The sequence below is a fragment of the Aquincola tertiaricarbonis genome, from assembly GCF_000969605.1.
GTDB lineage: Bacteria > Pseudomonadota > Gammaproteobacteria > Burkholderiales > Burkholderiaceae_C > Aquincola > Aquincola tertiaricarbonis.
Window position 1 is genome coordinate 109204 of the sequence record NZ_JZUE01000012.1, and the last position, 109694, is coordinate 218897.

Annotated in this window: 108 protein-coding genes and 1 pseudogene (2 of these 109 only partly in view); 59 read left to right on the plus strand and 50 right to left on the minus strand. The window is 71.2% G+C overall.

The annotated features are described in order from the left end of the window. On the plus strand, nt 1-264 hold the final stretch of the coding sequence (locus tag VO99_RS16290) for an MFS transporter (RefSeq protein ID WP_046113933.1). It extends 984 nt beyond the left edge of the window; the window shows 264 of its 1248 coding nt (coding positions 985-1248); the start codon falls outside the window, past its left edge; the stop codon is at nt 262-264. Here VO99_RS16290 and VO99_RS16295 read toward each other — a convergent pair. Genes VO99_RS16295 through VO99_RS16305 form a run of 3 tightly spaced genes read right to left on the minus strand, consistent with a single transcriptional unit; the run spans nt 243 to nt 3153 of the window. Further along, on the minus strand, nt 243-653 hold the full coding sequence (locus VO99_RS16295) for a hypothetical protein (RefSeq protein WP_046113934.1): 411 nt from the start codon (nt 651-653) through the stop codon (nt 243-245). The two genes, VO99_RS16290 and VO99_RS16295, sit on opposite strands and share 22 nt — an antisense overlap. 55 nt (nt 654-708) lie before the next feature. Further along, on the minus strand, nt 709-2205 hold the full coding sequence (locus VO99_RS28910) for a S8 family serine peptidase (protein ID WP_052736390.1): 1497 nt from the start codon (nt 2203-2205) through the stop codon (nt 709-711). Nucleotides 2206-2241: 36 nt separating this feature from the next. Then, the gene (locus VO99_RS16305) at nt 2242-3153 is read right to left on the minus strand and encodes a LysR family transcriptional regulator (protein WP_046113935.1); all 912 of its coding nucleotides are present in this window, start codon (nt 3151-3153) and stop codon (nt 2242-2244) included. A gap of 109 nt (nt 3154-3262) precedes the next feature. On the opposite strand from VO99_RS16305, the pseudogene VO99_RS16310 reads away from it, so the two are divergent. Next, a pseudogene (locus tag VO99_RS16310) lies at nt 3263-4495 on the plus strand (MFS transporter). 103 nt (nt 4496-4598) lie between these two features. Next, entirely contained in the window at nt 4599-4856 is a 258-nt protein-coding gene (locus VO99_RS30310) for a hypothetical protein (RefSeq protein WP_157039595.1), read from the plus strand. A 165-nt stretch (nt 4857-5021) separates the two neighbouring features. Here VO99_RS30310 and VO99_RS16315 read toward each other — a convergent pair whose 3' ends face one another. From VO99_RS16315 to VO99_RS16325, 3 genes are read right to left on the minus strand one after another with little or no spacing between them, the layout of a single operon-like run. Beyond that, complete coding sequence (locus VO99_RS16315; RefSeq protein WP_046113936.1) at nt 5022-6638, minus strand: rhodanese-related sulfurtransferase; 1617 nt, start codon at nt 6636-6638, stop codon at nt 5022-5024. Between the two features lie 19 nt (nt 6639-6657). After that, the gene (locus VO99_RS16320; protein WP_046113937.1) at nt 6658-7215 is read right to left on the minus strand and encodes a cysteine dioxygenase family protein; all 558 of its coding nucleotides are present in this window, start codon (nt 7213-7215) and stop codon (nt 6658-6660) included. Nucleotides 7216-7273: 58 nt separating this feature from the next. Next, the gene (locus VO99_RS16325) at nt 7274-8479 is read right to left on the minus strand and encodes an acyl-CoA dehydrogenase family protein (protein WP_083440653.1); all 1206 of its coding nucleotides are present in this window, start codon (nt 8477-8479) and stop codon (nt 7274-7276) included. Nucleotides 8480-8658: 179 nt separating this feature from the next. Here VO99_RS16325 and VO99_RS16330 point away from each other — a divergent pair, with 179 nt between their 5' ends. The 5 genes from VO99_RS16330 to VO99_RS16350 are packed head-to-tail and all read left to right on the plus strand — an operon-like array spanning nt 8659 to nt 13755. After that, complete coding sequence (locus VO99_RS16330) at nt 8659-9750, plus strand: LLM class flavin-dependent oxidoreductase (protein ID WP_046113938.1); 1092 nt, start codon at nt 8659-8661, stop codon at nt 9748-9750. Nucleotides 9751-9762: 12 nt separating this feature from the next. Next, nucleotides 9763-10761, plus strand: coding sequence for an ABC transporter substrate-binding protein (locus VO99_RS16335; protein ID WP_046113939.1), 999 nt, complete (start codon nt 9763-9765; stop codon nt 10759-10761). Between the two features lie 10 nt (nt 10762-10771). Then, entirely contained in the window at nt 10772-11800 is a 1029-nt protein-coding gene (locus tag VO99_RS16340) for an ABC transporter permease (RefSeq protein ID WP_046113940.1), read from the plus strand. Beyond that, nucleotides 11794-12567, plus strand: coding sequence for an ABC transporter ATP-binding protein (locus tag VO99_RS16345; RefSeq protein ID WP_046113941.1), 774 nt, complete (start codon nt 11794-11796; stop codon nt 12565-12567). The genes VO99_RS16340 and VO99_RS16345 overlap by 7 nt, the downstream gene beginning before the upstream one ends. A gap of 12 nt (nt 12568-12579) precedes the next feature. After that, nucleotides 12580-13755 (plus strand): c-type cytochrome, encoded by a 1176-nt coding sequence (locus VO99_RS16350; RefSeq protein ID WP_046113942.1) that lies wholly within the window; start codon nt 12580-12582, stop codon nt 13753-13755. A 171-nt stretch (nt 13756-13926) separates the two neighbouring features. Here VO99_RS16350 and VO99_RS28915 read toward each other — a convergent pair whose 3' ends face one another. Together VO99_RS28915 and VO99_RS28920 are read right to left on the minus strand one after the other, a co-directional pair. Further along, nucleotides 13927-14853: an ATP-binding protein gene (locus tag VO99_RS28915; protein ID WP_052736391.1), complete on the minus strand. Its 927-nt coding sequence runs from the start codon at nt 14851-14853 to the stop codon at nt 13927-13929. Between the two features lie 39 nt (nt 14854-14892). Next, on the minus strand, nt 14893-15444 hold the full coding sequence (locus tag VO99_RS28920; RefSeq protein ID WP_052736392.1) for an AlbA family DNA-binding domain-containing protein: 552 nt from the start codon (nt 15442-15444) through the stop codon (nt 14893-14895). A gap of 89 nt (nt 15445-15533) precedes the next feature. Here VO99_RS28920 and VO99_RS16360 point away from each other — a divergent pair, with 89 nt between their 5' ends. After that, complete coding sequence (locus tag VO99_RS16360) at nt 15534-16172, plus strand: glutathione S-transferase N-terminal domain-containing protein (protein WP_046113943.1); 639 nt, start codon at nt 15534-15536, stop codon at nt 16170-16172. 46 nt (nt 16173-16218) lie between these two features. On the opposite strand, the gene VO99_RS16365 is transcribed toward VO99_RS16360, so the two are convergent. Further along, complete coding sequence (locus tag VO99_RS16365; protein ID WP_046113944.1) at nt 16219-16965, minus strand: hypothetical protein; 747 nt, start codon at nt 16963-16965, stop codon at nt 16219-16221. Between the two features lie 172 nt (nt 16966-17137). On the opposite strand from VO99_RS16365, the gene VO99_RS16370 reads away from it, so the two are divergent. From VO99_RS16370 to VO99_RS16410, 9 genes are all read left to right on the plus strand, one after another. Then, nucleotides 17138-17977: a class II aldolase/adducin family protein gene (locus VO99_RS16370; RefSeq protein ID WP_083440654.1), complete on the plus strand. Its 840-nt coding sequence runs from the start codon at nt 17138-17140 to the stop codon at nt 17975-17977. Nucleotides 17978-18042: 65 nt separating this feature from the next. Next, nucleotides 18043-18927 carry an ABC transporter substrate-binding protein gene (locus VO99_RS16375; protein ID WP_083440672.1) on the plus strand — a complete coding sequence of 295 codons (885 nt, stop codon included), beginning with the start codon at nt 18043-18045 and terminating at the stop codon, nt 18925-18927. A gap of 41 nt (nt 18928-18968) precedes the next feature. After that, nucleotides 18969-20618 (plus strand): ABC transporter substrate-binding protein, encoded by a 1650-nt coding sequence (locus VO99_RS16380; RefSeq protein WP_052736393.1) that lies wholly within the window; start codon nt 18969-18971, stop codon nt 20616-20618. Continuing rightward, nucleotides 20615-21601, plus strand: a complete 987-nt coding sequence (locus tag VO99_RS16385; protein WP_046113946.1) for an ABC transporter permease — start codon at nt 20615-20617, stop codon at nt 21599-21601. Before VO99_RS16380 ends, VO99_RS16385 begins: the two co-directional genes overlap by 4 nt. Next, entirely contained in the window at nt 21598-22479 is an 882-nt protein-coding gene (locus VO99_RS16390) for an ABC transporter permease (protein WP_046113947.1), read from the plus strand. The genes VO99_RS16385 and VO99_RS16390 overlap by 4 nt, the downstream gene beginning before the upstream one ends. Continuing rightward, nucleotides 22476-23483, plus strand: coding sequence for an ABC transporter ATP-binding protein (locus VO99_RS16395; RefSeq protein ID WP_046113948.1), 1008 nt, complete (start codon nt 22476-22478; stop codon nt 23481-23483). Before VO99_RS16390 ends, VO99_RS16395 begins: the two co-directional genes overlap by 4 nt. Continuing rightward, nucleotides 23480-24478 (plus strand): ABC transporter ATP-binding protein, encoded by a 999-nt coding sequence (locus tag VO99_RS16400; RefSeq protein WP_052736394.1) that lies wholly within the window; start codon nt 23480-23482, stop codon nt 24476-24478. Before VO99_RS16395 ends, VO99_RS16400 begins: the two co-directional genes overlap by 4 nt. Before the next feature lie 20 nt (nt 24479-24498). Further along, entirely contained in the window at nt 24499-25353 is an 855-nt protein-coding gene (locus tag VO99_RS16405) for a MetQ/NlpA family ABC transporter substrate-binding protein (RefSeq protein ID WP_046113949.1), read from the plus strand. Then, on the plus strand, nt 25350-26675 hold the full coding sequence (locus VO99_RS16410) for an LLM class flavin-dependent oxidoreductase (protein ID WP_046113950.1): 1326 nt from the start codon (nt 25350-25352) through the stop codon (nt 26673-26675). The genes VO99_RS16405 and VO99_RS16410 overlap by 4 nt, the downstream gene beginning before the upstream one ends. Here VO99_RS16410 and VO99_RS31860 read toward each other — a convergent pair. The 3 genes from VO99_RS31860 to VO99_RS16425 form a co-directional block, all read right to left on the minus strand. Continuing rightward, nucleotides 26672-28225: a methyl-accepting chemotaxis protein gene (locus tag VO99_RS31860; RefSeq protein ID WP_046113951.1), complete on the minus strand. Its 1554-nt coding sequence runs from the start codon at nt 28223-28225 to the stop codon at nt 26672-26674. The genes VO99_RS16410 and VO99_RS31860 overlap by 4 nt on opposite strands. 67 nt (nt 28226-28292) lie before the next feature. Continuing rightward, the gene (locus VO99_RS16420; protein WP_046113952.1) at nt 28293-29117 is read right to left on the minus strand and encodes a phosphate/phosphite/phosphonate ABC transporter substrate-binding protein; all 825 of its coding nucleotides are present in this window, start codon (nt 29115-29117) and stop codon (nt 28293-28295) included. A 30-nt stretch (nt 29118-29147) separates the two neighbouring features. Next, nucleotides 29148-30038 carry a fatty acid desaturase gene (locus VO99_RS16425; RefSeq protein ID WP_046113953.1) on the minus strand — a complete coding sequence of 297 codons (891 nt, stop codon included), beginning with the start codon at nt 30036-30038 and terminating at the stop codon, nt 29148-29150. Between the two features lie 350 nt (nt 30039-30388). Between VO99_RS16425 and VO99_RS16430 the strand changes: the two genes are divergently transcribed. Beyond that, nucleotides 30389-31198, plus strand: coding sequence for a class II glutamine amidotransferase (locus VO99_RS16430; RefSeq protein ID WP_046113954.1), 810 nt, complete (start codon nt 30389-30391; stop codon nt 31196-31198). A gap of 31 nt (nt 31199-31229) precedes the next feature. On the opposite strand, the gene VO99_RS16435 is transcribed toward VO99_RS16430, so the two are convergent. The 8 genes from VO99_RS16435 to VO99_RS16470 are packed head-to-tail and all read right to left on the minus strand — an operon-like array spanning nt 31230 to nt 39930. After that, nucleotides 31230-32117, minus strand: a complete 888-nt coding sequence (locus tag VO99_RS16435; protein ID WP_046113955.1) for a TauD/TfdA dioxygenase family protein — start codon at nt 32115-32117, stop codon at nt 31230-31232. 17 nt (nt 32118-32134) lie between these two features. Further along, the gene (locus tag VO99_RS16440; protein ID WP_046113956.1) at nt 32135-33892 is read right to left on the minus strand and encodes a phosphatase PAP2 family protein; all 1758 of its coding nucleotides are present in this window, start codon (nt 33890-33892) and stop codon (nt 32135-32137) included. Nucleotides 33893-33902: 10 nt separating this feature from the next. Beyond that, nucleotides 33903-35255, minus strand: a complete 1353-nt coding sequence (locus VO99_RS16445; RefSeq protein ID WP_046113957.1) for an LLM class flavin-dependent oxidoreductase — start codon at nt 35253-35255, stop codon at nt 33903-33905. Nucleotides 35256-35289: 34 nt separating this feature from the next. Further along, nucleotides 35290-36048: an ABC transporter ATP-binding protein gene (locus VO99_RS16450; protein WP_046113958.1), complete on the minus strand. Its 759-nt coding sequence runs from the start codon at nt 36046-36048 to the stop codon at nt 35290-35292. A 29-nt stretch (nt 36049-36077) separates the two neighbouring features. Beyond that, a complete protein-coding gene (locus VO99_RS16455; protein WP_046113959.1) occupies nt 36078-36863 on the minus strand; it encodes an ABC transporter permease in 786 nt (261 codons plus the stop codon). Then, nucleotides 36863-37717 carry an ABC transporter permease gene (locus VO99_RS16460; RefSeq protein WP_046113960.1) on the minus strand — a complete coding sequence of 285 codons (855 nt, stop codon included), beginning with the start codon at nt 37715-37717 and terminating at the stop codon, nt 36863-36865. Before VO99_RS16460 ends, VO99_RS16455 begins: the two co-directional genes overlap by 1 nt. Nucleotides 37718-37721: 4 nt before the next feature. After that, nucleotides 37722-38807 (minus strand): ABC transporter substrate-binding protein, encoded by a 1086-nt coding sequence (locus tag VO99_RS16465; RefSeq protein WP_046113961.1) that lies wholly within the window; start codon nt 38805-38807, stop codon nt 37722-37724. A gap of 22 nt (nt 38808-38829) precedes the next feature. Beyond that, nucleotides 38830-39930 (minus strand): ABC transporter substrate-binding protein, encoded by a 1101-nt coding sequence (locus VO99_RS16470; RefSeq protein ID WP_046114055.1) that lies wholly within the window; start codon nt 39928-39930, stop codon nt 38830-38832. Nucleotides 39931-40079: 149 nt separating this feature from the next. Between VO99_RS16470 and VO99_RS16475 the strand changes: the two genes are divergently transcribed. The 3 genes from VO99_RS16475 to VO99_RS16485 are packed head-to-tail and all read left to right on the plus strand — an operon-like array spanning nt 40080 to nt 44829. Beyond that, nucleotides 40080-42110 (plus strand): DEAD/DEAH box helicase, encoded by a 2031-nt coding sequence (locus VO99_RS16475; protein ID WP_046113962.1) that lies wholly within the window; start codon nt 40080-40082, stop codon nt 42108-42110. Nucleotides 42111-42145: 35 nt separating this feature from the next. Continuing rightward, nucleotides 42146-44023 carry an AMP-binding protein gene (locus VO99_RS16480; RefSeq protein WP_046114056.1) on the plus strand — a complete coding sequence of 626 codons (1878 nt, stop codon included), beginning with the start codon at nt 42146-42148 and terminating at the stop codon, nt 44021-44023. Beyond that, nucleotides 44020-44829 (plus strand): enoyl-CoA hydratase/isomerase family protein, encoded by an 810-nt coding sequence (locus VO99_RS16485; protein WP_046113963.1) that lies wholly within the window; start codon nt 44020-44022, stop codon nt 44827-44829. The genes VO99_RS16480 and VO99_RS16485 overlap by 4 nt, the downstream gene beginning before the upstream one ends. Nucleotides 44830-44847: 18 nt before the next feature. Here VO99_RS16485 and fabG read toward each other — a convergent pair whose 3' ends face one another. Then, a complete protein-coding gene (gene fabG, locus VO99_RS16490; RefSeq protein ID WP_046113964.1) occupies nt 44848-45588 on the minus strand; it encodes a 3-oxoacyl-ACP reductase FabG in 741 nt (246 codons plus the stop codon). 101 nt (nt 45589-45689) lie between these two features. On the opposite strand from fabG, the gene VO99_RS28925 reads away from it, so the two are divergent. The 7 genes from VO99_RS28925 (at nt 45690) to VO99_RS16525 (ending at nt 52336) form a co-directional block, all read left to right on the plus strand. Further along, nucleotides 45690-46442, plus strand: coding sequence for an HAD family hydrolase (locus tag VO99_RS28925; RefSeq protein WP_052736397.1), 753 nt, complete (start codon nt 45690-45692; stop codon nt 46440-46442). Nucleotides 46443-46503: 61 nt separating this feature from the next. Beyond that, nucleotides 46504-47871 carry an LLM class flavin-dependent oxidoreductase gene (locus VO99_RS16500; protein ID WP_046113965.1) on the plus strand — a complete coding sequence of 456 codons (1368 nt, stop codon included), beginning with the start codon at nt 46504-46506 and terminating at the stop codon, nt 47869-47871. 87 nt (nt 47872-47958) lie between these two features. After that, entirely contained in the window at nt 47959-49134 is a 1176-nt protein-coding gene (locus tag VO99_RS16505) for an acyl-CoA dehydrogenase family protein (RefSeq protein WP_046113966.1), read from the plus strand. A 14-nt stretch (nt 49135-49148) separates the two neighbouring features. Continuing rightward, nucleotides 49149-49979, plus strand: coding sequence for a methionine ABC transporter ATP-binding protein (locus VO99_RS16510; protein ID WP_083440656.1), 831 nt, complete (start codon nt 49149-49151; stop codon nt 49977-49979). Further along, a complete protein-coding gene (locus VO99_RS16515) occupies nt 49972-50634 on the plus strand; it encodes a methionine ABC transporter permease (protein WP_046113967.1) in 663 nt (220 codons plus the stop codon). The genes VO99_RS16510 and VO99_RS16515 overlap by 8 nt, the downstream gene beginning before the upstream one ends. Nucleotides 50635-50654: 20 nt before the next feature. Next, nucleotides 50655-51503: a MetQ/NlpA family ABC transporter substrate-binding protein gene (locus VO99_RS16520; RefSeq protein WP_046113968.1), complete on the plus strand. Its 849-nt coding sequence runs from the start codon at nt 50655-50657 to the stop codon at nt 51501-51503. 98 nt (nt 51504-51601) lie between these two features. Continuing rightward, a complete protein-coding gene (locus VO99_RS16525) occupies nt 51602-52336 on the plus strand; it encodes a MetQ/NlpA family ABC transporter substrate-binding protein (RefSeq protein ID WP_232315393.1) in 735 nt (244 codons plus the stop codon). 6 nt (nt 52337-52342) lie between these two features. On the opposite strand, the gene VO99_RS16530 is transcribed toward VO99_RS16525, so the two are convergent. From VO99_RS16530 to VO99_RS16550, 5 genes are all read right to left on the minus strand, one after another. After that, nucleotides 52343-54130: a family 2A encapsulin nanocompartment cargo protein cysteine desulfurase gene (locus VO99_RS16530; protein WP_046114059.1), complete on the minus strand. Its 1788-nt coding sequence runs from the start codon at nt 54128-54130 to the stop codon at nt 52343-52345. Nucleotides 54131-54141: 11 nt separating this feature from the next. Next, nucleotides 54142-55074, minus strand: a complete 933-nt coding sequence (locus tag VO99_RS16535; protein ID WP_046113970.1) for a family 2A encapsulin nanocompartment shell protein — start codon at nt 55072-55074, stop codon at nt 54142-54144. A gap of 96 nt (nt 55075-55170) precedes the next feature. Continuing rightward, nucleotides 55171-55446, minus strand: coding sequence for a helix-turn-helix domain-containing protein (locus tag VO99_RS16540; RefSeq protein ID WP_083440657.1), 276 nt, complete (start codon nt 55444-55446; stop codon nt 55171-55173). After that, the gene (gene epsC / locus VO99_RS16545) at nt 55446-56387 is read right to left on the minus strand and encodes a serine O-acetyltransferase EpsC (protein ID WP_046113971.1); all 942 of its coding nucleotides are present in this window, start codon (nt 56385-56387) and stop codon (nt 55446-55448) included. The genes VO99_RS16540 and epsC overlap by 1 nt, the downstream gene beginning before the upstream one ends. Next, on the minus strand, nt 56372-56839 hold the full coding sequence (locus VO99_RS16550; RefSeq protein WP_046113972.1) for a rhodanese-like domain-containing protein: 468 nt from the start codon (nt 56837-56839) through the stop codon (nt 56372-56374). The genes epsC and VO99_RS16550 overlap by 16 nt, the downstream gene beginning before the upstream one ends. Nucleotides 56840-57080: 241 nt before the next feature. Between VO99_RS16550 and VO99_RS16555 the strand changes: the two genes are divergently transcribed. From VO99_RS16555 to VO99_RS16580, 6 genes are all read left to right on the plus strand, one after another. Next, a complete protein-coding gene (locus VO99_RS16555; protein WP_198156967.1) occupies nt 57081-57515 on the plus strand; it encodes a VOC family protein in 435 nt (144 codons plus the stop codon). A 103-nt stretch (nt 57516-57618) separates the two neighbouring features. Further along, nucleotides 57619-58449 (plus strand): ABC transporter substrate-binding protein, encoded by an 831-nt coding sequence (locus VO99_RS16560; protein WP_046113973.1) that lies wholly within the window; start codon nt 57619-57621, stop codon nt 58447-58449. A 4-nt stretch (nt 58450-58453) separates the two neighbouring features. Next, complete coding sequence (locus VO99_RS16565; RefSeq protein ID WP_046113974.1) at nt 58454-59149, plus strand: amino acid ABC transporter permease; 696 nt, start codon at nt 58454-58456, stop codon at nt 59147-59149. Continuing rightward, nucleotides 59146-59865, plus strand: coding sequence for an amino acid ABC transporter permease (locus tag VO99_RS16570; RefSeq protein WP_046113975.1), 720 nt, complete (start codon nt 59146-59148; stop codon nt 59863-59865). Before VO99_RS16565 ends, VO99_RS16570 begins: the two co-directional genes overlap by 4 nt. Continuing rightward, nucleotides 59862-60602: an amino acid ABC transporter ATP-binding protein gene (locus VO99_RS16575; RefSeq protein ID WP_046113976.1), complete on the plus strand. Its 741-nt coding sequence runs from the start codon at nt 59862-59864 to the stop codon at nt 60600-60602. The genes VO99_RS16570 and VO99_RS16575 overlap by 4 nt, the downstream gene beginning before the upstream one ends. Nucleotides 60603-60624: 22 nt before the next feature. Next, nucleotides 60625-61287 (plus strand): glutathione S-transferase family protein, encoded by a 663-nt coding sequence (locus VO99_RS16580; protein WP_046113977.1) that lies wholly within the window; start codon nt 60625-60627, stop codon nt 61285-61287. Here VO99_RS16580 and VO99_RS16585 read toward each other — a convergent pair. Genes VO99_RS16585 through VO99_RS16595 form a run of 3 tightly spaced genes read right to left on the minus strand, consistent with a single transcriptional unit; the run spans nt 61276 to nt 62807 of the window. Then, a complete protein-coding gene (locus tag VO99_RS16585; protein ID WP_046113978.1) occupies nt 61276-61944 on the minus strand; it encodes a peroxiredoxin in 669 nt (222 codons plus the stop codon). The genes VO99_RS16580 and VO99_RS16585 overlap by 12 nt on opposite strands. 24 nt (nt 61945-61968) lie before the next feature. After that, nucleotides 61969-62565, minus strand: a complete 597-nt coding sequence (locus VO99_RS16590; protein WP_232315387.1) for an RBBP9/YdeN family alpha/beta hydrolase — start codon at nt 62563-62565, stop codon at nt 61969-61971. Between the two features lie 23 nt (nt 62566-62588). Next, entirely contained in the window at nt 62589-62807 is a 219-nt protein-coding gene (locus tag VO99_RS16595; protein WP_046113979.1) for a TOBE domain-containing protein, read from the minus strand. A 139-nt stretch (nt 62808-62946) separates the two neighbouring features. On the opposite strand from VO99_RS16595, the gene VO99_RS16600 reads away from it, so the two are divergent. Beyond that, complete coding sequence (locus tag VO99_RS16600) at nt 62947-63630, plus strand: hypothetical protein (protein WP_046113980.1); 684 nt, start codon at nt 62947-62949, stop codon at nt 63628-63630. On the opposite strand, the gene VO99_RS16605 is transcribed toward VO99_RS16600, so the two are convergent. Then, entirely contained in the window at nt 63631-64788 is a 1158-nt protein-coding gene (locus tag VO99_RS16605; protein WP_046113981.1) for an MFS transporter, read from the minus strand. A gap of 10 nt (nt 64789-64798) precedes the next feature. Beyond that, nucleotides 64799-65236, minus strand: coding sequence for an acyl-CoA thioesterase (locus tag VO99_RS30860; protein ID WP_046113982.1), 438 nt, complete (start codon nt 65234-65236; stop codon nt 64799-64801). A 184-nt stretch (nt 65237-65420) separates the two neighbouring features. Here VO99_RS30860 and msuE point away from each other — a divergent pair, with 184 nt between their 5' ends. The 7 genes from msuE (at nt 65421) to VO99_RS16645 (ending at nt 72090) form a co-directional block, all read left to right on the plus strand. Beyond that, nucleotides 65421-65993 (plus strand): FMN reductase, encoded by a 573-nt coding sequence (gene msuE / locus VO99_RS16615; protein ID WP_046113983.1) that lies wholly within the window; start codon nt 65421-65423, stop codon nt 65991-65993. A 28-nt stretch (nt 65994-66021) separates the two neighbouring features. Beyond that, nucleotides 66022-66975, plus strand: coding sequence for a sulfonate ABC transporter substrate-binding protein (locus VO99_RS16620; RefSeq protein WP_046113984.1), 954 nt, complete (start codon nt 66022-66024; stop codon nt 66973-66975). A gap of 23 nt (nt 66976-66998) precedes the next feature. Further along, nucleotides 66999-67961: an aliphatic sulfonate ABC transporter substrate-binding protein gene (locus VO99_RS16625; RefSeq protein WP_046113985.1), complete on the plus strand. Its 963-nt coding sequence runs from the start codon at nt 66999-67001 to the stop codon at nt 67959-67961. Between the two features lie 12 nt (nt 67962-67973). Beyond that, complete coding sequence (gene ssuD, locus VO99_RS16630; protein WP_046113986.1) at nt 67974-69152, plus strand: FMNH2-dependent alkanesulfonate monooxygenase; 1179 nt, start codon at nt 67974-67976, stop codon at nt 69150-69152. A 2-nt stretch (nt 69153-69154) separates the two neighbouring features. Beyond that, the gene (gene ssuC / locus VO99_RS16635) at nt 69155-69931 is read left to right on the plus strand and encodes an aliphatic sulfonate ABC transporter permease SsuC (protein WP_232315388.1); all 777 of its coding nucleotides are present in this window, start codon (nt 69155-69157) and stop codon (nt 69929-69931) included. A gap of 24 nt (nt 69932-69955) precedes the next feature. Then, on the plus strand, nt 69956-70873 hold the full coding sequence (locus VO99_RS16640; RefSeq protein WP_232315389.1) for an ATP-binding cassette domain-containing protein: 918 nt from the start codon (nt 69956-69958) through the stop codon (nt 70871-70873). Between the two features lie 116 nt (nt 70874-70989). Next, nucleotides 70990-72090 carry a YihY/virulence factor BrkB family protein gene (locus VO99_RS16645; RefSeq protein WP_232315390.1) on the plus strand — a complete coding sequence of 367 codons (1101 nt, stop codon included), beginning with the start codon at nt 70990-70992 and terminating at the stop codon, nt 72088-72090. 37 nt (nt 72091-72127) lie between these two features. On the opposite strand, the gene VO99_RS16650 is transcribed toward VO99_RS16645, so the two are convergent. Beyond that, entirely contained in the window at nt 72128-72517 is a 390-nt protein-coding gene (locus tag VO99_RS16650; protein WP_046113988.1) for a nuclear transport factor 2 family protein, read from the minus strand. Between the two features lies 1 nt (nt 72518). Beyond that, nucleotides 72519-72812, minus strand: a complete 294-nt coding sequence (locus tag VO99_RS16655; protein ID WP_232315391.1) for a hypothetical protein — start codon at nt 72810-72812, stop codon at nt 72519-72521. Between the two features lie 265 nt (nt 72813-73077). Here VO99_RS16655 and VO99_RS16660 point away from each other — a divergent pair, with 265 nt between their 5' ends. Both VO99_RS16660 and VO99_RS16665 read left to right on the plus strand, forming a co-directional pair. Further along, nucleotides 73078-74613, plus strand: a complete 1536-nt coding sequence (locus VO99_RS16660) for an alpha/beta hydrolase domain-containing protein (protein ID WP_157039598.1) — start codon at nt 73078-73080, stop codon at nt 74611-74613. Nucleotides 74614-74645: 32 nt separating this feature from the next. Continuing rightward, nucleotides 74646-75227 (plus strand): FxDxF family PEP-CTERM protein, encoded by a 582-nt coding sequence (locus VO99_RS16665; RefSeq protein ID WP_046113990.1) that lies wholly within the window; start codon nt 74646-74648, stop codon nt 75225-75227. On the opposite strand, the gene VO99_RS16670 is transcribed toward VO99_RS16665, so the two are convergent. The 3 genes from VO99_RS16670 to VO99_RS16680 all read right to left on the minus strand — a co-directional run bounded on the left by VO99_RS16670 (nt 75215) and on the right by VO99_RS16680 (nt 77840). After that, on the minus strand, nt 75215-75865 hold the full coding sequence (locus tag VO99_RS16670; RefSeq protein WP_046113991.1) for a hypothetical protein: 651 nt from the start codon (nt 75863-75865) through the stop codon (nt 75215-75217). The two genes, VO99_RS16665 and VO99_RS16670, sit on opposite strands and share 13 nt — an antisense overlap. A gap of 77 nt (nt 75866-75942) precedes the next feature. After that, nucleotides 75943-77007 carry an alpha/beta hydrolase gene (locus VO99_RS16675; protein ID WP_046113992.1) on the minus strand — a complete coding sequence of 355 codons (1065 nt, stop codon included), beginning with the start codon at nt 77005-77007 and terminating at the stop codon, nt 75943-75945. Between the two features lie 119 nt (nt 77008-77126). Then, nucleotides 77127-77840 carry an outer membrane lipoprotein gene (locus VO99_RS16680; RefSeq protein ID WP_052736400.1) on the minus strand — a complete coding sequence of 238 codons (714 nt, stop codon included), beginning with the start codon at nt 77838-77840 and terminating at the stop codon, nt 77127-77129. A gap of 190 nt (nt 77841-78030) precedes the next feature. On the opposite strand from VO99_RS16680, the gene VO99_RS16685 reads away from it, so the two are divergent. Continuing rightward, entirely contained in the window at nt 78031-79191 is a 1161-nt protein-coding gene (locus VO99_RS16685; RefSeq protein ID WP_046113993.1) for an alpha-hydroxy-acid oxidizing protein, read from the plus strand. Between the two features lie 76 nt (nt 79192-79267). After that, the gene (locus VO99_RS16690) at nt 79268-80077 is read left to right on the plus strand and encodes a class I SAM-dependent methyltransferase (RefSeq protein ID WP_046114067.1); all 810 of its coding nucleotides are present in this window, start codon (nt 79268-79270) and stop codon (nt 80075-80077) included. 23 nt (nt 80078-80100) lie between these two features. Here the strand turns inward: VO99_RS16690 and VO99_RS16695 are convergent, their stop codons facing one another. The 4 genes from VO99_RS16695 to glgB are packed head-to-tail and all read right to left on the minus strand — an operon-like array spanning nt 80101 to nt 88296. Next, nucleotides 80101-80964, minus strand: a complete 864-nt coding sequence (locus tag VO99_RS16695; RefSeq protein WP_083440661.1) for a mechanosensitive ion channel family protein — start codon at nt 80962-80964, stop codon at nt 80101-80103. A gap of 1 nt (nt 80965) precedes the next feature. After that, a complete protein-coding gene (gene treS, locus VO99_RS16700) occupies nt 80966-84307 on the minus strand; it encodes a maltose alpha-D-glucosyltransferase (protein WP_046113994.1) in 3342 nt (1113 codons plus the stop codon). A 13-nt stretch (nt 84308-84320) separates the two neighbouring features. Next, on the minus strand, nt 84321-86339 hold the full coding sequence (locus tag VO99_RS16705; protein WP_046114069.1) for an alpha-1,4-glucan--maltose-1-phosphate maltosyltransferase: 2019 nt from the start codon (nt 86337-86339) through the stop codon (nt 84321-84323). Between the two features lie 58 nt (nt 86340-86397). Next, nucleotides 86398-88296, minus strand: coding sequence for a 1,4-alpha-glucan branching protein GlgB (gene glgB, locus VO99_RS16710; protein ID WP_441294007.1), 1899 nt, complete (start codon nt 88294-88296; stop codon nt 86398-86400). 169 nt (nt 88297-88465) lie between these two features. On the opposite strand from glgB, the gene VO99_RS16715 reads away from it, so the two are divergent. Both VO99_RS16715 and VO99_RS16720 read left to right on the plus strand, forming a co-directional pair. Then, nucleotides 88466-88783, plus strand: coding sequence for a hypothetical protein (locus tag VO99_RS16715; protein WP_046113996.1), 318 nt, complete (start codon nt 88466-88468; stop codon nt 88781-88783). Between the two features lie 10 nt (nt 88784-88793). After that, nucleotides 88794-89378 carry a GGDEF domain-containing protein gene (locus tag VO99_RS16720; RefSeq protein ID WP_046113997.1) on the plus strand — a complete coding sequence of 195 codons (585 nt, stop codon included), beginning with the start codon at nt 88794-88796 and terminating at the stop codon, nt 89376-89378. Here VO99_RS16720 and VO99_RS29565 read toward each other — a convergent pair. Beyond that, complete coding sequence (locus VO99_RS29565) at nt 89271-90083, minus strand: cytochrome b (protein ID WP_198156968.1); 813 nt, start codon at nt 90081-90083, stop codon at nt 89271-89273. The genes VO99_RS16720 and VO99_RS29565 overlap by 108 nt on opposite strands. Before the next feature lie 233 nt (nt 90084-90316). Here VO99_RS29565 and ku point away from each other — a divergent pair, with 233 nt between their 5' ends. Further along, complete coding sequence (ku, locus tag VO99_RS16725; RefSeq protein ID WP_046113998.1) at nt 90317-91303, plus strand: non-homologous end joining protein Ku; 987 nt, start codon at nt 90317-90319, stop codon at nt 91301-91303. Next, the gene (locus VO99_RS16730) at nt 91300-92208 is read left to right on the plus strand and encodes an NAD(P)/FAD-dependent oxidoreductase (RefSeq protein ID WP_046113999.1); all 909 of its coding nucleotides are present in this window, start codon (nt 91300-91302) and stop codon (nt 92206-92208) included. Before ku ends, VO99_RS16730 begins: the two co-directional genes overlap by 4 nt. Here VO99_RS16730 and VO99_RS16735 read toward each other — a convergent pair. From VO99_RS16735 to VO99_RS30865, 4 genes are all read right to left on the minus strand, one after another. After that, complete coding sequence (locus tag VO99_RS16735) at nt 92192-92584, minus strand: YkvA family protein (protein ID WP_046114000.1); 393 nt, start codon at nt 92582-92584, stop codon at nt 92192-92194. The genes VO99_RS16730 and VO99_RS16735 overlap by 17 nt on opposite strands. Nucleotide 92585: 1 nt before the next feature. Beyond that, on the minus strand, nt 92586-92969 hold the full coding sequence (locus tag VO99_RS16740) for a response regulator (RefSeq protein WP_046114001.1): 384 nt from the start codon (nt 92967-92969) through the stop codon (nt 92586-92588). 13 nt (nt 92970-92982) lie between these two features. Continuing rightward, nucleotides 92983-95832, minus strand: coding sequence for a response regulator (locus VO99_RS28930; protein WP_052736402.1), 2850 nt, complete (start codon nt 95830-95832; stop codon nt 92983-92985). A gap of 108 nt (nt 95833-95940) precedes the next feature. After that, nucleotides 95941-96579 carry a response regulator gene (locus VO99_RS30865; RefSeq protein WP_046114002.1) on the minus strand — a complete coding sequence of 213 codons (639 nt, stop codon included), beginning with the start codon at nt 96577-96579 and terminating at the stop codon, nt 95941-95943. Nucleotides 96580-96842: 263 nt separating this feature from the next. On the opposite strand from VO99_RS30865, the gene VO99_RS30870 reads away from it, so the two are divergent. From VO99_RS30870 to truD, 7 genes are all read left to right on the plus strand, one after another. Beyond that, the gene (locus tag VO99_RS30870; RefSeq protein ID WP_052736404.1) at nt 96843-97835 is read left to right on the plus strand and encodes a hypothetical protein; all 993 of its coding nucleotides are present in this window, start codon (nt 96843-96845) and stop codon (nt 97833-97835) included. An 84-nt stretch (nt 97836-97919) separates the two neighbouring features. Continuing rightward, nucleotides 97920-98846: a LysR family transcriptional regulator gene (locus VO99_RS16765; RefSeq protein WP_046114003.1), complete on the plus strand. Its 927-nt coding sequence runs from the start codon at nt 97920-97922 to the stop codon at nt 98844-98846. Between the two features lie 64 nt (nt 98847-98910). Further along, nucleotides 98911-99888, plus strand: a complete 978-nt coding sequence (locus tag VO99_RS16770; protein WP_046114004.1) for a Bug family tripartite tricarboxylate transporter substrate binding protein — start codon at nt 98911-98913, stop codon at nt 99886-99888. A 46-nt stretch (nt 99889-99934) separates the two neighbouring features. Next, nucleotides 99935-101161, plus strand: coding sequence for a CaiB/BaiF CoA transferase family protein (locus VO99_RS16775; RefSeq protein ID WP_259374795.1), 1227 nt, complete (start codon nt 99935-99937; stop codon nt 101159-101161). Next, nucleotides 101158-101931, plus strand: coding sequence for an enoyl-CoA hydratase/isomerase family protein (locus VO99_RS16780; protein WP_046114006.1), 774 nt, complete (start codon nt 101158-101160; stop codon nt 101929-101931). The genes VO99_RS16775 and VO99_RS16780 overlap by 4 nt, the downstream gene beginning before the upstream one ends. A 100-nt stretch (nt 101932-102031) precedes the next feature. Beyond that, a complete protein-coding gene (locus tag VO99_RS16785; RefSeq protein WP_310733662.1) occupies nt 102032-103180 on the plus strand; it encodes a sensor histidine kinase in 1149 nt (382 codons plus the stop codon). Nucleotides 103181-103222: 42 nt separating this feature from the next. Next, the gene (truD, locus tag VO99_RS16790; RefSeq protein ID WP_046114007.1) at nt 103223-104275 is read left to right on the plus strand and encodes a tRNA pseudouridine(13) synthase TruD; all 1053 of its coding nucleotides are present in this window, start codon (nt 103223-103225) and stop codon (nt 104273-104275) included. Here truD and VO99_RS16795 read toward each other — a convergent pair. The 4 genes from VO99_RS16795 to VO99_RS16810 all read right to left on the minus strand — a co-directional run bounded on the left by VO99_RS16795 (nt 104246) and on the right by VO99_RS16810 (nt 108602). Further along, a complete protein-coding gene (locus VO99_RS16795) occupies nt 104246-105247 on the minus strand; it encodes an NAD(P)-dependent oxidoreductase (RefSeq protein ID WP_046114008.1) in 1002 nt (333 codons plus the stop codon). The genes truD and VO99_RS16795 overlap by 30 nt on opposite strands. Beyond that, on the minus strand, nt 105244-106260 hold the full coding sequence (locus VO99_RS16800; RefSeq protein WP_046114009.1) for a tripartite tricarboxylate transporter substrate binding protein: 1017 nt from the start codon (nt 106258-106260) through the stop codon (nt 105244-105246). Before VO99_RS16800 ends, VO99_RS16795 begins: the two co-directional genes overlap by 4 nt. Before the next feature lie 64 nt (nt 106261-106324). After that, entirely contained in the window at nt 106325-107479 is a 1155-nt protein-coding gene (locus VO99_RS16805; RefSeq protein ID WP_046114010.1) for a mandelate racemase/muconate lactonizing enzyme family protein, read from the minus strand. Between the two features lie 34 nt (nt 107480-107513). Then, nucleotides 107514-108602, minus strand: a complete 1089-nt coding sequence (locus tag VO99_RS16810) for a dihydrodipicolinate synthase family protein (RefSeq protein ID WP_083440665.1) — start codon at nt 108600-108602, stop codon at nt 107514-107516. A 70-nt stretch (nt 108603-108672) separates the two neighbouring features. Here VO99_RS16810 and VO99_RS16815 point away from each other — a divergent pair, with 70 nt between their 5' ends. After that, the gene (locus tag VO99_RS16815; protein ID WP_046114011.1) at nt 108673-109584 is read left to right on the plus strand and encodes a LysR family transcriptional regulator; all 912 of its coding nucleotides are present in this window, start codon (nt 108673-108675) and stop codon (nt 109582-109584) included. A gap of 12 nt (nt 109585-109596) precedes the next feature. Here the strand turns inward: VO99_RS16815 and infA are convergent, their stop codons facing one another. Beyond that, nucleotides 109597-109694: the 3' end of a translation initiation factor IF-1 gene (gene infA, locus VO99_RS16820; protein WP_046114012.1), read on the minus strand. The gene runs 148 nt beyond the window's last position; the window shows 98 of its 246 coding nt (coding positions 149-246); its start codon lies off the right edge, out of view — the gene reads right to left on this strand; it ends in the stop codon at nt 109597-109599.

Genomic DNA, 109694 nt, shown 5'->3' on the forward strand with positions numbered 1-109694 from the left:
CTGCTCACGATTACCAAGGGCACGCTGCCGCTGGCCTTGTTCGGCAGCGCGGGCTACGGCGCGCGCCAGGGCTGGTTGATGGCGCCGGCCCGTGTCTCGCAGGCGCTGGCACCGGTGGCCTTCGGGCTGGTGCTCGACCGGCTCCAGGGCCACGCGCTGTGGGTGACGGCCGGCCTGGGCTTCAGCGCGGTGGCGGCGTTGATGCTGCTGCCCACCCAGGCGCAACCGGCCGCCGCAGGCGCTCAGCCCGCGCTGCGCCGGTGATGCCGGTTGCTGTGGATCGCCTGCACCGAAGGCGCCTGCGCCAGCACGCGCAGCTGCGGCGGCGTCACCTCGACCACGAAGCTGCCGTTGAGGTCGTTGCGGCGCGCATCGTCGGCCAGGCCCAGGCTGGACAGGCAGGCCTCCAGGTCGTTCATGTCGCAGGCCGGGTATTCGCTCAGGGCCGATGCTGCCGCGCCGCGGGCATGGACCGGCGGCGGCAACAGTTCGGACGGGCCCACCGCGGTGTGCCGGGCCAGTGCCTGGGGCGAGGGCGTGACGGGCAGCCGGCGCGCCTCGATGATGACCGAGGTGCGCTGGGCGGCGTCGGCCTGGGACGCGAAATCGACCAGGCTGGCATCGCGCAAGGCATTGGGGGCGTGGTGGCTCATGGCGGGGGTCCTGCTGCGGGTGCTGCGTCAAGCGTAATGGCTGGGTGCATGGTGTTCAAGCCGCCGGCAGGTAGCCCAGCTGCACCGCATTGCCGTAGGCGGCCAGCGCGGAAAGCTTGCCGTGGCCGTAGCGGTGGTCCTGGCCGTTCTCGCCGCAGTCGGTGACGCTGCCGGTGAGCAGCTGCAGCAGCGCGTCCGAGCGCTCCCAGCCGGTCAGCGACAGCAGCGGCGATTGCGCCGCGGCACCGGTGCGGCTGAGCATCAGCGCCAGCGCGCCGGCCACGTGCGGCGCGGCCATCGACGTGCCGTTCAGGTGCTCCCACTTGTTCTTGCCGATGCAGGAATACACATGCACGCCCGGCGCGGCCACGTCGGGCTTGGCATACACCAGCGGCAGGTGGCGGGCGTCGATGGCGTCGGACGTTTCCACCACGTGGGTGCGTCCGGCGCTGAAGGCGGCCACGCGGCCCTGCACGTCCATCGCGCCCACGGCCAGCGCGAAGAAGTCGTTGCCCGGCGAGCCGCTGGTCTGCGCGCCGTCGTTGCCGATGGCCACCACCACCGGCACGCCGGCCGCACGCGCGGCGATCATCGCGGCGGTGTAGGTGTCCAGCACGCCGGGGTCGAAGGTCAGGCCGCCCAGCGACATGTTGATGACCTCGGCGCCCTGGGCCACCGCCCATTCCATGCCCTTGAGGATCTGCTCGTCGGTGCCGCCGGTCTTGCCCAGCACCTTGGCCACCAGCAACTGCACGCCCGGCGCCACGCCGATCCAGCGGCCGCTGCTGCGCCCGCCGGCAATGGTGCCGCACACATGGGTGCCGTGGCCGTCGGCGTCCCAGGCCTGGTCGACGCCCTGCTTGATGAGGCCGGCCTTGGCATCGAATTCGGCAAAGCCGATCACCTTGCCCTGCAGGTCGGGGTGGGTGGCCTCCACGCCGGTGTCCAGCACCGCCACCTTGGCGCCCTGGCCGCGCGCATCGAAGGCGCCCCAGCACGAGAGCGCGCCCACCGCCTCCAGGCCCCAGGCATGGGTGACCCAGCGCTCCACCTCGGGCGGCAGCGTCTTGGCCTTCAGCCGCGGCGGCACCGGCACCCGCCGGTTGGGGAAGATGGCCAGCACGCCGGGCAACTGGTCCGGCAGGCGGGCCAGGTCGTCGCGGTCGATCTCCATGGCGGCGGCGCCGGCCAGCGGCAGCGGCCGCGGCTGGCCGCCCGGGTTGGCGCGCCGGGCCAGGCGCGACGCATGGATGAAGGCCGCTGCCTGCATCGGCGCGATGGCCGCCACCCCGAGCCGGCGCAGGGCCTGCAGCTGCGCCTTGCGCTGCGCGACCGTGGCGGCGGCCTTCTGCCGCACCGAGGTGGCGCGGTACGGCGCGGGCAGCAGGTCGCTGGCACTGGTGATGGCACGCCGCTGCATGGCCTCCTCCGCGGCGCGCCGCAGCGCTTCATGCAGCCCGGCGGGCTGGCCCTGCACGATGATGCTCAGCGTGCGCTGGCGGCTTTCGTCGAGGATGCGCTCGACCTGGCGCTGGATCTTGAGACGGGTCATTGCCGGGGAGTTTGCACCGTCGGGCCGCGGCGCGTGCTACGCCTGCACCTTCAGCCGCTGCGCCAGGTGGGCGATCAGCGCGTCCACCTTGGGCAGCAGCTGGCGGCTGCGCGGCCACACCAGGTGCAGTGGCAGGCCGTCCGTGGCGGCTTCGGGCAGCAGCGCCACCAGCCGGCCGCTGGCCAGGTGCGACGCCACCAGCCAGGTGGCGAGCTGGGCGATGCCGACGCCGGCCAGCACCGCCTCCACCTGCGCGCCGGCATCGCCGACGATGAAGCGGCCCGGCACCTCGCGGCGCTCCACCGGGGCCGTGCCGCGCTGGATCAGCCAGGGGTTGGCGCTGCCGTCGGCCCGGCCGTAGGTCACCGCGTCGTGGGCGGCCAGGTCGTCCACGCCGGCCGGCGCGTCGCGCCGCGCCAGGTACTCGGGCGAGGCGCAGAACACCAGCCGCTCGGTCCCCAGGTAGCGGTGGCCCAGGGCGGCCGGCCATGCATCGGGGCCGCCGATGCGCACGCCGAGGTCGATGCCCTCCTCCACCAGGTCGACGAAGCGGTCGGTGAAGGACAGGTGCGGCTGCACGCCGGGATGCTGCGCGGCGAACTCGACCAGCAGTGGCACCACGCGCATGCGGCCGAAGGTGGCGGGCAGGTCCACCCGCAAGCGGCCCGAGGGCTCCAGCTTCTCGGCGGCCAGCACCTGCTCGGCCATGCGCAGTTCCTCCAGCACCCGCACGCAGGTGCGGTGAAAGGCCGCGCCCGCATCGGTGAGCCACAGCCGGCGGGTGGTGCGCTCGAACAGCCGCGTGTGCAGCCGCGCCTCCAGCCGCGCCACCGCCTTGCCGACCGCGGAGTTGGTGAGGTTCAGCCGCTCGGCCGCGGCGGTGAAGCTGCCCGCCTCGGCGGTGCAGACGAAGGCTTCTATGCCTTTCAGACGTTCGGTAGGCAGCATGGGCAGGTCGCTGATTGAAGAATTTCGCTCCAGAGTAACTGGAAAAGTCTCCTCATATCAGAACCCGCGGCGCCAGTACGCTTGTCGGCTGACAGCCCACCACGCCACCATGACCGCCTCAACCCCGCCCACCCCGCGCGCCAGCGGCGCTTCCATCGCCATCCTGGCGACCGCCGCCTTCGTGCTGGTGACCACCGAATTCCTGATCGTCGGCCTGCTGCCCGCCCTGGCGCGCGACCTGTCGATCTCGATCTCCGCGGCCGGGCTGCTGGTCACGCTCTTCGCCTTCACGGTGATGCTGTTCGGCCCACTGCTCACCGCCGCGGTGGCGCACTTCGAGCGCAAGCGGCTGTTCGTCGCCATCCTGCTGGTGTTCGCCGCCTCCAATGCGCTGGCCGCGCTGGCGCCCAACGTGGGCGTGCTGGCGTTGGCGCGCTTCATCCCGGCGCTGGCGCTGCCGGTGTTCTGGGGCACCGCCAGCGAAACCGCCGGCCAGCTCGCCGGGCCTCAGCGTGCCGGCCGGGCGGTTTCGTCGGTCTACCTCGGCATCTCGGCGGCGATGCTGTTCGGCATTCCGCTGGGCACGCTGGCGGCCGAGGCCATCGGCTGGCGCGGTGCCTTCTGGCTGCTGGCGGCGCTGTCGGCCGCCGTGGCGCTGATGCTGCAGCTGGGCATGCCGCGTCTGCGCTCGCCGCAGCGGGTGAGGCTGGCCGAGCAGCTGCGCATCCTGCGCGACGCCCGCTTCGTGGCCAACGTGGCGCTGTCGGTGCTGGTGTTCACCGCGATGTTCACCGCCTACACCTACCTGGCCGACACCCTGGAAACCGCGGCCGGCGTGCCCAAGGCGCAGGTCGGCTGGTGACTGATGGGCTTCGGCGCCGTGGGCCTGATAGGCAACTGGCTGGGCGGCCGCTGGGTGGACGCGCGGCCGCTGGCCGTCACCGCCTTGTTCAGCGTGCTGCTGGCCCTGGGCATGGCCGGCAGCATGGCCGCCGTGGGCCAGCGCTTCTGGCTGTGCGTGGCACTGGCCGTCTGGGGCGTGGCCAACACGGCGCTGTACCCCATCTGCCAGATCCGCGTGATGAAGGCCGCCAGCCACGCCAAGGCGCTGGCCGGCACGCTCAACGTCTCGGCCGCCAATGCCGGCATCGGCCTCGGCGCCGTGTTGGGCGGCTTGGCCATCCCGCAGTGGGGCGCGGGCAGCGTGGGGTATGTGGCGGCTGTGATTGCACTGGTGGCTGTCGTGGCTGCAGGCTTGATCGGGGGGTTGGGTGCTTCGCGGGGTGCTGTACCTGAGTCGGGCGGTTTGCGCAGGGCCGTGCGGGCCGGCCCGGGGGGCTGAGCTTCCGCGGTCGGTGCTGCGCACCGACTGACCTGCGCTGCTCGGCGCTCCACATGCGCCCCCGAGCCGGCCCGCACGGCCCTGCGCAAATGTCGGAGCGGTGGTGCTGCGCATGAAGGTGCCTTGCAACGGCGCCACGGTCTGCGACGACGGCACTGCGCTGGCGCCGTCGGCCGCGCCCGGGCGCAGCGTGCTTGCCAGCGAGGCGGTTGCAGCAGCTTTCCGCACAGCAGAGCAGAGCCGCGCGGGGGGCGGTGCCCGGTGGGGCGATTTGTGGGGTGGCGAGGAGCGCAGTGCCGAGGTCGGCGCGCGCAGCGCGCTTTGTGAACTGACTCGCGGCCGACTGTTTGAGCGGCAGTGAGCGAAGCGAACGAGAGCGAGTTGGGCCGCGCGACCTCGGCGCGAGCACCGCAGCGAAGTCGGCCGCGCAGCGGCCGACCACCCCAGCATGAGCCCCGCCGGGCACCGCCCCCCGCGCGGCGGCCGAACAAAAACAGCGCTTACGGCCTGTCAAACACCAAGAAGCTCAAGCTTCCAGCACCCGGAAGTGATGCGTCCCATCCCGCCCCAGTTGCTCGACCAGGCCGAACTCCCAATCGAGGTAAGCCTGCATCGCTGACGCCGGTGCATCGGTGCCTTCGTACGGCCGCCGATAGCGGTCGATGCGCGGCGCGGCCAGGCGCTGCTCGCCCGGCTCCGTCGGCAACCCCGCAGCCACCCAGGCCGCATTGCCGCCTTCCAGCACCCACACCTCGGCATCGGTGAGGGCCTGCAGGTCCTCGGCCGCGAATCGGGCCAGCAGGCTCGATCCACAGGTGAGCACGTAGCGCCGCGCCGGCGGCATGCGCTGCAGCGCCTCGGCCAGCACCGCCCGCGTCGTCCACCAGGCGCCGGGGATGTGGCGCTTCACATGGTTGGCGCTGGTCGTCACGTCGATCACCACGGTGCCGTCGCCGCTGGCCAGCCAATCGGCCAGCGTGGCGGGCGCCACCGTGCGCGGCGCGGGCAGGGGCGGCAGCGGCGGCACGTCGGGGCCGGTGACGCGCGCCTCCAGCAGCACGGCCTCGCCCTCCAGCAGCGCCACCTCCCAACCCATCTGCGCCAGCCAGGAAGCCGTCATCGCGGCACGCACGCCGCGCCCTGCCTCGGCCAGGTCGCCGCCGTCGTCCACCAGCACGATGCGGGCGCCGCGCACCGGCGCATGGTGGTCGGTCTCCTGCACCAGCTGGCCACCCGGCGCGTTGCGGAATCCAGGCCGGTGGCCGGCCGCATATTCCTCCGGCGTGCGCACGTCGAAGGCATAGGTGGTGCGTGTGGACTCGGCCTGCCAGGCATCGAGCTGCGGCTGGCCGATGCGCAGCACGCCGGCGCGCTGCGCCAGTCCGGCCGCGGCACGCCGGGCTTCGGCCTGCACCTCGGCCGGCACCTCGGCGGGCGGGCGACGCTGCTGGCCATGGTCGAGCTGCAAGCCCGCCAGCTTCCAGCCGATGGTGCCGTTGCGCAGCGCCGCCACCGGGTTGGGCAGGCCGGCATTCACCAGCGACTGCGTGCCGATGATGCTGCGCGTGCGGCCGGCGCAGTTGACGATCACCCGCGTGGCCGGGTCGGGCGCCAGCGCACGGGCGCGCAGCACCAGCTCGGCACCCGGCACGCTGGTGGCCGTCGGGATGCTCATGGTCTGGTATTCGTCGAAGCGGCGCGCGTCCAGCACCACCACGTCGGCCTGGGCATCGAGCAGCGCCTTGACTTCTTCCGCCACGAGCGAAGGCGTGTGCCGCTCGGCCTCCACCAGCTCGCCGAAGCTCTTGCTGGGCACGTTCACGTCGCGGAACAGCTCGCCGCCGGCCTCGCGCCAGCCGGCCAGCCCACCGGCGAGCAAGCGCACGTCGGTGTAGCCCAGCGACCGCAACCGGTCGGCGGCCCGCTGCGCAAAGCCTTCGCCGTCGTCGTACACCACGATGGCGGTGTCGCGGCGCGGGATGCGGCCGTAGGCCTCCAGCTCCAGCTTCGACAGCGGCAGGTTGGCCGCCCACAGCGGGTGCGCCTGGGCATAGGGGTCTTCCTCGCGCACGTCGAGCAGCGCGATCTCGCGGCGGGCGAGCAGGGCGGCGCGCACGTCGGCGGGGGTGGCGTTCAAGGTCATTCAGCTTGCCTATACAAGTTCAGGGCACCGGCGTGTAGCCGGAGACGAAGCGCTGGCGGCTGCCGTCCAGCCCGTAGGTGGCGCGCTCGATGGTGCCGATGTCGGCGCCGTACACATGGATGCTGATCGACACCTGGTCGTCGAAGGCGTTGTGCACGCGGTGGATGTCGCCCACGCGTGGCGACACCGCCTCCACCTGGCCAGGCGCCAGCCGCACCGGCGGGCCGGCCTCCACCAGCTTCGCGGGCCCGGCGAAGCGATAGCCCTGCGAGAACTCGGCCCCGCGCAGCATGCCGATCAGGCCCCACACCGTGTGGTCGTGGATCGGCGTGGCCTGGCCCGGCCCCCACACGAAGCTCACCACCGAGAAGCGGCCGGCCACGTCGCGGTGCAGCGGGTACTGGCGGTAGCGGTCGCCCGGCGTGGCATATGCCGCGGGCAGCCAGCGGTCGTCGGCCACCAGCGCGCCCAGCAGGCGGCCGCCTTCGTCCAGCAGCCGCGGCTCGGGCGGCGCCTGCGCGACCAGCGCTTCGAGCGACGCGATGAACGACCGGAAGGCCGGTGCTTCAATCGTCATGGCAGGGTCCTTCCCAACAAGCCGGAGGAACCGGCATGGTGCCTCAAACCGGCGGCCTTCATGCCGCCGAGCCTTCGAAAGCCAGCAAGCCGGCCTGCTGCAGGATGCTGTCGTCCTGCGGCGTGTGGATGCGGCTGCACAGCACGTCGCGGTGGTGGCGCTCCAGCGGATTGCGCCGCGCCAGGCCGTGGTTGCCGCTCAATTCCAGCGCGATGTCGACCACGCGGATGGCGTTGCGGCTGAGGTTCCACTTCACCAGGCTGCTGTCGGCCACGCGCGGCACCGCGCCGCCATCGGTGGCCCGCACCAGGCCGTCCAGCAGGGCGTCGTTGGCCCACAGCAGCGCCTCGATCTCGCCCACCTTCTCGCGCACCCGCGGCAGCGTGGACAGCGGCGCGCCCAGGCTGCCCGGCGCGCGCTGCGACAGGAAGTCGAGCAGCCAGCCGCGCGCGGCCCGGGCCACGCCGTCGTACAGCGCACCCAGCAGCACGATCATCCAGGCGTACTGGTCGTGATCGGGGCCGGCCGCCCAGTCGGCCGCGGGGCGGATGTCCACGGCCTGGTCCGCCGCCAGCGGCACGTCGGTGAACACCACCTCGTGGCTGCCCGAGGCGCGCAGGCCCAGGTGGTCCCAGCTCTCGATCACGCGGATGCCTGGCGCATCGCGCGGCACCAGGAACACGCCCACGCGCGGATCGGGATCGTCGGTGCGGCCCCACACCGCCAGCCAGCGCAGCGCCGGGATGCCGGTGGTGTAGAGCTTGTGGCCGCTCAGGCGCCAGCCGTCGGCCGTGCGGCGCGCCACCGTGGCCGGCAGGCCGCCGCGGGCCGGCGAGCCGAGCTGCGGCTCCACCCGCAGCGAATTGGCCAGCGCGCCGTCGGCCACTGCGCTGCGCAGCACCGCGTCGCGCCAGTGCGCCGGCCAGCGGCTGTCGGCGCGGGTGATGCTGCGGTGGATCAGGAAGGTCATCGTGAGCACCAGCGCAGTGGCCGGCTCGCCGCGGGCCACTGCGCCCACGATGCGCCGGGCCGTGGCCAGCGAGGCGCCGCCGCCGCCCAGGGCCACCGGCACCACCGAGGCGACCAGCCCTTGTGCATGCAGGTCGTCGAAGTTGGCATGCGGGAAGCGCGCGTCGCGGTCGTGCTCGGCCGCGGTGGCGGCGAAGCGGCGCGTCAGCCGCGCCAGCACCTCGCCCAGCTCATCGGGGTGCGCCGCGGCCGGCGGCTGCAGATGGGCGGGGGCGGCCACCAGGTCACTGCTCATGGGGGGCTTCCTTCTACAAGAGCGTGCAGCGTAGGCGCCGCGGCCGCGTTGTGGAAACAAGCAAAACGCATAGACAACTTCGGTTTGCTTCGTTGGACATCGTGCCCTGCAGCCTTAGCGTGCCGCACCGGCCGCCAAGGCCACCAGGCCACCCAGGCCCAGCAGTGAGGGAACACGCCATGAGCATCGAATTCATCGGGATGATCCAGAGCCAGAAGGTCTCTGAGATCCACGCGGCCACCGGCCCGGCCATCGACCGCGAGTATGTGAAGGCCTTCGCCCAGGCCCACGAGGCCGCGGGCTTCGACCGCATCCTGGTGCCGCACCATTCCACCGGCCCCAGCGCCACGCTGACCATCAGCTATGCCGCGGCGCACACCGAGCGCATCCACTTCATGCTGGCGCACCGCCCGGGCTTCACCGTGCCCACGCTGGCGGCGCGGCAGATCGCCTCGCTCGACCAGTTCAGCGGCGGCCGGCTGGGTGTGCACTTCATCTCCGGCGGTTCCGATTCGGAACAGCGGCGCGACGGCGACTACCTGGACCACGACCAGCGCTACGAGCGCACCGACGAATACCTGACGCTGCTGCGCCGCCTGTGGACCAGCGACGCGCCCTTCGACCATGAAAGCAAGCACTACCGCTTCGAGGCCGGCTTCTCGGAAGTGAAGCCGGTGCAGCGGCCGCATGTGCCCATCTACTTCGGCGGCGCCAGCGAGGCGGCCATTCCGGTGGCGGGCAAGCATGCGGACGTGTATGCGTTGTGGGGCGAATCGCTGGCGCAGGTGAAGGAGCTGACCACCCGCGTGAAGGCCGAGGCCGCGCGCCACGGCCGCACGGTGCGCTTCTCGGTCTCGTTCCGCCCCATCCTGGCGGCCACCGAAGAGGCGGCCTGGGCACGTGCCGAAGGCATCCTGGAACGCACCCGCCAGTTGCGCCAGGAAGCCGGCTACAGCCGCGGCGGTCCGCAGCAGAGCGAAGGCGCGCGCCGCCTGCTGGCCGCCGCCGCGCAGGGCAGCCGGGTCGACAAGCGGCTGTGGACGGCCATCGCCCAGGAGACAGGCGCCCGCTCCAACAGCACCGCGCTGGTGGGCACCCCCGAGCAGGTGGCCGAAGCACTGCTGGACTACTACGACCTGGGCGTGACCACCTTCCTGATCCGCGGCTTCGACCCGCTGGAAGACGCCATCGACTACGGCCGCGAGCTGATCCCGCGCACCCGCGCGCTGGTGGCCCAGCGCCTGGCCGAACGCCCGCAACTCGCCGCCTGACCGGAGCCGCACGTGATCAAGCACCTCACCCGCCGCGGCCTCCTGCGCACCGCCGGCGCCGCCGCCGTCATCGGCCCCATCGGCATCGCCACCACCGGCGCGCTGGCGCAGCCGCGCAAGCTCACCTTCGCCTGGAATGCCAATGCCTTCTGCCTGTCGCCCGTGGTGGTGGCGCAGGAGCTGGGCTACTTCGAGCGCAACGGCGTCCTGGTTGATCTCATCAACTACACCGGCAGCACCGACCAGCTGCTGGAATCGCTGGCCACCGGCAAGGCCGACGCCGCGGTGGGCATGATCCACCGCTGGCTCAAGCCGCTGGAAGCCGGCTTCGACGTCAAGCTGATCGGCAGCTCGCACGGGGGCTGCGTGCGGCTGATCGGCGCCAAGGCCACCGGCGCCACCACGCTGCAGAGCCTGAAGGGCAAGACCATCGGCGTGCCGGACCTGGCCGCGCCGGGCAAGAACTTTTTCTCCATCCTGCTGGCCAAGAACGGCATCGATCCCGACAAGGACGTGACCTGGCGCCAGTACCCGGCCGACCTGCTGGGCGTGGCGGTGGACAAGGGCGAGATCCAGGCCATCGCCGACGGCGACCCCAACCTGTACCTGCTGGAAAAGCGCAAGCCCGGCCAGTACACCGAGATCGCCAGCAACCTGACGGGTGAGTACAAGGACAAGGTGTGCTGCATCGTCGGCGCCCGCGGCGACCTGGTGCGCAAGGAGCGGCCGGTGGCGGCCGGCGTGGCACGGGCCATCGTGCAGGCGTCGGACTACGTGGCCGACAACCCGAACGAATCGGCCAAGCTGTTCGCCAAGTACTCGCCCAAGGTGCCGGTGGAAGACCTGCGTGCGCTGCTGGGCACGCTGACGCACCGCCACCATCCGCTGGGCGGCGATTTCCTGAAGGAGATCGAGTTCTATGCGCGCGACTTCCGCTCGGTGGGCGTGCTGAAGCAAAGCACCGACCCGGCCAAGCTGGCGCGTCACGTGTACGCCGACGTGCTCGGCTGAAGGGCCTGCGATGACCATCACCTCCGCGCCGCCGCTGCAGGCGCCGGCGTCCGCGCAGCCTTCGGCCTTTCCCGCCGTGTGGTCGCTGGGCCTCGTGGCCGCGGCCGCCTGGGCCGGCGTGGGCGCGCTCACGCTGCTGCTGCCCAACCAGGTGGAAGGTTTCACCGAATGGGTCTACACCCGGGAGTTCGGCCTGGTGGCGCTGGCCCTGGCCGCGCTGCTGGCCGCGGTGGCGCTGCTGGCACCGCTGGCCGGCCGCACGGGCCGGGTGCTGCAGGCCACGCTGCGGCCGGCCGGTGCCTGGCTGGTGGCGCTGGCGCTGATCTTCGGCGCCTGGGAACTGTTCACCGCCAAGCTGGCCTGGCTGCCCACGCCCTTCTTCGCGCCGCCCACCGCGCTGGCCGAGGTCTATACCGACGACTGGCGGCGGCTGGGCGACAGCGCCTTCAATTCGGTCAAGCTGCTGGCCTTCGGCGTGGCCTGGGGCGCCAGCGTGGGCTTTCTCATCGGCGTGGCCATGGGCTGGTCGCGGCTGGTGGGCTACTGGGCGCATCCGGTCATCCGCTTCCTGGGGCCAGTGCCGGCCTCGGCGCTGCTGCCGCTGGCGTTCTTCATGTTTCCCAGCAGCTATGCAGCGGCCATCTTCCTGATCGCGCTGGCCACGGGCTTTCCGGTGGCGGTGCTCACCTGGTCGGGCGTGGCCGGGGTCAACCGCAACTACTACGACGTGGCGCGCACCATGGGCGCCTCGCCGCTGTTCCTGGTGCTGCGGGTGGCGATTCCGGCGGCGCTGCCGCAGGTGTTCGTCGGCCTGTTCATGGGCCTTGGCGGCGCGTTCTCCATCCTGGTCACGGCCGAGATGATGGGCGTGAAGTCGGGCCTGGGCTGGTACCTCACCTGGGCGCAGGGCTGGGCTTCGTACAGCAACATGTATGCAGCACTGATCGTGATGGCCGTGGTGTGCTCGGGCCTGATCACCCTGTTGTTCGCGGTGCGCGACCGCGTGCTGTCGTGGCAGAAAGGAACAGTGAAATGGTGAGCGCCGCCGCCGTGGGCGCTCGTATAGACATCCAGGCCGTCAGCCACCGCTTCGACCTGCCCGCCGGCCCGCTGCCGGTGCTGCAGCAGATCGACCTGAAGATCCAGCCTGGCGAGTTCGTGGCCCTGCTGGGCCCCAGCGGCTGCGGCAAGTCGACGCTGCTGCGGCTGGTGGCCGGGCTGGAGCCCGCAGCCGAAGGCACGCTGCAGCAGGACGGCCGGCCGATCGACCGGCCCGACCCGTCGCGCATCGTCGTGTTCCAGGACCCCACGCTGTACCCCTGGCGCACCGTGTGGGACAACGTGGCCCTGGGCCTGCAGGCGCGTGGCCTGCTCAAGCTGCACCGCCACCGGGTGGACGAAGCGCTGGCCCTGGTGGGCCTGACCGACTATGCGCAGATGCATCCGCATCAGCTCTCGGGCGGCATGGCGCAGCGCGTGGCGCTGGCGCGTGCGCTGGTCAACGACCCGAAGCTGCTGGTGCTGGACGAGCCGCTGGGCAAGCTGGATTCGCTCACGCGGCTGACGATGCAGAGCGAGCTGGTCGCGCTGTGGCAGCGTGCCGGCTTCTCGGCGCTGCTGGTCACGCACGACGTGGAGGAAGCGCTGTTCATGGCGCAGCGCGTGATCGTGTTCAGCGACCGGCCGGCGCGCATCCTGGCCGACATCGCCAACCCGCTGCCCTACCCGCGCCACCGCGGCCACCCGGAACTGGCCGCCCTGCGCCACCAGGTGCTGCGCCTGCTGGGGCTGGACGCCACCTGGTAGCCGGCGGCCAGGGTGGACACGACCACGCTGCAGAACCTGCTGCTGCAGGCGGCGCAGGCCGTGCAGCGCGGCGTGCTGCAGGCGTTGCATGCGCTGGGCTTGGCCGACACCGTGCACGGCCAGCCGGCCTGGCCGCTGGCCTGGCGCATCGCGGTCGAGAACCTGGTGATCGACGGCGGGCTGGCCCGGCAGGTGGCGCTGTGGGTGCTGATGGCGGGCCTGGCCCTGCTGTGGGCCGCGGCCGCCATGGCCTGGCGCCGCCGGCGGCTGCCGCTGGCCGCGGGCGCCCTCATCCTGCTGGCGCTGGCCCCGTGGCCGCCGGCCCATCTGCTCTGGGCGCCGGCGGTGCCGACCAGCTTCCACCGATCGCCCACGGGCTTCGAGGCCACGCGCATTGCGCAGGGCTTGAAGCTGTACCAGGCGCACTGCGCCGCCTGCCACGGCCACGACGGTCGCGGCGAAGGCCCGCTGGCCGCCAGCCTGCCCACCTGGCCCCCCACGCTCAGCGCCGGCCTGCTGTGGAAGCGGGCCGAAGGCGAACTGCTGTGGCGGGTGCAGCACGGCCTGCACGATCGCCAGGGCCGCCCCACGATGCCGGGCTTTGCGGGCAGCCTGAGCACCGACGACACCTGGGCCGTGCTCGACGCGATGAAGGTGCTGGCCGCCGGCGACGGCGCCACGCGCCAGGCCGCCTGGCCCTGGCCGGTGACTGCGCCGCAGATGGCCGTGGATTGCGCCGATGCCCCCGGCCCGCGCCCGCTGGCCCACTGGCGCGGCCAGCGGCTGCGCATCGTGCTGGCGGGCGCGGCGCTGCCGCAGCCGATCGAAGACCCGCGCTTCGTCACCGTGGTGGTGGGCAGCAGCCAGACGCGGGCCGCGGGCGTCGAATGCACCGCTGCGTCAGCCGACGCCGCCACGGCCTACGCCCGGCTGGCCGGGCTGCCCGACGCCCAGCAGGCGGCCGGCCTGCAGTTCATTGTCGACCGCCAGGGCTGGGTGCGCGCGATGTCCCGGCCGGGTCGGGGCGGCTGGTCGGAGGACGACCTGCTGTGCCGGGCCGAAGCTGCGCCCCCCGCGCAAAGCCGCGCCGCCGATGCGCCGCCGGCCGCCGGGCTCGACGCGCTGATCGCTCGGATGGAGGCGGAGCCGGTGGAGGTGGCGCGGCTGGGGGTGCCGCATGGGCGGTGAGGCGCCGGCGGATAACGACGGCGCCGCCAAGTGCTTGATGCGGCTGGAGATTTCGGCGGCGTGCGCGTTGTTATCCGAGCCGTGGGATAACAACGGGGGAACTCCGTGACTGCTGGCAGCCAGCCGAGTCCGCGATAACAAGCATCAATGAAAGTGCTTGATTTAACGAGGTTAATCACCCGGTTCCTCGTTGTTATCCGAGAGCGTGGATAACAACGACCCGCCTTCCGCGCCGTGGGCCGGCTTGACGTAGGCCATGTTTCGCTTGCCGCGCCCCGGCAACGGCACCAGAAGGCCCTGGTCGCGCCAGGCCACCAGCAGCTTCGAAGCCTTCAGCGTGTCCAGCTTGGCGATGCGCACCACGTCCGCGTTGGCGATGGAGCCGCGCCGGTCGATCCAGTCGCTCACCTCGTCCCAGGCGGTCGGCCGGCTGAGGTTGAGCAGCGTGACGGTCACGGTCTCCACCGCCGCTTCCACGCTCGACCGGTACTGCGGCGGATAGAGCCTGGCGAGCGCCATCTCTGCAAACATCATCCGCACGCCCTCGCCTGCGTCGATGTTGGGCGCCACCGGAAACTCCCGCAGGTTCTGGGCAATCAGCGGGTTGCGGGCGTGTGAGCCGGCCCTTGCGATGGTGGCGGCCGTGATGCCGCCCGGAAAGCTGCCGGGGCTTTCAACCTCCACCCGGTCGTCGAAGATGCGGATGAAGATGTCGCGGTTGAGCCTGTAGTCGCGGTGCACGACCGCATTGACGATGGCCTCCTTGACCACGCGCTCAGGGTACACATGCTGCGTGCGAAAGCCGCTTCCCGACAGCGTCAGGCCCTGCGCCAGTTCATCCAGTACCAGCGACACCGTCGCGTCGATCTGGTCGATGAGCGGTCCGCGCACCGTCTTCGGCTGCTTGCGCAGGTTGGGCGTGGCGCCCGGCACCACGGCCTTGCCGTCGTACACCATCACACGCACATCGGCCCGCGTGCCATGCACCGCGAGCAGGCTGCCCGGCTCGTCGGCGAACAGCAGTACCGCCGCGCGCTTGGGCTGCACGGCATCTCCCACCGCATCGGCCAGGCCGATGCGCAGCAGCTGGTCCGCCATGTCGCCGCTCTTCAGCCCACGCGTGCTGGCGTAGCGGCGCTAGGCGTCGGTCTGCAATTGCGCCAACGGCACCGCCACCGGCTCGCTCGCGGCGCTGCGCACGCCGCGGCGATAAGACAGGTCGGTAACCTCGGCGGCGGTCATCTGCCGGTTGCCGGCTTCCAGACGCATGAACGTGCCGCCGTTGACGATGGAATGCACCGCGGGGCTGCGCCCGGCGGCCACCAGCAGCAGATGCCCCGCCTGCCCCTTCGAGGGCCCATTGCCCAGCTTGCAGGCCAGCCGCGTCAACCGCAGCGTTGTGGCTGGCGGTTGGAACTCGGTGAGCAGCTTGCGGCACAGCTCGTCCACCGCCTCGCTGTTTTCCTGCACGCCGAACAGACGCGCCGTGCCGCGGTACTCCTTCAAGTCGGCCAGGCCCAGCACCAGGTAGCCGCCGTCGGAATTCATCAGCGCACACACGCTTTCCAGCGCCTTGCCCACCATCTTGCCGCTGACCCGCTTGAACTCCAGCCGGCGCGACTCGGCAGCGGGCAGCAGCTTGGGCAGCAAGGCGGCGGCGGTCGCCTCGTTCAGGTCATGGATGAACATGGGTCTCCACAGGGTCGGTTGACTGCAGCACGGCTGCCACCAACCTGACCGCTGTCGGAGACCTCGCGATCTTCGCGCATCATCTGCCGATGTTGCTGCCCTTGCCCATCCTCTACTCCTTCCGCCGCTGCCCCTACGCCATCCGCGCGCGGCTGGCGATCCGCGCGGCGGGCGTGCCGGTGGCGCTGCGGGAGGTAGTGCTGCGCAGCAAGCCGGCCGAGCTGCTGGCGGCTTCGCCCAAGGGCACGGTGCCGGTGCTGGTGCTGCCCGACGGCACAGTGCTGGACCAGAGCCTGGACATCATGCGATGGGCGCTGGCGCAGCACGATCCGCAGGGCTGGCTGCGGGCCGACGAGTCAGCCGAGATGCAGTCCCTGATCGACCTGAACGACCAGCAGTTCAAGCCCCTGCTCGACGCCTACAAGTACGCGCCCGAGCGCGCGGCGGCCAGCAGCGACGAGGCCGTGGCGCTGATGCTGGCGCCGCTGGAGCAGCGGCTGCTGCGCCACAGCCATCTGCTGCGCGACACCGCCAGCTTGGCCGACATGGCCTTGCTGCCCTTCGTGCGGCAGTTCGCCGCGGTGGATGCCGCCTGGTTCGCTGCCGCGCCGCTGCCGAAGCTGCAAGCCTGGCTGCAGCGGCTGACCGGCGCCGGGCTGTTCGAGTCGGTGATGGCCAGGTACGCACCCTGGCAGGCGGGCGACGACGCGCCGGTGTTCGGGCGCTGACGTCTCGCCACGCCAAGGTGCTTTCGCCGCGCGCAGCGGCAGCCGGTCAGGCGCCCGCCCGACCTGGCCTTGCCCGCCTGCCCCAGGCCCCCAGCAGGGCGGCGCCGCCCAGCCACAGCGCCACCGCGCCGGGCTCCGGCACCGCCGACACGGTGGCCACGAAGCGGGCCGACTCGAAGCCGGCCGTGGCATAGCCATAGCTCACCGCCGTGCCGTCCTCGCCTTCCAGGTAGGCGGCATTGATCGTGAGCTCGGCACGCACTGCCGCATCGTCCGGGTTGATGGCGCCGCTGCCCGCAAAGCTGTCACCGTTGAACTGCAGCGCAAATGGCAGGCCGTAGGACCAGCTGGCGTCGCCCACCACATTGCGGCTGCCAATCACCTGCAGCTGCAAGCCGTCCAGCCGCCAGCCGGGCTTGGCCTGGAAGCTAAGACCACTGAACTCGAACCAGCCCCGCAGCTCGTGGTAGCCGTTGCGGCCGCTGCCGCCCACGCGCAGCTGCAGCCCCGGCACGAACGAGAAGCCTTCGGTGGCACCGGCACTCGTGAGCGCCAGCATGCTGAACAAGTTGGGCTGGAAGACGTAGTCGCCGTCCTCCCCGTTGAGGAACTCGGCGCCTGCCGCATACGACGCGGCGCCCTGGGCCAGGGTGACCATGACGCGGCCCAGGTCGAAGCTGCAGGGGTCGCTGGATCCGTCGCAGGTGCCGGGTGCGGCCCAGGCTGCGTGGGCCGCGGCGCCCAGCAGGGTCGTGATGCAGATCCACCGGCCGGTTCTCAGAGCGTGTTGCATGACGTCGTCTCCTCGTGTTGGCTGCACTGGATGTGTGCCGTGCGATGTTGCGCCGCCCTGTCTCGAAAAACAAAGCGGCATAACCTAAGCCGCAAACCTTCGTTCGCAAGCCGCGCTCGGCTGCCTATGGTTCGGTGTCTTCGATGCAGCACCGGCCCTGGCCGGACATGAGATGAGCGCAGTACTGTCCCGCCCCGCCCCGCACGACACCGACCCCATCACCGCCACCGGCCTGCGGCTGAACCCGCATCCGCAGCGCCAGGACTGGTTCGAGGATGAGGCGCCGCGCAGCCTGCAGGCCGAGCGCCTGCACCGCCAGCAGCGGCTGGCCGCGGCCTTCCGCATCTTCGCCCGCTATGGCTTCGACCAGGGCCTGGCCGGCCACATCACCGCGCGCGACCCCGAGCTGACCGACCACTTCTGGGTCAACCCCTTCGGCCTGCATTTCTCGCGCATCAAGGTGTCCGACCTGCTGCTGGTGAATGCCCGCGGCGAGATCGCGGTGGGCCGCGGTCCGTTGAACCGCGCGGCCTTCGCCATCCATGCCGCCATCCACGAGGCGCGGCCCGACGTGGTGGCCGCGGCGCACACGCATTCGCTGTACGGCAAGGCCTGGGCCTCGCTGGGCCGCAAGCTCGATCCGCTGACGCAGGACGGCTGCGCCTTCTACGAGGACCACGGCCTGTTCGAGGACTTCAACGGCGTGGTGTACGAGACCGACGAAGGCTTCCGCATCGCCGAGGCGCTGGGCCAGCGCAAGGGCGTGATCCTGAAGAACCACGGCATCCTCACCGCCGGCCCCACGGTGGAAGCCGCGGCCTGGTGGTACATCGCGCTGGACAACGCCTGCCACACGCAGCTGCTGGCCGAAGCCGCCGGCACGCCGCAGCCGATACCGCACGAGATGGCCACGCTGACGCACCAGCAGGTAGGCCGCGCCGCTGGCGCCGCGCGCGCCTTCGATGCGCTGTACCAGGGCCTGGTGGAAGCCGAGCCCGAGGTGCTGCTGTGAAGCGCCGCCAGCTCGCGCTCGGCCTGCCCGCGTGGGCCGCCGCCTCGGCGATCGGCGCCGCGTCGATGACCGCACAGGCTCAGCCACGTACCGTGCTCAAGGCTGGCGACCAGAAGGGCGGCCTGCGCGCCCTGCTGGAAGCCGCCAACGAGTTGCAGGGCCTGGCCTACGACATCCAGTGGGCCGAGTTCCCGGCCGCCGCGCCGCTGGCCGAGGCCTTGAATGCGGAGGCCGTGGACTTCGGCCCCATCGGCGACGCGCCGCTGATCTTCGCGCTGGCCAACGGGGTGCGCATCAAGGCCTTTGCGGTCAACCGCTCCGACCCCTACGGCACCGCGGTGCTGGTGCGGCCCGATTCGGCGCTGAAGACGGCGGCCGATTTGAAGGGCAAGCGCATCGGCACCAACCGCGGCTCCATCGGACACTTCATCGCGCTGAAGGCGCTGGCCTCGGCCGGCTTGAAGCCCGAGGCCGACACCTTCCGCTTCCTGCCGCCGCCCGATGCCAAGCTGGCCTTGACGCAGGGCGCCATCGACGCCTGGGCCACCTGGGAGCCCTACACCGCGATGGCGGAGACGGCCGGCCAGGCCCGGGTGCTGGTCAGCGGCCGCGGGCTGTCGTCGGGCCTGAGCTTCCTGGCCGCGACCGAGACGGCGCTGGCCGGCAAGCGCGCCGTGCTGCACGACTTCGCGCAGCGGGTGGTGCGGGCGCAGCGCTGGTCGTACCAGCACGTGCCGGAGTTCGCCGGTGCGCTGGCCCGGATCATCGGCATCGCGCCCGATGCCGCCCGGCTGCAGTTCGAGCGCCGCGCGCAGCGCTGGATCGCGGTGGATGCGCAGGTGCTGGCCGACCAGCAGCGCACCGCCGACTTCTTTCTCGAAGCCGGGCTGCTCAAGCAGCGGCTCGACGTGCGCAACACCTTCGACAGCGGCTTCGCGCCCGGCGCCTGAGGCGCCCCCCTTCCCTTCTTTGCAGTCACGCAGGTCCTGCCATGTCCTTCCATCGCCGCACCCTTCTCACCCGCACCGGCGCGCTCGGCGGCGCCGCCGTCTTCGGCCTGCCGTGGTGGCATCCGTCCGCGCTGGCCCAGGCCGGCGGCGGTGCCCCGGCCAAGGGCGGCGTGCTCAACATCGCGGTGTCGCCCGAGCCCACGATGCTCACCTCCGCCTTCATCACCACGATGAACATCGGCATGCTGTCGAGCAAGGTGCTCGAAGGCCTGGTGAGCTACGACCTCAACCTGCAGCCGGTGCCGGCATTGGCCACCTCGTGGGAACAGGCGGCCGACGGCCGCACGCTCACCTTCAAGCTGCGCCAGGGCGTGAAGTGGCACGACGGCGCCGACTTCACTTCGGCCGACGTGGAATACACGCTGCTGGAGGTGTGGAAGAAGCTGCATCCCTTTGGCCGCGCCGCCTTCGCCAATGTGGAGAAGGTGGACACGCCCGACAGGCACACCGTGGTGCTGCGCCTGAGTTCGCCCGCGCCCTACATCCTCAACTACATCAACACCTACGGCGCGCAGATCCTGCCCAGGCACCTGTATGCCGGCAAGGACGTGCTGACGAACCCGCTGAACAGCGCGCCGGTGGGCACCGGGCCCTTCGTGTTCAAGGAGTGGGCCAAGGGCAGCCATGTGCGGCTGGAGCGCAACCCGAACTACTGGGGCAAGGGCCCCGACGGCACGCCGCAGCCCTACCTGGACGGCATCGTCTTCAAGTTCATCCCCGATGCGGCCGCCCGCACCGTGGCGCTGGAGGCCGGCGAGATCGACGTGGCGCTCGGCTCCATCATCCCGCTGACCAACCTGAACCGCTTCAAGGACAAGGCGCGCTACAGCATCAACACCGACGACGGCCGCTACCTGTCCACCATCTTCCTCACGCAGTTCAACGTGCGGCGGCCGCACCTGCAGGACAAGCGGGTGCGGCAGGCCTTCGCCCATGCCATCGACCGTGAAGCGTTGCTGAAGATCGTGTTCCTGGGCTACGGCAAGCCGGCCACCGGGCCGGTGCCCTCGTCGGTCGTCAACTACTACTGCGCCGACGTGCGCAAGTACCCGCTCGACCTGAAGAAGGCCGAAGCCCTGCTGGACGAAGCGGGCCTGAAGCGCGGCGTCGGCGGCAAGCGGCTGGCGGTCACGCTCGACTTCGATGGCGGCAGCGGGCCCACGGCCTCGCGCCCGGCGGAGTTCATCAAGCAGTCGCTGGCCAAGATCGGCGTGGACGTGGAACTGCGCGCTGGCGACACCGCCACCTACCTGCGCCGCATCTTCACCGACCAGGACTACGACCTGATGATCTCCAGCCTGCACCGGCTGCCCGACCCCACGCTGGGCGTGCAGCGGCTGTACTGGACGAAGAACATCATCAAGGGCGCGCCCTGGACCAACGGCTCGGGCTACAGCAACCCTGAGCTGGACCGCGTGATGGAAGCCGCCGCGGACGAGCCGGACCCGGCCCGGCGCAAGGCGCTGATCGTGCAGTGGCAGCAGATCGTGCAGGAAGAGGTGCCGCTGCTGGAGCTGATCGAGCAGACCTGGGTCACCGTGGCCAGCGCGCGCTACCGCAAGCTCAAGCCGCAGGGCGACGGCCTGTTCGCCTCGCTGGCCGATGCCTGGCTGGAGCCGAAGTCCGCATGACCGCCTGGCGCTACCTGAGGAGCCGGCTGCTGCAGGTGCTGCCGGTGGTGCTGGGCATTGCCCTGCTCAACTTCCTGGTGCTGCAGCTCGCCCCCGGCGACGTGGTGGACGTGCTGGCCGGCGAGGCGGGCGCCGCCACGCCCGAGCAGATGGCCGCCCTGCGCGCGCAGTTCGGGCTCGACCAGCCGGTGCTCGTGCAGCTGGGCGCCTACCTGGGCCGGCTGCTGACGCTGGACCTCGGCTTCTCGTACCGGCAGAACATGCCGGTGCTCGACCTGATCCTGAGCCGCCTGCCGGCCACGTTGCTGCTGATGGTGCTGGCGCTGGTGTTCGCGCTGCTGCTGGGCATGCTGCTGGGCACCTTGTCCGCGCTCAAGCCCGGCGGTTGGTTCGACCATGCGGTGGCGGTGCTGGTGCTGTTCGCCTATGCCATGCCCACCTTCTGGCTGGGCCTGATGGCGCTGGTGCTGTTCGCCGGCAAGCTGGGCTGGCTGCCGGCCGGCGGCATGGTCACCGTGGGCTTGGTCGGTCCCTGGTGGGTGCATGCGCTGGACGTGGCCCATCATGCGGTGCTGCCCGCGTTGACGCTGTCCACCTTCTTCCTGGCGGTGTATGCGCGGCTGATGCGAGGCTCGATGCTCGAGACCCTGGGCGCCGACTTCATCCGCACCGCACGGGCCAAGGGCGCCTCGGAGCCGCGGGTGCTGGCCGGCCATGCGCTGCGCAATGCCTCGCTGCCCATCGTCACCATGCTGGGCTACCAGGTGGCCTCGCTGCTGAGCGGCGCGGTGCTGGTGGAGTCGGTGTTCTCCTGGCCCGGGCTGGGCCGGCTGGCCTTCGAGGCCATCCTGGCGCGGGACTTCAACCTGCTGCTGGGCATCCTGCTGCTCAGCTCGCTGCTGGTCACCGTCATCAACATCGTGGTGGACGGGGCGACCGCCCTGCTCGATCCGCGGGTGCAGCTGCAGGCGTTGCGCACATGACCACGCTGGTTCCGCAAGCCAGCGCCGCCGAACGCCTGCGCAGCGCCGCCGCGCTGCTGCTGCGCAAGCCCGCGCTGCTGGTCGGCAGCCTGATGCTGCTGGCGCTGGCCGCGGTGGCGCTGTTCGGCCGCTTCTGGTTCAGCGCCGATCCCTGGGACATGGCCGGCCCGCCGATGCTGTGGCCGGGCGAGGACGCCGCCTACCCGCTGGGCACCGACCTGATGGGCCGCGACATCGCCACCGGGCTGGTGTCGGGCGCGCGGGTGTCGCTGCTGGTGGGGCTGGTGAGCACCGCGCTGTCAGCGGTGCTGGGCGTAGCCATCGGCGCGCTGGGCGGCTTCTACCGCGGCTGGGTGGATGCGCTGCTGGGCCGGGTGACCGAGGTGTTCCAGACCGTGCCCAAGTTCGTGCTGGCGGTGGTGCTGGTGGCCTTGTTCAAGCCGTCCATCGCCACCGAGGTGATCGCCATCGGCATCGTCAGCTGGCCGGCCACCGCGCGGCTGGTGCGGGCGGAGTTCCTGCGGCTGCGCGAACGCGAGTTCGTGCTGGCCGCCGAGACCCTGGGCATGGGCGACCTGCGGCTGATGCTGACGCAGATCCTGCCCAATGCGCTGCCGTCCATCGTGGTGGTGTCCACGCTCACCATCGCCAACGCCATCCAGACCGAGGCCGCGCTGGCCTTCCTCGGCCTGGGCGACCCCAACGTGATGAGCTGGGGCACCATCATCGGCGCCGGCCGCGAGCAGGTGGTGGACGCCTGGTTCATCTGCGCGCTGCCGGGCGCGGCCATCGTCGTGGCGGTGCTGGGCTTCAACCTGGTGGGCGAAGGCTTGAGCGACGCGATGAATCCGCAACTCCAGCGCCGGGTGCAGCCATGACCGACGTGCTGCTGCAAGTGCGCGGCCTGCGTACCTGGTTCCACACGCCGGCCGGCACCGCCAAGGCCGTGGATGGCGTGGACCTCACGCTGCATCGTGGCCAGACGCTGGCGCTGGTGGGCGAAAGCGGCAGCGGCAAGTCCGTCACCGCCACTTCTCTCCTGCGGCTGGTGGCGCCACCTGGGCGCATCGTGGCCGGTGAAGTGCTGCTGGAGGGCACCGACGTGCTCAAGCTCGATGCCGCGGCGCTGCGCCGTGTGCGCGGCGGCCGCATCGGCATGGTGTTCCAGGACCTGTCGGCGCTGAACCCGGTGCAGACCATCGGCCAGCAGATCGCCGAAGCCGTGATGCTGCACCGGCCGGACCTCGGCCGCCGCGCGGCCTGGGCACGCGCGGTGGCGCTGCTGGCGCAGGTGAGGCTGCCGCGCCCGGCCGAGCAGGCGCAGGCGGTGCCGCACCGGCTGTCGGGCGGGCAGCGGCAACGCGCCCTGATCGCGCTGGCCCTGGCCGGCGAGCCGGCGGTGCTGGTGGCCGACGAGCCCACCACCGCGCTGGACGTCACCACCCAGGCCGAGATCCTGGCGCTGCTGGCCGAACTGCAACGCGCCACCGGCATGGGCCTGCTGCTGATCACGCACGACCTGGGCGTGGTGGCGCAGGTGGCCGACCGCGCCGCGGTGATGTATGCCGGCCGCATCGTCGAGGAAGGTCCGGTGGCCGAGCTCTTCGGCGCGCCGCGCCATCCTTACACCGCCGGGCTGCTGGCCTCGGTGGCGCTGGAGGGCGTGGCGCCGGGCACGCGGCTGCCGGAGATCGGCGGCACCGTGCCTTCGCTGCTGGCGCTACCCGAGGGCTGCGCCTTCGCGCCGCGCTGCAGCCACGCTTCGGCGCGCTGCACGCAGGCCGCACCGCTGCTGCAGCGCCATGCCGGCCGCGGCCTGGCCTGCCATGAGCCGCTGCCGCTGCCCGTGGCCCTGCCCGCACGCGCGAGGGTGGCCGCATGACGCAGGCGACCTTGGCAAGCCACCCCACCGCGGCCGGGCCGCTGCATGCGGCCGCCAGCCGGCCGCTGCTGGCGCTGCAGGCCGTGGGCAAGCGCTACAGCGGCCACGGCGGCACTGCGGTGCACGCGCTGGACGGCATCGACCTGCACGTCGGCCACCACGAGACGCTGGGCCTGGTGGGCGAGAGCGGCTGCGGCAAGTCCACCCTGGCCCGCGCAGTGATGCGGCTGGTGAGCGTGGACAAAGGCCCCATCGTCTTCGACGGCGACGACATCACCCACCGCCCGCGCCGGGCGCTGGCGCCGCAGCGCGCGCGCATGCAGATGGTGTTCCAGGACCCGTATGCCTCGCTCAATCCGCGGCTGACGATCGGCCGCGCGCTGGAGGAGCCGCTGCGCGTGCAGGGCCGGGGCGGCAGCAGCGCAGAGCGGCGCGAGCGGGTGCAGGCGATGCTGGCCCGCGTGGGCCTGCGGCCCGAGATGGCGCAGCGCCATCCGCACGAGTTCTCCGGCGGCCAGCGCCAGCGCGTGGCCATCGCCCGCGCGCTGATGCTGGAGCCCGAGCTGCTGGTGTGCGACGAGGCGGTGTCGGCGTTGGACGTGTCGGTGCGCGCCCAGGTGCTCAACCTGCTGCTCGACCTGCGCGAGCACTTCGGCCTGGCGGGCCTGTTCATCTCGCACGACCTGGCGGTGGTGCGCCACATGGCCGACCGCGTGGCAGTGATGTTCCGTGGCCGCGTGGTGGAACTGGCCCCGCGCGACAGCCTGTGGCGCACGCCGCTGCATCCCTACACCCGCGCGCTGATCGCCGCCACGCCCGGCCTGCACCGGCCGGCTGGCCCCGTGGCGCCCGCTGCAGCGGCCGAGGCGCCGGCTGCCGCCGAGGGCTGCGCCTTCCGCCACCGCTGCCCGCTGGCCAGCAGCCGCTGCCGCAGCGAAGCCCCGCCGCTGCGCCCGATGGACGGCGGCCACCAGGTGGCCTGCCACCACGTCTGAACACCCCCGAGGAGTACCCGATGACGCATGCCCTTGCCCTGCCCCGCCGCGCGCTGGTCGCCAGCCTGCTGGCCGCCGCGTTGCCGCTGATGGCGCAGACCGCGACGCCGACCACCGAAATCCTGCGCGTGGGCTTCATGCCCGGGCCTTACCGCGATGCCTTCCGCATCGGCATCGAGCCGCAGCTCAAGCGCCAGGGCTACGAGGTGCAGTACGTGGAGTTCAGCCAGGGCGTGCAGCCCAACGACGCGGTGGAGCGTGGGCAGATCCACGCCAACATCTTCCAGCACTCGGTGTACCTGGAGGCGAGCAACCAGCGCCAGAAGTTCGACCTGGTGCCCATCGTGCACGTGCCCACGCCGCCGATGGGCCTGTACAGCAAGCGCTGGAAGTCGCTGGCCGAGGTGCCCGACGGCGCCACCGTCACCGTGCCCTCGGACCCGGTGAACACCGCCCGCGCACTGCGCATCCTGGAAGCGGCCGGCTGGCTCACGATCAAGCCCGGCGTGGACGCGGCCAGCGTCTCGGAGCGCGACCTGGCCAGCAACCCGAAGAAGCTGAAGATCGTGCCGCTGGACGCCGCGCAGGCCCCGCGCTCGCTGGACGACGCCGACCTGGCCGCCATCCATGGCAACTTCGCGGTGGCCTATGGGCTGAAGCTCACCGAGTCGCTCAAGCTGGAGGCGATGACGCTGCCCTACGTGAACGTGGTGGCCGTCAAGCGCAGCCAGCAGAACGCGAAGTTCGCCAAGGACATCGTGGCCGCGTACCAGAGCCCGCAGTTCCAGCAGGCCTTCGAGGCCAATCCGGTGTGGAAGGGCTACCGGCTGCCCGACTACTTCAAGCCGTCCAGCGTGGCGACCGCCAAGCCATGAGCCGGCAGCTCAAGCTCGGCGCGTACTTCACCGGCTCTGCGGTGCAGGGCGACAGCTGGCGCCACCCTGCGGCGGACATCGACGCCGCCTGGAACGTGCAGCGCTACGTCTTGTATGCGCGCAAGCTGGAGGCGGCCTGCTTAGACGCCATCTTCTTCTACGACAACGTGTTCGCGGCCACCGACCCGGCCACGGTGGCGCACAGCCCGCAGGCCCCGCGCTGGGAGCCGATGGTGCTGCTGGCCGCGCTGGCCACCGCCACCGAGCGCATCGGCCTGGTGGGCTCGGTGAGCACCAGCTACAGCGAGCCCTACAACGTGGCCCGCGCCTTTGCCTCGCTCGACCACCTCAGCGGCGGCCGCGCCGGCTGGAACGTGGTGACGTCCACCGGCGGCGGCGAGAACTTCAACCTCGACGGCCACCGCGACCATGCCGACCGCTACGAACGCGCGCACGAATTCGTCGACGTGGTCACCGGCCTGTGGGACAGCTGGGCCGACGATGCCTTCCTCACCGACAAGGCCAGCGGCCGCTGGGCCGACCCGACCAGGCTGCATGTGCTGCACCACCGCGGCAAGCACTTCCAGGTGCGCGGCCCGCTGAATGCGCCGCGCCCGCTGCAGGGCTGGCCGGTGATCTCGCAGGCCGGCGCGTCGGAAGACGGCAAGGCCCTGGCCGCCCGCGTGGGCGAGATGCTCTACACCGCCGCGCAGGACATCGACGAAGCGCGCGCCTTCTATGCCGACGTGAAGCGGCGCGCCGCGGCCCACGGCCGTGCGCCGCACCAGATCCAGATCCTGCCGGGCGTGATGCCGGTGATCGGCCGCAGCCAGGCCGAAGCCGACGACAAGTGGGGTGCGCTGCTGCAGGCGCGCGATGCCGACGTGGTGCTGCGCGCGCTGGGCAGCTACGCCAGCCTGGGCATCGACCTCACGCGGCTGCCGCTGGATGCGCAGGTGGAGCTGCCCGAGCACATCCCGCTGACCAACAGCCACCAGAGCCGGCAGAAGCTGCTGGTGGACTGGATCCGCAAGGAGCGGCCGACGGTGCAGCAGCTCTACACCCGCTGGAGCGCCGGCGGCCACCGCATGCTGGTGGGCACGCCACAGGCCATCGCCGACGACTTCGAGCACTGGTTCTCCACCGGAGCGGCCGACGGCTTCAACGTGATGTTCAGCAGCACGCCCGGCGGGCTGGACGACTTCGTGCAGCTGGTGGTGCCCGAGCTGCAGCGGCGCGGCCTGTTCCGCAGCGCCTATTCGGGCCGCACGCTGCGTGAGCACCTGGGGCTGGCGCGCGTGCCGAACCGCTTCTTCGCCTAGGCCGCCACGCGGAAGCGCGCGGCCACGCCGGCCAGGCGTTGCGCCTGATCCTGCAGGCTTTGCGCCGCGGCGGCCGACTGCTCCACCAGCGCCGCGTTCTGCTGCGTCATGTGGTCCAGCTCGCTCACCGCGCGGCCGATCTCGCCGATGCCGGTGCTCTGCTCGCCCGAGGCATGGCTGATCTCGGCCACGATGCCGTTGACACGCCGTACGCTCTCCACGATCTCGGCCATCGTGCTGCCCGCGCCCTGCACCAGGCGCGCGCCCGATTCCACGCTCTGCACCGAGTCGCCGATCAGCTGCTTGATCTCCTTGGCCGCCTCGGCACTGCGCTGGGCCAGGCTGCGCACCTCACCGGCCACCACCGCAAAGCCGCGGCCCTGCTCGCCGGCGCGCGCGGCTTCCACCGCCGCGTTCAAGGCCAGGATGTTGGTCTGGAAGGCGATGCCGTCGATCACGCCGATGATGTCCGCGATCTTGCGCGAGCTGTCGCTGATGGACTGCATGGTGTTCACCACGTCGCCCACCACCGCGCCGCCCTGCTCGGCCACCTGGCAGGCCGTGCCGGCCAGTGCATTGGCCTGCGCGGCCGCCTGGGCGCTGTGCTGCACCGTGCCGGTGAGCTGCTCCATCGCGCTGGCGGTTTCCTGCAGGTTGCTCGCGGTCTGCTCGGTGCGCTGGCTCAGGTCGGTGTTGCCGGTGGCCACCTCGCGGCTGGCGGTGGCGATCGAATCGCTGGCCACCTGCACTTCGCGCACCAGCTGCGACAGCGTGCCCTGCATGGCCTGCAGCTCGTCCACCACGCCGATGACCTCGTCGCGGCCACGCGGCGCGTCAGGCTCGGGCGTCAGGTCGCCGGCAGCCACGCGGCGTGCCAGGCGCGATGCATGGTTCAGCGGCTTGAGGATGGAGGCCGTGAGCGCCCAGCCCAGCGCTGCCGAGGCCAGCATGCCCGCCAGCACGCCGGCCAGCAGCAGGCCCTGCCCGGTGCGGGCCGAGGCCACCGCCTGGTCGCGCTGCGCGGCCACCAGGTCGGCCTCGTGCCGGGCCAGCGCATCGACTGCTTCCACATAGGCACCGGCGGCCGGGCGCAGCTGGCTTTCCAGCTCCGCGGCGGTCACCTTCTCGCCGGCCGCATCGCGCTTGACCAGCGCGGTGCGCACCTCGCGGAAGCGGTCGCCGGCGCTGTCGATGTCCTTCATCAGCGCGGCCGAGCGTTCATCGTCGATCAACGATTCCAGCCGCTTGCGCAGCTCGGCCGAGCGCTTGGAGGTGCGCTTGCGGTCGGCATCCACGCGGGCGGCCAGGGCCTTGTCGTCGCTGGCCAGCAGCGCTTCGGCGCGAAAGGCGCTGATCTCCACGATGCCGTGCAGCTCGCGGGCCAGCATGGCGCGCTCCGCCGCCGCGCCGCCAAGCTGCGCGGCCGCATCGCCCAGCTGCTGCAGGCGCCAGATGCCCACGCCGGAGGCCATCGTCATCAACCCGGCCACGGCGGCCAGGCACAAGGTGAGGCGGGCACGCAGCCGGAGCTGCAGCAACAACGAAGTCATGGAGGGTCGGGGACTGCTACGACCTGTTGCTTATCGTTCGGCCGGCACCGCAACTTGAGCATCCGGCCTACAGCAGCGCCTGCGCCGGCCAGGCCTCGGCGCCCAGCGGCTCGAAGCCGTCGACCAGCAACGCCTGCCGGGCCGCGGCCAGGTGGGGTGCGGCGCAGGCCGCCTGCAGCGCACGGCGCAGCACGGCCAGCTCCTGCGGCGACGTGCCCAGCGCGGTGATGAGCGGCAGCCCCGGCGCGGATGCGGTGCGCGCCAGCACCTGCAGGCCGTGCAGCAGCGCCGGCTGGTGGCGCGCGACCAGCGCATGGGTCACGGCATCGATGGCCGCGATGTCCGCCCGGCCCTCGCGCACCGCCGCCAAGGAGGCGCGATGCGATCCGGTGAACAGCAGGCGGCCGAAGAAGGCCGGCGGCGGCAGGCCGGCCACCGACTGCACCGCCCGGCGCAGCGCCACGCCGCCCGAGAAGGAGCCGGCATCATTGACCGCCGCCACCCGGCCCGACCAGCCGGCCAGGGCCTGCAGCCCCGCGGCCGGCAAGGCTTCCCCGTCCCGCACCACCAGCAGGCTGCAGTAGCGCGTGCCTTCGCAGCCCGGCGCTGCATACCGCATCGCGCCCACCACCTGCACCTGGCCGTGCAGCGTCGTCACCAGTGGATGGCCGCAGGCCTGGCTGAGCAGCAGCCGCGGATGCAGCCAGTGGGCCGGCAGGTCCGCAGGCCAGTCGGGCGTGCCCGGCACGCCGGCCAGGCCTTCGGCCTGCAGCGCGCCGGCGATGCCCTGCCACCAGGCCTGCACCGCCTGCCGCGGCAGGTCGTACATCGGCAACGAGGCCGGGCGCGGCACCGCGCCGGCGAGGTCGGGGGTGGGCTTCACCGGCGGCATGGTCGCATGCGGGCAGGGCCGCGGCGTGCTTCAGGGCTGATGGCGGTGCACCGGCGAATCGATGGGCCGCAGCGCATGGCGGCGCAGCAGGCTGCCGTAGCCCGGCACCAGGAAGCCGCCATTGCGCACCAGCACCTCGGCCCGCCGGGCCAGGTACTCGCGACGGATGCGCCACCACGGCAGGCCGGGCTGCGCATGGTGAACCGCGTGGTAGTTGTTGTTGAGGAAGAGCCAGCGCCAGAACCAGCCGGCCTCGTTCACCACCACCCGGTGCGCTGCCTGCTCGGCGGGCCGGTGCTCGTAGAACGACCGCAGCATGGCCAGGCCCAGCGCGGGATAGCACACCCCCAGCAGGTAGTGCAGCGGGTGGATGCCGGCCTGCTGCTGCAGCAGCCACAGCAGGCCGGCCAGCAGCGCCAGGTGCTGCAGCCAGCAGCCCAGCTGCGAGAAGTCGCCGCGCAGCGGCCGGCGCAGCATGTCGGCCCAGGTCGGCAGGATGACCATGGCCGGACCCAGCAGCACCCGGCCCAGCACGGTGCGCTGCGCATGGCGCAGCCAGCGGCCGGTGCGGCCCAGGCGGGCATAGTGGTCGGCGCTCACGTAGTTGCTCTCGGGGTCGATGCCGGGCTGGGTGAGCAGCTCGTCCCGGTGGTGCGCCAGGTGGGTATCGCGGTACAGGTCGTAGGGGAACCAGGCGGCCAGTGGCAGCAGGCCCAGCCAGCGGTTGATGCGCTCGCTGCGCGTGGGGTGGCCATGCAGCAGCTCATGCTGCAGGCTCATGTGCCAGCAGCAGGCCAGCGCCAGCAGACCGCTGCCGGCCAGCGGGCCCAGCACCGGCAACGCGGCCACCGCGGCCAGCCAGGCCGCATGCACGACGACGATCAAGGCCCAGGTGGGCCATTCGATGGCGGCTGATCTCATGGCCCCCACCGTAGACACCAGCGCTTCATCGGCCAACGAATGGATGCGCGCTTGGTTATGCGCAAAGCCTGCCAACGGTCGGGCCACCGCCATATTCGGCCGCCGCATGCGGGCATGCACAAAGATTCGGCGCCAGCCGCGGCCGGGCTGGCTACGCTGCAGGCGAGACAGCAAACGGCAGAACAAGAGCGGCATGTCTCCTGGCCCCCAGCGGTGGGCGGCCTTTTCCAGGGCCCGCGCAAGCGGGCCCTTCTTTTGGCGCTCCAGCGTCCGCATGTCGATCAAAGGAAATCGCGCTTCGGTTCGCCGCGCCGCGGCCGAAGAATGGGGCACGGCTTCTCACGCGCGCCATGTGCCAACTGCTTGCGATCAACAGCAACGTGCCTACCGCGGCCACGTTTTCGTTCACCGGCTTTTCCGCGCGCGGCGGCGCCACGGACCACCATGCCGACGGCTGGGGCATGGCCTTCCACGACGGCGAGGCGCCGCGTCTGTTCCATGACGCCGGCCGCGCCTGCGATGCGCCGCTGGCCGAGTTCCTGCGCCAGCATCCGGTGCGCGCGCGCACGGTGCTGGCGCATGTGCGCAAGGCCACGCAGGGCGCGGTGGGCCTGGCCAATTGCCATCCCTTCACCCGTGAGTGGCGCGGCCGCAGCTGGGTGTTCGCGCACAACGGCGACCTGAAGGGCTTCCGCCCACCGCTGGACGGCAGCCACCTGCCGCTGGGCCAGACCGACAGCGAGCATGCGTTCTGCTGGCTGCTGCAGCGGCTGCGCCAGGCCTTCGGCGGCGGCCAGGGCCCGGCGCCGCACTGGCAGGCGCTGGCGCCGGTGCTGGCCGAACTGCTGCCGCAGGTCAGCCGCCACGGCAGCTTCAACATGCTGCTGACCGATGGCCATGCGCTGTATGCCCACGGCAGCACCCACCTGCACTGGGTGGCGCGGCAGCATCCCTTCCCGCGCGCGCGCCTGGTCGATTGCGACCTGGAGCTGGACCTGGCCGGCGCCAACGGCCCCGGCGACCGCATGGTGGTGGTGGCCACCCAGCCGCTGACCAGCACCGAGCCCTGGCAGCCCTTCCAGCCCGGCGAGCTGCAGGTCTTCGAGGCCGGCCGCAGCGTGTGGCGGCAGGCGCCGCCGGTGCTGGCGGCGGCGGCCTGAGCGGCCCGGCCCTCGCGCCGGGCCGTTCCTATCACCCCGCCTGGTGCACCCGGCTGCGCTGCCCGTCCACCGACACCGGCACGTCGCCGGCCACCGTCACCCGGCGCACCACGCGGTGCTGGTCGCCGTAGTCGTTGGTGGCGTAGTGCTGGGTGGCGCGGTTGTCCCAGATGGCCACATCGCCCTGCTGCCAGCGCCAGCGCACGGTGTTCTCCAGCCGCGTGATGTGGTTCTGGAACAGCTGGTAGAGCAGGTCGCTGTCCTGCGTGTTGTAGCCGATGAAGCGCTGGATGAAGTGGCCCGAAACCAGCGTGCGCTCGCCCGTCACCGGGTGCACCCGCACCAGCGGATGCTCGGCCTCGATGCGCTTGCGGGTGAACAACTCCTGGTACTTCTTCGCGCCATGGGCATCGGGCTCGATGCGGGTGGCGGCATAGTCGTAATGGTTGCCGTGCAGCGCCCACAGCTGGTCGGCCAGCGACTTCAGCGAGGCCGGCAGCTCGTCATAGGCCAGCGCGGTGTTGGCCCATACCGTGTCGCCGCCGTAGGCCGGGATCACCACCGCCCGCAGGATGCTGACCTGCGGATAGTCCACCTCGAAGGTGACGTCGGTGTGCCAGGAGTTGGCGCGGCCGCCGTGGCGCGAGTCCAGCTCCAGCAGCCGGGTGCCGTCCTTCGACGGCACGGTGGGGTGCTCCACCAGCTCGCCGAACAGGCGGGCGAAGGCCTCCTGCCCCGCATCGTCCAGGTGCTGCTGGCCGCGCACGAAGAGCACCTTGTGGCGGTACAGCGCCTGCCGCAGCGCGTCGAAGGTCTCGGGTGCCAGCTGGCCCGACAGCCGCAGGCCGCGCACTTCGGCGCCGATGCGGCCGGCCACCGGCACGATGTCCAGGTTCACTTGATCGATGACTGCACTCATGGTTCTCCTCCTGGGGTTCAGATGACGACGCGGGTGCCGTCGAAGCGGGTGAAGGCGAAGCCTTCGAACGGTTCGCGGAAGGTGGCCTTCTGCTCGCGCAGCAGGCTGATGACGAGGTTCTCGCCCTGGGCATACGAGGCCGCCGCGTCGGAGCGCCAGTGGATGCCCGCGGCGGTGCGGCCGGAGCCGTAGTTCAGCGCCAGCTTGTTCAGCTCGCCGCCCAACGTGAGCGGCGGGCCGGCGTAGGGCACCAGCCGCGTGGGGTCCGCGGGGTCGGGCTGCACCGGGTTGGGAATGACCAGGCTTTCGTCGTAGAAGGCCTTGAGCAGCGTGACCGTGACGGCGCCGATGATGGCCGCGCCGCCGGGATACGACGAGTGGATGGGTGCGCCTTCCGGGTACACCTGCGGCAGCAGGAAGCTGCCGTTGCGCGCACGGCTGCGCTCCAGCGCCTGCGAGCCGAGAAAGGCTTCGTGGATCGGGTAATCGGCCACGCCGCCCGCCAGCCGGTGCTGCACCAGGCCGCCGAAAGCCTCGGGCCGCAGGATGCGCTGCTCATACCACTTCTGGTAGTAGTTGACGCGGATGCCCAGCGAGCTGGCCAGCGATATCAGCGACTGGAAATAGGCCGCCCCGAAGGTGCCCGAGGCACCGCCCTGCGTCTTCGAGCGCAGGTACGGATTGCCCGGCGCCAGCGTGTTCTGCGAAGCGGGGAAGATGCCGCCGAACGATGGGTCGGCCGCCGAGGCCGCGGTGGAAAGCAGCTGGTTGGCGATGACGCCGAAGGCCGCGGCCGAGTGCACATAGGCCGCCAGGTCGCGGGTGCTGCTGATGTAGCGGCGCTGGTTGTCGTAGGCGATGCGGGCCTTGGGCGACTGGCCGTTCTGGATGGCCAGCCAGTCGTCGTACTGGGTGAGGAATTCATTGGCCGGCGTGTAGCTGCGGATGCGGGCCGACAGCGCCTGCGAGCCCAGCGGCACGTCGCGCAGCAGGAACTGCGAGACATAGGGCCCGTCGGTCACGCCGGGCGGCGTGGCCCAGCGGCCGGTGCGTCCGCTGGCGTCGCGCTCGTCCACGTACAGCACCGCGCCGCGCAGCAGGGTTTGCGGCGTCACGCGGCCGCCGACCTTCGGGCCCTGGAAGTCGGGCGCGCGGCTCAGCTCGGCGGCCGCGGCCAGCACGTCGCGGTGCTGCGTGCCGTCGTGGAACTCGTTGAAGGGCACGTCGCGCAGCAGCGCGGCCCAGTAGATCTCGATGGCCTCGCTGGCGCGCTGGGCGCTGGCCAGCGCGGGCGCCGGCGGCAGCGCGAACTGCGAGGCGTTCAGGCCGTCCAGGCTCACCGCCAGCGTGCCCACCGGATTGAGCAGCTTGCGCGTGCCGCCCAGCGGGATCTTCTCGAAGTCGGCCGGGTCGCGGCTGGCGAAGGCCGCGGTGGCCAGGCGCCAGGCTTGCGGATCGACCTCGCCGCGCGCGTTGTGCGGCAGGCCGCGGCTGTCGGAGCCGATGCGGTTGGCATAGCGCGCCTCGTCGCCGTTGGTGGGATGCGGCGGCACCGGCTGCTCGGCCGCGGCGCGGGCCAGCGCACTGCGCACCTCGAAGGCGCGGCGGCGGAACTGCTCGTCGTAAGGCAGGCGGTCGGGCAGGTCGGCGGGTGCGGCTGGCGGCGCGCTGCCGCCGGCGGTCTGGGCGGAGGCAGGCAGCAGGCTGCCGGCGGCCAGGCCGGCACTGGCCTGCACCAGGAAGCCGCGGCGGGTGGCGGATGGGGATGCGCTCATGGGGGCTCCTTCAGGCGGCCTGTGCGGCCACGGTGGCGTAACGGCTGGCGGGGCGCTGCAACCCCAGGTTCTCGCGCAGCGTGCGGCCTTCGTAGGCGGTGCGGAACAGGCCGCGGCGCTGCAGCTCGGGCACCACCAGGTCGACGAATTCATCGAGCGACTGCGGCAGCACCGGCGGCATCACGTTGAAGCCGTCGGCCGCGCCGTTCTCGAACCACTGCTGCATCTGGTCGACGATCTGCACCGGCGTGCCCACCACCACCCAGTGGCCGCGGGCGCCGGCCAGGTATTCGTACAGCTGGCGCACGGTGAAGCGCTCTCGCCGCGCCAGCTCGATCACCACGTGCGCGCGGCTGTTCACGCCCTTGGGCGGCTCGGGGTAGTAGGGCGGCGGCGCGTCCAGGTCCCAGCGGGCCAGGTCGTCGTTCGGCCAGAAGGGCTGCAGCGTGTTCAGCCCCACCGCGGGGTGGATCAGCGCCTGCAGCTCGGCCCACTTCTCGCGCGCCTCCTCCTCGGTGCGGCCGATCACCGGCGAGATGCCGGGCAGCACCAGCAGTTGCTCCGGCCGGCGTCCGTACTTGGCCATGCGGCCCTTCACGTCCGCGTAGAAGGCCTGCGCCTCGGCCAGGCTGGTCCAGGCGGTGAAGATGGCCTCTGCGGTGGCCGCGGCCAGCTCCTTGCCGTCCTCCGACGAGCCGGCCTGCACGATCACCGGATGGCCTTGCGGGGGACGCTCGATGTTGAGCGGGCCCTCCACCTTGAAGTGCTTGCCGACGTGGTTCAGCGCATGCAGCTTGCGCGGGTCGAAGTACACGCCCGAGGCGGCGTCGCGCACGAAGGCATCGTCCTCGAAGCTGTCCCACAGGCCCTTGACCACCTCGACGAACTCGTGCGCCCGGGCATAACGTGCGGCGGGGTCGGGGTGCGCGGCCAGGCCGAAGTTGCCATGCACGTTGTCGGCGCTGGTGGTCACCACGTTCCAGGCCGCGCGGCCCTTGCTGATGTGGTCCAGCGAGGCGAACTTGCGCGCCAGCAGGTAGGGGTCTTCGTAGGTGGTGCTGGCGGTGGCCACGAAGCCGATGTGCCGGGTCACCTGCGACAGCGCAGCCCACAGCGTCACCGGCTCGAAGTAGGAGACGCGGCCCTGCCGGCTCAGCGATTCGTCGTCGCCCTTGTGGCGTTGGCCGGGGCTGTCGGCCACGAACACCTGGTCGAACAGGCCGCGCTCGGCGGTCTGCGCCACCTGCACGTAGTGGTCGATGTTGATGCCCGAATCGATCTGCGATCCGGGGTGCCGCCAGGCGGCCACATGGTGGCCGGTGGCCATGATGAAGGCGCCGAGGCGCATCTGCTTGCGGGTCATGAACGGTCCTCCTTCCAGAGATGGGCGCGGCGCTTCAGGCCGCGCCGGCGAATTCGGCGAGCACGCCTTCCTTGGCCTGCGTGAAGGCGGTACTCAGGCGGTCGCGCGGGAAGCTCAAGGGCACCGGCACCGTGCGGCGGATGCGGCCCGGCCGCGGCTCCATCACCACCACCTTCTGGCCCAGGTACACCGCCTCTTCCACGTCGTGGGTGACGAGGATCATCGTGATGCCCTCGGCCTGCCAGATGCGGTGCAGCTCCTGCTGCAGGTGCGCGCGGGTGATGGCGTCCAGCGCGCCGAAGGGCTCGTCCAGCAGCAGCACCTCGGGCCGGCTGACCAGCGCCCGCGCAATGGCAACGCGCTGCGACATGCCGCCGCTGAGCTGGTGCGGATGCGCCTTCTCGAAGCCGGTGAGCCCCACCAGCGCGATGTGCTCGCGCACCGCGCGGGCCTTGTCGGCCTCGGGCAGCTCGGCGTTGAGCAGGCCCAGCGCGATGTTCTGCTCCACGTTGAGCCAGGGGAACAGCCGGTGCTCCTGGAACACGATGCCGCGGTCGAGGCTGGTGCCCACGATGCGGCGGCCGTCCAGCAGCACCTCGCCCTGGTAGTCGGCCTCCAGGCCCACGATCAGGCGCAGCAGCGTGCTCTTGCCGCAGCCGCTGCTGCCCACGATGCTCACGAACTCGCCCGGGTTGACGGTGAGGGTGATGTTCTGCAGCACCGGCAGGGGCTGGCCCTCGACCTCGAACTGCTTGCTCAGGTTGCCGATGTGCAGCGTGCCCGCATGCGCCATGTGTTTGCTCCTTGGATGGGTAGTGCGGTTCAGAACTGCGCGACCGAGCGGCCGCGCCAGGCCAGCGCACGCGCCTCGATGCGGCTGGCGATCCAGTTGAGGGCGAAGCCCACCGCGCCCACCACGATCACGCCGAACAGCACCAGGTCCATCCAGAAGTGCTCGCGGCCGTCGATCATGGTGTTGCCGATGCCCTGGCCCGAGACCAGCAGGTACTCCGCGCCCAGCGTGGCCAGCCAGGCGTAGATCAGCGCCAGGTGGATGCCGGCGAAGATCGACGGCGAGGCCGAAGGCAGGATCAGCAGCCGCCAGGTCTGCCGGCGGTTGAACTTCAGGACACGCGCCACCTCCAGCAGGTCGGCCGGCACGCTGCGGATGCCCTCGTAGGTGTTGAGCACCACCGGGAAGAAGGCGGCCAGCGACAGGAAGGCCACCTTGGCCGCATCGCCCAGGCCGAACCACACCGACAGCAGCGGAATCCACGCGAACAGCGAGATCTGCTTGAGCGTGTGGAAGCTCGGCCCCAGCAGCCGGTCCGCCAGGCGCGAGGCCCCCAGCAGGGCGCCGAACGACAACCCGGCCGTGCTGCCGATCGCAAAGCCGATGAGGTCGCGGCGCAGGCTGGCGCCGAGTGCGGCGGACAGCTTGCCGCTGCTCACCTGCTCCACCGCCGTGGCCCACACCTTCTCGGGCGGCACCAGCAGCGGCGAGGTGGTCCATCCCCAGCGTGTGGCCAGCCACCAGGCCGCCAGCAGCAGCGCCGGCAGCACCCAGCCGCGCACGGCCTTCGGCACGATCACGAGGCGGCGCGCCATCACAGGCCCGCCTTGCGCCAGCCGAGCAGGCGCTGCTCGGCCACGGCCAGCAGCTTGTCGAGCGACCAGCCCACCGCGCCCACCACCACCACGGCGGCCAGCACCACGTCGAGCTGGAAGAGCTGGCGGCCGAACACGATCATGTAGCCCAGGCCTTCGCTGGAGGCCAGCAGCTCCACCACCACCAGCGCCAGCCACGCGTGAGTGAGGCCGTAGCGCACGCCGTTCCAGATGGGCGCCAGCGCGGCCGGGAACACCACCTTGCGCAGCATCTGCCAGCGGGTGAAGCGCAGCACCCGCGCCACCTCGATGTAGCGGGTGGGCACGCCCTGGATGCCCTTGTAGGTGTTGAGCGCGATCGGTACCAGCGCGGCCTTGCTGATGAGGATGATCTTCAGCGCCTCGTCGATGCCCACCAGCAGCATCAGCAGCGGCAGCCAGCCCAGCACCGGCACCTGGCTGAAGGCCTTGAAGGTGGGATAGAGGTAGTCCTTCACCGTGGGCGACAGGCCCATCGCCACGCCCAGCGCCAGCCCGCCGGCCAGGCCGAGCGCGAAGCCGCCCAGCACCCGCAGCAGGCTCACCTGCAGGTGGGCCCACAGCTCGCCGCTGCGCGCGGCTTCCAGGAAGGTGGCGGCCACCGCCTCGGGCGAAGGCAGCACCTGCGGCGCGATCCATTCGTTGCGCGCGGCCAGCCACCACAGCGCCAGCACCGCCAGCGGCACGGGCCAGGCCAGCAGCCAGCGGCCGATGCGGCCCGGCGCCGCCGAAGGACGCCACGGTGCGGCGCCAGTGCGCGGCCGGGCGGCCACGGCGGGGGCCCGTTCCAGGCCGATGTGCAGGGGTTGTTCCATCGCTTCAGGCTCCCAGTGCCTTGCCGTCGGCCTGGTACACCGGCCAGTAGTTCTGCAGCCCTTGCTGGCGCAGCGCGGTGTCCAGCCAGCGGGTGTCGATCCACTGCGCCACGTCGAAGCGCTTGCGCGTGAGCTTGAAGCGGTAGGCCTGCGCCTCCGCGTCCTTGTAGCGGGCCACCAGGAAGGGGTCGAAGTTGGGGTTCAGCCGCACGCGCAGCGGCTCGCCTGCGTAGTCCTCCTTCCAGTGCTCGTAGGGCGTGCCGGCGCGCGCCCACAGGCGCAGCACCTCCTCGCGGTTGGCTTCGTCGGAGGCCCAGCGCGCGGTGCGCACCGCTGCGTCGATCAGCCGCTGCACCCGCTGCGGATGCGCCGCGGCATAGGCCTCGGTCACCAGCACATGGCTTTGCCGCGTGAACACCGGCGAATCGCCCTTGCTGGCATACAGCACCCGCACCTGGCCCTTGTCGCGCAGCCGCAGGATGTCCATCGCGCCGATGGCGGCATCGATGTCCTTGGTGGACAGCGCGGCCAGGTAGCCCGCGGTGTCCAGGTTGAGGATCTTCAGGTCCTTCTCGGCCAGGCCATGCGCTTCCAGCAGCCGCAGCGCGGGCAGGTGCATGTTGGTGCCGCGGAACAGCGAGACCCGCTTGCCGCGCAGGTCGGCCACCGTCTTCAGCGGCGAATCGGGCGGCACGCCGATGTAGATGTTGCTGCGCACGCCGGTGGCGAAGATCAGCTGCGTCTTCAGGCCCGCGGACTTCGCCACGATGGCCGGCAGGTCGCCCTGGAAGGCGAAGTCGAGCTGGCCGGTGGTCAGCGCCTCGTTCACCGCCGGGCCGGCGCCCTTGAAGAACAGCCACTCCACCTTCACGCCGTCGGCCTGCAGCGCCTCGTCGATCCAGCCCTTGGCATGGGCGATGGCCATCGAGCTGCCGGCCACGCTGGGCGGCTGGCCCACCGCGGGCTGGGCCACGCCGATGCGCAAGATGGGCGCCGACTGGGCCAGGGCGGGCAGGCCGAGCAAGGCCGCGGCCTGGGCCACCGCACCGGCGGCCGCATGCTTCAACGCGGAGCGTCGTGTGAGCTTCATGGGGAGGGTCCTGCGTGTGGGGTCAGCGGGCGGCAGCCAGCTTGCTGCCGATGAGTTCGCCATCGGCGCCGTACTCGGGCCAGTAGCCTTCGAGCTTCAGTTCCTTCAGCGCGGCGTCCAGCCAGCGGCGGTCGAACCAGCTGTCGATCTCAGGTTGGCTGCGGGTAAGCTTTAGCGCATGGGCCTGCGCCGCCGCGTCCTTGTAGCGGGCCACCAGGAAGGGATCGAGCAGCGGCGACAGGCGCACCCGCAGCGGCTGGCCGATGAAGTCCTCGCGCCAGAAGCGCTCGGGCAGCTCGGCCTGGCCCCACTGCGCGAACAACTCGCTGCGCTGCTGTTCATCCGAATAGACCTTGGCCGCCTTCACCAGCGTGGTGACCACGCGCTGCACGACCTGCGGCTGGCGCTGCGCGAAGTCGTCGGTGACCAGCAGCACCGTCTGCCGTGTGAAGCGGTAGCTGTCCTGCGCGGCCGACCACACCACCTTGGCCGCGCCCTTCTCACGCAGCGAGAACAGCTCCACGTAGCCGAAGGCGGCGTCGATGTCGCGCGTGGCCAGCGCGGCCTGGGCGCTGGCGGTGTCCAGGTTGATGAGCTTGAGGTCGCTTTCCTTGATGCCCTTGGCCGCCAGCGCGCGCACCGCGGCCAGGTGCAGGTTGGTGCCCTTGAACACCGCCACCCGCTTGCCCTTCAGGTCCTCCAGCCGGGTGACGGAGGAGTCGGGCGGCACGCCCAGGTAGAGGCCGTTGCGCACGCCGCTGCCGGCGATGATCCGCGTCTTCACGCCGCCGGCGCGGTGCACGATGCTGGGCAGGTCGCCCTGCCAGGCGAAGTCGAGCTGCCTGTTCACCAGCGCCTCGTTCACCGCCGGGCCGGCGCCCTTGAAGAAGATCCACTGCACCTGGATGCCGTCGCGCTCGAACTCCTCTTCCAGCAGGCCCTGCGCATTGACGATGCCGGTGGTGGAGCCGCCGGTGCGCGGTGGCGCGCCCACGCCGCCGGTGGCCACGCCGATGCGCACGGTGGTGGGCTTCGGCCCCGGGTTCTGCGCCTGCGCGGCCAACGTGAAGACGGCCAGCAGCAGGGTGGCCAGGCCCAGGCCCAGCCAGCGTTGCAAGGTCATGATCGGCATCCCTGTGCGTCGATGAGGTGGATGCACGATAGGCAGCTTGCCTAGACAGGTGAACCTCTGATTTCGAGTTTGGTTATGCAATGCCGCGTGGCTTGCTACAGTGCCGCCCCTTCCTTCGCCCGCCTGCCTTCGCACCTGCCATGAGCCTTGCCGACCTGCGCGCCGCCATCGAGGCCGAGCTGGCGGCCACGCCCGAGTTCTACGACTTCAAGGTGCTGCGCAGCCAGCGCGATGGCGCGCTGTGGCGGGTGACGCTGGAGCCGGGCTATGTGTATGCCGAAGGCCAGCGGCCCGGCGCCGCATCGGCACAGGCCCTGCTGGACGACAGCCTGGACGGCGCCGCCGCCTGGTGGGGCGCGCCGGCCAAGGGCGGGGCCAGCGTGCTGGCCGTGCTGGCCGAGGACGACCAGCTGGTGCTGCAGAACGCCACCACGCCGCCGCCGGGGCCGGACCTGCTGATCCGCCTGTATCCCACGCGCTTTCTCAAGGCGGTGGCCGATGCCTGGTGGGATACGCCCTGGGCCGAGCAGGCGCTGGGCACGCTGCCCGACCTGGCGCAGCCGCCCGCGGTGCCCGATGCACCCGCGCTGACCGGCGCCCCCTTCCGCTGGCTGCGGCCGGCGCAGCGGCAGGCGCTGCAGCTGCTGCGGCACGGCAGCAGCTTCCTGTGGGGTCCGCCGGGCACCGGCAAGACGACCACGCTGGGCGTGCTGCTGGCCGAATACCTGGATGCCCGGCCGCAGGCGAAGGTGCTGCTGCTGTCCACCACCAACCAGGCGGTGGACCTGGCCACGCTGGCGGTGGACAAGGCGCTGGACAAGGGCCGCCGCGGCCAGTGGCGGGCCGGCGTGCAGCGGCTGGGCACCCGCTTCGATGCGGCAGCCTATGCCGGGCGCGAGCACCTCATCCCCACCGACGACCATGACCTGATCGGCCGCCTGGCGCGGGCCGAGGCGGCCCGCCCATCGGCCCGCGACGCCGCGGCGCTGAAGGCCTGGGCCGACCGCGTGGCAGCGCTGCGCGACGAGCTGCGCAGCGCCTCGCTGCAGGTGCTGCGCCGCTGCCGGCTGGCCAGCATGACCACCACCCGCGCCGCATTCACGCTGAAGACGCTGCGCGAGCTATCGGCCGACGGCAGCCCGCCCTTCGACCTGCTGGTGTTCGACGAGGCCAGCCAGGTGAGCCTGGCCCATGCGCTGGCGCTGATGCCGCTGGGCCGCAGCCGGCTGTTCGCGGGCGATCCGCAGCAGCTGTCGCCGGTGCTGCGCAGCACCGATGCCGCCGCCCGCCGCTGGCTGGGCCGCTCGCCCTTTGCGCAGATGCCGGCGCGTGGCGGCTCGGTGGCGCTGCTGGATGAACAGTCGCGCATGGCGGGCCCGGTGTGCGCGCTGGTCAGCGACCTGTTCTACGACGGCGCGCTGCGCGTGGCCGCCGATGCGCAGGCCTCGCCCGCGTGGCAGGCGGCACGGCAGCGGGCGCTGGGCGAGCACATCGGCGCCGAGGTGCATGTGCATGTGCACCGCATCGCCTCCGATGGCGCCTGGTCGGCCGCCGAGCGCGGGCCGGTGCGGCGTGAATCGGCGGAGGCCATCGCACGGCTGGTGGCGCAGGCGCTGGCCAGCGGCCAGTGGCAGCCGCAGGAGCTGATCGTGCTCACGCCGTTCCGCGCGCAGCGGGCCTTGATCCGCCGCCGCCTGGCCGCCCATGGCGTGGGCGAGGCGGTGAAGGTGAGCACGGTGCACCGGGCCCAGGGCAGCGAGGCGCCGGTGGTGCTGTTCGACCCCGCCGACGGCGCCCAGCCCTTCCTGCAGACGGAGGAGGCGCGCCGGCTGCTGAACGTGGCGCTGAGCCGCGCCCAGGCCAAGGTGGTGGTGATGCTGTCGGCGGCCGATGCGGCCAACCCGCTGCTGGCGACCATCCTGCACAAGCTGCGGCTGGCCGACGACCCGCGCCCCGCACAGCCGCTGGAGCTGCTGGCCGGCCGGCCGGGCTTTCCCGCCAATGCGCTGGGCCTGCGGGTGCAGGCTGGCCGCCACACCGGCGAGGTGGTGCGCATCAGCCCCGATGGCCGGCAGCTGTGGCTGGTGAACGAGCGCAGCGGCGCCGAGCAGCTGTTCGATGCCGGCTTCTGGCGCGCCCGGGCCGCCGCATCGCGTCCACCTTCCGGATGACAGCCGCGGGGCGGGCCGCGCAGTACCGTGCCGGCATGCATGCCCCGCCGTTGCCGCCCCTGCCGCCCCTGCCGCGCATCGCCACGCTGGCCGACGTCCGCCGCGTGGAGCAGCAGCCCTACCGGCAGTTCATGCCGCATGCCACGGTGCAGGCGGGGCTGGAGGCCGCGGCGCAGCGGCACGGCGGGCGCGTCGCGATCACCAGCATCGACGAGCCCGACCTGCGGGCCACACCGCGGCGCTGGACCTACCAGGCCCTGCTGCAGGACATCCGCCGCGCGGCCAACCTGTTCCATGCGCTGGGCGATGGCCGGCCGCCGCGCATCGCGCTGATGCTGCCGCCCACGGCCGAGGGGCACATCGCGCTGTGGGGCGCGGAGGCGGCCGGCACCGCCTGCCCCATCAACTACCAGCTGGGGCCGGGCCACATCGCCGAGCTGCTGCGGGCCTGCGGCGCCCAGCTGCTGGTGGCGCTGGGCCCGGCGCCCGACCTGGACATCTGGCCGCAGGTGGACCGCATCCGCGCCGCCTGCCCCGGCCTGCGCCATGTGCTGGCGGTGCCGGCCGGACCCGGCCTGCCGCTGCCGCCGGGCGTGCGCAACCTGCTGCAGGAGATGCAGGCCCATCGGGCCGATGCGCTGGACTCCGACACCCCGGCCACGCCGCTGGCCGCGCTGTTCCACACCGGCGGCACCACCGGCGCGCCCAAGCTGGCGCAGCACAGCCATGCCAACCAGCTGCATGCGGCCTGGGGCGCTGCCTGCATGTTCGGCACCAACGAGCACGACGTGGTGCTCAGCGGTTTCCCGATGTTCCACGTGGCCGGCTCCTTCGTGTATGGCCTGTCCACGCTGCTGTCGGGCGGCGAGCTGGTGCTGCCCACGCGGCTGGGCCTGCGCAATGCCGCTTTCATGGCGCGGTATGCGGAGTTCGTGCAGCAGCACCGCGTCACCTTCCTGGCCGCAGTGCCCACGGTGATGGCCAGCCTGCTGTCGCTGGACCTGCCCACCGGCCTGCTGGGCGGCGTGCGCGGCCTGCTCACCGGCGGCTCGCCGCTGCCCAACGAGCTGGCGGCGGCCTTCGAGGCGCGGCACGGCATCCCGGTGCGCAACATCCTCGGCATGACGGAAAGCGCCGGCGTCATCAGCATCGAGCCGCTGGCCGGCCCGCGCACGCCGGGCTCCTGCGGCCTGCCGCTGCCCTATACGCAGGTACAGGTGCAGCGGGAGGACGGCACGCCGGCCGCGCCCGGCCAGCCCGGTGTGCTGCGGGTGCGCGGGCCCAACGTGAGCCCCGGCTATACCGATGCGGCCCGCGATGCCGGCACCTTCGAGGCCGACGGCTGGCTGGTGAGCGGCGACATCGGCCATGTGGACGAGGCCGGCCGCCTCTTCGTCACCGGCCGCGCCAAGGACGTGATCATCCGCGGCGCCCACAACATCGACCCCGGCCTGATCGAGAGCGCGTTGCTGCGCCACCCGGCGGTGCTGATGGCCGCCGCGGTCGGCCAGCCCGATGCCTACGCGGGCGAGTTGCCGGTGGCCTTCGTCTCGCTCAAGCCCGGCGCGCAGCTCGATGCGCAGAGCCTGGCCGCCTTCGCCGCACCGCACATCGCCGAGCGGCCGGCCATGCCCAAGCGCATCGACATCCTGCCCGGCATCCCGGTCACGGCGGTGGGCAAGGTGTACAAGCCGGCACTGCGGGTGCTGGCCACCCAGCGCACCATCGACGAGCAGCTGGCTGCCGCCGGCATCACGCCCGCGCAGGCGCGGGCCGAGGTGCGCGACGAGGCCGGCGGCCTGTGCGTGTGCTTCCACCTGCACGATGAAGCCGCCGCGCCCGCGCTGCACATGCTGATGAAACCCTTCGCCCTGCGCTACCAGCTGCTGCCCGCGGCGGCCGCCACCCCATGAACCTGCCTATACAAGTGGCGGCGCACGGCGCCGTGCTGTGCATCACCCTGCACCATCCGGCGCGGCGCAATGCGCTCACGCCCGAGATGCTGTGCCGCCTGGCCGATGCGGTGGTGGCCTTCGCGGCGGACGATGCGCTGCGGGTGGCGGTGATCACCGGCAGCGGCGACCAGGCCTTCTGCGCCGGCGGCGATCTGTCGCGCACGCTGCCCCTGCTGACCGGCGCCCGCCCGCCCGAGGACGACTGGGACCGCCGCGTGCTGCAGGAGCCGCAGGTGATGGCCGCTTCCGGCCTGCGCGACCATCCGCTGCACAAGCCGGTGATCGCCGCCCTCAACGGCAGCTGCATGGCCGCCGGCTTCGAGCTGATGCTGGGCACCGACATCCGCATCGCGGCCGAGCATGCGCTGTTCGGCCTGCCCGAGGTGCAGCGCGGGCTGCTGCCGTTCGCCGGCTCGATGGCGCGGCTGCCGCGGCAGGTGCCGCAGGCGCTGGCGATGGAGCTGCTGCTCACCGGCGAGCCCATCGACGCCGCCACCGCGCTGCGCATCGGGCTGGTGAACCGGGTGCTTCCCGGCCCGCAGGTGCTGCCCGCCGCGATGGCGATGGCCGAGCGCATCGCGGCCAACGGCCCGCTGGCGGTGCAGGCGGTCAAGCGCACGGTGCTGGGCGCCAGCGGCCAGCCGCTGGCGCAGGCTTATGCGCTGGAGGACGAGGCCAGGCGCCTGGTGCTGGCCAGCGACGATGCCCGCGAGGGCCCGCGTGCCTTCATCGAGAAGCGGCCGCCGCGCTACACCGGGCGCTGACCGGGCCGGCCGGCCCGGTCAGATCGACACGCCGCCGCTCACCTCCAGCACCGCGCCGTTGATGTAGCCGGCCTCGTCGCTGGCCAGGAAGGCATGGGCGGCGGCCACGTCCTCGGGCTGGCCGATGCGCTTCATCCAGCAGGCCTGCTCGATGCCGGCACGCACCGCATCCGGCACCGCCGCCAGCATCGGCGTGGCGATGGCGCCCGGCACCACCACGTTCACCCGCACGCCCTTGGGTCCCAGTTCGCGGGCCCAGGTCTTGGTCAGGCCGATGAGGGCCGACTTGCTGGCCGCATAGTTGCCCTGGCCGAAGTTGCCGTACACGCCGCTGATGCTGGCGGTATTGACGATGGCGCCGCGGCCCTGCCGCAGCAGCGCGGGCAGCACCGCCTGCGTGCACTGGAACACGCCCTTGAGGTTGACGTCGATCACCGCATCCCACTGCTGCTCGGTCATGTGCTGCAGGCGCGCGTCGCGGGTGATGCCGGCGTTGTTCACCAGCACGTCGATGCGGCCCCAGCGCTGCAGCACCGCGGCCACCATCGCATCCACGGTGTCGCGGCGGGCCACGTCCACCGCCTGCGCCATCGACTGGCCGCCCTGCTGCGCCAGCGCATCCGCGGCCTGCTGCGCCGCCTGTGGATCCACGTCGCACAGCACCACCTGTGAACCTTCCTGCGCAAACCGGCGCGCGGCCGCCAGGCCAATGCCCTGCGCCGCACCGGTGACGATGCACACCCTGCCCTGGAATCGCATGCGGCCTCCTCCGATGTTGAAGCCGCAGGCTAAGCGCGGCGGCCGGCGCTGTCTGTCAGCCGCGAGAACGACAGCCCGCACCCGGTGGTAAGGTGCGGCGCATGGCCCTCGACCTCAGCCGTGTGCGTGCCCTGTGCTTCGACATCGACGGCACGCTGTCCGATACCGACGACCACCTGGTGGCACGGCTGGCCGCGCTGCTGGATGCGCTGCCGCTGGTGAGCGGCCGGCGCGCCGAGCGGCTGGCCCGGCAAGTGGTGATGGCCGCCGAGACGCCGGTGCATGCGGCCTATGCGCAGCTGGATGCCCTGGGCCTGGACGTGCCGCTGGGCTCGCTGCGCGACCGCCTGCGCCGCATCAAGCGCCTGGGTGCCGACCCGGCCCACACCCGCAACGTGGCTGCCGCCGACGAGCTGCCGCACGAGATGGTGGCCGGCGTGCAGCAGATGATCACCACGCTGGCCGCGCACTTCCCGATGTGCACCATCTCCACCGGCGGCGCACCGCGGGTGGAGCGCTTCCTGCAGCACTATGGCGTGCGCCAGCACTTCGTGCAGGTGATCGGCGCGCAGACCACCCGCCGCATGAAGCCGCACCCGGAGCCATTGCTGTTTGCCGCGCAGTCCATGGGCGTGGCGCCGGAGCAGTGCCTGATGATCGGCGACACCACCATCGACATCCGCACCGGCACCTCGGCCGGCGCGCAGACGGTGGGCGTGCTGTGCGGCTTCGGCACCGAGGCCGAGCTGCTGCAGGCCGGCGCGCACCTGATCCTGCCCACCACCTCCGACCTGCTGCAGGTGCTGCGCCCGGCCAGCGACACCCTGCACGGCTCGGCCGCGCCGGCCGGATAAGCAGCCTCGGAAATCTTCGTTGCGTGGCCGGCGGGCCCGGGCTGCAATGCCCGCTTTGCCCATGGCGCGCATCCCGCACATCCTGCTCAACGCATTCGAGATGAACTGCGTGGGCCACATCAACCACGGCCTGTGGACCCATCCGCGCGACCGCTCGGCCGACTACACCACCCTGCCCTACTGGACCCGGCTGGCCAGCACGCTGGAGCGTGGCCTGTTCGACGGCCTGTTCCTGGCCGACATCGTCGGCGTGTACGACGTGTACCAGGGCAACGTGGACCTGCCGCTGCGCGAGGCCATCCAGCTGCCGGTGAATGATCCGCTGATGCTGGTCTCGGCCATGGCCGCCGTCACCCGGCACCTGGGCTTCGGCGTCACCGTCAACCTGGGCTATGAGCAGCCCTACCTGCTGGCCCGCCGCTTCTCCACGCTGGACCACCTGAGCGAAGGCCGCATCGGCTGGAACATCGTCACCGGCTACCTGGACAGCGCCGCCCGTGCCATGGGGCAGGCCGGCCAGGCCGCGCACGACGAGCGCTACGACCGTGCCGATGAATTCATGGAAGTGGTCTACCAGCTGTGGGAAGGCAGCTGGGAGGACGGCGCCGTGCGGCGCGACAAGGCCCGGCGCCTCTATGCCGACCCCGCCCGCGTGCACCAGGTGCGGCACCACGGCCGCTGGTTCGACATGGAGGGCTACCACCTGGCCGAGCCTTCGCCGCAGCGCACGCCGGTGCTGTTCCAGGCCGGCAGCTCCGGCCGCGGCCAGCGCTTCGCGGCGCGCCATGCGGAATGCGTGTTCATCTCGCCGCCCGACAAGGTCACCGCCAGGCGCATGGTGCACAGCCTGCGCCAGGCGCTGGTGGAGGCCGGCCGCCGGCCCGACGACGTGAAGGTGCTGATGGGCACCGCGGTGGTCACCGGCGCCACCGAGGCCGAGGCCCGGGCGCTGCATGCCGAGTACCTGCACCATGCCAGCACCGAGGCCGGCCTGGCGCATTTCGCTGCCTCGGTGGGCGTGGACTTCGCGCGCTACGAGCTGGACGAGCCGGTGGACTACCGCCCCGGCCAGGCCATCGAATCGGCGCGCGCCAGCGCGCAGGAACACGGCTGGACCCGCCGCAAGCTGCTGCAGATGTTTGCGCTGGGCGGCCGCTACCCGGCCATCGTGGGCAATGCGAGCCAGGTGGCCGACGAGCTGCAGTCCTGGGTGGTGGACACCGGCATCGACGGCTTCAACCTGAGCCGCACCGTGGTGCCGGAAAGCCATGAGCGCTTCGTCGACCTGGTGGTGCCCGAGCTGCAGCACCGCGGCCTGTACAAGACCGCCTATGCCGAGGGCACGCTGCGCCACAAGCTGCATGCGCAGGGGCCGCGCCTGCCCACGCGGCATGCCGCCGCGGCCCATCGCCGGCCGCCCCGGGACTGAAGGCGCCGGGGCGCTTCTCAGCTTTCCGAGCAAGCAGCGTCGGAAACATTCGTTGGCTGCACAAGCCCGGCTGGCAACACTGCCGGCATGTGCAATGCTTCCATCGACGAGAGAACCGAACAGCTGGCGCGCCGGCTGGAGGCCACCGCGGTGGAACGCGACCGCCGAGGCGGCCATGCCGCCGACGAGCGGCAGGCCATCCGCGACAGCGGCCTGCTGGGCCTGCTGATCCCGCGGGAGGCCGGCGGCCTGGGCGCCGACTGGCCCACGCTGTACCGCGTGGTGCGCCGGCTGGCGCAGGCCGACAGCGCCCTGGCCCATGTGTTCGCCTTCCATCACCTGCAGGTGGCCACGGTGCTGTTGTGGGGCACGCCTGCGCAGCAGCGGGTGCTGCTGCCCCGCTCGCAGGCCGAAGGCTGGTTCTGGGGCAATGCGCTCAATCCGCAGGACACGCGCCTGGCGGCCACGCCGGTGGCCGACGGCTGGCAGCTGCACGGCGCCAAGAGCTATGCCTCGGGCTCGGTGGGCGCCGACCGGCTGGTGGTGGGCGCGCTGGTGCATGGCGCCGACGGCAGCAGCACGCGGCTGGTGGGCCACCTGCCCACCCAGGCCCCCGGCGTGGTGGTGCAGCCCGACTGGGATGCCTTCGGCCAGCGCCAGACCGACAGCGGCCAGGTGCATTTCCACGACGTGTTCCTGCCCACGCGCGACGTGCTGCAGGGCCCGTCCCACGTGCCCACGCCGCGGTCCACGCTGCGCACGCTGGTGTCGCAGCTCATCATGGCCAACCTGTACCTGGGCATCGGCCAGGCCGCCTTCGAGGCCGCGCGGCGCTACACGCTGGAGAAGTCACGGCCCTGGCCGCAGGGCAGCACCGCCCGCCTGGCCGACGAGCCGCAGCTGCAGCAGCGCTACGGCGAGCTGTGGCTGCTGATCCGCCCCGCCGAGCTGGCCTGCGATGCCGCCGCGCTGGCGCTGCAGGCCGCCTTCGATGGCGGCGACGCACTGACCGCCGAACACCGCGGCGCGCTGGCCGGCCGCGTGGCCGAGGCCAAGGTGCTGGCGCACCGCGCGGGCATCGAGGTGAGCTCGCAGATCTTCGAGCTCACCGGCGCCGGTGCCACCAGCACCCGGCTGGGCCTGGACCGCTTCTGGCGCAATGCCCGGGTGCACACGCTGCACGACCCGGTGGACCTGAAGCTGCGCGACATCGGCCGCCACCGCCTGCTGGGCCAGCTGCCCGAACCCACTTCGTATTCCTGACCCGAGCTTTCCTCATGGCCACTGCTTCCGACGAGCCGCTGATCCGGCTCGACAACGTTTCCAAGCGCTTCGTGCTGCCCGATGGCCGGCCCTTCGATGCGGTGCATCCCACCTCGCTCGACATTCCGCGCGGCGACGTGTTCGGCCTGGTGGGCAAGAGCGGCGCCGGCAAGTCCACGCTGCTGCGGCTGGTCAACCTGCTGGAGCGGCCCGACCAGGGCCGGGTGTTCGTCGCCGGCCGCGAGCTCACCGCGCTGGACAAGCGCGCGCTGCGCGAGGCACGGCAGCACATCGGCATGATCTTCCAGCAGTTCAACCTGCTGCAGAACGCGACGGTGGCCGAGAACGTGGCCTTCCCGCTGCGCATCCACGGCCGCCACGGCGCGGCGCAGATCGATGCACGGGTGCGCGAATGCCTGGCGCTGGTGGGCATCGCCGACAAGCTGCACAGCCATCCGGCGCAGCTGTCGGGCGGGCAGAAGCAGCGCGTGGCCATCGCCCGGGCGCTGGCCAGCCGGCCCGACGTGCTGCTGTGCGACGAACCCACCTCGGCGCTGGATGCCGAGACCACCGAATCGCTGCTGGCCACGCTGCGCGACATCAATGCGCAGCTGGGCGTGACCATCGTCATCGTCACCCATGAGCTGCCGGTGGTCACCGCGCTGTGCCGCCAGGTGGCGGTGGTGGAGGAAGGCCGCATCGCCGAGCGCTTCGCGGTGGACGACACCAGCCGCCTGCCCGTCACCCGCCTGGGCCGCGACCTGGTGCGGCTGAAGGCCAGCCCTGCGCCACACGACGGCAATCCCCGTCACGACCTCGACCGCCTGGAGGCCGCCCATGCCTGAGAACATCGCCGCCATCCTGCCCGAGCTGTGGACGGCCATCGGGCAGACCTTCCTGATGCTGGGCATCGGCCTGGCCGCGGCACTGGTGATCGGCGGTCCGCTGGGCGTGTGGCTGTTCCTGCTCAGCCCGGGGCAGACGCTGGAGAACCGCCCGCTGTTCACCGTCGTCAGCTGGCTGGTGAACACGGTGCGCTCCTTCCCCTTCATCATCCTGCTGGTGGCGCTGGTGCCCATCACGCGGGTGATCGCGGGCAGCTCCATCGGGCCGGTGGCCGCGGCGGTGCCGCTGTCGTTCGCGGCCATCCCGTACTTCGCGCGGCTGGTGGAACAGTGCCTGCGCGACGTGCCGCGCGGCGTGATCGAGGCCGCCCATGCAATGGGCGCCTCCGACCTGCAGATCGTGGCCCGGGTGCTGCTGGTGGAGGCCCGCTCGGGCCTGGTGCTGGCGCTCACGGTGCTGGCCATCAGCTTCCTGTCGTATTCGGCGGTGGCCGGCGTGGTGGGCGGCGGCGGCATCGGCGACCTGGCCATCCGCTACGGCTACTACCGCTTCCAGACCGATGTGATGGTGCTTACCGTGGCCATCCTGGTGGTGCTGGTGCAGGGCATCCAGTTCGGCGGCAATGCGCTGGCGCGCCGCCTCGACAAACGTTGATCCAGTCAAGGACTTTCATCATGAGCTTCACCCGCCGCGACCTCGTCGCCTCGCTCGCCTTCACCGCCACGCTGGCGCTGGCCGCCGTGCTGTCGCCCGCGCATGCACAGGCGCAGGACAAGAAGGAACTGGTGTTCGGCGCCACCGCCGGGCCCTATGCCGACCAGATCAAGCTGGGCATCAAGCCGCTGCTGGAGAAGAAGGGCTACCGCGTGAAGGTGGTCGAGTTCAACGACTACATCCAGCCCAACTTCGCGCTGGCCCAGGGCGCGCTGGATGCCAATGCCTTCCAGCACATCGTCTACCTCACCAAGTTCGCCACCGAGAACAAGCTGGCGCTGAGCGAGCTGCTGAAGGTGCCCACCGCGCCGATCGCCATCTACAGCAAGCGCCACAGGACGCTGGACGTGAAGGAAGGCGCCACCGTGGCCCTGCCCAACGACCCCACCAATGCGGCGCGGGCGCTGCTGGTGCTGCAAGAGATCGGCTGGCTGAAGCTGCGCGAGGGCTACGACCCGATCCGCGCCTCGGAGAAAGACGTGGCGCAGAACCCGAACAAGCTCAAGCTGATCCCGATCGAGGCGGCGCAGCTGCCGCGCAGCCTGGACGACACCGACTATTCCTTCGTGAACGGCAACTTCGCGCTGGCCTCGGGCCTCAAGCTCACCGAGGCGCTGGCGCTGGAGAAGACCGGGCCCACCTACCAGAACCTGGTGGCCATCCGCACCGAGGACAAGGACAAGCCCTGGGTGAAGGACATCGCCGAGGCCTACCGCTCGCGCGAGTTCCTGGCCGTGACCGAGCAGAAGTTCGCCGGCTTCGTGAAGACCGACTACCAGCAGGCGCTGCAGGCGGGGGCGGCCAAGTGAAGCACTTGTCTGGACAAGTCGTGCCGGTGGGCAAAGGGTTGTCGAAGCGCAACCTGGTGCTGGGCGCGCTGGCCGCGGCCGTGCTGGTCGCCACCGGCATGGCACACGCGCAGGACACCACCATTCGCATCGCCGTCACCGCCGGCCCGCATGCGCAGATCGCCGAGGTGGCGAGGAAGGTGGCCGCGCGCGACGGCCTGGTGCTGAAGATCGTGGAGTTCCAGGACTACATCCAGCCCAATGCCGCGCTGGATGCGGGCGACGTGGAAGCCAACAGCTACCAGCACCGGCCGTTCCTCGATTCGCAGGTACAGGCGCGCGGGTACAGGATCACCGCGGTGGGCAACACCGTCACCTTCCCGATGGGCTTCTATTCCAAGCGTTTCAAGTCGCTGGCCGACCTGCCGGCCGGTGCGCGCGTGGGCATCCAGAACGACCCGTCCAACAGCGGGCGCGCGCTGCAGCTGCTGCAGAAGGCCGGCGTGATCCAGCTCAAGTCCACGGCCGGCATCAGCGCCACGGTGGCCGACGTGGTGGCCAACCCCAAGGGATTGAAGATCGTGCAGGTGGAAGCGGCCCAGCTGCCGCGCAGCCTGGACGACCTGGACGCCGCGGCGATCAACACCAACTACGCCCTGCAGGCCGGGCTGGTGCCCACCCGCGACGCCATCGCCATCGAGGCGCCCGACAACCCCTATGCCAACCTGCTGGCGGTGCGCACCGCCGACAAGGACAAGCCCTGGGTGCCCAAGCTGGTCAAGGCCTTCCAGTCGCCGGAGGTGCGGCAACTGGTGCAGAGCCAGTTCAGCGGCTCGATGGTGCCGGCGTTTTGAAGCGGCTCAGCGCTGGCGCCCGTTCGCCAGCCGCTGCACCACCGCCACCATGCGGTCCACTTCCTCGCAGGTGTTGTAGAAGGCCAGCGAGGGCCGCACGGTGGTTTCCAGGCCGAAGCGGCGCAGGATGGGCTGGGCGCAGTGGTGGCCGGTGCGCACCGCGATGGCTTCGCGGTTGAGGGCCTGGCCCACCTCCTCGGTGGTGTAGCCCTCCAGCACGAAGCTCAGCACGCTGGCCTTGTGGGCCGCGGTGCCCACCAGCCGCACGCCCGGGATCGGCCGGATGCGGTGGGTGGCGTAGTCCAGCAGCGCATGTTCATACGCGCCGATGGCCTCGATGCCGATGCGCTCCACGTACTCCAGCGCGGCGCCCAGGCCCACCGCGTCGGCGATGTTGCCGGTGCCGGCCTCGAAGCGCGTGGGCGGGCCGTGGTACACGGTGCGCTCGAAGGTCACGTCGGCAATCATGTTGCCGCCGCCCTGCCAGGGCGGCATGTCCTCCAGCACCTCGCGCTTGCCGTACACCACGCCGATGCCGGTGGGCCCGAAGACCTTGTGGCCCGAGAACACCAGGAAGTCGGCGTCCAGCGCACGCACGTCCACCCGCATGTGCGAGACGGACTGCGCCGCATCCACCAGCGCCCGCGCGCCGGCCGCATGGGCCATGGCCACGATCTGCTGGACGGGCGTGACGGTGCCCAGCGCATTCGACACCTGCGTGCACGAGACGAGCTTGGTGCGCGGGCCCAGCAGCCTGGCGTATTCGGACAGGATCACCTGGCCGTCGTCGTCCACCGGGATCACGCGGATCACCGCGCCCTTCTCGGCGGCCAGCTGCTGCCAGGGCACGATGTTGGCGTGGTGCTCCAGGTGCGACACGATGATCTCGTCGCCCGCGCCGATGTGCCTGGCACCCCAGCTCTTGGCGATGAGGTTGATGCCCTCGGTGGTGCCGCGCACGAAGATGACCTCGTCCACCGAAGCCGCGCCGATGAAGCGGCGCACGGTTTCGCGCGCGCCCTCGTAGGCGTCGGTGGCGCGGGCGGCCAGCGTGTGCGCCGCCCGGTGGATGTTGGAGTTCTCGTGCGCGTAGAAGTACGCCAGCCGGTCGATCACCGCCTCCGGCTTGTGAGTGGTGGCCGCGTTGTCGAACCACACCAGCTGCCGGCCGTTGATGCGCTCCTGCAGGATGGGAAAGTCGCGCCGCACCGCATGCACGTCGAAGGCCGGCTGCGCCGTGGCGCTGCCGTGCAGCGCGGGCTGGGCGGCCGGCACCGCGCCGGGCACCGTGGCCCCCGGGCCGTCGATGAAATAGAAGCCGGTGGCACCTGCTGCCGGCGTGGTGCGCCAGCCTTCGCGGCCCGCGAAGCCCGGCGCGGCCGCGGGCCGTTGCGGCACGCCCAGCAGCTGGCTGCCCAGGCAGCCGTCGTAACCCGGGGCGGCCACCAGCGCGTGGTCGGGCACGCCGTTGGCCGCCTGCGCATGCGGCAGCAGCGCCGGTGCCTGCGCCAGCACGTTGGCCGGCGATGACGGGGAGGTAGGCAGCAGGTTGGCACCGGGTGCCGCCGCGCCCATCGGCTGCAGCGACGGTGTGGCCGGGCCGGCCGCGCCCGGCGGCAGCGTGAGGCCCGCCGGCTGCGGATGGGCCGGCAGCGGCACGCCGCCGGTGGCCGGCGCGCTGCCCGGCAGCGCCGAGAAGAACTCGCCGGCCATGCGCGCCAGCGCGGCGGCATCGGGCAGGCCGGGCGGCGGGGCCGGGTGGGCCACGTCGTCGAGCAGGGATTGCAGGCTCATGGCGTCGCCGGTCACTTGTAGGTGTCGGGGTACTCGTGGTACTTGCCCACTTCCACGTCTTCCAGCACCGCCAGCGCATCGTCGGTCTGCACCGCCAGCGAGCAGTACAGCGAGATCAGGTACGAGGCGATGGCATTGCGGTTGATGCCCATGAAGCGCACGCTCAGGCCCGGGCTCTGCTCACCGGCCAGGCCGGGCTGGTACAGGCCCACCACGCCCTGGCGCTTGTCGCCCACGCGCAGCAGCAGGACCTTGGTCTTGCCGTCGGCCAGCGGCACCTTGTCGCTGGGGATCAGCGGCAGGCCGCGCCAGGTGAGGAACTGCGAGCCGAACAGGCTGACCGTGGGCGGCGGCACGCCGCGGCGGGTGCATTCGCGGCCGAAGGCGGCGATGGCCAGCGGATGGGTGAGGAAGAAGGCGGGCTCCTTCCACACCTTGGTCAGCAGCTCGTCCAGGTCGTCCGGCGTGGGCGCGCCCGTCAGCGGGTACACCACCTGGTCGGGGTGCACGCTGGCCAGCAGGCCGTAGTCGGGGTTGTTGATCAGCTCGCTTTCCTGCCGCTCCTTGATCGTCTCGATCGTCAGGCGCAGCTGTTCCTTGATCTGGTCGTGCGGGCTGCTGTAGAGGTCGGACACGCGGGTGTGCACGTCCAGCACCGTGCTCACCGCATTCAGGAAGTACTCGCGCGGCTGCTCCTCGTAGTTGACGAAGGTGCTGGGCAGGCGCGATTCGTCGCGCTGGGTGCAGGCCACCAGCACGTCGTTCGGGTTGCTGACCTTGTTCAACCGGTAGATACCGGCTTCCACCGGCAGCCACTGCAGCAGGTGCGTCAGCCAGCGCGGGCTGATCGTGGACAGGATGGGCGCGGTCTTGGTGGCATTGGCCAACTGGCGCGCGGCGTTGTCGCCCAGCGCCAGTTGCGGCGCGGCGGAAGCTTCTGACATGGATCCTCCTGGAACGGAAATACTTCTTGTGATGAACGAACGAAGCAAACCGAATTAGCGGCCAGGCACCGCACCGCTTCAACCGGCTATAGCCGTCTATGTGGCGTGTTCGCAGCGCTGCAGCAGCTGCCACAGCGGCACTTCCAGCGCGGCGGCCAGCTTGGCCGCGGTGGCCAGCGAGGGCATGACCACGCCGCGCTCGATCTCGCCCATGTAGGAGCGGTTGAGCTCGGCCTGCCCGGCCAGGCGCTCCTGCGACCAGCCCCGGCCTTCGCGCAGCCGCCGCACCACCGCGCCGAAGCGGCCGATGGCCAGCGCCGGTGCGGGCGGTCCTTCGCGCGCCAGCAGGGCGCCGTCTTCCAGCGTGGCCATCACGTGGCCTCCGCGCCCGGGCCGGCGCCGGTGTGCTGCGCCTGGTTGATCCGGCTGCCGGGCGGCACGCTGTGGGTCAGCCACACGTTGCCGCCGATGGTGGAGCCGCGACCGATGGTCACCCGGCCGAGCACCGTGGCGCCGGCATAGATCACCACGTCGTCCTCCAGCACCGGATGGCGGGCGCCGCCCTTCTGGATATGGCCGGCCTCGTCGGTCTCGAAGCGCTTGGCACCCAGCGTGACGGCCTGGTACAGCCGCACGTTGCGGCCGATCTCGGCCGTCTCGCCGATGACGACGCCGGTGCCGTGGTCGATGAAGAAGCCGGCCCCGATGCGCGCGCCGGGGTGGATGTCGATGCCGGTCTCGCCATGCGCCAGCTCGGCCACGATGCGGGCCAGCAGCGGCGTGCCCAGCATGTGCAGCCGGTGCGCGATGCGGTGGTGGATCATCGCGTGGATGCCGGGGTAGCACAGCAGCACCTCGTCCACGCTGCGGGCCGCGGGGTCGCCCTGGAAGGCAGCCAGCACGTCGCTGTCCAGCAGCTGGCGAAGGGTGGGCAGCGAGCTGCCGAAGGCCCGCACCAGCGCCAGCGCGCGTGCCTGCGAATCGGCCTCGGTCTCGCCGCTGTCGCGGGTACGGGCCTGGTGGCGCAGCTCCAGCCGCACCTGCTCCAGCAGCGCGCCCAGCGCGGTGTGCAGCGTGGCGGCGATGTATTCGTCCTCATGCTCCTGGCGCAGGTCGGGCGGCCCCAGCCGCATGGGAAACAGCGCGCCGCGCAGCTGGCCCACCACCTCGGCCAGCGCCTCGCGCGCGGGCAGCTCGCGGCCGCCCACTTCCTGCAGCCGGTGCTGCGAGGTGCGCCAGCGCTCGCGCGCGGCACGCAGCTCGGCCACCACGCCGGGCACGCCCAGTGCGCTGGGGCTCAGTCCTGTTGCCATGGCAGCCCCCGGTAGCGCCAGCCGTCGGCGGTGCCGCGCTGCTGGGCGTCGTTCAGTTCCCCTTCGAAACCTTCACGGATGTTGAACACCTGGCTGAAGCCGGCCTTGGCCGCGGCCTCGGCGGCCAGGGCCGAACGCTTGCCGCTGCGGCACAGCAGCAGCACCGGCGCATGCCGCGGCACCTTGGCTTCCAGCTCCCGCACGAAGCGCGGGTTGCGCGTGAGCGCGGTGCCGGTGGCCCAGGCCACGTGCAGCGTGCCGGGCACATGGCCCACGAACTTGCGCTCCTCGGCGGTGCGCACGTCCACGATGCGCACGGCGCCGGCCTGCGCCAGCTGCCAGGCTTCCTGCGGGCTCACGCTGCCGGCGAACGGCAACCCCTGGCTGGCGGCCTGCTGACGGGCCTGCTGCAGGATCGGATGGACGACAACTTCTTCGAGTACGGCGGACATGCGGGCTCCTGTGGCCTGATTGGTGGCGATAGACGGCAGCCGCAGCTTAGGCAGGCCGCGGCGCGCGGCCAAGGAAGGGATTCGAGCTTGCATATGCGACATCTGTAACAAGAGGCCCCTCCACCGCAGCCCGCGGGCAGGCCGCGATATGCGCCGGCCGCCTGTGCATAGCCAAAGCGATTCCTTCCCCCGTGGCGGCGGCGCACCTAGTCTTCGAGCGCATCCCTTGGAGACCACCGCCGTGAACGACCGCCTGCGCCAAGCCTTCACCTGGATCGAGGGCGTGGACCACATCCAGCTGCCCATCGACCCTGGCGGCAGCGCCGTGGCCCGTGCCTTCTATCAAGACCTGCTGGGCCTGGCGGAGGTGCGCAGCCCGCTGCTGGACCGGCCGGGCACGCTGCGCTTCGCGCTCGGTGCGCACCGCCTGGACCTGACCGAGGGCCACTACACCGGCGTGGCGCCGCAGGCGCACCTGGCGCTGCGGGTGCATGGCCTGGAGGCGTTGGCGCAGCGGCTGCGTGCGGCCGGCCTGCCCATCGACCGCGCCCCGCTGCCCAGCGGCGAGGACCGGCTCTACGTGGAAGACCCGTTCCGCAACCGACTGGAGTTGATCGGCCTGCCGTTGCAGCCGTCGGCGGCACCTCCCCTGGGCAACCTGCGCATCAGCCGTTGACGCAGCACATTTGCATATCTGTTTTCGTTTCTTATCAATTAGGCGGCAGCTGGATAGCGTACGCGGCTTCCCAACACAGCGCCCCCACCGGGCCACCGAGTCCATGCAACGCCGCAGCTTCCTGCCCCTCGTCCTTGCCGCCGCCGCCCTGTTCGGCGGCACCGCCCGCGCCGACCAGCTGGCCGACATCCGCCAGAAAGGCCAGATCGTCATCGGCGTGCTGGCCACCGACGAGCCCAACAGCTTCTTCGACCCCAAGACGCGCGAGATCGTGGGCTACGAGGTGGACCTGGGCCATGCCATCGCCCGCAAGCTGGGCGTCAAGCCGGTGTTCAAGCCGCTGGCCGTGGCCGCCCGCATCCCCGAGCTGCAGCAGGGCCACGTCGACCTGCTGGCCGCATCGCTCACCCACACCAAGGAGCGTGAATCGCAGGTGGACTTCTCGCTCACCACCTTCCTCACCGGCCAGAAGGTGATGGTGAAGAACGGCGCCGGCATCACCAGCCTGCCGCAGCTGGCGGGCAAGCGCGTGCTGACGGTCAAGGGCGGCACGCAGGAGCCCAACGTGCGCAAGGCGGTGCCGGGCGTGGACGTGGTGACCTTCGAGACCACGCAGCAGGCCTTCCTGGCGCTGCAGCAGGGCAAGGGCGTGGGCTACGTGAACGACGAGTCCTCGCTGATCAACGACTATAACAAGCTGGGCGACCGCAGGAAGGACTACACCATCCTGCCCACCAACCTGAGCACCGAGCCGCTGGCGCTGGGCATCCGCAAGGGCGAGACCGGCCTGAAGCAGCTGGTGGACGGGGTGCTGCGCGAGCTGGAGACCAGCGGCGAAGCCGAGAAGATCTTCTTCAAGTGGTATGGCCCGGGCACCCGACTGGGCTTCGAAAAGCGCAACTTCCGCATCGAATCCGACAAGCTCGACGGCTGACCCCGTGCCGGGCTTCGATCCTTCCCTGCTGGTGGCGGGGCAGTACCACGACTGGCTGGTGGCCGGGCTGGTGCTGTCGCTGCAGCTGGCGGCGGCCACGCTGGGCCCGGCGCTGCTGCTGGGCCTGGCGGTGGCGCTGCTGCGGCTGGCGCCCCACCCGGTGCTGCGCGGCCTGGGCGCCGCCTTCGTCGACGGCGTCCGCAACGTGCCGCTGCTGGCGCACATGCTCTTCTGGTACTTCGGCGCACCCGAGCTGCTGCCCGAGGCGGCCCGCCAGTGGCTGTACGACGGCAACGTGGAAGCCACCAGCGCGGTGATGGCGCTGACGCTCTACACCGCGGCCTACATGGCCGAGGACATCCGCAGCGGCCTGCGTGCGGTGCCGGCAGTGCAGTTCGAGGCCGGCCGCGCGCTGGGCTTCGGCTTCCTGGCCACCATGCGGCTGGTGGTGCTGCCGCAGGCGCTGCGCGTGACGGTGCCGCCGCTCGTGTCGCAGACCCTCAACCTCTGGAAGAACACGAGCATCGCCACCGCCATCGGCACGGCCGAGCTGATGTACCAGGCCGCCCGGGTGGAGACCGCCAGCTTCCGCAGCGCGGAGGCCTTCCTGTTCGCCACCGCGGCCTACCTGTCGGTGTCGCTGGCCATCACCGCGCTGGCTGCCCTGTATCAAAGGCGTTATCCGGTGCGCCCCGCATGATCGAGATCATCCAGACCTATTGGCTGTACTTCCTGGTGGGCCAGTACCCCAACGGCCCGTTGGGCGGGTTGGCGCTCACGGTGCTGCTGGCCTCGCTGGCCCTGGTGCTCGCGCTGCCGCTGGGCGTGCTGCTGGGCCTGGCCAGGCTCAGCCCCTGGGCCTGGCTGCGCTGGCCGGTCACCGGCCTGGTGTCGGTGGTGCGCGGCGTGCCGCTGCTGATGGTGCTGTTCTGGGCCTACTTCTTCCTGCCCAGCATCACCGGCCACAAGACCGACCAGTTCACCACCATGCTGCTGGCGCTGGTGCTGTTCGACGGCGTCTACCTGGCCGAGATCGTGCGCGCCGGCATCCAGGCGGTGCCGCGCGGCCAGACCGAGGCCGCGCGCTCGCTGGGCCTGGGCTACGTGCGCACCATGGCGCTGGTGGTGCTGCCGCAGGCCGTGCGCCACATGCTGCCTTCGCTGGTGAACCAGTTCGTCTCCACCATCAAGGAAACCTCGCTGGGCTACATCATCGGCCTGAACGAGGTGGCCTTCATCACCACGCAGATCAACACCCAGGTGTTCACCCGTCCGGCCGAGATGTACCTGGTGCTGGGCCTGACCTACTTCGTGCTGTGCTTCGGCCTGTCGCGTCTGGCCTTGCGGCTGGAACGGCGGCTGTCGCAGCGACCCCGCTCCCCCGCCCCTGTCCCTGCCCCCACGCCCGCCACATGATCCGGTTCACCCAAGTCAACAAGCACTACGGCAGCTACCACGCGCTGGTGGACGTCGACGAGCACATCCGCCGCGGCGAAGTGGTGGTGGTGTGCGGACCCTCGGGCTCGGGCAAGTCCACGCTGATCCGCACCGTCAACCGGCTGGAGCCCATCCACAGCGGCCGCATCGAGGTGGATGGCCAGGACATCCACCAGCCCGGCCTGCGGGTGGATGCGCTGCGCTCGCGCATCGGCTTCGTGTTCCAGCAGTTCAACCTGTTCCCGCACCTCACCGCGCTGCAGAACTGCACGCTGGCGCCCACGCGGCTGCGCGGGCTGTCGGCCGCCGAGGCGCGCCAGCAGGCCCTGGATCTGCTGGACCGCGTGGGGCTGGCGCACAAGGCGCAGGCCTATCCGGGCGAGCTGTCGGGCGGCCAGCAGCAGCGCGTGGCCATTGCCCGTGCGCTGGCGATGCGGCCGCCGCTGATGCTGTTCGACGAGCCCACCAGCGCGCTGGACCCGGAGATGGTGGGCGAGGTGCTGCAGGTGATGCGCGGCCTGGCCCGCGACGGCATGACCATGGTGTGCGTGACGCACGAGATGGGCTTCGCGCGCGAGGTGGCCGACCGCGTGCTGTTCATGGACGCCGGCCGCGTGCTGGAGCGGGCGACGCCCGACGAATTCTTCCAGCGGCCCACGCACCCGCGGGCGCGACAATTCCTGTCGGACATCCGCACGCCGTTCCAGCCCGCCTGATCTCAACCGAGGAGTACACGAGATGAGCCATGCCCTGCCCACCGCCGATGACGGCTGGACCTACTACAGCGCGCCCGGCACCTGCGCGCTGGCGGTGCACATCGCGCTGCACGAGGCGCAGGCGCCGTTCCAGCTGGTCACGCTGGACTTCGGTGCCCAACAGCAGCAGAGCCCGGACTACCTGGCCATCAATCCCAAGGGCCGGGTGCCGGCATTGAAGACGCCGCAGGGCGTGCTCACCGAGACGCCGGCGCTGCTGCTGTTCGTGGCGCAGAGCTTTCCGCAGGCCGGCCTGGCACCGCTGGACGATGCCTTCGCGCTGGCGCGGCTGCAGTCCTTCAACAGCTACCTGGCCTCCACCGTGCACGTGGCCCATGCGCACAAGCGCCGTGGCGCGCGCTGGGCCGACGATGCCGCCGCCATCGAGGCGATGAAGGCCAAGGTGCCGCAGACCATGACCGCCTGCGCGCAGCAGCTGGAATCGACGCTGGCCGCCACTGCGGCGCAGGGCCCCTTCGTGATGGGCGCGCAGTACAGCGTGGCCGATGCCTACCTCTACACCCTCAGCAGCTGGCTGGAAGGGGATGGCGTGGACGTGCAGGCCTTCCCGCTGCTGCTGGCCCACCGGGAGCGGATTGGCCAGCGGCCCGCCACGCGGCGGGCGCTGGAAGAGTCAGGCGGTTGAAGCCGGCTGGCCGGGCTGCGTGCCCGGCTGCGGCGTCAGCCGCAGGTAGGGCGTCACCGCGGTGTAGCCCCGCGGGAACTTCTTCGCGATCACCTCCGAGTCCTGCAGCGAAGGCACGATCACCACGTCCTCGCCCTGCTTCCAGTTGCCGGGCGTGGCCACGCTGTGGTGGTCGGTCAGCTGCAGCGAATCGATTACCCGCAGGATCTCGTCGAAGTTGCGGCCGGTGCTGGCCGGGTAGGTGATGACCAGCCGCACCTTCTTCGCCGGGTCGATCACGAACAGCGAACGCACCGTGGCCGTGGTGCTGGCGTTGGGGTGGATCAGGTCGTACAGCTCGCTGACCTTGCGGTCGGCGTCCGCGATGATGGGGAAGTTGACCTGCGTGTTCTGCGTGCGGTTGATGTCCTGGATCCATTCGCCGTGCTTGTCCACCGGGTCCACCGACAGCGCGATCACCTTCACGTTGCGCTTGGCGAACTCGTCCTTCAGCTTGGCTGTGAGGCCCAGCTCGGTGGTGCACACCGGCGTGAAGTCGGCCGGGTGCGAGAACAGCACGCCCCAGCTGTCGCCCAGCCATTCATGGAAGCGGATGGTGCCGGCGGAGGAGGCTTGTTCGAAGTCGGGGGCGGTGTCGCCGAGGCGGAGCGAGGGCATGTCGGTTCCTTTCGCGATGGGGGTTCACAGCGCGAACGACCATTCGGCAAAAGCCGCACGGTCGGCGCGCTGGGTGCGTTCCAGGCGCTGGCTCATGGTGGTGATCCAGCGCCGGGCCAGCGGCAGCGGGCCGAAGCCTGCTTCCGTATTGATGTGCCCGGCATTGCCGAGGTTGATGGTGTGGCTGCCCCAGCGCTGCGCCCAGCGACGGGCGTTGGCGGCCGTCATCCAGGGGTCGGTCTCGCTGATCAGCAGGGTGCTGGGCACGGCCAGCGGTTGCGTGGGCAGCAGCGCGGCCACGCCAAACTTGTCGGGGTCGGCCGGCGCCACCAGCAGGGCCGCGGCGATGGGCGATGCCGGCTGCAGCGCCAGGTGCCGGGCCACCGCCAGGCAGCCGAAGCTGTGCGCCACCGCGATCCACGGCCCCGGGCCGGCACGCTCCAGCGTGCTGTCGATGCGCGAGGCCCAGCGGTCCAGGTCGGGCCGTGTCCAGTCGCGCTGCACCACCCGCACCGCGCGGCGGTCGGCCTGCTGCAGCCAGCTCTGCCAGTGGGCCGGGCCGCTGTCGTGCAGGCCCGGCACGATCAGCAGCCGCGGCGCCGAGCGGGGATGGCGGCTCACGAAGGCGGGCACCATCGCGCGGCCTACAGCGTGGCGATCGACACCTCGGTCGACTTCACCAGCGCGATTACTTCCTTGCCGGGCACGATGCCCAGCTCCTTCACCGAGCGGGTGGTGATGACCGAGGTGACGATGAGGCCGCCGGCGGTCTCCACGTCCACCTCGGACACGACCGGGCCTTCGATCACCTCGCGGACTTTGCCGCGGAACTGGTTGCGCACATTGATGGCGTTGATGCTCATGGGGCTTCCCTTCAAGGCTGCAGGCTGCAGCGCGATGAAAGGCAGGGTAGGCCGCCACCCTTAGTCGGACAACGAAGGGATTTGCAGCTTCACATGCGTGCAGCGCGTAACCGTCGCCAGGGCGAAGTAGCATCTTCCGATGCGCCTGCCACTGCCCACCCTCCAGCGCTTGCCCGGCCTGTTGCTGGCCTTGCTGACGGCGGCTTCCGCCGCGGCGCCACCCGCGCCTGCCTGCAAGCGCTTCACGCTGCAAGGCGAGGTGCATGCCGGGCAAGCCTGGCAGCGGCCTATCGGCGGCGGGCTGGTGTTCCGGCTGGCGCCCGATGAAGACACGGGCTGGCAGTTCGGCATCCGCCCCGCCCGCCCGCGTGCGGGCGACGAGCTGGACTACATCTCCATGATGACGCTGCCGTTGCGAGGCCAGCACGTCACGATGATGGATACCTCGTACGGCACGCCGGCGCAAGACGTGGTGGCTTACGGGCGCCGCCGCTTCGCCTTCCTGCTGCGGCCGCAGGACGCACCCCGCGCCGGCCAGCTGCTGCACCGCCTGCTGTGGCCGCTGCCCGACGACGACTTCGAGCAGACCCGGCAGGCACTGCGCCAGCTGCAGTCGCTGCCCGCAGGCAGCGGCGAACTGCGCATCATCCGCTCCCGCATCGAACGCGGCCGCTCGGCAGCCGGCAGCACCGAGCCCGATGCCCACTTCGGCCGCCTGCACCACCTGGCCTTCCGCGTGACGCTGGTGGTGCCCGCCACCGCGCAAACGCCCGCCGGCGTGCCCACGGCCCCGGCGGCCTGCGTACGGCCGGCGGATGTCTGACTACGCGGCCTTGCACCGGGCGGGCCGCTGAAGACGGCCACTGCGCCATGAGCAGGCCGCGGCCGCGGCCAGCAGCACCAGCGCGCCCAGACCCAGGCCTGCATAGCCGAAGCGCAGCACCCATGCACCGCCCACCGCGGCGCCCATGCCCTGACCCAGGTAGACGAAGGCGGTGTTCAGGCCCACGTGGCGCGGGCCCCGCGTCGGGTCCAGCGCCAGCAGCCGGGCCTGCTGCGCGGCATTGAGTGCAAAGGCCGCCAGCGCCCACGGCGTAAGTACCAGCACGGCCAGGGGCAGGTTGCGGGCCATCGGCCAGGCCAGCATCGAAGCCGCCATCAAAACCAGGCAGCCCATCACCGCCCGCGCCGCGCCCAGGCGGTCCACCAGCCGCCCGACGCAGCCCACGCCCAGCGTGCCCAGCAGCCCCAGGGCGCCGAGCGCCAGCGCCACCGCAGCCGGCCCGGCCTGCAGCACCTCGCGGCAGAAACTGGCGAAGTAGGTCAGCAGCATCAGCTGTGCAGCGGAGGCGAAGGCGGTGGTCCACAGGCACCAGCCCGCACCGGACACGGCTGCGTCGGCCGGGCCCGCGCTGCGCCTGGTCTGTGCGGCCGATGCCACGGGCAAGACCCACCCCACGCCCGCCGCCACCAGCAGGCTGGCCAGGCCCAGGGCCGCGAACACCGCATGCGCACCCCAGGTGCCGCCAAACCAGGCAGCGGCCGGCATGCCCAGCACCAGCGCCAGCGGCCAGCCCAGGTAGATGCGCGCGGTGGTGCTACCCAGGCGCTCGGCCGGCACCTGCAGAGCTACCCAGGCCGCGGCCTGGGCGGTAAACACCGCCGGGCCCACCACCTGCAGCGCGCGGCTGGCCATCAGCGCCGGCAGGCTCGATTGCGAGGCCGACCAAAGCAAGCCCAGCCCCTGCATCACCAGCGCTGCCACCAGCAGCCTGCGCTGGCCGATGCGCCTGCCCAGCCAGGGCGCCAGCGGCGCCACCACGCACATCACCGCGCCCGACAAGGTGACCAGCTGGCCCACGGCCGCCGCGTCCACCTGCAGCGCATCGGCCAGCGCCGGGATCAGTGCCATCAACATCACGGCACAGGTGGCCACCACGAAGTTGCCCGCCAGCAACGCGGCGACCCAGATGCGCTCCATGCGCACCGCGCTACGGCAGCACCGCCAGCGGCTGGGCCCGCGCCAGCTGCGCGCAGCCGTCGGCAATTCTGGCCGGTGGCGGCACGATGCGGCGCGCTTTCAGGTCAAACCAGGCGCCGATCATGCGGTAGCGGGCGACCAGGGCCGCACCGCGCTGGAAGGTCACCTCGTGCACGAAGCGGCTGCCGTCGGCACTCGCCGCCAGCAACTGCATGGAAAGCCGCAGCGCCTCGCTCAGCCGCACTTCCTTCAGGAAGGTGGAGGTCTCTTCCAGCGTGATGGGCGCGACGCCCTCGCGCGTGAACAGCGCCGGCCCCAGGCCCACGCGCTCGAACCACTCCGACCGGGCGAAGGTGGCCCAGTCCGCATAGGCGCTGTGCCGCAAGTGCCCGTAGGCATCCACATCGGCCCAGCGGATCTTCACCACCACCTCGTCGTGCTCGTTCATCAGCCGCCTCCCAACGACAACTCTAGGGGCCGCACGGCGCGGGGCCGCGATATTCGGGCTGCTAAAAGTGGCAGTGCGCGTCCGCCACTGGATGCGCTGCCGGCGTGCTAAACACGCTGCGCAAGGATCGACCTGCACAAACCTTCGTTGGCCCGACGCCGCAAGCTGCCTAGCCTTGCGGCCCATGAGCACACCCCACCGCATCACCATCGTCGTCGGCAACACCGGTGACGTCTCCCGCACCAAGGTGCTGGCCCAGGCCATCGGCGACGCGCTGGCCGCGGCGCTGCCCGTCACCCTGCAGGTGGTCGAGGTCTGGAAGCTGGCGCCGCAGATCGGGCCCGCGCTGTCGCCCAAGGGCCTGCCGGACGAGGCCGCGGCGGCGCTGCGCGCCATCGAGACGGCCGACCTGCTGGTGGCGGTGACGCCGGTCTACAAGGGCTCGTACACCGGCCTGTTCAAGCACCTGTTCGACCTGCTGGCGCCCGACGCCCTGGTGGGCCGGCCGGTGCTGCTGGCGGCCAACGGCGGCAGCGACCGCCATGCGCTGGTGGTGGACCACCAGCTGCGGCCGCTGTTCGGCTTCTTCCGCGCACTCACGGTGCCGTCGGCGGTGTATGCCGCCGAGGCCGACTTCGACGGCTACGTGCTCACCGGCGCCGGGCTGCAGGCCCGCATTGCCGAAGCCGTGCAGCAGGCGCAGGCGCTGCTGGCCAGCCGCGCGCCGGCGCAGGCCCTGCTGCGCGAAGCGGCCTGATCCCTCCACCTGTCTAGACAAGCCCGCCATGACCGTGCAACGACGCCACATCCACCGCCTGGCCCTGGCCGCCGCGCTCGCCTTCACGATGGGCAGCGCCGCGGCGCAGCCGCAGGAACTGCTGCGCATCGGCTTCCAGAAATCGGCCAGCCTGCTTACCCTGCAGAAAGCCCAGGGCACGCTGGAGAAGAAGCTGGCGCCGCTGGGCGTGGGCGTGAAGTGGGTGGAATTCCCGGCCGGCCCGCAGCTGCTGGAAGGCCTGAACGTCGGCTCCATCGACGTGGGCTACGTGGGCGAGGCGCCGCCGATCTTCGCCCAGGCTGCCGGCGCCAGCTTCGTGTACGTGGGCAACGACCCCGCCGCGCCGGAGGCCGAGGCCATCGTGGTGCCCAAGGACTCGGCCATCCGCAGCGTGGCCGACCTGCGCGGCAAGAAGGTGGCGCTCAACAAGGGCAGCAACGTGCACTACCTGCTGGTGCGCGCGCTGGAGAAGGCGGGCCTGGCCTACACCGACATCCAGCCCGTGTTCCTGCCGCCGGCCGACGCCCGCGCCGCCTTCGAGAAGGGCGCGGTGGATGCCTGGGTGATCTGGGATCCCTTCCTGGCGGCGGTGGAGCAGCAGACCGGTGCCCGCGTGCTGGCCGATGGCCGCGGCCTGGTGAACAACTATGCGTACTACCTGGCGGAGCGCAGCTATGCGCAGAAGAAGCCGCAGGTCATCCGCGTGCTGTTCGACGACAGCGTGGAACAGGGCCGCTGGCTGAAGGCCAACACCGCCCGCGCCGCGCAGCTGATCGCGCCCATCCAGGGCCTGGACGTGCCGGTGGTGGAACGCGCGCTGCAGCGCAACCAGTTCGGCGTGCTGCCGGTGACGCCCGCGGTGGCGGCCGAGCAGCAGAAGATCGCCGACGTGTTCCATGCGCTGAAGCTGATTCCCAAGCCGCTGCGCATCACCGATGCGCTGCCGGCCGCCGCCAACTGAGCCGGCCCACCCTGGAGCACACGATGACCCGACACACCCTCACCCGCCGCCAGCTGGTGGCCACCGGCCTGCTGCTGGGCGCCGGCCTGCCCGCGCTGGCCCAGGCCGCGCCGCTGCGCATCGGCTTCCAGAAGGGCTCGATCAACCTGGTGCTGCTGAAGAGCCTGGGCCTGCTGGACAAGCACCTGCCCGGCGTGCCGGTGAGCTGGATCGAGTTCCCGGCCGGCCCGCAGCTGCTGGAAGCGCTGGCCGTGGGCAGCGTGGACTTTGGCGGCGTGGGCGATTCGCCGCCGGTGTTCGCGCAGGCCGCCGGCAAGCCGCTGTGGTACGTGGGCGCGGAGCCGCCCAAGCCGCTGACCAGCGCGCTGCTGGCCCGCCCCGCCGCCGGCCTGAAGACGCTGGCCGACCTGAAGGGCCGGCGCGTCGCGCTGCAGAAGGGCTCCAGCGCGCATTACCTGCTGGTGCAGGCGGTGCGCCGCGGCGGCCTGCAGTGGCGTGACATCCAGCCGGTGTACCTGCCGCCTGCGGATGCCCGCGCGGCCTTCGAGAAGGGCGCGGTGGATGCCTGGGCCATCTGGGACCCGTACTACGCCGCGGCCGAGATCGGCGGCAACGTGCAGGTGCTGGCCACCAGCCAGGGCCTGACGGCCAACCACAGCTTCTTCCTCGCCTCGCAACCGCTGACGCAGCGCGAGCCGGTGCTCAAGGCACTGTTCGCGGCGCTGACCGAAACCGACCGCTGGCTGCATGCCAACAAGAAGGAGGCGGCGCAGCGCTTTGCCGACTTCTCCGGCCTGGGCCTGGCCACGGTGCACCGCGTGATCGAGCGGCGCAACCCGGCGCCGGTGGCACCGCTCACGCCGGCCGTGGTGGCCGAGCAGCAGAAGGTGGCCGATGCCTTCGCCGAGCTGGGCCTGATCCCGCAGCGCATCCGCGTGGCCGACATCGTCTGGCAGCCCGGCGGCGCCACGCTGGCTGCCCGCTGAGAAAGCAACCCCATGACACTCAAGATCCTCTGGTTCATCCCCACCCATGGCGACAGCCGCTACCTGGGCACCGCCCAGGGCGGCCGGCAGGCCGACTTCAACTACTTCAAGCAGGTGGCGGTGGCCGCCGACACGCTGGGCTACGAAGGCGTGCTCATCCCCACCGGCCGCTCCTGCGAAGACCCGTGGACGGTGGCTTCCAGCCTGATCGACGCCACGCGCCGGCTCAAGTTCCTGGTGGCACTGCGCCCGGGGCTGATGACGCCGGTGCAGCAGGCCCGCATCGCCGCCACCTTCGACCGCCTGTCGGGCGGCCGGCTGCTGCTCAACCTGGTGACCGGCGGCGATGCGGAGGAGCTGGAAGGCGACGGCCTGTTCCTGCCGCATGCCGAGCGCTATGAGCTGTCCAGCGAGTTCCTCACCATCTGGCGCGAGGTGCTCAGCCGCAGCCATGACGGCACGCCCTACGACCATGAAGGCAGGCACCTGCGGGTCAAGGGCGCCAAGATCCTCTACCCGCCGGTGCAGGCGCCGTACCCGCCGCTGTTCTTCGGCGGCTCGTCGCCCGAGGCGCACGAACTGGCCGCGCGCCAGCTGGACACCTACCTCACCTGGGGGGAGCCGCCGGCCGCCGTGGCGGCCAAGGTGGCCGACATCCGCGAGCGCGCCGCCCGCCACGGCCGCACGCTGAGCTACGGCATCCGGCTGCATGTGATCGTGCGCGAGACGGAGGAAGAAGCCTGGGCCGCCGCGCGAGACCTGGTCAAGCACCTGGACCCGGCCACCGTGGCCGCGGCGCAGAAGAAGTTCGCCAGCATGGACAGCGAGGGCCAGCGCCGCATGGCTGCGTTGCATGGCGGCCGCTTCGATCCGCACGACATCCGCAAGGGCCTGGAGGTGCATCCGCACCTGTGGGCCGGCGTGGGCCTGGTGCGCGGCGGCGCCGGCACCGCGCTGGTGGGCAATCCGCAGCAGGTGGCGAACCTCATCAACGAATACGCGGAGCTGGGCCTGGAGTACTTCGTCATGTCGGGCTATCCGCACCTGGAGGAGGCCTACCGCTTCGCCGAACTGGTGTTCCCGCTGCTGCCGCTGAAGGTGCGCGACAAGCTGGTGCAGCCGCAGCTCACCGGGCCCTTCGGCGAGATCGTGGCCAACGGCATCGTGCCGCGCGCGGTGTCTGCGAGCTGATGATGGACAACGCACGCCAATCCCTGCGCCGCCTGGCGCCCTGGCTGGTGCCGGTGCTGGTGATCCTGGGCTGGCAGGCCGCCTCGTCGCTGGGCTGGCTGTCCACCCGGGTGCTGCCCGAGCCGCTGGCGGTGGTCAAGGCCTTCTGGACGCTGGCCGCCTCGGGCGAGCTGTGGACGCATGTGGCGGTGAGCACCCGCCGCGCCGCGGCCGGCTTCGCCATCGGCGGCGGGCTGGGGCTGCTGCTGGGCCTGTTCACCGGCAGCTTCAAGGCCGCCGAGACGCTGCTGGACAGCACGCTGCAGATGGTGCGCAACATCCCGGCGCTGGCGCTCATTCCGCTGGTGATCCTGTGGTTCGGCATCGACGAGACGGCCAAGCTGTTCCTGGTGGCGCTGGGCGTGTTCTTCCCCATCTACCTCAACACCTTCCACGGCATCCGCTCGGTGGACAAGGGCCTGATCGAGATGGCGCGCAGCTACGGCCTGGGCGGCTGGCAGTTGTATAGACAGGTGATCCTGCCCGGCGCGCTGCCCTCCATCCTGGTGGGCGTGCGCTTCAGCCTGGGCCTGACCTGGGTGCTGCTGATCGTGGCCGAGACCATCTCGGCCCAGGCCGGCATCGGCTACCTGACGATGAACGCCCGCGAGTTCCTGCAGACCGACGTGGTGCTGGTGGGCATCCTGCTGTATGCGCTGCTGGGCAAGCTGGCCGACCTGCTGGCCAAGGGCCTGGAGCGCTGGTGGCTGCGCTGGCACCCCGGCTACCAGAGCGCCTGAACCCCCACCATGCGGACGACCACGATGATGCATCCCTTCCTGTTCGACGTCGAAGGCACGGCCGCGCTGGATGCCGGCCTGCCGCGCCGGCCGCCGGCCACGGCGCCAGCCGATGCGCAGCCGCTGCGACGCGGCACGCCTGCACCCGACCGAGGCCTGGCCGTGGCCCTGCGCGGCGTGGCCAAGCGCTATGGCGAGCGCAGCGTGCTGGCGCAGATCGACCTGGACATCCGCCCCGGCGAGTTCGTGGCCATTGTCGGCCGCAGCGGCTGCGGCAAGAGCACGCTGCTGCGCATGCTGGCGCAGCTGGAGCAGCCCAGCAGCGGGCTCATCACGGCGCAGGCGGCCGAGGCGGCCGGTGCGGGCCCGCTGGCCGCGCACCAGGCCGCCATCCGCATCATGTTCCAGGATGCGCGGCTGCTGCCCTGGAAGCGGGTGCTGGACAACATCTCGCTGGGCCTGGCCGGCCCCGATGCCCGCGACCGCGCGCTGGAGGCTCTGGCCCAGGTGGGGCTGGCCGACCGGGCGCATGAATGGCCGGCGGTGCTGTCCGGCGGCCAGCGCCAGCGCGTGGCCCTGGCCCGTGCGCTGGTGCATGCGCCGCGGCTGCTGCTGCTGGACGAACCGCTGGGCGCGCTGGATGCGCTCACCCGCATCGAGATGCACCGGCTGATCGAATCGCTGTGGCTGCGCCACGGCTTCACCGCGCTGCTGGTCACGCACGACGTGGCGGAAGCGGTGGCCCTGGCCGACCGGGTGCTGCTGATCGAGGACCAGCATGTGACGCTGGACCAGCGCATCACGCTGCCGCGCCCGCGCCGGCATGGCGATGCAGCCTTCGCGCAGCATGAGTCGCGCATCCTGCAGCGGGTGCTGCAGCAGCCCGCCACCGAGCCGCCCCCGGCCTGGCCCGAGGCACGCGGCTGGCGCTTCGCGGTGTAGCACCAGCAGCCGCTTGTCGGCCGATGCCCACAAGCGGACGGGGCGGCGCACCCTTGCTGCGCCGCGGTGCACACGGATGATCGGGCCAGACCCGTTCGCCCCCGCGAGGAAGCACCATGGCCCCCACGTCCCACACCCTGCACAGTCCACCGATCACCGATCCCATGCGGGTGGCCGCCGGCCGCGCCAGCCCCAGCGCACAGGAAGCCGGCGCGCAGGTGCCGCCGCCGGTCGACAAGCCCGCCTCGCTGACGAGCCGGGTGGTCAAGCTGGTCAAGGACTCGGTCAACGCCTGGGTGGACGACAACGCCTCCAGCATGGGCGCCGCGCTGGCCTACTACACGCTGTTCTCGGTGGCGCCGCTGCTGCTCATCGTGCTGGCCATCGTGAGCCTGGTGTTCGATGCCGAGGCCGCGCGCGGCCAGATCTTCGAACAGCTGCGCGGGATGATGGGCAACGACGGCGCCGCCGCCGTCGAAGGCCTGGTGCAGAGCATGAGCCAGCCCTCCAAGGGCATCCTGGGCACCCTGATCGGCATGGTGGTGCTGGGCATCGGCGCCACCACCGTGTTCGCCGAGCTGCAGAACGACCTGGACCGCATCTGGCGCGCGCCGGCCCGGCCGCAGAGCAGCGGCGTGTGGTCGCTGATCCGCGCGCGGGTGCTGTCCTTCGGCATGGTGCTGGCGATCGGGTTCCTGCTGCTGGTGTCGCTGGCCATCAACGCCGCGGTCTCGGCCTGGGGCTCTTGGACGGCGCCGGCCGGCTACGAGGCCATCGGCCAGATCATCAACTTCGTCATCAGCTTCGGCGTGGTGACGGTGGCCTTCGCGATGATCTACAAGTTCATGCCGCGGGTGCGCATCCAGTGGCATGACGTGTGGGTCGGCGCGGCCATCACCGCGCTGCTGTTCTCCGTCGGCAAGCTGCTGATCGGCCTGTACATCGGCAAGAGCGGCGTGGTGTCCGGCTTCGGCGCGGCCAGCTCCATCGTGGTGCTGCTGGTGTGGGTGTACTACTCGGCGCAGATCTTCCTGATGGGCGCGGAGCTGACCTGGGTGTACTCGCACGAGTTCGGCTCGCGCCGCGGCCAGGTGCGGCCCACGTCGTCGGTGGCGCAGCTGGTGGCCGAGGACACGCCCATGGAGCGGCAGGTGCACACCACGCAAGGCGCGGCCACGGCCGCGGCCTCGCCCGCCGGCACGGTGGCGAAGGGCTGAGAACCTGACTGCCCGGGCGGCGCCGACGGCGCCTCGCTCAGGCCATGGCCTGCGCCCCCAGCAGCGTGTCGGTGAACTGCTCGAAGCGGCGCACCAGGCCGCCACGCACCTCCCACACATGCGCCACGCGGGCGTCCAGCATCTTGCCGGTGGCGCGATGCCGGCCGCGGTAGCGGCCCACGCCGACGACATGCGGGCCGGCGTCGAGCAGGGTTTCGAGCTCGAAGCGGTAGTCCTCCCAATCACGGCCCAGCACCCGGAACACCTGCTCCACCACCTGGTCCGGCCCGACATGGGTGCCCGCACACGGAAAGCCGGCCATCTCGGTCCACTGCACGTCGGACGCCACCTCCGCCATCATGGCGGCGACATCGCCCCGGGCTGAAGCGGCATAGTGGTCCCCCACGATCTGATGAGGTGAACGCATTTCAAAGGTCTCCATGCAGGGGCTGGCGGGTGGTCGCCAGACAGGATTCGAACAAGGCCAGTTCCTGCGCCAGCGATCCGCGCTCGCGGAACTTGCGGCCGGCCCGGCCGTACCAGTGCTCGGCGTCTTCCAGGTCGCCTTCCTGCACGTGCAGGATGCCGTGCAGCCAGGCCGCCAGGTCCGACGCGTCGCGCTGCACCATGTCGTGGGCCTTCACCCACTGGCCGGCTTGCAGCAGGTCCAGCACGTCCTGCAAGGGCGCCGGCTGATGCGGCATGGAGGTGTTCTCGCTCATGTCATCGCTCTCGTCGCGCGGGCGGCGCGGTGACGGCACTGTAGGCACGCCCCCTGCGGCGATAAAGCGCGGCCCGCGCGCTGGTCTGTCAACCGATCCGGCGCAAAGGCACAGCGTCGCCCGCGCGACAGTGCACCCAGGAAAACACGGCCTTGCGGTCCGTGTCGTTGGTGACTACAAACCATCGACCCCCAAAACGAATGAAAACGAACGTTCGTTTGGCGGGTTTCGAAAGCAGTAGTAACAACAACGAACGGAGACGAAGATGCCAGGACCCACTCCCTCAGCTCGGCCAGCGCGGGCGGCCACGGCCACCGCGGCCGCCGCATTGCTCACCGCCTTGGCCGCCGCGTCCGCACAGGCGGCCACGCCGGTGCCCAGCGTCACCGGCCCCATCGCCAGCACGGCGCAATCCCATCCCTTCGGCGGCGCCGCGCACACGCTGCGGCCGCAGGACCTGGCCAAGCTGGGCTACGTGGAGGAGGAGTACCTGATCAGCGGCCAGGCCAACGTGTACGAATGGCCCGCCCCCGGGCCGGCCGTGGTGCGCACGGCCGATGCGCCCTACACCACCCGCGTGCTGGTGCGCCGGCCCATCAGCCCGAAGAAGTTCAGCGGCAACGTGATCGTGGAGCCGCTGAACCCCAGCAACCTGTTCGACCTGAACATCGGCTGGGGCCTGTCGGGCGAGCACTTCGTGCGCAATGGCGACGTGTGGGTGGGCGTGACGGTCAAGCCGGTGTCGGTGGTGGCGTTGAAGAACTTCGACCCGGTGCGCTACGGCGCACTGAACTTCGCCAACCCGCTGCCGCTGGACGACCCGCGCAACTGCGCCACGGTGCCCGCCGATTCGTCGCGCACTACCGAGAACGGCCTGGCCTGGGACATCATCAGCCAGACCGGCGCCTGGCTGAAGAGCCAGGACAACAGCAACCCGCTGCGTGCGGCGGCCGGCTTCCAGCTTAAGCACCTGATCGGCTTCGGCTATTCGCAGACCGGCGGCTACCTCTACAACTACATCAACGGCATCCACCCGCGCGAGACGGCGCGCAACGGCGGCCGCCCGCTGTACGACGCCTACATCGTGGCCGTGGCCGGCGGTGCCTTCGCGGGGCTGTACCCCATCAACCAGTGCAACCCGGCGCCGCCGGTACCCGACCGGCGCCGGCAGTTCAACAACGTGGGCGTGCCCATCATCCACATCATGTCGCAGTCGGACTACCTGACGGGCATCGCCTCCCGCCGCCCCGACAGCGACGCGCCGGGCGACCAGTTCCGCCACTACGAGGCCGCCGGCATGGGCCACGCCACGCCCGACGAGCTGTACAGCGCCGCCAAGCCGGAGGACATCGTCAAGGCCGGCCGCACCGTGCCACCGATGTCGTGCAACGAAGGGCCACGCAGCCGCTTCCCGTCCAGCATCCACTTCAACGCGGTGTTCCAGAACATGGACCTGTGGCTGCGCCGCGGCCTGCCGCCGCCCAAGGCCGAGCCCATCACCGTGGCCGAGGGCAAGCCGGTGCTGGACGTGTTCGGCAACGTGACGGGCGGCCTGCGCAGCCCATACGTGGACGTGCCCACCAGCACCTGGAACGGCGCCTCCACCGGTGCCAGCTTCTGCTTCATCGCGGGCCACGAGATCCCGTTCGACGAAGCGCGGCTGAACCAGCTCTACACCAGCCATGGCGACTACGTGAACCAGGTCAAGGGCAGCGTCAACCGCCTGGTGCGCGACCGCTTCCTCACGCCGGCGGACGGCCTGAAGCTGCAGCGCGAGGCCGCGCAATCGCAGATTCCCTGACCACCGGCATCCCTATTCAACGAGGAGACTTCATGAACCTGTCTAGACAAGCCACCCGCCGCCTGGCCACGGTCGCCCTTGCCGCCGCGGCGGCCCTGGGCGCCACCACCGCGCAGGCGGTGGACCTGGCGCTCGACTGGGGCACCCACGGCCCGGCCCGCCTGGCCCAGCACAACCCCGGCCCCGAAGGCAGCTTCTTCGTGGACACGTATTCCTTCAGCCTGGACGCCGGCAGCTGGCAGATTGCCAGCACCGCGGTGGCCAACGAGCTGATGCTCGGCGGCAATGCGGTGTACTCGATCATCGGCGGCAGCTACGGCCTGTATGCCGACCCCGACGGCACGCCGGAAAGCGGCGACGAGGACCTGGTGGGCGGCACCATGAGCAACTTCGACGGCACCACCGGCGAGCTGAGCATGCAGGCCACCGTGGGCCAGGGCCGCTACTACTACCTGGTGACGGGCCTGGCCTTCGGCAGCGCAGGCGGCGCCTACCAGCTGACCTCGGCGGTGGCCGCGGTGCCCGAGCCCGGCTCGGCCGCGATGCTGCTGGCCGGCGCAGCGGTGCTTGGCGGCATCGGCTGGCGCCGTCGCCGCGGCGATCAGAAGCGGTAGACCACGCTGACGCCGATCTGTGGAATGCCGCGCAGGCGTTCCACGTCGTCGCGGATGTCGTCGAGCTCGCGCTCGACGTCCTCCCGCGGCACCGTGGCGCTCAACAGCGGCCCGCTGACGCCGCCGGTCACCTTGGGCTTGCCGAAGGCCAGGCCCAGGTCGACCATGAAGCCCCAGCCGCCCACCGCCTGGGGCGGGCGGCCGAAGCCGATGCCCAGGTAGGGCATGACGGTGGGGTACTTCACCCGCACGTCCAGCCGGTCGTCGGGGCCGGCCACGTACTGGCGGTCGCCGATGGTGATGGTGGTGCCGTCGGCGCGGCCGGTGAGGCGGGCGCGGGCATCGTTGACGGTCAGCCCGGCGGTGAGGCGGAAGTTGCGGTGCACGTACCAGTCGCCGAAGAAGGCCAGGCGGTCCACCTTCACCCGGCCGTCGTAGTCCACGCCGTCGTCGCTGCGGTCGTAGTCGATGCGGCCCAGCGTCGTCACGTCCGCACGCAGCGTGAACCGCTCGTCCAGCGGGTGGGCATAGCCCAGCGTGATGCCCGGCAGGCCGGCACCCAGGTACACGTCACCCGCCTGCGCGGCAAAGCTGCTGGCGGACAGCACCACGAAGGTGGTGGCAAGAAATGGCTTCATCGGTTGGCCTTTCAGCGGACAGGGGCGCCCGTGCGGCCAGCGACGGCAAGCCGCGTACCTCCGCCACCACCAGTCGCTCAGCCCCCTACCGCCGCCGCCACGCCCGCACCGCCAGCCCAGGCCTGACGCAGGCGCTCGCCCGCATAGGCCTGTGCTTCGCGGGCCTTGTGCAGCACCGCGGCGGCGCCGAAGAATTCGTGCGCCACGCCTTCGTATTCGCGCCGCTCCACCGCATTGCCAGCGGCGCGCAGCGCGTCTTCCAGCTTGGCGCCGTCGCTGCGCAGCGGGTCCAACCGGGCATTGATGATCGTCACCGGCGGCAGCCGGGTCAGGTCGGCGTCGATCAGCTGCAGGCGGGTGTCCTGCAGTTCGCTCTCTTTGTTGACCAGGTGGTCGACGAACCACTTCACCATCGCGCGGTTCAGCGGCTTGGCGATCGCGTTCTCGATGTACGACTCGGTGTTCAGGCTGGTCTGCGCCACCGGATACACCGACAGCACATGCCGCGGCGCCGGCAGTCCTGCATCGCGTGCGGCCACCGCGGTGGCCACCGCCAGGTTGCCGCCGGCACTCTCGCCGGCCAGGGCCAGGCGCGCGGGATCGCCGCCGAGCTGCCCGGCATTCAGCGTGAGCCAGCGCCAGGCGGCCAGCGCGTCGTCCCAGGCCGCGGGAAAGCGGTGCTCCGGTGCCTGCCGGTAGTCCACCGACACCACGATGGCGCCGGCCTGAGCGCTCAGGCCACGTGCGCCGCCGTCGTACACATGGCGGTCGGCGATGACCCAGCCGCCGCCATGGAAGTACAGCACCACCGGCAGCGGGCCGCCGCCCTCGGGCGTGTAGACCGTGGCCGGCAGCGGGCCGGCGGCGCCGTCCACCTGGATGTCGGTGGTGCGCACGCCCGGCACCAACAGCTCGGGCGCGGCCGAACGGCCTTCCCGCTGCAGCAGCGTGCGCACCGCATCGGCGATGGTGGGTTGCTGGCGGGCCTCGGCTACGCTCAGCTTCTCGATGGCCTTGGGCTGCAGCGACTCATGCGCCTCGGCCAGGTCAAGCATGTCGTCGTCGGCTCGCAGCGCGGCCACGGCATTGGAGACCGCATTCACCAGCGGATTGGGTTGGCCGTGTGTGTCAGGCGTTGGCATGGTCAGGTGTTTCCTAAGGTTCTTGAATGGAACCTCAGGCTAACCACGGCCTCGCACCGGGCCTGTCGGAAGACTCCGGCGCCGCGCGTGGGCGCAGCCCGCGCCGCGCCGTACGCCGATCAGTTGATGGGGCGAACGCCGTCCCCGTCCACCCGCACCCGTGCGCCCTCGGCCGGCGCCGTGCGCTGGGTGATGGTGCGGGTGCCGCCGTTGTCCATGCGCACGCGCACTTCGTACACCGTCTCGGCCCGCATGCGCTTTTCCACCTCGTTGCCGGCCACGCCGCCGCCCACGGCGCCCAGCACCGTCATCGCGGTGCGGCCATTGCCGCCGCCCACCTGGTTGCCCAGCACCGCGCCCAGCACGCCGCCGGCCACCGCACCCACGCCTTGCGCGTCGCCCTTGCGCTGCACGGCGCGCACGCTCTGCACCACGCCGCAGGTCTCGCACACCGCGGGCGCCACGCGCTCCACCGGCTGCGGTGCCTGGGCCACCACCGGCGCCGGCGCGCTCTGGCGGGCCACCGGCGCACGCTCGGTGCGCACCGGCGCGGGCTTGTCCTCGGGCTGCTGCGCCAGGCTGGGCGGCGACGGCGGCACCATTGGCTGCGGCCGGTCGTCCGGCGCGGTGTTCATCGCCGCCGGCGGCGACATGACCTGGCTGCTGCCGGCCACCAGCTCGGGCTGCGAAGCGCCGCGCAAGGCCCAACCGGCACCGGCGGCCAGGGTGGCGATGAGCAGCGCACCGCCCACGATGGCCACCACGGTGCGGTCACTGGAGCGGCGGCGGTGGGAGCGCACTGGGGTGGTCTCGGGCAGGGCGTCGGTGGACATGGCAACTCCTCGATTCATGAGTAATGCCTGTATGAACGCGCCAGGCAGCATTCGGTTTGCCCGGCGGGTGCATCAAGCGTCACGTGCTGTAACGGGCACATGCCCGTGCGCCCGATGCGGCAAGCCCTGCGCCCGGGCCGGGGCCAGCCCCCCATTAGGATGGGGCGGCGCATGAGAACAAGGAGTACGCATGCCCCACTACGGAGACTTCCAGAACGCCATCTACGGCGCCGGCCTGGCCGGCATGCTGCCCAAGGTGCCCACCGACTTCGCCACGCTGGAGGCACGAGCCACGGCCGCGATGACACCTTCGCTGCTCAACTACGTGCAGGGCGGCTGCGGCGATGAACTCACCCAGCGCCGCAATGCGGAGGCCTTCGGCCACTGGGGCATGGTGCCGCGCATGATGGTGGACAGCGCGGCGCGCGACCTGTCCGTCGAACTGTTCGGCCAGCGGTATCCCACGCCGCTGTTCATGGCGCCCATTGGCGTCACCGGCCTGTGCACGCAGGACCAGCATGGCGACCTGGCTGCGGCCCGCGCCAGCGTGGCCACCGGTGTGCCGCTGTGCCTGAGCACGCTGACCAACGATCCGCTGGAGGCCGTGGCGCAGACGCTGGGCGAGCAGCCCGGCTTCTTCCAGCTCTACACGCCGAAGGACGAAGCCCTGGCCGCCAGCCTGGTGCGGCGGGCCGAGGCCGCAGGCTACCGCGCCATCGTGGTGACGCTGGACACCTGGGTGACCGGCTGGCGGCCGCGCGACCTGAACACCGCCAACTTCCCGCAGCTGCGCGGCCATGTGCTGAGCAATTACTTCAGCGACCCCGCCTTCCGCCAGCTGCTGGACAAGCCGCCGCAGGAAGACCCGGCCGCCGCGGTGCGCGCCTGGGCCAAGACCTTCGGCCGCGTGCTCACCTGGGCCGACATGCCCTGGCTGAAGAGCCTGACCAAGCTGCCCATCGTGCTCAAGGGCATCTGCCACCCCGACGATGCACGTCGCGCGGTGGATGCCGGCGCCGACGCCATCTACTGCAGCAACCACGGCGGCCGGCAGGCCAACGGCGGCATCGCGGCCATCGACATGCTGCCGGCAGTGGTGCAGGCCGCGGGCAGCGTGCCGGTGCTGTTCGACTCCGGCGTGCGATCGGGCACCGACGTGGTGAAGGCCCTGGCCCTGGGCGCCCGCATGGTGGGCGTGGGCCGGCCCTATGCCTACGGCCTGGCGCTGGATGGCGCCGACGGCGCGGCCCACGTGCTGCGCTGCCTGCTGGCCGAGGCCGACCTGCTGATGGCCGTCAACGGCTGGCCGACGGTGGCGGCGGTGCGGGAGGCGGGGGCGGTGCGGGTCTGAGCGCGGCCGGCCACCCAATCGCCGTAAGCTCGCCAGAACGCAGCCTGGCCGGCCCGGCCATCCCCCGGAGGTGACCATGTCCCGCACACCGGATGCCGCGCCTGCTTCGGGCGGCCTGGTCTTCAACGACGGCGCGGCCTACGAGCTGATGATGGGGCGCTGGAGCGCACAGGTGGCGCAACCCTTCCTCGACTGGCTGGCGCTGCCGCACGGCCTGGACTGGCTCGATGCGGGCTGCGGCAACGGCGCCTTCACCGAGTCGCTGGTGCTGCATGGCAGGCCGGCATCGGTGGTCGGCATCGACCCCTCGGCGGCGCAGCTGGCCTTCGCGCGCCAGCGCCCGGCCACCGCGGCCGTTCGCTTCCTGCAAGGCGATGCACAGGCCCTGCCGCTGGACGACGACAGCGTGGATGCCGCCGTGATGGCGCTGGTGCTGTTCTTCCTGCCCGATCCGGCGCGCGGCGTGCGCGAGATGGCGCGGGTGGTGCGGCCCGGCGGCACGGTGGCCGCCTACCACTGGGACCTGGCCGGCGGCGGCTTCCCGCTGCAGCCCATCCTCGATGCGGTACAGGCTGAAGGCCATGCCACGCAGCAGCCGCCCAGCGCCTGGGCCGCGGCCCTGCCCGCCTCCGAAGACCTGTGGCGCCAGGCCGGGCTGGTGGCGGTGCACAGCCGCCGCTTCGAGGTCAGCCGCCGTTTCGACAGCTTCGACGACTACTGGCGCAGCGCCCAGGCCAGCCCGCGGCTGCGCGACCTGTTCGCGACCCTGCCGCCGGCCGATTTGCAGCGGGTGAGCGAAGGCGCGCGCCGGCAGGCCGGCATCGCCGGCGACGGACCCATCGTGCTGAAGGCCACGGCCAACGCGGTGCAGGGCCGCAAGCCCTGAACCGGCCGGCCCCGCCCGTTCCGCTACAGGCCGCTCACGTCGCGCTTGGCGCCGCCGCGTCCGGGGCTGCCCGGGCCACCCGGGCTGCCGGGTCCGCCGGTGCCGGTGCCCAGGCCGCCGCCCAGTCCGCCACCCGGTGCGGCCCCGCCGCCGGGGTTGAAGGGCGTGACCTGCGCCGGGCCGGCCGAGGACCGGCTGCCCCTGGCCGGCAGGCTGTCCGCACCCTGCGACGGCCACCAGCGCTCCAGGTGCGCCGCGGCCCAGGCCCGGCCGCCCAGGCCGAAGGCCAGCGCCAGCGCCAGCACCAGGCCGCCCAGGATGATGAGGAAGCTGTAGCGCACGATGGCGCCGCCGATGTCCAGGTGGTCCAGCGCGATCATCAGCACGAAGATGAGGATCGCGTAGCGCGCCAGGCCGCCCAGCAGGTCGGCATCGCGCACGCCCACGCTGTGGCAGTAGGTAGCCACCGCATTGGCCACGAAGCGCGCGAAATAGGCGCCGAAGGCCAGGATCAGCAGGCCCACGATCACCTTGGGCACGAACACCATCACCCGGCCCAGCAGCTCGGTCACCTGCGTCAGGCCCAGGCCGTTGAAGGCCACGATCAGCGCCGCCAGGATCACCACCCAGTAGGCCAGCCAGGCCAGCAGGTCGGTGGTGTCGGTGTCGCTGCCGCCCTTCTGCAGCAGGCCGTCGATGCCGGCCCGCTTGGTGACGATATGGAAGTTGATGGCGCGCAGCGTCTTGCGCACCACCAGCCGGGCCGCCTTGGCCACCAGCACGCCGATGATCAGCACGCCGGCGGCGATCAGCAGCCGCGGTATGAATGCGCCGATCTGCAGCAGGAAGGCCCGCAGCGGCTCCAGCATCACGTCTACCCGTTCCATGTCAGCGGTCCTGTTGATTCAGTTGGTCGAGGATGCCGCGCAGCGGGATGCCGACCCAGTCCGGCCGGTTGCCCAGCTCGTAGCGCAGCTCGTAGAGGGCCTTGTCCAGCACGTAGAGCGACAACAGCCCTTGCGCCGGGTCCAGCGTGGTGCCGGCGGCGCCGGGCGCGCCCACCTCGGCATAGGCCTGCAGGAAGGCGGCGCGGGCGCCGGCCTCCCACTGCGTGGCCAGCTCCGGCAGCTGCGCCGATTCGCCCGGCACCTGCATCGCCGCGCGCAGCCCGCTTTCGCTGGCATAGCTGAACGAGCGCAGCATGCCGGCCACGTCGCGCAGCGGCGACTGCTTGGCACGCCGCTCCTCGAAGCCGCGGCCCGGCTCGCCTTCGAAGTCGACGATCACGAAGTCGTTCTTCACCAGCAGCACCTGGGCCAGGTGGTAGTCGCCGTGGATGCGGATCTTCTGCCCGCGCTCGCCCACGTCGGCGGTGGCCTGGATGCGCTGCAGCAGGGCCTCGCGCCGCTGCAGCAGGGCCTGCGCATCCTCCAGCGCACGGCCCTGCAGCTGCGGCAGGTGTTCCTCCAGCAGGCCCAGCACGCTGCGGGCTTGCGCCGCAGTCTGGCGCACCGCGTCGGCCACGTCGGCGGCCGTCATCGGCTCGGGGTCGAAGGCCGCGTCGCCGGTGCGCAGCCCCAGCGCCTGGTGCAGCTGCGCGGTGCGGCGGCCCAGGGTCTGCACCAGCTCGTGGAAGGCGGCATGCACGTCCGCCGGCATCGGCTCGGCGGTGCTGCGCTGCAGCTCGAAGAAGCGCTGCAGGTAGCCCAGCGTGTAGGCCCAGCCGTCGCCCTGGTTGCTGACGTAGGACTGCACCAGCGCCAGCGTGGTGCGCTCGCCGCCCGCGGCCACATGCTCCAGCACGCCGGCCACCGGCACGCAGTGGCGGAACTCCGCCACGTCGGTAAGGAAGCGGCCGATCTCGTACTCCGGGTTCACGCCCGGGCGCAGCCGGCGGTAGCCCTTGAGGAACAGCCGCTCGCCCAGCGTGACGATGGTGTTGCTGCTCTGCGCCTGCGGCCGGCTCACCTCCAGCGTGTCGTGGTCGCTGCCGGCCACGCCCTCGAAGGCCGCGGTGGGCACGAAGCGCAGCTCGCCACCCTCGCTGGGCAGCACCAGCCGCTCGCCGATGGCGGACACCACGCCGCGGCAGAAATGCTCGTCGGCGAAGGCATCGGCCATCACGCCCACGAAGGCCTGCTGCCGCACCCGCGCCACCGCGCTGACCGCCAGCGTGCGCATGCGGGCCTCGTCGTCGTCCTCCCAGGCGATGGACAGCGGCAGGAAGTAGCTCTGCGGCTCCTGCAGGCCGTCCAGCGTCACCAGCTGCAGCAGGAAGCTGCCCTCGCCGCGCTCCCACATGGCGGAGTCGGTCACACGGGCCTGCTCCACCGTCTGGCCCTTGCCGGCGAACCAGCGCTGGGTCTCGATGTAGCGCGGCAGCGTGTCGGTCTCGAACTGCTGGCGGGTCTTCACCGCCATGCCGATGCGCCAGGGCACCACATGGTCGCGGAACAGGCTGTTCCAGCCGTCGAACAGCACCAGCACCGGTCGGTCCTCGATCGGCAGGTGCTCCTCGTGCCACTTGGGCACCTGCACGTCGGCCGACAGGCGGAACCAGTAGAAGCCGTGGGCCGCGATGGTCAGCAGGTACGGCAGCTCGCCGATGGGCGGGAACGGCGTGCTGCCCAGCAGCTCCACCGGCACCCGGCCCTTGTAGGCCGACAGGTCCAGCTCCACCGGCTGCGCGGTGCGGGCCAGGTTGGCCACGCACAGGATGACCTCGTCGCCGAAGGTGCGCAGGTAGGCCAGCAGCTTGCGGTTGCCCGGCTTGAGGAAGGTGAGGTTGCCGCGGCCGAAGGCATGGCTGGTGCCACGCACGGCCAGCATGCGGCGCATCCAGTTCAGCAGCGAGCTGGGGTCGCGCGACTGCGCCTCCACGTTCACCGCCGCATAGCCGTAGCTGGCATCCATGATGGGCTGCAGGTACATGCGCTGCGGGTCGGCACGGCTGAAGCCGGCATTGCGGTCGGGGCTCCATTGCATCGGCGTGCGCACGCCGTTGCGGTCGCCCACGAACACGTTGTCGCCCATGCCGATCTCATCACCGTAGTAGATGATCGGCGAGCCAGGCATCGACAGCAGCAGGCTGTTCATCAGCTTGATGCGGTCGATGTCGTTGTCCAGCAGCGGTGCCAGCCGGCGGCGGATGCCCAGGTTGATGCGCGCACGCGGATCGGACGCGTACGTGCTGTACATGTAGTCGCGTTCCTTGCTGGTCACCATCTCCAGCGTCAGCTCGTCGTGGTTGCGCAGGAAGATGGCCCACTGGCAGCTGGCCGGGATCTCCGGCGTCTGCGCCATGATCTCGGTCAGCGGGAAGCGGTCCTCCTGCGCGATGGCCATGTACATGCGCGGCATCAGCGGGAAGTGGTAGGCCGCATGGCACTCGTCGCCATCGCCAAAGTACTCGCGCACGTCCTCCGGCCACTGGTTGGCCTCGGCCAGCAGGAAGCGGTTCTTGTAGCTGGCGTCGATGGCCGCGCGCAGCTGCTTGATGACCGCATGCGTCTCGGGCAGGTTCTCGTTGTTGGTGCCGTCGCGCTCCACCAGGTACGGGATGGCGTCCAGCCGGAAGCCGTCCACGCCCATGTCCAGCCAGAAGCGCATGGTGCGGAAGATGGCCTCCAGCACCAGCGGGTTGTCGAAGTTGAGGTCGGGCTGATGGCTGAAGAAGCGGTGCCAGTAGTAGGCCTTGGCCACCGGGTCCCAGGTCCAGTTGCTGGTCTCGGTGTCGGTGAAGATGATGCGCGTGCCGCTGTACTTGGTGTCGGTGTCGCTCCACACGTAGAAGTTGCGCTCGGGCGATCCGGCCGGCGCCTTGCGCGCGGCCTGGAACCACGGGTGCGTGTCCGAGGTGTGGTTGATCACCAGCTCGGTGATCACCTTCAGGCCGCGCTTGTGGGCCTCGTCCAGCATCACCTTGAAGTCGTCCAGCGTGCCGTACTGCGGATGCACGTCCTCGTACTGGCTGATGTCGTAGCCGTCGTCGCGCAGCGGCGAGGGGTAGAACGGCATCAGCCAGATCGTGTTGACCCCCAGGTCCTTCACGTAGTCCAGCTTGGCGGTGACGCCCTTGAAGTCACCCATGCCGTCGTCGTTGGTGTCGAAGAACGCCTTGACGTTGAGCTGGTAAATGACCGCGTCCTTGTACCAGAGGGCCTCGTCCGTCACGGGCGTGGTCGCGCCCTGCTCGGCTTCTTCGAGATGCGGTGTGTGCGGTGCGTTCATGTGTGGCGGGCGTTCAAAGACCGTGGTCGAAGTCCTGCTCGCCCTGCAGCTGCTGCGTCACGCGGAACACGTGCGCCGGCGCCTGGCCCGGGTCGAGGATCACGAAGTTGTGGGCGCCCTGCCAGACGAAGCGCTGGTTGCTCAGCAGGTCGTGCAGGTGGAAGCGCGCGTCGGGCTCCAGCCCCAGCGCGGCCAGGTCCAGCGACACCCAGCCCGATTGCCGGTTGCGGGTGTCCAGGTTGGCCACCACCAGCACCGTGTTGCCCGAGGCGGCGTCGCGCTTGGTGTAGGCGAGGAGCTGCTCGTTGTCGGTATGGCAGAAGCGCAGGTTCTGCAACTGCTGCAGCGCCGGGTTGCGGCGGCGGATGTGGTTCACCTGCGCGATGAGCTGGCGCAGGCTGTCCGGCCGCTGAAGGTCCCAGTGGCGCAGCTGGTACTTCTCGGAGTCGAGGTATTCCTCGCTGCCCGGGCTGCGCGGCGCGTTCTCCATCAGCTCGTAGGCCGGGCCGTAGATGCCGTAGCTGGAGGCCAGCGTGGCCGCCAGCACCAGCCGCAACGCAAAGATGGGCCGGCCGCCGCCGTGCAGGTGCTCGTTGAGGATGTCGGGCGTGTTGGGCCAGGCATTGGGGCGGAAGTAGTCCTTGCCCGGGCCCTGCGACAGCTCGGTGAAGTACTCGGTCAGCTCCTGCTTGGTGTTGCGCCAGGTGAAGTAGGTGTACGACTGCGAGTAGCCCAGCTTGGCCAGCCGGTGCATCACCTTGGGCCGGGTGAAGGCCTCGGCCAGGAACAGCACCTGCGGATGCTCGCGCTTGATCTCGGTGACGCACCACTCCCAGAACGGGAAGGCCTTGGTGTGCGGGTTGTCCACACGGAAGATGTGCACGCCCTGCGCGATCCAGTGGTCGAACACGCCCTTCAGCGCCGACCACAGGCCGCGCCAGTCCTCGGTCTCGAAGTTGAAGGGATAGATGTCCTGGTACTTCTTGGGCGGGTTCTCGGCGTACTGCACCGTGCCGTCGGGCCGCCAGCGGAACCACTGCGGATGCGACTTGACCCAGGGGTGGTCGGGCGCGCACTGGAAGGCGATGTCCAGCGCAATCTCGATGCCGTGCTCGCGCGCCTTGCCCACCAGGCGGCGGAAGTCCTCCAGCGTGCCCAGCTCGGGCAGGATGCTCTCGTGCCCACCCTCGGCCGCGCCGATGGCCCAGGGGCTGCCCACGTCGCCCGGCTGCGCGTCCAGCGCGTTGTTGCGGCCCTTGCGCTTGTCGCGGCCGATGGGATGGATGGGCGGGAAATACAGCACGTCGAAGCCCATCTCCGCCACATAGGGCAGCCGGGCTTCCACGTCGGCGAACGTGCCGTGCCGACCGGGCTCGGTGCCGGCCGAGCGCGGGAACAGCTCATACCAGGTGGAGAAGCGCGCGCGCTCGCGGTCCACCTGCAGCGGCAGGTCGGCACTGCGCACGGCCAGGCTGCGGTCGGGGTGGCGGTCGGCCACGCGGGCCAGCAGCTCGTCCAGCGCCAGGGCCTTGAGCTGCGGTCCGTCGAAGGGTTGCGTGGCCGCGCCCTGGCGCAGCTGGGCGGCCCACTCGGCCAGGTGCCGGCCATCGCCGGCCGGGCCTTCGCCGGCACCGGCGCCCGCGCGCTGCGCGGCCTGCTCCAGCAGCTCCGCACCCACCAGCGCGGCGATGCGGATGTCCTCGTCGTCCACCCGGCGCAGCAGCTCATGCCGCCAGGAGTGGAAATGGTCCACCCAGGCTTCAACGCGGTAGAAGCCGCGGCCGATGGCCTGCGGCGTGAAGCTGGCCTGCCACACGTCGTTGACCAGGTGCTGCATCTCGGTCTCGTGCAGCGCGCCGCCTTCGGCCTGCCACTGCAGCATCACGCGCAGCTGGTCATGGCCGTCGGTGATGACGTGGGCTTCCACCGCCAGCGGCTCGCCCACCACGCGCTTGACCGCGAAGCGGCCGCCATCCACCACCGGCAGCACCGCATCCACCACTGCGCGGGCCTGGCCGCTGTCCGGCGGCATGCCGATGGGCTGGATGGGCGGTGCCACCACGGCCACGGCGGTGCTGGTCTTCGTCGACTTACTGGCCAAGAACTTCCCCTTCCACTGCCGGTGCCGGCTCCGGCTTGAACATCACGGTGGACAGCGGCGGCAGCGTCAGCCGCAGCTGGTGGCTGCGCCCATGCGAAGGCGTGGGCTCCGCGCCGCGGCCGCCCCAGTTGCCCCAGCCGGCGCCGCCGTACTCCGCCGCGTCGCTGTTGAAGATCTCGCGCCAGTAGCCGCCCTGCGGCACGCCCACCACGTAGTTCTCGCGCGGCAGCGGCGTGAAGTTGCACACCACCAGCACCGGCGCGCCGCCGCCGCGCGGCTTGCGCAGGAAGCTGATGACGGTGTTGTCCGCGTCGTTGGGCTCGATCCACTCGAAGCCCTCGTGGGTGAAGTCCAGCTCGTGCAGCGCCGGCTGCTCGCGCATCACGCGGTTGAGCTGCGCCACGGTTCGGCGGATGCCTTCATGCGCCGGCTCGGCGGCCTGGTCCCATTCCAGCTGGCCTTCATGCGCCCATTCGCGGCGCTGCGCGAACTCGCTGCCCATGAACAGCAGCTTCTTGCCAGGGTGGGCCCACATCAGGCCGTACAGCGCACGCAGGTTGGCGAACTGCTGCCAGGCATCGCCCGGCATCTTGTCGATCAGCGACTTCTTGCCGTAGACCACCTCGTCGTGCGAGAGCGGCAGCACGAAGTTCTCGTTGAAGGCATACACCAGGCTGAAGGTGAGCTGCCCGAGGTGGTACTGGCGGTACAGCGGGTCCTTCTGCATGAACGACAAGGTGTCGTGCATCCAGCCCATGTTCCACTTCATCTCGAAGCCCAGGCCGCCGGTGGAGGCCGGGCGCGAGACACGCGGCCAGGCCGTGCTTTCCTCGGCGATGGTCAGGGTGTCGGGGTGCTCGCGGTACACCGCCTCGTTGAGCTTCTGCAGGAAGTGGATGGCTTCCAGGTTCTCGCGGCCGCCGTAGCGGTTGGGCACCCATTCGCCGTGCTTGCGGGCGTAGTCCAGATACAGCATGGAGGCCACCGCATCCACGCGCAGGCCGTCCAGGTGGTACTTGTCCAGCCAGAACAGGGCCGAGCTGATGAGGAAGCTGCTGACCTCGCCGCGGCCATAGTTGAAGATGCTGCTGTTCCACTCCGGGTGGAAGCCCTGGCGCGGGTCGGCATGCTCGTACAGGTGGATGCCGTCGAAGTACTGCAGGCCGTGCTCGTCGGTCGGGAAGTGCGAGGGCACCCAGTCCAGGATGACGCCGATGCCGCACTGGTGCAGGTGGTCCACCAGGTACATCAGGTCCTGCGGCGTGCCGTAGCGCGAGGTGGCCGCGAAATAGCCGGTGGTCTGGTAGCCCCAGCTGCCGTAAAACGGATGCTCGGTCACCGGCATCAACTCCACATGGGTGAAGCCGCAGGCCTCCACGTGGTCGGCCAGCGCATGGGCCAGCTCGCGGTAGTTCATCAGGCTGCCGTCGGTGCGCTTCCAGCTGCCGGCATGCATCTCGTAGATCGACACCGGCGCATCCAGCGCATTGCGCTTGGCGCGCTGGGCCATCCAGTCGGCATCGCCCCAGTCGTACTCCAGGCTCCAGATGCGCGAGCCGTTGTTCGGCGCCACCTCGGCATAGATGCCGTAGGGGTCGGCCTTGTCGGCGCGGTAGCCGTTGTGGCGCGACTCCACGCGGTACTTGTAGACCTGCCCGCGCTGCGCATGCGTGGTGCGGCCTTCCCAGATGCCGCTGCCATCGGGCCGCGGCGTCAGGCGGTCGGCCTCGGCGTTCCAGCCATTCCACTCACCGATGACCGAGACGGCCTGGGCATTGGGCGCCCACACGGCAAACTCTGCCGCACCATCGCGCCACTGGCAGCCCAGCTTGTCGTAGAGCCGCGCATGGGTGCCCTCGCCAAACAGATAGATGTCCTGGTCGCTCAACAACGTGCGGCACTCCTGGGTGGTAGCGCCACGTATGCGGCGCTCAAGTCCCAGGTCGGCAACCGGCGTACCCGCGGCTGCGCTTACAAGCTGCAGGTGGGCGGCGCGGGTGCGGCACGCGGTTTGCCCCGCGCTCCACTGGCGTCACTTCCGAAGCACCCCCTTTTCCATGCAGCCCCTGCAGGCCACACCCTGGTTCGACGGTCATGACCCGCCCGCACGGGAAGGGCCGTACCAGCGCCGTTATCCCGCCGGCCCTTACAGCTGCTGGGCCCAGGGCCGCTGGTATGGCGATGCCGCCACGCCGCAGGCGGCCGCAGCCGCGCGCAGTGCCAGCCGCTGGCAGCATGCCGCCTGGCGCGGCGTGAGCACGCCTTCCGATGCGCCGTGCGCCGCCTGCCGCGGCAGCAAGCTGATCGACCTGGGCTTCGACGCCGAGACGGGCGACGACCTGATTGCCGCCTGTGCCGACTGCGACCCGGAATGACGGCCGCGGCATGAAGGCGCTGGACCCGATCACGCGGCTGCCCAGCGCGCCCAGCTTTTTCCTGGCGCTGGAGCTGGCGGCCACCGATGCGCAGCTCACCGGCGACCGCCTCTCGGTGCTGGTGGTGGATGCGGACGAGTTCGACGAGCTGCGCGAGCGAGAGGGCGACGACGCGGCCGACGCCTCGCTGGACCTCATCGGCAAGGTGCTGCGCCTGGCGCTAGGCCCTCAGGCGGTGCTGGCGCGGCTGATGGGCGACCAGTTCGGGGTGATGCTGCGCCACACCGGCATCGAGCAGGCGCATGCACGCGCCGAGGGGCTGCGCCGCGCCATCGAGCTCGGCTTCATGTCGCACCAGCGGCGCCTGACGGTGAGCATCGGCGTGGCCTGCGGGCCCAGCCAGGGCGACTGGACCGGCCAGCAGATGATCGGCCTGGCCGGCCGTCGGCGCGAGATGGCGCGCACCGCCGGCGGCAACCGGGTGCATTCACATGGCCACCCGGGCCTGGCGCACGCGCAGCATGCGCAATGGCCGGCCTTCGGCGGCGATGACGACGGCGCGCTGCCGGCCAATGAACAGCTGACGCTGTTTTGATGGCGCTGGACATGGCGGTGCTTGGCGCACGCTGAGCAGCGGCGCAGGCCGCGTCGAACTGACTGGAGCCTCCCTCCTGGAGGGAAGCTGAAGGGTGCGGTCAAACACGCTGGAGCTCCCTCTCGGAGGGGCTCGGGGGAGCTGTGCGTTAACGCCTCCTAGCGGCCCAGCATGCGCAGCAGCGTGCGGTCCTTGTCCAGCACATGGTGCTAGAGCGCCGGCCACATGCAGCACCACCGCTGCGGCCACCGCATAACCTGCCAGCCAGTGCAGCGTGTGGCCGATGCCGGCTGCGGTGGCATTCAAGGGCAGCACCTCACCGGGCCGGGCCGGATCGGGCTGGGCCGCAAACAACTCGAAGCCGAACACATCGACGCCATGGCCGCCGGCGGCCGACATCACCAGGCCCGACAGCGGCATGAGCAGCGTGCCCAGCAGCAGCACCCAGTGCATCAGCACCGCCAGGCCATGCTCCCACGCTGGATAGTGGCGCACCGGCGCCGGCCAACCCTGCAGCAGCCGCAGCACGGCACGCGGCACGATGAGCAGCAGCGCCAGCATGCCGACCGCCTTGTGCAGCGGATACAGCGCATAGATCTCGAAGGTGGCCATGGCAAAGCCCACGCACAGCAGGCCGATCATCAGCAGGGCCACCAGCCAGTGCAGCAGGCGGGTGGTGGTGGACAGGGAAGTGGCAGTGCTCAAGCAGGCTCCAGGCAGGGCGATGGCGCACGGTGGCGCAGGGCGCGCATTCTGCGGCCAGGTGACAGAAGCTGCATATACATGCGGAACCCTTTCAGTTTGAAGCAGCGCTTATCGAAGCGAAGGCGTGACAGGCGATCTGTAGGAAGTGCCTCACGCCGCATCGCGGCGCCGCCTCGCCTGCTGCACGGCTGTGCCGATGCAGCATCGGACTGAGGAAAAACGGAGAAGACCCCATGCCCCGCGTGATCTGGAAAGGCGCCATCAGCTTCGGCCTGGTGTACGTGCCGGTGGCCCTGTACCCCGGCGCGCAGGACACCGGCATCAGCTTCGACTGGCTGGACAAGCGCAGCATGGATCCGGTGGGCTACAAGCGCATCAACAAGCGCACCGGCAAGGACATCGACAAGGAGAACATCGTCAAGGGCCTGAAGCAGGACACCGGCGACTACGTGATCCTGAGCGAGGAAGAGATCAACGCCGCCTACCCGAAGAGCACGCAGGTCATCGAGATCGAGCACTTCGTCAAGGCCGACGAGATTCCCTTCACCTACCTCGAGAAGCCCTACCTGCTGGCACCCATCGGCAAGGGCGAGAAGGTGTATGCCCTGCTGCGCGAGGCCATGATCGATGCCGGCGTGATCGCCGTGGCCCGCGTGGTGATGCACACCAAGGAAAGCCTGGCCGCGCTGATCCCCGATGGCGACGCGCTGCTGCTGAACACGCTGCGCTGGGCCAAGCAGGTGCGCTCGCGCGACGAGCTGAAGCTGCCGGCCGCCGGCAAGAAGGCCGTGGGCCTGAAGGACGCCGAGCTGGCGATGGCGCAGCAGCTCATCAGCGAGATGGTGACCGACTGGGACCCCAACCAGTACGAGGACCGCTTCAGCGACGCCATCCATGCGCTGGCCGCCAAGAAGGTGGAAGCTGGCGAGACGGCCCAGGTGGCCCCGCTGGAGAACCCAGACGAGGCACCCGCCAGCTCCAACGTGGTGGACCTGAGCGACCTGCTGCGCCGCAGCCTGGCCAGCCGCAAGCCGGGCGCCAGGCCGACTGCCGCTGCCCAGGACGACGCCGACGAAGAATCCGAGGCCCCGCCGGCCCGCAAGCCGGCCGCCAAGGCCGCCGCGAAGAAGGCCGCTGCCAAGACCGCCAGTACCGCCGCGTCCTCCAAGAAGGCGCCCGCCAAGACCGCCCGCAAGACCCCCGCCCGAAAGGCCGCATGATCGATTGCCTGATCGTGGGCGCCGGGCCCGCCGGGCTCACCGCGGCCATCTACCTGCGCCGCTTCCACCGCAAGGTGATGGTGGTGGATGCCGGCCGCAGCCGCGCCCGCTGGATTCCGCGTTCGCACAACGTACCGGGCTTTCCGGAGGGCATCGGCGGCCCCGAGCTGCTGCAGCGCATGCGCCAGCACCTGGCCGGCGTGCAGGGCGAGGTCGCCGAGGGCGAGGTGACCCACCTGCGCCCGCATGCGCAGGGCTTCACCGCCAGCACGAGCCTGGGCGAGATCGATGCGCATTCGGTGGTGCTGGCCACCGGCGTGGTGGACAACGTGCCCGCCCTGCCCGGCTGTGACGGCCTGCGGGCCGAGGCGCTGCTGCGCCAGTGCCCCATCTGCGACGGCTATGAATACACCGGCAGGCGCATCGTGGTGATCGGCGAAGGCCTGCATGGCGCCCGCGAGGCGCTGTTCATCCGCCACTACAGCGACGACGTGACCCTGGTGCAGCAGATCGGCGCGGCCGAGGCCGGGCCACTGCACCGGGCCGGCGTCAAGCACATCGACGCCACGCCGCAGTGCGTGCAGCCCCTGGGGCCGCAGCGCCTGCGGCTGCAGCTGGACAACGGCGACGCGCCGGAGTTCGAGGTGATGTACGCCGCCCTGGGGGTGAAGCCGCGGGCCGAGCTGGCCTATGCGCTGGACGTGGACACCGACGAATGCGGCGGCGTGCAGATCGACGCCCACTGCCGCACCAGCGTGCCGGGCCTCTACGCCATCGGCGACGTGGTCTCGGGCCTGGACCAGATCGCGGTGGCCAACGGCCAGGGCGCCATCGCCGCCACCGCGGTGCACAACCACCTGCGGCGCGAGTACGCACAGGCGCACGGCCTCACGATCGCTGGCTGAGCAGCCACCACAGGCCCGCCGCGCCGGCCAGCCACAGCGCCACCACCAGCACCGCGCCGCCCCAGCTGGCGATGCGGCCGCGGGCCGCGTCCATCCAGGCCTGGGCCTGCGCGCGGCAGGTGGCCAGCACGTCGGCCGGCATCAGCCGCAGCGCCAGCCAGATGAGGCCGGGCAGCAGCACCATCTCGTCCAGCAAGCCCAGCACCGGGATGAAGTCGGGGATCAGGTCGATGGGGCTGAAGGCATAGGCCGCGACCAGCGCGGCCAGCAGCTTGACGAACAGCGGCGTGCCGGGATGGCGCACCGCGAACCACAGCGTGAGGCCGTCGCGCTTGAAGCGCCGGGCCCAGGCCTTGAAGCGCAGCCACCAGCCCACGCTAGCCGCCGCCGCGCGCCGGTCGCGCCAGCAGCTGGGCCACCTTCTCCAGCAGCGCGCGGTATTCGTAGGGCTTGGTGATGTAGCCGTCGCAGCCCGCGGCCAGGATGCGCTCCTCGTCGCCGTTCATCGCCAGGCCGGTGAGGGCCAGCACCCGCAGGTGGGCCGTGGCCGGGTCGCGGCGCAGCGCACGGGTGGCGTCCAGGCCGTCCATGCCGGGCATCTGGATGTCCATCAGCACCAGGTCCGGGCGCTCGGCCCGGGCCAGCTGCAGGCCCTGCTGCGCATCGGAGGCAGTGCTCACCTGGTGGGCCGCATGCTCCAGCACCACGCGCGCCAGCTGCAGGTTGTGCTGGTTGTCTTCGATCACCAGGATTCTTGCCATGGGCGAACGTCCTTCAGCGGTCGTTGGTCGGTCGGTGGCCGGGCTCCACGCGCTGGCGATGCAGCGCGCGGCGCACCTCGGCCACCAGTTGGTTGGGCTGGTACTCCGCCTTCTCCAGGATGGTCTGCACGCGGCCGCGCAGCACGGCGCGGTCCTCGTCGGTCACCAGCTTGGCGGTCAGCACCAGGATCGCGATGCCGGCGGTCTCGGGCTGCCGCGCCAGCGCGTCCAGCACGTCGAAGCCGGTCATGCGCGGCATCATCAGGTCCAGGATGATGAGGTCGGGCCGCTGGCGGCGCACGATGGCCAGCGCCTCCTCGCCGCTGAAGGCGCACACCGGCCTGAAGCCCGCGGCCTCCAGGTGCGTGCTGACCAGCGTCACGGCCTTGGGGTCGTCGTCCACCACCAGCACGCGCCCGGGCTCGCTGCTCACCGCGATGCCCATGGACGACAGCGCGGCCAGCAGGTCCTCGCGCTCCACCGGCTTGACCAACACCTGCGAGGCGCCCAGCGCGAAGCCGCGCCTGGGCTCGTCGGTGATGGAGACGATCACCACCGGAATGCGCTGCGTGGCCGCGGCCTCCTTCAGCCGGGTGAGCATGTCCCAGCCGTCCATGCCCGGCAGGATCACGTCCAGCACGATGGCATCGGGCCGCCAGGCGGTGGCCTCGCCCAGGCCGGTCTCGGCATCGGGCACCACCTTGACCTGGTAGCCGTGCGACTCCAGCTGCAGCCGCAGTACCCGCGCGGCGGTGGTGTCGTCCTCGATCACCAGGATGCGGGCCGAGCCGTTGGCACCGGGCGCCGGCGGCGTTGCCGGGCCGGGCACCGCGGCCGGCGGCGGGGCCGGCAGGCCGGCCGCAGGCGGCGGCAGGGCGGCGGCCTCCGCCGCGCCGCCGGCCATCACCTCGGGCGGCCGCCAGGGCAGCCACACGGTGAACACCGAGCCCTCGCCCGGCCGGCTGTACAGCTCCAGCCCGCCGCCGTGCAGCTCCACCAGTCGCTGCGTCATCGTCAGGCCCAGGCCGGTGCCTTCGTAGCGCTTGGACAGCGACGAATCCACCTGCTTGAACGGCTGGAACAGCTCGCGCAGCGCGCCCGGCTCGATGCCGATGCCGGTGTCGGCCACGCGGATCTCCAGGAAGTCGGGCGTGACGGCGCCGGCCGGCGGAAACAGCCGGCTGTGCTCGCTGGCCGCGCGCGACATTGCCTGCGCGCGGGGCACCCGCGCCATCGACAGCGTGACCTGCCCGCCCTCGGGCGTGAACTTGACGGCGTTGGACAGCAGGTTGAACACGATCTGCAGCGTGCGCCGGCTGTCCAGCACCACCAAGCCCAGGTCGTCGGGCACCTGGCCCACCAGCTCCACCCGGCGCGCCGCGGCCCGCTCGCGCACCACCGACAGGCCGCTGGCGGCCAGCTGCGCGGGCCGCTCCGCGCTGAGCGAGAGGTTCATCTGCCCGGCCTCGATCTTCGACAGGTCCAGGATGTCGTTGATGAGCGAGAGCAGGTGGCGGCCGCTCTCGTAGATGTCGTTGACGTACTGGCGCTGCTGCGGCGCCAGCGGGCCCACCAGGCCGTCGCGCAGGATCTCGGAGAAGCCGATCACCGCATTCAGCGGCGTGCGCAGCTCATGCGACATGCTGGCCACGAACTCGCTCTTGAGCCGGCTGGCCAGCTCCAGCTGCTCGTTCTTGCGCTGGATGTCCTCGCCGCGCTCCCGCAGCTCGCTGGCCAGCAGGTTGAGCCCGTCCAGCTGCGACAGGTTGTTCAGGGCGACACCCAGCTGCGCGGCCAGCCGTTCGACGAACTGGCGGTCGCGCTCCTGCAGCGCGCGGGACGAGCCCAGCACCATCACGCCGAAGCGCCGGCCCTGGTAGCCCACCGGCGCCATCAGCAGCGCGGCGGGCTTGAGCACCGCCAGGCCGGTCTCGATGCGCAGGCCATGGGCCGCGTCCAGCCCCTGCAGCAGCACCGGCTCGCCGCCGAGCGCGGCGCGGCCCAGCGGGCCGTCGTGCGCATCCAGCAGGGCCTTGGTGTCCGACGGCGTGCCGTGCGCGGCCACCAGCCGCAGCGAGCCCCATTCCTCCAGCGAATAAAAGGCCGACACCGGGAACAGCCCGCCATCGCTTTCGGCCAGCAGCGCCAGCGTGCCCTCCAGCACCGCCTTGCGGTCGGGCTTGGCATTGAACAGCGTGAGCGCACGCGCATGCAGGCCGTTCAGTGCCCGCTCGCGCGCGGCATCGGCCTCCGCCTCCGCGCGGCCCAGCAGGTCGGCCCGCACGCGCCAGAACATCAGCAGCAGCAGCGCCACCAGCGCCGCGCCGAACACCAGGAACAGCAGCCGTGAGATGGCCGACTGCCGCTCGGCCTCGGCCTCGTGCGCCGCCAGGTCGGCCTGCAGCTCGCCCTCGATCTCGGCCAGCTGGCTGCGGATGCGGCCCAGCAGCCGCTGCGAGGCCACCAGCCGGTCTTCCAGCACCACCGGCTTGCCGGCGTCGTACAGCGCCTGCACCTCGCGGTAGGCCTGCAGCCGGTCGTCGAAGGCAGCGCGCAGGTTCTGGATGCGGCGCTGCTGCTCGGGCCCGCCCTGGCGCCAGCGCGAGAGCGTGGCCAGGTGGTTGGTCAGTGCCTCGATGGCGTCGTCGCGCTCGTCCACGAAGGACTGGCGGCGCAGGTTGATGTAGCCGCGCTGGGCGGCCTCGGCGCGATTGAAGCTGGCCTCGGTGGCGGTGAGGGTCTGCATCACCTGCCGGGTGTCGCGCACGTAGTCGCTGGCGGCCTGGCTCTGCCACGCGGCATACCAGGTGAGCACGCCCAGGGCCAGGGCCGCCACGATGGCCAGCGTGAAGCCCGCATACACCGCACTCCTGAAAGACGTCGTTCCTCGCATGCTGTCGTGCGGCCCCGGTGGGGCCTGCCCCCTTCAGCCTCGGAGGCAAAGACCTTGCCTGCCCTGCCGCCAAACGGCTCAGCCGCCGTCGGTCAGCCCATGCTGCTGGCAGTAGCGCACCAGCTCGGCATGGCCTTGCCAGCCCATCTTGGCCAGCACCCGCATGCGGTAGTTGGCCACCGTCTTCTGCGTGAGCTGCAGGCGCTCGGCCACCTGCGGCGGCTTCAGGCCCGCGCCGAACAGCACCATCACCCGCATCTCCTGTGGCGTGAGCAGCGCATGCGGCAGGTGGGCGGGCTCGCCGTCGGGGCGGGTGGCCAGCAGGCGGTCGGCCAGCTCCGGCGGCAGCCAGCGGCCATGGCCCATCACGCGGGTGATGGCCGGGATCAGTTCTTCGCCGGTGCGGTCCTTGCTCACGCAACCGGCCGCGCCCAGCTGCAGCAGGCGCTGCGCATGGGTGGCTTCGCGGCTGCGGCTGAGCATCAGGATCGGCACCTCGCCGCTCACGCGGCGCATGCGCGCCAGCGCATCGGTGCCGTGGGCATCGGGCAGGTTGGCGTCCAGCACCACGATGTCCGGGCGCGACTCATCGAAGGCGCGCAAGGCCTGCGCCAGGGTGTCTGCCTCGATCACGTGGGCGTCGTCCCACTCCAGTTCCAGCACCCTGCGCAAGCCCCGGCGAACCACCGGATGATCATCGACGATCAGCGCTCTCATGGATGATGGATCGGGCCTGTGACGCCAGGCCCCATGCGTGCTGCGGTACTCCTCATATGTGCACGTCACTCTAGGCGCGACGGACCCCGCTGCCCATCGGCATGCACCACCTGCGCATGGCAAATATTTGCCTGCTTCTGAAGGCATGGATGAAGCTCCAGCCCGCCGGCGGATCGAGCGGGCTGTCGGCTTTGCCGCAAGCCTGGCGGCACATGCCTTGCCCGCTCCTGGTGCCTTCAACTCCCATTTGAAAGGACACGGAGATGACGCAGCACGACGATCCGCGGCGCTGGCAGGGCCAGCAGGGGCCGCAACATTCGCAGCATGAACAGCAGGGCGGCAGCCACGGCGGCCAGCAAGGCGGCGGCTGGGGCGACGACCAGCGCCTGCAGCGCGGCGGCCAGCAGCATGCATGGGACTTCGGCGGCGGCCAGCAAGGCGGCCAAGGGGGCCAGGCCGGCGGCGGCAACCAGTACGGCCAGCAGCGCAGCGGCGAGGCCGGCTACGGCTCGCGCGGCGGCTTCAGCGGCCAGGACCACGACCTGGGCCTGCAGCGGCAATCCGCATCGTCGCCTTCGGGCGACCAGGGTTACGGCTACGGCGGCCAGGGCGGCGGCCAAGGCGCGCAAGGCGGCTACGGCGGCGGCATGGGCGCGCCGGGTGGCAACCAGGGTGGCTATGGCGGCGGCGCGGAGGGCGGCTACGGCGGCGGCCAGGGCGGTGGCCGGGAATCCGGTGTGCAAAGCCACTACGGGCAAGGCCAGGGCGGCTATGGCCAGGGCCAGCAGGGCATGCCGGGCGGTTATGCGTCGCAGGGCGGTTATGGCTCCCAGGGTTACGGCGGCCAGGGCGGCCAGGGCGGCCAGGGCGGGCATGAGCAGCACCACTTCGACCCCGACTACCACCAGTGGCGCAACGAGCAGATGCGCAACCTGGACGACGACTACCGCGCGTGGCGCGAGGACCGCTACAAGAAGTTCTCCGAAGAGTTCAACCAGTGGCGCGGCAACCGCAAGGCAGGCGGCAGCAACACCAGCGCCGGCAGCAGCACCGGCTTGACCAGCGGCATGGGCACCGGCTCCGGCAGCGGCTCCGGCAGCAGCGCCTCGCTCACCGGCTCGCGCACCGGGGCCGATGGCGGCGGCAGCGAGCATTCGTCGGCCGGCGGCCAGGGCAGCTCGGGCGGTGGCAGCGCCAGCAGCCTGGGCAGCGGCAGCGCCGGCGTGGGCGGCAGCGACAGCGGCAAGACCAAGTAGCGCCGCCGGCAGGCGCTGCGGGGCGGGCCAGCCGTGCGATGACAATCGGCGGCCCTGCCCCAGCCACGCACAGCGTCCGCCCGCATGACCCAGCGGCTGCACTTCGACCTCACCACGCTGCAGCTCTTCATCGCCACGGCCGAACTGGGCGGCGTGACGCGCGCGGCCGGGCGGGTGCACATCGCGCCGGCCGCGGCTTCACGCCGCATCCAGGAGCTGGAGGCGCAGTTCGGCCTGCCGCTGTTCGAGCGCCGGCCGCACGGCATGGCACTCACCGATGCCGGGCGCGCGATGCTGGCCCATGCACGCAGCATCACCCACACCGTCAGCCGCATGCAGGACGACGCGGCCTCCTACTTGGGCGGCGACCAGGGCGTGGTGCGCATCGCGGCGCCCAAGTCGGCCGTCATCCAGTTCATGCCGGCCGACATCGAGCGCTGCGCCCTCGCCTGCCCCGGCGTGCGCATCGACCTTCAGGAGATGAACAGCCAGATCGTGCAGCAGGCGCTCAAGCGCGGCCTGGCCGACGTGGGCATCTATGAAGCCAGCCTGGGCGCCATCGACCTGCCCTCCCTGCCCTACCGCAGCGACCGGCTGGTGCTGGTGACGCCGCGCGGCCATGCGCTGGCCGGGCGCGGCGCGGTGGGCATCGACGACATCCTGGGCTGCGATCTCATCAGCCTGGGCGAAGGCTCGGCCATCAGCATCGCGCTGGAACGCCTGGCCGACGAGGCCGGTCGCATCCTGCGGATGCGCATGCGGGTGGGCGGCTTCGACAGCATCGCGGCGCTGGTGGCGCAGGGCCTGGGCGTCGGCGTGATGCCGCAGGCCGTGGCGCGCAGCGTGGCCGGCGGCGCGCGCTTCGCGCGGGTGCCGATCGAAGGCGACTGGGCACGGCGGCAGTTCGTGCTGTGCCACCGGCCGCTGGCCGCGCTGTCGCGCGCCGCGCAGGGCGTGGTGGGCGTGCTGGCCGACATCCGCATACGCCAACCGCGAATGCAGCGTCGCTGAATGAGCGATGGCCGCGCGGGCGGCCTTCGCCAATAGTCCCTGCACCCCAAGCAGGAGACCCGCGATGCAAAGAAGAACCTTCACGATGGCCGCCGCCGCGGCCGCCCTGGGCAGCCCGGCCTGGCTGCGGGCCGCAGGGCCGCTGCCGGCCGGGCCGGTGCGCATCGTGGTGGGCTTCGCGCCCGGCGGCGGCACCGACGTGCTGGCCCGCGTGATCGGCCAGAAGCTGGGCGCGCTGTGGAACACCACGGTGAACGTGGAGAACAAGCCCGGCGCCACCGGCGTGATCGCCGCCGACTACGTGGCCAAGCAGCCCGCCGACGGCAGCACGCTGCTGATGGCCCACGTCAACAGCCATGCCATTGCGCCGGCCCTGCTGCCCAATGTGCGCTACGACGCGCGGCGCGACTTCTCGCCCATCGCGCTGGTGGGCGTCACGCCCAACATGCTGACCTGCAGCGACAAGCAGTCGGTGCGCAGCATCCCCGAGATCGTCGCCCTGTGCCGCAGCAAGCCGGGGCAGGTGTCGTTCGGCTCGTCGGGCATCGGCTCGGCCCAGCACCTGGCGCTGGAGATGTTCAAGCTGCAGGGCAAGCTGCAGGCGGTGCACGTGCCCTACAAGGGCTCGGGCGCGTTGATCGTCGACCTGCTGGGCGGCCAGATCGACTATGCCTTCGACACCATGACCGCGGCCACGCCCTTCATCAAGCAGGGCAAGGCCATCGCCATTGCCCAGACGCGGCTCACCCGCGCCAAGAGCCATCCCAGCGTGCCCACGCTGCACGAATCGGGCTTCCCGGGCCTGGACGCCGCCTCCTGGTATGGCCTCGTGGGCCCCAAGGGCCTGCCGGCCGAGATGGTGCAGCGCATGAACGAGGACGTGAACCGCGTGATCAACCAGCCCGACATCGCGGCCAAGCTGGACGAATTCGGCGCCGAGGACGCGGGCGGCAGCAGCCAGAAGTTCGCCAGCTTCATCGACACCGAGTTCAGCAAGTGGGCCAAGGTGGTGAAGGACGCGAACGTCAAGGTCGAGAGCTGAAGGAAGCAAGCAGATGACGCAACAACAGACGACGCAAGACACCGCCGTGGCGCAACGCCCCCTGCCGCTGGCCGGCGTGCGCGTGCTGGACGTGAGCCAGGTGATGGCCGGCCCCTATGCCTGCATGCTGCTGGCCGACCTGGGCGCCGACGTGGTGAAGATCGAGCCGCCCGAAGGCGGCGACCAGACCCGCGGCGCGATGGGCTTCAGGATGAAGGGGCCCGACAGCATGGGCTTCCTCAACATGAACCGCAACAAGCGCAGCGTGACGCTGGACCTGAAGAGCGAGAGCGGCCGCGAGGTGCTGTACCGCATGGTCAAGGAGGCCGACATCCTGGTGGAGAACTACCGCCCCGGCGTGATGAAGCGGCTAGGCACCGACTACGAGACGCTGAGCAAGCTCAACCCCGCACTTGTCTATGTGAGCATCTCGGGCTTCGGCCAGACCGGGCCGTGGGCCGCGCGGCCGGGTTTCGACCTGATGGCGCAGGCCATGTCGGGCGTGATGAGCGTGACCGGCTACCCCGGCAGCCCGCCGGTGAAGGCCGGCGTGCCGGTGGCCGACATCGGCTGCGCGCTGTTTGCCACCTACGGCCTGCTGGCCGCCTACATCGGCGCGAAGAACACCGGGCAGGGCCAGTACATCGACGCCAGCCTGTTCGACTCGGCCATGGCGTTCTCGGTATGGGACATCAGCGAATACTGGGGCACCGGCCGCGAGCCCGAGCCGCTGGGCACCGCCAACCGCATGAGCGCGCCCTACCAGGCGGTGAAGGCGGCCGACGGCTGGTTCGTGATGGGTGCGACCAACCAGAAGCTGTGGCAGACCCTGTGCAAGGTGATCGAGCGCCCCGACCTGCTGGCCGACGAACGCTTTGCCACCGTGTCATTGCGGCTCGCCAACCGGGTGGTGCTGATCGAGGCGCTGGAGCAGAGCTTTGCGCAGGACACGGCCGACCACTGGATCGAACGGCTGCTGGCCACCGGCATTCCGGCCGGACCGATCCTGAGCTACCCGCAGGCCTTCGAGAGCGAGCACGGCCGCCACCGCAAGATGCGCATGGAGATCGACCATCCGGTGGAAGGCAAGGTGCCCAACATCGGCTTCGCGGTGAAGATGATGGGCACGCCGCAGCAGGTGCGCCGCCACCCGCCGCGGCTGGGCGAACATACCGCCGAGGTGCTGGCCGAATACGGCATCGGCGACGACGAGCGCGAGGCCCTGGCCGCTGGCGGTGCCTTCGGCGCGGCCGCAAGCGCCCGCAAGCCATGACGGGCCAGGTCACGCTGGCCCGTGAGGGCCGCATCGCGACCCTCACCTTCGACCGGCCCGAAGCCCGCAATGCGATGACCTGGGCGATGTACCAGCAGCTTGCGCAGCATTGCCGGCAGCTGGCCACGGAGCGCACGGCGCGCGTGGTGGTGATGCGCGGCGCCGGCGGCGAAGCCTTCGTGGCCGGCACCGACATCAGCCAGTTCGCCGACTTCCGCACCGGCGACGACGGCGTGGCCTACGAGCGGCAGATCGACGACGGCATCGCCCTGATCGAAGCCCTGCCCATGCCCACGCTGGCCGTGATCGACGGCTGGGCGGTGGGCGGCGGGCTGGCGATCGCCAATGCCTGCGACTTCCGCATCGCCAGCCCGAAGTCGCGCTTCGGGGTGCCGATTGCGCGGACCTTGGGCAACACCTTGTCGATCGCGAACCTCGCGAGGCTGCAGGCGGGATGGGGCTTGCAGCGGGTGAGGCGGATGCTGGTGCTGGCGGAGTTGATCAACGCCGACGAGGCGCTGGCCTGTGGCTGGCTGCAGGCGCTGTGTGCAAGTGAAGACCTTCAGGCCGAAGCCGGCAAGCTCTGCGACCGCCTGCTGGCGCTGGCGCCGGTGACGCAGGCGGTCACCAAGGAAGGGTTGCGCCGCATCAATCTCGCCGGCTTGCCGCAGGGGGATGATCTGGTGAGGACCTGTTACGGCAGTGCTGACTTCCAGGAAGGCGTACAGTCCTTCGGTGAAAAGCGGGCGGCGGTCTGGCGCGGGGCATAACTCCGACGCACAGACCTTTCGGCCCGCGCAGCGGCATCGTCCGGGTAGCCCGAACCTGACCTCTGTCGGGAATCGGCATGTGCTGAAGGGGGCCACGACGATGATGCACGACTTCCTCGCGAACAACCGCGACGAACTGGTGGCGAGGTGCAAGGCCAAGGTGGCAGCCCGACCGGGGCGCAAGGCCTCGGACCATCAACTGCAGAACGGCGTCCCGCTGTTCCTGGAACAGCTGCGCCAGACGCTGGTGGCCGAGGATGCGCAGGAAGGCGGCGAAAGCCTGCGCATTTCCGGCGGATCGGGCGGCACCTCCCCTGCGACGACGGAGATCGGCGTCAGCGCGACGGCGCATGGCAAGGCCCTGCTGGGCCTGGGCTACAGCGTGAACCAGGTGGTGCATGACTACGGCGACCTGTGCCAGGCCATCACCGAGCTGGCCTTCGAGCGGGATGCGCCGTTCTCGATCCCCGAGTTCAAGACACTCAACCGCTGCCTGGACAACGCCATCGCCGATGCGGTGACCGCCTTCAGCCTGCAGCGCGACGCCCTGCAGGTGCATGCATCGGCCGTGGAGGCGAATGAACGCTTCGGCTTCCTGGTGCATGAGCTGCGCAATGCCTTGCATGCCGCCAGCCTGGCGGTCACCGCGATGCAGCAGGGCAGCCTGCCCGTCTCGGGCGCCACCGGTGCGGTGCTCAAGCGCAGCCTGGCCTTCATGCGGCAGCTGCTGGAGACCTCGCTGACCGACGTGCGGGCCGGCGGGCAGCTGCCGGTGCCGACCACCATCTTCTCGGTGGCCGACTTCATCGCCGATGTGCAGCATGGCGCACAGCTCGACGCGGATGCGCGCGGCGCGGTGCTGGTGGTGGAGCCGGTGGACCCTGCGCTGCAGGTGGAGGCCAACCGCACGCTGGCGCACGGCGCCCTGGTCAACCTGCTGGGCAACGCCTTCAAGTTCACCCATGCGCACACCACGGTGCACCTGCGGGTGCAGGCGGCCGATGGCCAGGTGCGCATCGCGGTCGAGGACCATTGCGGCGGCCTGCCGCCGAACTACCGCACGACGCTGTTCCGCTCGTTCGCGCAGCTCGGCAAGGACCGCTCGGGCCTGGGCCTGGGCCTGTCGATCGCCCGGCAGGACGTGCAGGCGATGGGCGGCACGCTGACGGTGGACAACATGCCCGGCGTGGGCTGCGTGTTCACGATCGGGCTGCGGCGGGTGGAGCCCGAGGGCGTGCCCGGCGGGTGACCGAGAATCACCCGCTTCACGGCTGGTGCCGTCAGCCCGCTCATGACCGACCCCCACTACACGACCTTGCCGCCCTGGCCCAACGCCTATCCCGCCAGCGGCGCCAGCGCCACGCTCAAGCGCCTCAACGAGGACTTCAGCGTGACCGAGCTGCCGCTGCAGCCGCCGTCCGGTACGGGCGAACACCTCTGGCTGGAAGTGGAGAAGAACGGCGCCAACACCGCCTTCGTCGCCCAGCAGCTGGCCGAGGCCGCCGGCGTGCAGGAACGCGACGTGGGCTATGCCGGCCTCAAGGATCGCTACGCCATCACCCGCCAGTGGTTCAGCCTCTACCTGCCCAAGGGCGAGATGCCCGACCTCACGCGGCTGCAGCATCCGGAATTCAAGGTGCTGGGCCAGAGCCGCCATGTGAAGAAGCTGCGCCCCGGCGACCTGCAGGGCAACCGGTTCCGCATCGTGCTGCGCGACGTGGCCGGCGACCGCGAGGCCATCGAGGCCAACCTGAAGGCCGTGGCCTCGCAGGGCGTGCCCAACTACTTCGGCGCCCAGCGCTTTGGCCATGACGGCGGCAACGTCGAGCAGGGCCGGGCCATGCTGGCGCGCGAGATCCGCGTGCGCCATCCGAAGAAGAAGGGCATCTACCTGTCGGCGGTGCGCTCCTTCGTCTTCAACGAAGTGCTGGCGCTGCGGATCCAGCAAGGCCTGTGGGGCCAGACCCTGCCCGGCGACGTGATGGACGAGGCGGGCCGGCCCACCGGGCCGCTGTGGGGTCGGGGCCGCGTGGCCACCACCGACCAGGCGCAGGCGCTGGAAAACGGTGTGGCCGAACGTCACGCCACCTTGTGCAACGGCATGGAACACGCCGGCCTGGACCAGGAACGCCGCGCCCTGGTGGCAAGCCCGGTGGACCTGGCGTGGGAATGGCCGCAGGCCGACCAGCTCGTGCTGGCGTTCTCGCTGCCCGCGGGCAATTACGCCACGTCGGTGCTGAACGAGATCCTGCGCACCACGGAGCCTGAGCGTCATGGGGAGGAGGCGTCGTCCGCGTCCGATCCGTCGATGCCTTCAAGCCCGGCCATGAGCTCCGTCGACTGACAGGTTCACGCCGTTGCGCACGCCCTCCCCGCGCAGCACCCTCACCACCTCGTCCGCCGCGCCGTCGCTCATCGCCGCCATGCTCTCCTCCGTGAGCCCGGCGGCATGCGGCGTCAGCAGCACATTCGGCAGCGTCAACAAGGCATGCCCTTCAGGCAGGGGCTGCTGCACGAACACGTCCAGCGCCGCCCCCGCGATGCGCTGCCCGCGCAGCGCGTCCACCAGCGCGGCCTCGTCCACGATGGCGCCGCGCGACACGTTGACCAGCAGCGCATCCCGCCGCAGCAGGCCGATGCGCCGCGCATCGAGCAGCCCGCGCGTGGCCTCGGTCAGCGGGCAGGTCAGCACCACGAAGCGGCTGCGCGCCAGCAGCTCGTCCAGCGCGCAGCCTTCGACGAATGCCGGCAGCCCCTCCAGGCGCCGCTGGTGCCCCAGCACCTGCATGCGGTAGCCGTGGTGCGCGATCTCGGCCACGCGCAGGCCGATGCTGCCCACGCCCACGATGCCGATGGTCTGCCGCGCCAGTTCGCCCGCGCCGTCGGCCAGCGCGCGGCTGGCGGCCCAGCCTTCGCTGTGCAGCAGCGCATCCATGCGGTGCTGCCGGCGCAGCAGCACGCCTAGCGCGGTGATCACATGCTCGGCCACCGCCTGCCGGTTGCTGCCGGGCACGTTGGCCACCGGAATGCCACGGGCCGTGGCCGCGGCCACCGGGATCATGTCCACGCCCACGCCCGGGCGCACGATGGCGCGCAGCCGGGGCGCATGGTCCAGCAGGTCGGCGGGCAGGTTGGATCGCACCACCAGCACGTCGGCGTCGCGCACCAGGCGCCGGAGGGTGTCGGGCTGGGTGTCCGGCACCAGCCGCACCTCGGCCACCGCTTCGATGCGCTGGCGGGCCGGTGCGTGCAGCGGGCCCGTGAGCAGCACCAGCGGGCGGCGCCCGGGTTCGCCTGCAGCCGCCGGCGCCGTCATTCGGGCGTCACCCCGGCGTCCTGCACCACCTTGCTCCACTTGGCCATCTGGTCCTTCAGGTAGGCCGCGAACTGCGGTGCGCTGCTGCCGATGGCATCCACGCCTTGGGCTGCGAACTTCTCCTTCACGTCGGGGCTGTGCAGGGCCTTGACGATCTCGGTGTTCAGCTTGTCCAGGATGGGCTGCGGCACGCCGGCCGGCGCGGCAAAGCCGAACCACACGTCCACCTCGTAGCCCGGGACGCCGGCTTCGGCCACGGTGGGCACGCCAGGCGCATGCGGCGTGGGCTTGGGCGTGCTCACGGCCAGCGCCTTGAGCTTGCCGGCCTTCACATGCTGGATGACGTTGGGGATGTTGTCGAACATCACGCCCACCTGGCCGCCGATCAGGTCGGTGACGGCCGGGCCGCTGCCCTTGTAGGGCACGTGGGTGATGTCCACGCCGGCCATCTGCTTGAACTTCTCCATCGACAGGTGGTTGGACGAACCGGTGCCGGTGGAGGCGTAGTTGATGGTGCCCGGCTTGGCCTTGGCCAGGGCCAGCAGCTCGGCCACGCTGTTCACCGGCAGCGCCGCATTCACCACCAGCAGGTTGGGCGTGCTGGCCGCCAGCGTGATGGGCGCGAAGTCCTTCACCGGGTCGTAGGGCAGCTTCTTGAAGATGGCCTGGTTGACCGCGAACGCAAACGGCGTGACGAAGAGCGTGTAGCCGTCGGGCGCCGACTTGGCCGCCGCATCGGTGCCGATGAGGGTGCCGCCGCCGGGCTTGTTCTCCACCGTCACCGTCTGGCCCCAGGCGGCCTGCAGCTTGGCGCCCACGGTACGCGCCAGCGTGTCGTTGAAGCCGCCCGGCGGGTACGGCACGATGATGCGGATGGGCCTGGCGGGGTACGCCGCGGCAGTGGCCGGGCCCTGGGCCGCGGCGGGCAGCGTGGCGGCGCCGGTGGCCGCGGCGATCATCAGGGCCAGCAGGCCGATGCGGCGCCGGGCGGGGAACGAGGTCGCTTGGGGCATGTGCTTGTCTCCGGTGGTGCGGGGGTGTCGCGGCCGCATCTGGCGGCGGCCGTCGGGGGGTGCTTCAGATGTAGCCGGGGCCCTCCACCGGCGGGTAGGCCGAGAGGAAGGCTTCGTCCACCTCCACGCCGATGCCCGGCGCCTCCAGCGGGCGCACGCAGCCGTCGCGGTTGATCTGGAAGGGCCGGCTCACCAGGCTGTCGCGGTAGAGGTTGTTCTTCGACACGTCGCCCTCGAAGTAGCCGCCGTTGTCGATGGCCGCCAGGAAGTGGATGGACGCCGCCATGTTGATGCCGGTCATGCAGGTGTGCGGATTGATCGGCAGCTTGTAGGCCGAGGCCATGGCCGCGATGCGCAGCAGTTCGGTGATGCCGCCGGCCTTCGACAGGTCGGGCTGCAGGATGGTGATGTCGCCATCCTCGATCACGCGGCTGAACTCGTAGCGGGTGAAGTGGTTCTCGCCCGCGGCCAGCGGCACCCGGCCGTAGCCACGCGCCAGCTTGTAGCTGCGGTGGTCGTGCGGCGCGAAGGGTTCCTCCAGCCAGGCCACGCCCAGCGCGTCGAAGCCGGGCATGGCCTGGCGGGCGTCGTTCAGGTCGTAGCCGGTGTTGGCGTCCACCAGGATGGTGACCTCGTCGCCCACCGCCTCCCGCACCGCCTTCACCCGCTGCAGGTCGCGCGCCGGGCTGTCGCCCACGCGCAGCTTGATGGCCTTGTAGCCGGCCTCGATGTGGGGCAGCGCCTCGTCCACCAGCGCGGCGGGGTCCTGGAAGCCCAGCGACACGCCGCCCGCGTAGGCCGGCACCGGCTTGGCCGATCCGCCCAGCAGCTTGTACAGCGGCCAGCCCACGGCCTTGCCGCGGATGTCCCACAGCGCCAGGTCGATGCCGCTCATCGCCATGGCGCAGCCGGCGCCCACGCCGTGGCTGGCCAGCTGCTTCCAGTAGATGCGGTCCCACACGCCCACCACGTCGGTGGCGTCCATGCCCACGGCCAGCTGCCGCAGCGTGGTGTTGACCAGCTGTGCCACCGCGGTGTGGGCCTTGCCGTGGTGCGATTCGCCCCAGCCGACCAGGCCGCTGTCGGTGGTGACCTTGACCACCACGGCGTCTTTCTTCACCGCGCGGCCCATGCCCAGCTGCACCGAGTTCTCGGGCGCGATGGGAAAGGACACGGCAAAGGCCTGGATGTCGCGGATGCGGTGTGCGGGGGATGCCATCGGTCTCGTCTCCTTCTTGCTTGTCTGGACAGGTTCAGGCCAGGTAGCCGCGCTGCGGCATCAGCCCATGGGTGCGCAGTGCCTGGCCGGCCTGCTCGATCAGTCCGGCCGGCAGCTGCTGGCCGGAGTGCAGCCGCGGGCCGGCGATGCGGCCGGCCTCGGGCCCGTGGGCCATGTAGTGGTCCAGTGCCTTGTTGGCATTGGTGAAGGCATTGCCGTAGGGCAGCGCGGCGGCGGCGCCGAACACTGCATCGGCCACCGCCTCGATGCGGGCGGACAAGGCGTCGGCCTCGGGCTGGCGGCCGGCCTGCACATGGCCGATCAGTTCGGCCAGCTGCGGCCCGAAGACGTTGGCGGTGCTGAGCAGGAAGCCGTCGTAGTCGCCACCGGCCAGCGCCAAGTGCCGGCTGTAGCCGCCTTCGGCGCCGCGCACCAGGAAGGCCTGGCGGAAGCCCGCTGCCGCCACCCGGTCGGCGCCGCTGGTGTCCTTGAGCATCAGCAGGTTGGCATGGCGGTCGGCCAGCGCCGCCACGGTCTGCGGCGCCATCTCGTTGCCGGTGACCTGCGGCAGCTGGTACAGCGCGATGGGCAGGCCCGTGGCCAGCACCGCATCCAGCGCCGCCAGCAGCTCGGGCTGCGTCAGGTGCTCGCCCTGGGGCGGGCACACGGTGAAGCCGCACACGCCGCTGGCGCGCAGCACGTCGGCATCGCCGGCGGCTGCGTCGGGCGCCCGCCGGCGCAGCCAGGCCATGTGCTGCTGCAGCGCGGCCAGCACCCCGGCCGTGGTGGTCTTGAGCACGCCCACCAGCAGCTGCAGGCCCCGCGGCTTCGCCTCGTCGGCCAGCAGGTCCAGCAGCGCGCGGGCTTCGGTGTCCGAGAGCTGCCAGCCGTCGCCGGTGGAGCCCGGCACCAGCAGGCCCTTCACATGCGGCTGGAGGAAGCGCAGATGCGCGCGCAGCCGTTCGGCGTCGATGGCGCCGGATGCGGTGTAGGGCGTGAGCAGCGGACACCACAGCCGTGGCACGCCGTCGGGCAGCAGGCGCCGCAGCCAGGCGGCACGGGCAGGTTGCAGGCGGTCGAGCGCATCGGCGGCCGGCGGCAGGGGGTTCGGGTGGGAAGGCATGGGCCCACTGTAGGCAGCGTCGGCCTTGCCAAAAAGATATCGCAGGGTATTTCAGCTATGCTTTCAGAGCATGAACCTGCATCGCATCGAAGCTTTCCTGGCGGTGGCGCAAAGCGGCAACATCTCCCGCGCCGCCACGCAGCTGGAGGTGGCGCAGTCAGTCCTCAGCCGGCACATCGCGGCGCTGGAAGCGGAACTGGGCGTGCGGCTGTTCGAGCGCACCGGCCGCGGCGTGTCGATGACCGAGGCGGGGCAGCACCTGGCGCCGCGCCTGCGCGCCGCGCTGGCCGACATGCAGCGGGCCGCGGCCGAGGCCGCCGAGGTGGGCGGCCAGCCGGGCGGCGTGGTGCGGGTGGGCATGGTGCCGGCGGCCGCGCAGCCGCTGGTGGGCATGCTCTACCGGCACGTGGCGCAGCACCATCCTCGCATCCGGCTGCAGTTCGTCGATGGTTTCTCGCATGCGCTGGACGAGCGCCTGGCCAGCGGCGACCTGGACCTGGCGGTGATCAACCGCTTCGGCCGCATGGACCCGCCGGGCGAGGAGCGGCTGTGCGTGGTCAACAGCCTGGTGATCGGCCCGCCGGACGCCTTTGCGCCCGACGCGCCGCCCATGGGATTCCGCCAGATGGCGGCCCTGCCGCTGGTGCTGGCCTCACGGCCCAACGGCCTGCGCAGCGCGCTCGACCAGATCTGCCGCCGTGCCGGCGTGCAGCTGCGGGTGGAAGTGGAGGCCGACTCCATGCTGACCATGAAGGACCTGGTGTTCCGCGGCGGGCTCTACAGCGTGCTGCCCTACCAGCTGGTGCACGAGGAACTGGCCGCCGGGCGACTGAGCAGTGCCGCCATCGTGCGGCCGACGGTGCCGCGGGTGCTGACGCTGGCGATGTCCAGCCGCCAGCCGGCTTCGGCCGCGATACGCGCGGTGGCCCATGCGATCCGCGGGATCGTGCAGGCCACGCTGGTGCCCACCGTGTGGCGGTAGGCCCGGGGTGGCTCAGCGCCGGGGTGCGCCGCCGCGGTCGTCCAGGTGGCGGAAGCTGATGCGACCCTTGCTCAGGTCGTAGGGCGACAGCTCCAGCGACACGCGGTCGC

Bases quoted from the DNA above. Each gene is read 5' to 3' on its own strand.
- VO99_RS16295 (WP_046113934.1), bottom strand. From the start codon at position 653: ATGAGCCACCACGCCCCCAATGCCTTGCGCGATGCCAGCCTGGTCGAT.
- VO99_RS28910 (WP_052736390.1), bottom strand. From the start codon at position 2,205: ATGACCCGTCTCAAGATCCAGCGCCAGGTCGAGCGCATCCTCGACGAA.
- VO99_RS16305 (WP_046113935.1), bottom strand. From the start codon at position 3,153: ATGCTGCCTACCGAACGTCTGAAAGGCATAGAAGCCTTCGTCTGCACC.
- VO99_RS16315 (WP_046113936.1), bottom strand. From the start codon at position 6,638: ATGACCTTGAACGCCACCCCCGCCGACGTGCGCGCCGCCCTGCTCGCC.
- VO99_RS16320 (WP_046113937.1), bottom strand. From the start codon at position 7,215: ATGACGATTGAAGCACCGGCCTTCCGGTCGTTCATCGCGTCGCTCGAA.
- VO99_RS16325 (WP_083440653.1), bottom strand. From the start codon at position 8,479: ATGAGCAGTGACCTGGTGGCCGCCCCCGCCCATCTGCAGCCGCCGGCC.
- VO99_RS16330 (WP_046113938.1), top strand. From the start codon at position 8,659: ATGAGCATCGAATTCATCGGGATGATCCAGAGCCAGAAGGTCTCTGAG.
- VO99_RS16340 (WP_046113940.1), top strand. From the start codon at position 10,772: ATGACCATCACCTCCGCGCCGCCGCTGCAGGCGCCGGCGTCCGCGCAG.
- VO99_RS16345 (WP_046113941.1), top strand. From the start codon at position 11,794: ATGGTGAGCGCCGCCGCCGTGGGCGCTCGTATAGACATCCAGGCCGTC.
- VO99_RS28915 (WP_052736391.1), bottom strand. From the start codon at position 14,853: ATGGCGGACCAGCTGCTGCGCATCGGCCTGGCCGATGCGGTGGGAGAT.
- VO99_RS28920 (WP_052736392.1), bottom strand. From the start codon at position 15,444: ATGTTCATCCATGACCTGAACGAGGCGACCGCCGCCGCCTTGCTGCCC.
- VO99_RS16360 (WP_046113943.1), top strand. From the start codon at position 15,534: ATGTTGCTGCCCTTGCCCATCCTCTACTCCTTCCGCCGCTGCCCCTAC.
- VO99_RS16365 (WP_046113944.1), bottom strand. From the start codon at position 16,965: ATGCAACACGCTCTGAGAACCGGCCGGTGGATCTGCATCACGACCCTG.
- VO99_RS16370 (WP_083440654.1), top strand. From the start codon at position 17,138: ATGAGCGCAGTACTGTCCCGCCCCGCCCCGCACGACACCGACCCCATC.
- VO99_RS16375 (WP_083440672.1), top strand. From the start codon at position 18,043: ATGACCGCACAGGCTCAGCCACGTACCGTGCTCAAGGCTGGCGACCAG.
- VO99_RS16380 (WP_052736393.1), top strand. From the start codon at position 18,969: ATGTCCTTCCATCGCCGCACCCTTCTCACCCGCACCGGCGCGCTCGGC.
- VO99_RS16385 (WP_046113946.1), top strand. From the start codon at position 20,615: ATGACCGCCTGGCGCTACCTGAGGAGCCGGCTGCTGCAGGTGCTGCCG.
- VO99_RS16390 (WP_046113947.1), top strand. From the start codon at position 21,598: ATGACCACGCTGGTTCCGCAAGCCAGCGCCGCCGAACGCCTGCGCAGC.
- VO99_RS16395 (WP_046113948.1), top strand. From the start codon at position 22,476: ATGACCGACGTGCTGCTGCAAGTGCGCGGCCTGCGTACCTGGTTCCAC.
- VO99_RS16400 (WP_052736394.1), top strand. From the start codon at position 23,480: ATGACGCAGGCGACCTTGGCAAGCCACCCCACCGCGGCCGGGCCGCTG.
- VO99_RS16405 (WP_046113949.1), top strand. From the start codon at position 24,499: ATGACGCATGCCCTTGCCCTGCCCCGCCGCGCGCTGGTCGCCAGCCTG.
- VO99_RS16410 (WP_046113950.1), top strand. From the start codon at position 25,350: ATGAGCCGGCAGCTCAAGCTCGGCGCGTACTTCACCGGCTCTGCGGTG.
- VO99_RS31860 (WP_046113951.1), bottom strand. From the start codon at position 28,225: ATGACTTCGTTGTTGCTGCAGCTCCGGCTGCGTGCCCGCCTCACCTTG.
- VO99_RS16420 (WP_046113952.1), bottom strand. From the start codon at position 29,117: ATGCCGCCGGTGAAGCCCACCCCCGACCTCGCCGGCGCGGTGCCGCGC.
- VO99_RS16425 (WP_046113953.1), bottom strand. From the start codon at position 30,038: ATGAGATCAGCCGCCATCGAATGGCCCACCTGGGCCTTGATCGTCGTC.
- VO99_RS16430 (WP_046113954.1), top strand. From the start codon at position 30,389: ATGTGCCAACTGCTTGCGATCAACAGCAACGTGCCTACCGCGGCCACG.
- VO99_RS16435 (WP_046113955.1), bottom strand. From the start codon at position 32,117: ATGAGTGCAGTCATCGATCAAGTGAACCTGGACATCGTGCCGGTGGCC.
- VO99_RS16440 (WP_046113956.1), bottom strand. From the start codon at position 33,892: ATGAGCGCATCCCCATCCGCCACCCGCCGCGGCTTCCTGGTGCAGGCC.
- VO99_RS16445 (WP_046113957.1), bottom strand. From the start codon at position 35,255: ATGACCCGCAAGCAGATGCGCCTCGGCGCCTTCATCATGGCCACCGGC.
- VO99_RS16450 (WP_046113958.1), bottom strand. From the start codon at position 36,048: ATGGCGCATGCGGGCACGCTGCACATCGGCAACCTGAGCAAGCAGTTC.
- VO99_RS16455 (WP_046113959.1), bottom strand. From the start codon at position 36,863: ATGGCGCGCCGCCTCGTGATCGTGCCGAAGGCCGTGCGCGGCTGGGTG.
- VO99_RS16460 (WP_046113960.1), bottom strand. From the start codon at position 37,717: ATGGAACAACCCCTGCACATCGGCCTGGAACGGGCCCCCGCCGTGGCC.
- VO99_RS16465 (WP_046113961.1), bottom strand. From the start codon at position 38,807: ATGAAGCTCACACGACGCTCCGCGTTGAAGCATGCGGCCGCCGGTGCG.
- VO99_RS16470 (WP_046114055.1), bottom strand. From the start codon at position 39,930: ATGACCTTGCAACGCTGGCTGGGCCTGGGCCTGGCCACCCTGCTGCTG.
- VO99_RS16475 (WP_046113962.1), top strand. From the start codon at position 40,080: ATGAGCCTTGCCGACCTGCGCGCCGCCATCGAGGCCGAGCTGGCGGCC.
- VO99_RS16480 (WP_046114056.1), top strand. From the start codon at position 42,146: ATGCATGCCCCGCCGTTGCCGCCCCTGCCGCCCCTGCCGCGCATCGCC.
- VO99_RS16485 (WP_046113963.1), top strand. From the start codon at position 44,020: ATGAACCTGCCTATACAAGTGGCGGCGCACGGCGCCGTGCTGTGCATC.
- fabG (WP_046113964.1), bottom strand. From the start codon at position 45,588: ATGCGATTCCAGGGCAGGGTGTGCATCGTCACCGGTGCGGCGCAGGGC.
- VO99_RS28925 (WP_052736397.1), top strand. From the start codon at position 45,690: ATGGCCCTCGACCTCAGCCGTGTGCGTGCCCTGTGCTTCGACATCGAC.
- VO99_RS16500 (WP_046113965.1), top strand. From the start codon at position 46,504: ATGGCGCGCATCCCGCACATCCTGCTCAACGCATTCGAGATGAACTGC.
- VO99_RS16505 (WP_046113966.1), top strand. From the start codon at position 47,959: ATGTGCAATGCTTCCATCGACGAGAGAACCGAACAGCTGGCGCGCCGG.
- VO99_RS16510 (WP_083440656.1), top strand. From the start codon at position 49,149: ATGGCCACTGCTTCCGACGAGCCGCTGATCCGGCTCGACAACGTTTCC.
- VO99_RS16515 (WP_046113967.1), top strand. From the start codon at position 49,972: ATGCCTGAGAACATCGCCGCCATCCTGCCCGAGCTGTGGACGGCCATC.
- VO99_RS16520 (WP_046113968.1), top strand. From the start codon at position 50,655: ATGAGCTTCACCCGCCGCGACCTCGTCGCCTCGCTCGCCTTCACCGCC.
- VO99_RS16525 (WP_232315393.1), top strand. From the start codon at position 51,602: ATGGCACACGCGCAGGACACCACCATTCGCATCGCCGTCACCGCCGGC.
- VO99_RS16530 (WP_046114059.1), bottom strand. From the start codon at position 54,130: ATGAGCCTGCAATCCCTGCTCGACGACGTGGCCCACCCGGCCCCGCCG.
- VO99_RS16535 (WP_046113970.1), bottom strand. From the start codon at position 55,074: ATGTCAGAAGCTTCCGCCGCGCCGCAACTGGCGCTGGGCGACAACGCC.
- VO99_RS16540 (WP_083440657.1), bottom strand. From the start codon at position 55,446: ATGGCCACGCTGGAAGACGGCGCCCTGCTGGCGCGCGAAGGACCGCCC.
- epsC (WP_046113971.1), bottom strand. From the start codon at position 56,387: ATGGCAACAGGACTGAGCCCCAGCGCACTGGGCGTGCCCGGCGTGGTG.
- VO99_RS16550 (WP_046113972.1), bottom strand. From the start codon at position 56,839: ATGTCCGCCGTACTCGAAGAAGTTGTCGTCCATCCGATCCTGCAGCAG.
- VO99_RS16560 (WP_046113973.1), top strand. From the start codon at position 57,619: ATGCAACGCCGCAGCTTCCTGCCCCTCGTCCTTGCCGCCGCCGCCCTG.
- VO99_RS16570 (WP_046113975.1), top strand. From the start codon at position 59,146: ATGATCGAGATCATCCAGACCTATTGGCTGTACTTCCTGGTGGGCCAG.
- VO99_RS16575 (WP_046113976.1), top strand. From the start codon at position 59,862: ATGATCCGGTTCACCCAAGTCAACAAGCACTACGGCAGCTACCACGCG.
- VO99_RS16580 (WP_046113977.1), top strand. From the start codon at position 60,625: ATGAGCCATGCCCTGCCCACCGCCGATGACGGCTGGACCTACTACAGC.
- VO99_RS16585 (WP_046113978.1), bottom strand. From the start codon at position 61,944: ATGCCCTCGCTCCGCCTCGGCGACACCGCCCCCGACTTCGAACAAGCC.
- VO99_RS16595 (WP_046113979.1), bottom strand. From the start codon at position 62,807: ATGAGCATCAACGCCATCAATGTGCGCAACCAGTTCCGCGGCAAAGTC.
- VO99_RS16600 (WP_046113980.1), top strand. From the start codon at position 62,947: ATGCGCCTGCCACTGCCCACCCTCCAGCGCTTGCCCGGCCTGTTGCTG.
- VO99_RS16605 (WP_046113981.1), bottom strand. From the start codon at position 64,788: ATGGAGCGCATCTGGGTCGCCGCGTTGCTGGCGGGCAACTTCGTGGTG.
- VO99_RS30860 (WP_046113982.1), bottom strand. From the start codon at position 65,236: ATGAACGAGCACGACGAGGTGGTGGTGAAGATCCGCTGGGCCGATGTG.
- msuE (WP_046113983.1), top strand. From the start codon at position 65,421: ATGAGCACACCCCACCGCATCACCATCGTCGTCGGCAACACCGGTGAC.
- VO99_RS16620 (WP_046113984.1), top strand. From the start codon at position 66,022: ATGACCGTGCAACGACGCCACATCCACCGCCTGGCCCTGGCCGCCGCG.
- VO99_RS16625 (WP_046113985.1), top strand. From the start codon at position 66,999: ATGACCCGACACACCCTCACCCGCCGCCAGCTGGTGGCCACCGGCCTG.
- ssuD (WP_046113986.1), top strand. From the start codon at position 67,974: ATGACACTCAAGATCCTCTGGTTCATCCCCACCCATGGCGACAGCCGC.
- ssuC (WP_232315388.1), top strand. From the start codon at position 69,155: ATGGACAACGCACGCCAATCCCTGCGCCGCCTGGCGCCCTGGCTGGTG.
- VO99_RS16640 (WP_232315389.1), top strand. From the start codon at position 69,956: ATGATGCATCCCTTCCTGTTCGACGTCGAAGGCACGGCCGCGCTGGAT.
- VO99_RS16645 (WP_232315390.1), top strand. From the start codon at position 70,990: ATGGCCCCCACGTCCCACACCCTGCACAGTCCACCGATCACCGATCCC.
- VO99_RS16650 (WP_046113988.1), bottom strand. From the start codon at position 72,517: ATGCGTTCACCTCATCAGATCGTGGGGGACCACTATGCCGCTTCAGCC.
- VO99_RS16655 (WP_232315391.1), bottom strand. From the start codon at position 72,812: ATGAGCGAGAACACCTCCATGCCGCATCAGCCGGCGCCCTTGCAGGAC.
- VO99_RS16660 (WP_157039598.1), top strand. From the start codon at position 73,078: ATGCCAGGACCCACTCCCTCAGCTCGGCCAGCGCGGGCGGCCACGGCC.
- VO99_RS16665 (WP_046113990.1), top strand. From the start codon at position 74,646: ATGAACCTGTCTAGACAAGCCACCCGCCGCCTGGCCACGGTCGCCCTT.
- VO99_RS16670 (WP_046113991.1), bottom strand. From the start codon at position 75,865: ATGAAGCCATTTCTTGCCACCACCTTCGTGGTGCTGTCCGCCAGCAGC.
- VO99_RS16675 (WP_046113992.1), bottom strand. From the start codon at position 77,007: ATGCCAACGCCTGACACACACGGCCAACCCAATCCGCTGGTGAATGCG.
- VO99_RS16680 (WP_052736400.1), bottom strand. From the start codon at position 77,840: ATGTCCACCGACGCCCTGCCCGAGACCACCCCAGTGCGCTCCCACCGC.
- VO99_RS16685 (WP_046113993.1), top strand. From the start codon at position 78,031: ATGCCCCACTACGGAGACTTCCAGAACGCCATCTACGGCGCCGGCCTG.
- VO99_RS16690 (WP_046114067.1), top strand. From the start codon at position 79,268: ATGTCCCGCACACCGGATGCCGCGCCTGCTTCGGGCGGCCTGGTCTTC.
- VO99_RS16695 (WP_083440661.1), bottom strand. From the start codon at position 80,964: ATGGAACGGGTAGACGTGATGCTGGAGCCGCTGCGGGCCTTCCTGCTG.
- treS (WP_046113994.1), bottom strand. From the start codon at position 84,307: ATGAACGCACCGCACACACCGCATCTCGAAGAAGCCGAGCAGGGCGCG.
- VO99_RS16705 (WP_046114069.1), bottom strand. From the start codon at position 86,339: ATGCCGCCGGACAGCGGCCAGGCCCGCGCAGTGGTGGATGCGGTGCTG.
- VO99_RS16715 (WP_046113996.1), top strand. From the start codon at position 88,466: ATGCAGCCCCTGCAGGCCACACCCTGGTTCGACGGTCATGACCCGCCC.
- VO99_RS16720 (WP_046113997.1), top strand. From the start codon at position 88,794: ATGAAGGCGCTGGACCCGATCACGCGGCTGCCCAGCGCGCCCAGCTTT.
- ku (WP_046113998.1), top strand. From the start codon at position 90,317: ATGCCCCGCGTGATCTGGAAAGGCGCCATCAGCTTCGGCCTGGTGTAC.
- VO99_RS16730 (WP_046113999.1), top strand. From the start codon at position 91,300: ATGATCGATTGCCTGATCGTGGGCGCCGGGCCCGCCGGGCTCACCGCG.
- VO99_RS16740 (WP_046114001.1), bottom strand. From the start codon at position 92,969: ATGGCAAGAATCCTGGTGATCGAAGACAACCAGCACAACCTGCAGCTG.
- VO99_RS30865 (WP_046114002.1), bottom strand. From the start codon at position 96,579: ATGAGAGCGCTGATCGTCGATGATCATCCGGTGGTTCGCCGGGGCTTG.
- VO99_RS30870 (WP_052736404.1), top strand. From the start codon at position 96,843: ATGACGCAGCACGACGATCCGCGGCGCTGGCAGGGCCAGCAGGGGCCG.
- VO99_RS16765 (WP_046114003.1), top strand. From the start codon at position 97,920: ATGACCCAGCGGCTGCACTTCGACCTCACCACGCTGCAGCTCTTCATC.
- VO99_RS16770 (WP_046114004.1), top strand. From the start codon at position 98,911: ATGCAAAGAAGAACCTTCACGATGGCCGCCGCCGCGGCCGCCCTGGGC.
- VO99_RS16780 (WP_046114006.1), top strand. From the start codon at position 101,158: ATGACGGGCCAGGTCACGCTGGCCCGTGAGGGCCGCATCGCGACCCTC.
- VO99_RS16785 (WP_310733662.1), top strand. From the start codon at position 102,032: ATGATGCACGACTTCCTCGCGAACAACCGCGACGAACTGGTGGCGAGG.
- truD (WP_046114007.1), top strand. From the start codon at position 103,223: ATGACCGACCCCCACTACACGACCTTGCCGCCCTGGCCCAACGCCTAT.
- VO99_RS16795 (WP_046114008.1), bottom strand. From the start codon at position 105,247: ATGACGGCGCCGGCGGCTGCAGGCGAACCCGGGCGCCGCCCGCTGGTG.
- VO99_RS16800 (WP_046114009.1), bottom strand. From the start codon at position 106,260: ATGCCCCAAGCGACCTCGTTCCCCGCCCGGCGCCGCATCGGCCTGCTG.
- VO99_RS16805 (WP_046114010.1), bottom strand. From the start codon at position 107,479: ATGGCATCCCCCGCACACCGCATCCGCGACATCCAGGCCTTTGCCGTG.
- VO99_RS16810 (WP_083440665.1), bottom strand. From the start codon at position 108,602: ATGCCTTCCCACCCGAACCCCCTGCCGCCGGCCGCCGATGCGCTCGAC.
- VO99_RS16815 (WP_046114011.1), top strand. From the start codon at position 108,673: ATGAACCTGCATCGCATCGAAGCTTTCCTGGCGGTGGCGCAAAGCGGC.